Annotated in this window: 127 protein-coding genes, 6 pseudogenes and 2 other annotated features (1 of these 135 only partly in view); of the genes and pseudogenes, 85 read left to right on the top strand and 48 right to left on the bottom strand. The window is 35.3% G+C overall.

What is annotated here, in order from left to right; all coding sequences use genetic code 11:
• Both ABC382_RS05425 and ABC382_RS05420 read left to right on the top strand, forming a co-directional pair.
• Positions 1-36 carry the 3' end of a hypothetical protein gene (locus tag ABC382_RS05425; protein ID WP_274796874.1) on the top strand. The gene continues 273 nt to the left of window position 1, outside the view, so the window shows 36 of its 309 coding nt (coding positions 274-309); the start codon falls outside the window, past its left edge; it ends in the stop codon at positions 34-36.
• A 107-nt stretch (positions 37-143) separates the two neighbouring features.
• The gene (locus ABC382_RS05420; RefSeq protein ID WP_322611013.1) at positions 144-563 is read left to right on the top strand and encodes a hypothetical protein; all 420 of its coding nucleotides are present in this window, start codon (positions 144-146) and stop codon (positions 561-563) included.
• Positions 564-600: 37 nt separating this feature from the next.
• On the opposite strand, the gene ABC382_RS05415 is transcribed toward ABC382_RS05420, so the two are convergent.
• Positions 601-984, bottom strand: a complete 384-nt coding sequence (locus ABC382_RS05415) for a VOC family protein (protein WP_274796876.1) — start codon at positions 982-984, stop codon at positions 601-603.
• A gap of 172 nt (positions 985-1,156) precedes the next feature.
• On the opposite strand from ABC382_RS05415, the gene ABC382_RS05410 reads away from it, so the two are divergent.
• A complete protein-coding gene (locus ABC382_RS05410; protein WP_412926645.1) occupies positions 1,157-1,981 on the top strand; it encodes a DnaD domain protein in 825 nt (274 codons plus the stop codon).
• Here ABC382_RS05410 and ABC382_RS05405 read toward each other — a convergent pair.
• Positions 1,948-2,886, bottom strand: coding sequence for an aminoglycoside phosphotransferase family protein (locus tag ABC382_RS05405; RefSeq protein ID WP_322611011.1), 939 nt, complete (start codon positions 2,884-2,886; stop codon positions 1,948-1,950). The two genes, ABC382_RS05410 and ABC382_RS05405, sit on opposite strands and share 34 nt — an antisense overlap.
• A gap of 310 nt (positions 2,887-3,196) precedes the next feature.
• Between ABC382_RS05405 and ABC382_RS05400 the strand changes: the two genes are divergently transcribed.
• The gene (locus tag ABC382_RS05400; RefSeq protein ID WP_322611010.1) at positions 3,197-3,976 is read left to right on the top strand and encodes an N-acetylmuramoyl-L-alanine amidase; all 780 of its coding nucleotides are present in this window, start codon (positions 3,197-3,199) and stop codon (positions 3,974-3,976) included.
• A 115-nt stretch (positions 3,977-4,091) separates the two neighbouring features.
• Positions 4,092-4,376 (top strand): hypothetical protein, encoded by a 285-nt coding sequence (locus tag ABC382_RS05395; protein WP_274796881.1) that lies wholly within the window; start codon positions 4,092-4,094, stop codon positions 4,374-4,376.
• 43 nt (positions 4,377-4,419) lie between these two features.
• Here ABC382_RS05395 and ABC382_RS05390 read toward each other — a convergent pair whose 3' ends face one another.
• From ABC382_RS05390 to ABC382_RS05380, 3 genes are all read right to left on the bottom strand, one after another.
• A complete protein-coding gene (locus ABC382_RS05390; protein ID WP_274796882.1) occupies positions 4,420-5,028 on the bottom strand; it encodes a copper amine oxidase N-terminal domain-containing protein in 609 nt (202 codons plus the stop codon).
• Between the two features lie 216 nt (positions 5,029-5,244).
• Positions 5,245-5,952, bottom strand: coding sequence for a DNA alkylation repair protein (locus ABC382_RS05385; RefSeq protein WP_412926644.1), 708 nt, complete (start codon positions 5,950-5,952; stop codon positions 5,245-5,247).
• A 94-nt stretch (positions 5,953-6,046) separates the two neighbouring features.
• Positions 6,047-6,667 carry a hypothetical protein gene (locus ABC382_RS05380; RefSeq protein WP_274796884.1) on the bottom strand — a complete coding sequence of 207 codons (621 nt, stop codon included), beginning with the start codon at positions 6,665-6,667 and terminating at the stop codon, positions 6,047-6,049.
• Positions 6,668-6,879: 212 nt separating this feature from the next.
• Between ABC382_RS05380 and ABC382_RS05375 the strand changes: the two genes are divergently transcribed.
• The 3 genes from ABC382_RS05375 (at position 6,880) to ABC382_RS05365 (ending at position 8,262) form a co-directional block, all read left to right on the top strand.
• On the top strand, positions 6,880-7,263 hold the full coding sequence (locus tag ABC382_RS05375) for a KGG domain-containing protein (RefSeq protein ID WP_396631739.1): 384 nt from the start codon (positions 6,880-6,882) through the stop codon (positions 7,261-7,263).
• A 193-nt stretch (positions 7,264-7,456) separates the two neighbouring features.
• Complete coding sequence (locus ABC382_RS05370) at positions 7,457-8,014, top strand: integrase (RefSeq protein WP_412926643.1); 558 nt, start codon at positions 7,457-7,459, stop codon at positions 8,012-8,014.
• 80 nt (positions 8,015-8,094) lie between these two features.
• Positions 8,095-8,262, top strand: coding sequence for a hypothetical protein (locus ABC382_RS05365; protein WP_274797402.1), 168 nt, complete (start codon positions 8,095-8,097; stop codon positions 8,260-8,262).
• Positions 8,263-9,549: 1,287 nt separating this feature from the next.
• Here ABC382_RS05365 and ABC382_RS05360 read toward each other — a convergent pair.
• Complete coding sequence (locus ABC382_RS05360) at positions 9,550-10,620, bottom strand: hypothetical protein (protein ID WP_412926642.1); 1,071 nt, start codon at positions 10,618-10,620, stop codon at positions 9,550-9,552.
• 482 nt (positions 10,621-11,102) lie between these two features.
• A complete protein-coding gene (locus ABC382_RS05355) occupies positions 11,103-11,333 on the bottom strand; it encodes a hypothetical protein (RefSeq protein WP_322611006.1) in 231 nt (76 codons plus the stop codon).
• Between the two features lie 413 nt (positions 11,334-11,746).
• On the opposite strand from ABC382_RS05355, the pseudogene ABC382_RS05350 reads away from it, so the two are divergent.
• The 4 genes and pseudogenes from ABC382_RS05350 (at position 11,747) to ABC382_RS05335 (ending at position 14,148) form a co-directional block, all read left to right on the top strand.
• Positions 11,747-12,195: pseudogene (locus ABC382_RS05350) on the top strand (NUDIX hydrolase).
• Positions 12,196-12,230: 35 nt separating this feature from the next.
• Positions 12,231-13,268: a threonine aldolase family protein gene (locus ABC382_RS05345; protein ID WP_312506169.1), complete on the top strand. Its 1,038-nt coding sequence runs from the start codon at positions 12,231-12,233 to the stop codon at positions 13,266-13,268.
• Between the two features lie 90 nt (positions 13,269-13,358).
• On the top strand, positions 13,359-13,910 hold the full coding sequence (locus ABC382_RS05340; RefSeq protein ID WP_322611005.1) for a DUF1697 domain-containing protein: 552 nt from the start codon (positions 13,359-13,361) through the stop codon (positions 13,908-13,910).
• Positions 13,911-13,938: 28 nt separating this feature from the next.
• Complete coding sequence (locus tag ABC382_RS05335; protein ID WP_274796890.1) at positions 13,939-14,148, top strand: hypothetical protein; 210 nt, start codon at positions 13,939-13,941, stop codon at positions 14,146-14,148.
• Between the two features lie 189 nt (positions 14,149-14,337).
• On the opposite strand, the gene ABC382_RS05330 is transcribed toward ABC382_RS05335, so the two are convergent.
• The 4 genes from ABC382_RS05330 to ABC382_RS05315 form a co-directional block, all read right to left on the bottom strand.
• Positions 14,338-15,177, bottom strand: a complete 840-nt coding sequence (locus ABC382_RS05330) for a hypothetical protein (protein WP_322611004.1) — start codon at positions 15,175-15,177, stop codon at positions 14,338-14,340.
• A gap of 161 nt (positions 15,178-15,338) precedes the next feature.
• Positions 15,339-15,629 carry a hypothetical protein gene (locus tag ABC382_RS05325; RefSeq protein ID WP_274796892.1) on the bottom strand — a complete coding sequence of 97 codons (291 nt, stop codon included), beginning with the start codon at positions 15,627-15,629 and terminating at the stop codon, positions 15,339-15,341.
• 964 nt (positions 15,630-16,593) lie between these two features.
• The gene (locus tag ABC382_RS05320) at positions 16,594-16,947 is read right to left on the bottom strand and encodes a hypothetical protein (protein WP_274796893.1); all 354 of its coding nucleotides are present in this window, start codon (positions 16,945-16,947) and stop codon (positions 16,594-16,596) included.
• Between the two features lie 48 nt (positions 16,948-16,995).
• Positions 16,996-17,187 (bottom strand): hypothetical protein, encoded by a 192-nt coding sequence (locus tag ABC382_RS05315; protein ID WP_274796894.1) that lies wholly within the window; start codon positions 17,185-17,187, stop codon positions 16,996-16,998.
• Between the two features lie 137 nt (positions 17,188-17,324).
• Here ABC382_RS05315 and ABC382_RS05310 point away from each other — a divergent pair, with 137 nt between their 5' ends.
• Positions 17,325-18,125, top strand: coding sequence for an SDR family NAD(P)-dependent oxidoreductase (locus ABC382_RS05310; RefSeq protein WP_322604944.1), 801 nt, complete (start codon positions 17,325-17,327; stop codon positions 18,123-18,125).
• A gap of 45 nt (positions 18,126-18,170) precedes the next feature.
• On the opposite strand, the gene ABC382_RS05305 is transcribed toward ABC382_RS05310, so the two are convergent.
• The 6 genes from ABC382_RS05305 to ABC382_RS05280 all read right to left on the bottom strand — a co-directional run bounded on the left by ABC382_RS05305 (position 18,171) and on the right by ABC382_RS05280 (position 21,811).
• Positions 18,171-18,674, bottom strand: a complete 504-nt coding sequence (locus tag ABC382_RS05305) for a DinB family protein (protein WP_274796896.1) — start codon at positions 18,672-18,674, stop codon at positions 18,171-18,173.
• Positions 18,675-18,715: 41 nt separating this feature from the next.
• On the bottom strand, positions 18,716-18,913 hold the full coding sequence (locus ABC382_RS05300) for a hypothetical protein (RefSeq protein ID WP_322611003.1): 198 nt from the start codon (positions 18,911-18,913) through the stop codon (positions 18,716-18,718).
• Between the two features lie 121 nt (positions 18,914-19,034).
• The gene (locus tag ABC382_RS05295; protein ID WP_312506158.1) at positions 19,035-19,907 is read right to left on the bottom strand and encodes a DMT family transporter; all 873 of its coding nucleotides are present in this window, start codon (positions 19,905-19,907) and stop codon (positions 19,035-19,037) included.
• Positions 19,908-20,116: 209 nt separating this feature from the next.
• Positions 20,117-20,566 carry a DinB family protein gene (locus ABC382_RS05290; protein ID WP_322604946.1) on the bottom strand — a complete coding sequence of 150 codons (450 nt, stop codon included), beginning with the start codon at positions 20,564-20,566 and terminating at the stop codon, positions 20,117-20,119.
• Between the two features lie 68 nt (positions 20,567-20,634).
• Entirely contained in the window at positions 20,635-21,180 is a 546-nt protein-coding gene (locus tag ABC382_RS05285) for a DUF7010 family protein (RefSeq protein WP_322611002.1), read from the bottom strand.
• Between the two features lie 169 nt (positions 21,181-21,349).
• Positions 21,350-21,811, bottom strand: a complete 462-nt coding sequence (locus tag ABC382_RS05280; protein WP_312506145.1) for a DinB family protein — start codon at positions 21,809-21,811, stop codon at positions 21,350-21,352.
• A 157-nt stretch (positions 21,812-21,968) separates the two neighbouring features.
• Between ABC382_RS05280 and ABC382_RS05275 the strand changes: the two genes are divergently transcribed.
• From ABC382_RS05275 to ABC382_RS05245, 7 genes are all read left to right on the top strand, one after another.
• Complete coding sequence (locus tag ABC382_RS05275; protein ID WP_322611001.1) at positions 21,969-22,253, top strand: PhzF family phenazine biosynthesis protein; 285 nt, start codon at positions 21,969-21,971, stop codon at positions 22,251-22,253.
• A 1,636-nt stretch (positions 22,254-23,889) separates the two neighbouring features.
• Positions 23,890-24,399 (top strand): RNA polymerase sigma factor, encoded by a 510-nt coding sequence (locus ABC382_RS05270; RefSeq protein ID WP_322611000.1) that lies wholly within the window; start codon positions 23,890-23,892, stop codon positions 24,397-24,399.
• Entirely contained in the window at positions 24,389-25,000 is a 612-nt protein-coding gene (locus ABC382_RS05265; RefSeq protein ID WP_322610999.1) for a zf-HC2 domain-containing protein, read from the top strand. The genes ABC382_RS05270 and ABC382_RS05265 overlap by 11 nt, the downstream gene beginning before the upstream one ends.
• A gap of 834 nt (positions 25,001-25,834) precedes the next feature.
• Positions 25,835-26,020: a hypothetical protein gene (locus tag ABC382_RS05260; RefSeq protein ID WP_274796908.1), complete on the top strand. Its 186-nt coding sequence runs from the start codon at positions 25,835-25,837 to the stop codon at positions 26,018-26,020.
• 636 nt (positions 26,021-26,656) lie between these two features.
• Positions 26,657-30,781, top strand: a complete 4,125-nt coding sequence (locus ABC382_RS05255) for a chitobiase/beta-hexosaminidase C-terminal domain-containing protein (protein ID WP_412926641.1) — start codon at positions 26,657-26,659, stop codon at positions 30,779-30,781.
• A 290-nt stretch (positions 30,782-31,071) separates the two neighbouring features.
• Complete coding sequence (locus tag ABC382_RS05250; RefSeq protein ID WP_322610997.1) at positions 31,072-32,037, top strand: phosphotransferase enzyme family protein; 966 nt, start codon at positions 31,072-31,074, stop codon at positions 32,035-32,037.
• A gap of 342 nt (positions 32,038-32,379) precedes the next feature.
• Entirely contained in the window at positions 32,380-33,453 is a 1,074-nt protein-coding gene (locus tag ABC382_RS05245; RefSeq protein ID WP_322610996.1) for a phosphotransferase enzyme family protein, read from the top strand.
• A 379-nt stretch (positions 33,454-33,832) separates the two neighbouring features.
• Here ABC382_RS05245 and ABC382_RS05240 read toward each other — a convergent pair whose 3' ends face one another.
• The 4 genes from ABC382_RS05240 to ABC382_RS05225 all read right to left on the bottom strand — a co-directional run bounded on the left by ABC382_RS05240 (position 33,833) and on the right by ABC382_RS05225 (position 37,242).
• Positions 33,833-34,270: a general stress protein gene (locus ABC382_RS05240; RefSeq protein ID WP_322610995.1), complete on the bottom strand. Its 438-nt coding sequence runs from the start codon at positions 34,268-34,270 to the stop codon at positions 33,833-33,835.
• A gap of 263 nt (positions 34,271-34,533) precedes the next feature.
• The gene (locus ABC382_RS05235) at positions 34,534-35,766 is read right to left on the bottom strand and encodes an MFS transporter (RefSeq protein WP_322610994.1); all 1,233 of its coding nucleotides are present in this window, start codon (positions 35,764-35,766) and stop codon (positions 34,534-34,536) included.
• A 73-nt stretch (positions 35,767-35,839) separates the two neighbouring features.
• On the bottom strand, positions 35,840-36,469 hold the full coding sequence (locus tag ABC382_RS05230) for a LysE family translocator (protein WP_322610993.1): 630 nt from the start codon (positions 36,467-36,469) through the stop codon (positions 35,840-35,842).
• Between the two features lie 518 nt (positions 36,470-36,987).
• The gene (locus tag ABC382_RS05225) at positions 36,988-37,242 is read right to left on the bottom strand and encodes a GlsB/YeaQ/YmgE family stress response membrane protein (protein WP_322610992.1); all 255 of its coding nucleotides are present in this window, start codon (positions 37,240-37,242) and stop codon (positions 36,988-36,990) included.
• 388 nt (positions 37,243-37,630) lie between these two features.
• Here ABC382_RS05225 and ABC382_RS05220 point away from each other — a divergent pair, with 388 nt between their 5' ends.
• A complete protein-coding gene (locus ABC382_RS05220; RefSeq protein ID WP_322611033.1) occupies positions 37,631-38,089 on the top strand; it encodes a GNAT family N-acetyltransferase in 459 nt (152 codons plus the stop codon).
• Between the two features lie 244 nt (positions 38,090-38,333).
• Positions 38,334-38,876, top strand: a complete 543-nt coding sequence (locus ABC382_RS05215; protein ID WP_322610991.1) for a GNAT family N-acetyltransferase — start codon at positions 38,334-38,336, stop codon at positions 38,874-38,876.
• A gap of 346 nt (positions 38,877-39,222) precedes the next feature.
• Here ABC382_RS05215 and ABC382_RS05210 read toward each other — a convergent pair whose 3' ends face one another.
• Positions 39,223-40,434 carry an MFS transporter gene (locus tag ABC382_RS05210; RefSeq protein ID WP_412926640.1) on the bottom strand — a complete coding sequence of 404 codons (1,212 nt, stop codon included), beginning with the start codon at positions 40,432-40,434 and terminating at the stop codon, positions 39,223-39,225.
• Between the two features lie 224 nt (positions 40,435-40,658).
• On the opposite strand from ABC382_RS05210, the gene ABC382_RS05205 reads away from it, so the two are divergent.
• Positions 40,659-41,102, top strand: a complete 444-nt coding sequence (locus ABC382_RS05205) for an Lrp/AsnC family transcriptional regulator (RefSeq protein ID WP_322610990.1) — start codon at positions 40,659-40,661, stop codon at positions 41,100-41,102.
• 674 nt (positions 41,103-41,776) lie between these two features.
• Here ABC382_RS05205 and ABC382_RS05200 read toward each other — a convergent pair.
• Entirely contained in the window at positions 41,777-42,883 is a 1,107-nt protein-coding gene (locus ABC382_RS05200) for a class II histone deacetylase (protein ID WP_322610989.1), read from the bottom strand.
• A 128-nt stretch (positions 42,884-43,011) separates the two neighbouring features.
• On the opposite strand from ABC382_RS05200, the gene ABC382_RS05195 reads away from it, so the two are divergent.
• From ABC382_RS05195 to ABC382_RS05170, 6 genes and pseudogenes are all read left to right on the top strand, one after another.
• Entirely contained in the window at positions 43,012-43,722 is a 711-nt protein-coding gene (locus tag ABC382_RS05195) for a LuxR C-terminal-related transcriptional regulator (protein ID WP_322610988.1), read from the top strand.
• A 249-nt stretch (positions 43,723-43,971) separates the two neighbouring features.
• Positions 43,972-44,919 carry an oxygen-dependent tRNA uridine(34) hydroxylase TrhO gene (gene trhO / locus ABC382_RS05190; protein WP_322610987.1) on the top strand — a complete coding sequence of 316 codons (948 nt, stop codon included), beginning with the start codon at positions 43,972-43,974 and terminating at the stop codon, positions 44,917-44,919.
• A 337-nt stretch (positions 44,920-45,256) separates the two neighbouring features.
• A complete protein-coding gene (locus ABC382_RS05185; protein WP_407133813.1) occupies positions 45,257-46,150 on the top strand; it encodes an SDR family oxidoreductase in 894 nt (297 codons plus the stop codon).
• A gap of 235 nt (positions 46,151-46,385) precedes the next feature.
• On the top strand, positions 46,386-46,724 hold the full coding sequence (locus ABC382_RS05180; protein ID WP_322610985.1) for a cupin domain-containing protein: 339 nt from the start codon (positions 46,386-46,388) through the stop codon (positions 46,722-46,724).
• Between the two features lie 187 nt (positions 46,725-46,911).
• Positions 46,912-47,409, top strand: a complete 498-nt coding sequence (locus ABC382_RS05175; RefSeq protein ID WP_274796921.1) for a P-loop nucleotide/nucleoside kinase family protein — start codon at positions 46,912-46,914, stop codon at positions 47,407-47,409.
• Positions 47,410-47,414: 5 nt separating this feature from the next.
• Positions 47,415-47,519, top strand: a pseudogene (locus ABC382_RS05170) (GNAT family N-acetyltransferase); the annotation flags it as partial.
• Positions 47,520-47,605: 86 nt separating this feature from the next.
• Here the strand turns inward: ABC382_RS05170 and ABC382_RS05165 are convergent.
• On the bottom strand, positions 47,606-48,001 hold the full coding sequence (locus ABC382_RS05165) for a DUF3224 domain-containing protein (protein ID WP_322610984.1): 396 nt from the start codon (positions 47,999-48,001) through the stop codon (positions 47,606-47,608).
• A 371-nt stretch (positions 48,002-48,372) separates the two neighbouring features.
• On the opposite strand from ABC382_RS05165, the pseudogene ABC382_RS05160 reads away from it, so the two are divergent.
• A pseudogene (locus tag ABC382_RS05160) lies at positions 48,373-48,938 on the top strand (GNAT family N-acetyltransferase).
• Between the two features lie 155 nt (positions 48,939-49,093).
• On the opposite strand, the gene ABC382_RS05155 reads toward ABC382_RS05160, so the two are convergent.
• Complete coding sequence (locus ABC382_RS05155) at positions 49,094-49,564, bottom strand: DUF2975 domain-containing protein (protein WP_322610983.1); 471 nt, start codon at positions 49,562-49,564, stop codon at positions 49,094-49,096.
• 326 nt (positions 49,565-49,890) lie between these two features.
• Here ABC382_RS05155 and ABC382_RS05150 point away from each other — a divergent pair, with 326 nt between their 5' ends.
• From ABC382_RS05150 to ABC382_RS05055, 20 genes are all read left to right on the top strand, one after another.
• Complete coding sequence (locus tag ABC382_RS05150) at positions 49,891-50,193, top strand: ArsR/SmtB family transcription factor (protein WP_274796925.1); 303 nt, start codon at positions 49,891-49,893, stop codon at positions 50,191-50,193.
• 152 nt (positions 50,194-50,345) lie between these two features.
• Positions 50,346-51,521, top strand: a complete 1,176-nt coding sequence (locus tag ABC382_RS05145) for an MFS transporter (protein ID WP_412926639.1) — start codon at positions 50,346-50,348, stop codon at positions 51,519-51,521.
• Positions 51,522-51,774: 253 nt separating this feature from the next.
• On the top strand, positions 51,775-52,374 hold the full coding sequence (locus ABC382_RS05140; RefSeq protein ID WP_322610981.1) for a nitroreductase family protein: 600 nt from the start codon (positions 51,775-51,777) through the stop codon (positions 52,372-52,374).
• Positions 52,375-52,905: 531 nt separating this feature from the next.
• Positions 52,906-53,763, top strand: a complete 858-nt coding sequence (locus tag ABC382_RS05135) for a RhaT/GlcU family sugar-proton symporter (protein ID WP_322610980.1) — start codon at positions 52,906-52,908, stop codon at positions 53,761-53,763.
• A gap of 15 nt (positions 53,764-53,778) precedes the next feature.
• Positions 53,779-54,564 carry a glucose 1-dehydrogenase gene (gene gdh / locus ABC382_RS05130; protein WP_274796929.1) on the top strand — a complete coding sequence of 262 codons (786 nt, stop codon included), beginning with the start codon at positions 53,779-53,781 and terminating at the stop codon, positions 54,562-54,564.
• Between the two features lie 165 nt (positions 54,565-54,729).
• A complete protein-coding gene (locus ABC382_RS05125; protein WP_322610979.1) occupies positions 54,730-55,359 on the top strand; it encodes a serine hydrolase domain-containing protein in 630 nt (209 codons plus the stop codon).
• Positions 55,360-55,809: 450 nt separating this feature from the next.
• Positions 55,810-56,238, top strand: a complete 429-nt coding sequence (locus tag ABC382_RS05120; RefSeq protein ID WP_322610978.1) for a hypothetical protein — start codon at positions 55,810-55,812, stop codon at positions 56,236-56,238.
• Between the two features lie 192 nt (positions 56,239-56,430).
• Positions 56,431-56,886: a hypothetical protein gene (locus ABC382_RS05115; protein ID WP_322610977.1), complete on the top strand. Its 456-nt coding sequence runs from the start codon at positions 56,431-56,433 to the stop codon at positions 56,884-56,886.
• Between the two features lie 337 nt (positions 56,887-57,223).
• Positions 57,224-57,445 carry a phosphoglycerate mutase gene (locus ABC382_RS05110; RefSeq protein ID WP_322604968.1) on the top strand — a complete coding sequence of 74 codons (222 nt, stop codon included), beginning with the start codon at positions 57,224-57,226 and terminating at the stop codon, positions 57,443-57,445.
• A 153-nt stretch (positions 57,446-57,598) separates the two neighbouring features.
• Positions 57,599-57,829: a hypothetical protein gene (locus ABC382_RS05105; protein ID WP_322610976.1), complete on the top strand. Its 231-nt coding sequence runs from the start codon at positions 57,599-57,601 to the stop codon at positions 57,827-57,829.
• Positions 57,830-58,018: 189 nt separating this feature from the next.
• Positions 58,019-58,699 carry a TraR/DksA C4-type zinc finger protein gene (locus ABC382_RS05100; protein WP_274796935.1) on the top strand — a complete coding sequence of 227 codons (681 nt, stop codon included), beginning with the start codon at positions 58,019-58,021 and terminating at the stop codon, positions 58,697-58,699.
• Between the two features lie 281 nt (positions 58,700-58,980).
• Positions 58,981-59,886 (top strand): NAD(P)/FAD-dependent oxidoreductase, encoded by a 906-nt coding sequence (locus ABC382_RS05095; protein WP_412926638.1) that lies wholly within the window; start codon positions 58,981-58,983, stop codon positions 59,884-59,886.
• 361 nt (positions 59,887-60,247) lie between these two features.
• Positions 60,248-60,451 (top strand): helix-turn-helix transcriptional regulator, encoded by a 204-nt coding sequence (locus ABC382_RS05090; protein ID WP_312506099.1) that lies wholly within the window; start codon positions 60,248-60,250, stop codon positions 60,449-60,451.
• The gene (locus ABC382_RS05085; protein WP_412926637.1) at positions 60,451-60,945 is read left to right on the top strand and encodes a hypothetical protein; all 495 of its coding nucleotides are present in this window, start codon (positions 60,451-60,453) and stop codon (positions 60,943-60,945) included. The genes ABC382_RS05090 and ABC382_RS05085 overlap by 1 nt, the downstream gene beginning before the upstream one ends.
• A 410-nt stretch (positions 60,946-61,355) precedes the next feature.
• Positions 61,356-61,760: a GNAT family N-acetyltransferase gene (locus ABC382_RS05080; RefSeq protein WP_322611032.1), complete on the top strand. Its 405-nt coding sequence runs from the start codon at positions 61,356-61,358 to the stop codon at positions 61,758-61,760.
• 358 nt (positions 61,761-62,118) lie between these two features.
• The gene (locus ABC382_RS05075; RefSeq protein WP_322610973.1) at positions 62,119-63,240 is read left to right on the top strand and encodes an S-layer homology domain-containing protein; all 1,122 of its coding nucleotides are present in this window, start codon (positions 62,119-62,121) and stop codon (positions 63,238-63,240) included.
• A gap of 257 nt (positions 63,241-63,497) precedes the next feature.
• Positions 63,498-64,724: a TolB family protein gene (locus ABC382_RS05070; RefSeq protein ID WP_412926636.1), complete on the top strand. Its 1,227-nt coding sequence runs from the start codon at positions 63,498-63,500 to the stop codon at positions 64,722-64,724.
• Positions 64,725-64,881: 157 nt separating this feature from the next.
• Positions 64,882-65,295, top strand: a complete 414-nt coding sequence (locus tag ABC382_RS05065; RefSeq protein WP_312506094.1) for a hypothetical protein — start codon at positions 64,882-64,884, stop codon at positions 65,293-65,295.
• A gap of 318 nt (positions 65,296-65,613) precedes the next feature.
• Positions 65,614-65,859 carry a cold-shock protein gene (locus ABC382_RS05060; RefSeq protein WP_407133837.1) on the top strand — a complete coding sequence of 82 codons (246 nt, stop codon included), beginning with the start codon at positions 65,614-65,616 and terminating at the stop codon, positions 65,857-65,859.
• A 307-nt stretch (positions 65,860-66,166) separates the two neighbouring features.
• Positions 66,167-66,736 carry a GNAT family N-acetyltransferase gene (locus tag ABC382_RS05055; protein WP_407133869.1) on the top strand — a complete coding sequence of 190 codons (570 nt, stop codon included), beginning with the start codon at positions 66,167-66,169 and terminating at the stop codon, positions 66,734-66,736.
• A 72-nt stretch (positions 66,737-66,808) separates the two neighbouring features.
• Here the strand turns inward: ABC382_RS05055 and aspS are convergent.
• Positions 66,809-68,100: pseudogene (aspS, locus tag ABC382_RS05050) on the bottom strand (aspartate--tRNA(Asn) ligase).
• Between the two features lie 106 nt (positions 68,101-68,206).
• Positions 68,207-68,419, bottom strand: a binding site (T-box leader).
• A gap of 147 nt (positions 68,420-68,566) precedes the next feature.
• On the bottom strand, positions 68,567-69,580 hold the full coding sequence (locus ABC382_RS05045; RefSeq protein WP_412926635.1) for a DUF1835 domain-containing protein: 1,014 nt from the start codon (positions 69,578-69,580) through the stop codon (positions 68,567-68,569).
• Between the two features lie 880 nt (positions 69,581-70,460).
• Between ABC382_RS05045 and ABC382_RS05040 the strand changes: the two genes are divergently transcribed.
• The 3 genes from ABC382_RS05040 (at position 70,461) to ABC382_RS05030 (ending at position 72,704) form a co-directional block, all read left to right on the top strand.
• Positions 70,461-70,853 (top strand): topoisomerase, encoded by a 393-nt coding sequence (locus tag ABC382_RS05040; RefSeq protein WP_341386107.1) that lies wholly within the window; start codon positions 70,461-70,463, stop codon positions 70,851-70,853.
• 404 nt (positions 70,854-71,257) lie between these two features.
• Positions 71,258-72,130 (top strand): SDR family oxidoreductase, encoded by an 873-nt coding sequence (locus tag ABC382_RS05035; RefSeq protein WP_412926634.1) that lies wholly within the window; start codon positions 71,258-71,260, stop codon positions 72,128-72,130.
• Positions 72,131-72,254: 124 nt separating this feature from the next.
• The gene (locus tag ABC382_RS05030) at positions 72,255-72,704 is read left to right on the top strand and encodes a DUF1569 domain-containing protein (RefSeq protein ID WP_341386109.1); all 450 of its coding nucleotides are present in this window, start codon (positions 72,255-72,257) and stop codon (positions 72,702-72,704) included.
• 94 nt (positions 72,705-72,798) lie between these two features.
• Here ABC382_RS05030 and ABC382_RS05025 read toward each other — a convergent pair whose 3' ends face one another.
• The 5 genes from ABC382_RS05025 to ABC382_RS05005 all read right to left on the bottom strand — a co-directional run bounded on the left by ABC382_RS05025 (position 72,799) and on the right by ABC382_RS05005 (position 76,019).
• Complete coding sequence (locus tag ABC382_RS05025; RefSeq protein WP_322610967.1) at positions 72,799-73,290, bottom strand: DUF2798 domain-containing protein; 492 nt, start codon at positions 73,288-73,290, stop codon at positions 72,799-72,801.
• 144 nt (positions 73,291-73,434) lie between these two features.
• Complete coding sequence (locus tag ABC382_RS05020) at positions 73,435-74,082, bottom strand: pentapeptide repeat-containing protein (protein WP_407135946.1); 648 nt, start codon at positions 74,080-74,082, stop codon at positions 73,435-73,437.
• A gap of 96 nt (positions 74,083-74,178) precedes the next feature.
• On the bottom strand, positions 74,179-75,126 hold the full coding sequence (locus ABC382_RS05015) for a bile acid:sodium symporter family protein (RefSeq protein WP_412926633.1): 948 nt from the start codon (positions 75,124-75,126) through the stop codon (positions 74,179-74,181).
• A 127-nt stretch (positions 75,127-75,253) separates the two neighbouring features.
• Positions 75,254-75,445, bottom strand: coding sequence for a hypothetical protein (locus ABC382_RS05010; protein ID WP_274796950.1), 192 nt, complete (start codon positions 75,443-75,445; stop codon positions 75,254-75,256).
• Positions 75,446-75,485: 40 nt separating this feature from the next.
• Positions 75,486-76,019 (bottom strand): HXXEE domain-containing protein, encoded by a 534-nt coding sequence (locus tag ABC382_RS05005; protein ID WP_412926632.1) that lies wholly within the window; start codon positions 76,017-76,019, stop codon positions 75,486-75,488.
• Positions 76,020-76,679: 660 nt separating this feature from the next.
• On the opposite strand from ABC382_RS05005, the gene ABC382_RS05000 reads away from it, so the two are divergent.
• Complete coding sequence (locus ABC382_RS05000) at positions 76,680-78,452, top strand: oleate hydratase (protein ID WP_322610963.1); 1,773 nt, start codon at positions 76,680-76,682, stop codon at positions 78,450-78,452.
• Between the two features lie 200 nt (positions 78,453-78,652).
• On the opposite strand, the gene ABC382_RS04995 is transcribed toward ABC382_RS05000, so the two are convergent.
• Positions 78,653-79,114 carry a GNAT family N-acetyltransferase gene (locus tag ABC382_RS04995; protein ID WP_274796954.1) on the bottom strand — a complete coding sequence of 154 codons (462 nt, stop codon included), beginning with the start codon at positions 79,112-79,114 and terminating at the stop codon, positions 78,653-78,655.
• 79 nt (positions 79,115-79,193) lie between these two features.
• On the opposite strand from ABC382_RS04995, the gene ABC382_RS04990 reads away from it, so the two are divergent.
• Complete coding sequence (locus ABC382_RS04990) at positions 79,194-79,589, top strand: pyrimidine dimer DNA glycosylase/endonuclease V (RefSeq protein ID WP_412926631.1); 396 nt, start codon at positions 79,194-79,196, stop codon at positions 79,587-79,589.
• 15 nt (positions 79,590-79,604) lie between these two features.
• Positions 79,605-80,225: an HAD family hydrolase gene (locus tag ABC382_RS04985; protein WP_412926630.1), complete on the top strand. Its 621-nt coding sequence runs from the start codon at positions 79,605-79,607 to the stop codon at positions 80,223-80,225.
• A 603-nt stretch (positions 80,226-80,828) separates the two neighbouring features.
• On the opposite strand, the gene ABC382_RS04980 is transcribed toward ABC382_RS04985, so the two are convergent.
• Both ABC382_RS04980 and ABC382_RS04975 read right to left on the bottom strand, forming a co-directional pair.
• A complete protein-coding gene (locus ABC382_RS04980) occupies positions 80,829-81,272 on the bottom strand; it encodes an NlpC/P60 family protein (RefSeq protein WP_322610959.1) in 444 nt (147 codons plus the stop codon).
• Between the two features lie 565 nt (positions 81,273-81,837).
• The gene (locus ABC382_RS04975) at positions 81,838-81,987 is read right to left on the bottom strand and encodes a YjcZ family sporulation protein (RefSeq protein ID WP_274796962.1); all 150 of its coding nucleotides are present in this window, start codon (positions 81,985-81,987) and stop codon (positions 81,838-81,840) included.
• Positions 81,988-82,189: 202 nt separating this feature from the next.
• Between ABC382_RS04975 and ABC382_RS04970 the strand changes: the two genes are divergently transcribed.
• The 4 genes from ABC382_RS04970 (at position 82,190) to ABC382_RS04955 (ending at position 83,944) form a co-directional block, all read left to right on the top strand.
• The gene (locus tag ABC382_RS04970) at positions 82,190-82,525 is read left to right on the top strand and encodes a hypothetical protein (protein ID WP_322610957.1); all 336 of its coding nucleotides are present in this window, start codon (positions 82,190-82,192) and stop codon (positions 82,523-82,525) included.
• A gap of 16 nt (positions 82,526-82,541) precedes the next feature.
• A complete protein-coding gene (locus ABC382_RS04965; RefSeq protein WP_322610956.1) occupies positions 82,542-82,952 on the top strand; it encodes a hypothetical protein in 411 nt (136 codons plus the stop codon).
• 124 nt (positions 82,953-83,076) lie between these two features.
• Entirely contained in the window at positions 83,077-83,367 is a 291-nt protein-coding gene (locus ABC382_RS04960; RefSeq protein WP_322610955.1) for an RNA polymerase alpha subunit C-terminal domain-containing protein, read from the top strand.
• Positions 83,368-83,383: 16 nt separating this feature from the next.
• Entirely contained in the window at positions 83,384-83,944 is a 561-nt protein-coding gene (locus ABC382_RS04955) for a DUF4256 domain-containing protein (protein WP_312506067.1), read from the top strand.
• A 65-nt stretch (positions 83,945-84,009) separates the two neighbouring features.
• On the opposite strand, the gene ABC382_RS04950 is transcribed toward ABC382_RS04955, so the two are convergent.
• Positions 84,010-84,486, bottom strand: coding sequence for a hypothetical protein (locus ABC382_RS04950; protein WP_322610954.1), 477 nt, complete (start codon positions 84,484-84,486; stop codon positions 84,010-84,012).
• Between the two features lie 109 nt (positions 84,487-84,595).
• Positions 84,596-84,961 (bottom strand): hypothetical protein, encoded by a 366-nt coding sequence (locus ABC382_RS04945; protein WP_322610953.1) that lies wholly within the window; start codon positions 84,959-84,961, stop codon positions 84,596-84,598.
• A gap of 238 nt (positions 84,962-85,199) precedes the next feature.
• Here ABC382_RS04945 and ABC382_RS04940 point away from each other — a divergent pair, with 238 nt between their 5' ends.
• From ABC382_RS04940 to ABC382_RS04890, 11 genes are all read left to right on the top strand, one after another.
• Positions 85,200-85,433 (top strand): DUF3953 domain-containing protein, encoded by a 234-nt coding sequence (locus ABC382_RS04940; protein ID WP_322610952.1) that lies wholly within the window; start codon positions 85,200-85,202, stop codon positions 85,431-85,433.
• Between the two features lie 35 nt (positions 85,434-85,468).
• Positions 85,469-85,900 (top strand): hypothetical protein, encoded by a 432-nt coding sequence (locus ABC382_RS04935; protein ID WP_322610951.1) that lies wholly within the window; start codon positions 85,469-85,471, stop codon positions 85,898-85,900.
• 101 nt (positions 85,901-86,001) lie between these two features.
• Positions 86,002-86,433, top strand: a complete 432-nt coding sequence (locus tag ABC382_RS04930; protein WP_312506059.1) for a BrxA/BrxB family bacilliredoxin — start codon at positions 86,002-86,004, stop codon at positions 86,431-86,433.
• Complete coding sequence (locus tag ABC382_RS04925; protein ID WP_322610950.1) at positions 86,421-87,209, top strand: class I SAM-dependent methyltransferase; 789 nt, start codon at positions 86,421-86,423, stop codon at positions 87,207-87,209. Before ABC382_RS04930 ends, ABC382_RS04925 begins: the two co-directional genes overlap by 13 nt.
• 62 nt (positions 87,210-87,271) lie before the next feature.
• Positions 87,272-87,832 (top strand): hypothetical protein, encoded by a 561-nt coding sequence (locus tag ABC382_RS04920; protein WP_322610949.1) that lies wholly within the window; start codon positions 87,272-87,274, stop codon positions 87,830-87,832.
• A gap of 4 nt (positions 87,833-87,836) precedes the next feature.
• Positions 87,837-88,328: an immunity 22 family protein gene (locus ABC382_RS04915; RefSeq protein ID WP_322610948.1), complete on the top strand. Its 492-nt coding sequence runs from the start codon at positions 87,837-87,839 to the stop codon at positions 88,326-88,328.
• A gap of 531 nt (positions 88,329-88,859) precedes the next feature.
• Positions 88,860-89,660, top strand: a complete 801-nt coding sequence (locus ABC382_RS04910; protein ID WP_322610947.1) for a nucleotidyl transferase AbiEii/AbiGii toxin family protein — start codon at positions 88,860-88,862, stop codon at positions 89,658-89,660.
• Between the two features lie 134 nt (positions 89,661-89,794).
• Positions 89,795-90,274: an RNA polymerase sigma factor gene (locus ABC382_RS04905; RefSeq protein ID WP_274797313.1), complete on the top strand. Its 480-nt coding sequence runs from the start codon at positions 89,795-89,797 to the stop codon at positions 90,272-90,274.
• Positions 90,271-90,789, top strand: coding sequence for a hypothetical protein (locus tag ABC382_RS04900; protein ID WP_274796976.1), 519 nt, complete (start codon positions 90,271-90,273; stop codon positions 90,787-90,789). The genes ABC382_RS04905 and ABC382_RS04900 overlap by 4 nt, the downstream gene beginning before the upstream one ends.
• A 237-nt stretch (positions 90,790-91,026) precedes the next feature.
• Positions 91,027-91,803 (top strand): basic amino acid ABC transporter substrate-binding protein, encoded by a 777-nt coding sequence (locus ABC382_RS04895; RefSeq protein ID WP_313469593.1) that lies wholly within the window; start codon positions 91,027-91,029, stop codon positions 91,801-91,803.
• Positions 91,804-92,241: 438 nt separating this feature from the next.
• The gene (locus tag ABC382_RS04890; RefSeq protein ID WP_322610946.1) at positions 92,242-92,850 is read left to right on the top strand and encodes a YpjP family protein; all 609 of its coding nucleotides are present in this window, start codon (positions 92,242-92,244) and stop codon (positions 92,848-92,850) included.
• A gap of 592 nt (positions 92,851-93,442) precedes the next feature.
• On the opposite strand, the gene ABC382_RS04885 is transcribed toward ABC382_RS04890, so the two are convergent.
• Genes ABC382_RS04885 through ABC382_RS04875 form a run of 3 tightly spaced genes read right to left on the bottom strand, consistent with a single transcriptional unit; the run spans position 93,443 to position 94,717 of the window.
• A complete protein-coding gene (locus ABC382_RS04885; protein WP_322610945.1) occupies positions 93,443-94,027 on the bottom strand; it encodes a TetR/AcrR family transcriptional regulator in 585 nt (194 codons plus the stop codon).
• A gap of 30 nt (positions 94,028-94,057) precedes the next feature.
• Entirely contained in the window at positions 94,058-94,372 is a 315-nt protein-coding gene (locus tag ABC382_RS04880) for a DMT family transporter (protein WP_274796982.1), read from the bottom strand.
• A 3-nt stretch (positions 94,373-94,375) separates the two neighbouring features.
• On the bottom strand, positions 94,376-94,717 hold the full coding sequence (locus ABC382_RS04875; protein WP_322604989.1) for a DMT family transporter: 342 nt from the start codon (positions 94,715-94,717) through the stop codon (positions 94,376-94,378).
• Between the two features lie 565 nt (positions 94,718-95,282).
• Between ABC382_RS04875 and ABC382_RS04870 the strand changes: the two are divergent.
• Positions 95,283-95,684, top strand: a pseudogene (locus ABC382_RS04870) (PAS domain-containing protein); the annotation flags it as partial.
• Positions 95,685-95,723: 39 nt separating this feature from the next.
• Positions 95,724-96,101 (top strand): methyl-accepting chemotaxis protein, encoded by a 378-nt coding sequence (locus ABC382_RS04865; RefSeq protein ID WP_409264017.1) that lies wholly within the window; start codon positions 95,724-95,726, stop codon positions 96,099-96,101.
• A 121-nt stretch (positions 96,102-96,222) separates the two neighbouring features.
• Here the strand turns inward: ABC382_RS04865 and ABC382_RS04860 are convergent, their stop codons facing one another.
• On the bottom strand, positions 96,223-96,768 hold the full coding sequence (locus tag ABC382_RS04860) for a CBO0543 family protein (protein WP_322610944.1): 546 nt from the start codon (positions 96,766-96,768) through the stop codon (positions 96,223-96,225).
• A gap of 1,717 nt (positions 96,769-98,485) precedes the next feature.
• Between ABC382_RS04860 and ABC382_RS04855 the strand changes: the two genes are divergently transcribed.
• Both ABC382_RS04855 and ABC382_RS04850 read left to right on the top strand, forming a co-directional pair.
• The gene (locus tag ABC382_RS04855; RefSeq protein ID WP_322610943.1) at positions 98,486-98,725 is read left to right on the top strand and encodes a DUF3953 domain-containing protein; all 240 of its coding nucleotides are present in this window, start codon (positions 98,486-98,488) and stop codon (positions 98,723-98,725) included.
• Between the two features lie 63 nt (positions 98,726-98,788).
• Positions 98,789-99,193, top strand: a complete 405-nt coding sequence (locus tag ABC382_RS04850; RefSeq protein ID WP_322610942.1) for a DUF6713 family protein — start codon at positions 98,789-98,791, stop codon at positions 99,191-99,193.
• 6 nt (positions 99,194-99,199) lie between these two features.
• On the opposite strand, the pseudogene ABC382_RS04845 reads toward ABC382_RS04850, so the two are convergent.
• The 3 genes and pseudogenes from ABC382_RS04845 to ABC382_RS04835 all read right to left on the bottom strand — a co-directional run.
• Positions 99,200-99,431 (bottom strand): annotated as a pseudogene (locus tag ABC382_RS04845) (spore coat protein); the annotation flags it as partial.
• Between the two features lie 334 nt (positions 99,432-99,765).
• On the bottom strand, positions 99,766-100,275 hold the full coding sequence (locus ABC382_RS04840; RefSeq protein WP_322610941.1) for a DUF3231 family protein: 510 nt from the start codon (positions 100,273-100,275) through the stop codon (positions 99,766-99,768).
• Positions 100,276-100,571: 296 nt separating this feature from the next.
• Complete coding sequence (locus ABC382_RS04835; protein WP_322610940.1) at positions 100,572-101,171, bottom strand: TetR/AcrR family transcriptional regulator; 600 nt, start codon at positions 101,169-101,171, stop codon at positions 100,572-100,574.
• A 181-nt stretch (positions 101,172-101,352) separates the two neighbouring features.
• Between ABC382_RS04835 and ABC382_RS04830 the strand changes: the two genes are divergently transcribed.
• From ABC382_RS04830 to ABC382_RS04795, 8 genes are all read left to right on the top strand, one after another.
• Positions 101,353-102,141 (top strand): tyrosine-protein phosphatase, encoded by a 789-nt coding sequence (locus tag ABC382_RS04830; protein ID WP_412926629.1) that lies wholly within the window; start codon positions 101,353-101,355, stop codon positions 102,139-102,141.
• A gap of 170 nt (positions 102,142-102,311) precedes the next feature.
• Positions 102,312-102,632: a hypothetical protein gene (locus ABC382_RS04825; protein ID WP_322610938.1), complete on the top strand. Its 321-nt coding sequence runs from the start codon at positions 102,312-102,314 to the stop codon at positions 102,630-102,632.
• Between the two features lie 438 nt (positions 102,633-103,070).
• Positions 103,071-103,484 carry a YjdF family protein gene (locus ABC382_RS04820; RefSeq protein WP_322610937.1) on the top strand — a complete coding sequence of 138 codons (414 nt, stop codon included), beginning with the start codon at positions 103,071-103,073 and terminating at the stop codon, positions 103,482-103,484.
• A gap of 246 nt (positions 103,485-103,730) precedes the next feature.
• Positions 103,731-104,237, top strand: coding sequence for a hypothetical protein (locus ABC382_RS04815; RefSeq protein WP_322610936.1), 507 nt, complete (start codon positions 103,731-103,733; stop codon positions 104,235-104,237).
• Between the two features lie 183 nt (positions 104,238-104,420).
• Complete coding sequence (locus ABC382_RS04810; RefSeq protein ID WP_322610935.1) at positions 104,421-105,458, top strand: serine hydrolase domain-containing protein; 1,038 nt, start codon at positions 104,421-104,423, stop codon at positions 105,456-105,458.
• 172 nt (positions 105,459-105,630) lie between these two features.
• Complete coding sequence (locus tag ABC382_RS04805) at positions 105,631-105,948, top strand: hypothetical protein (protein WP_268637294.1); 318 nt, start codon at positions 105,631-105,633, stop codon at positions 105,946-105,948.
• Between the two features lie 322 nt (positions 105,949-106,270).
• Positions 106,271-106,522: a binding site (T-box leader), on the top strand.
• 78 nt (positions 106,523-106,600) lie between these two features.
• Positions 106,601-107,962, top strand: coding sequence for an amino acid permease (locus tag ABC382_RS04800; RefSeq protein ID WP_274796989.1), 1,362 nt, complete (start codon positions 106,601-106,603; stop codon positions 107,960-107,962).
• Between the two features lie 403 nt (positions 107,963-108,365).
• The gene (locus ABC382_RS04795; protein ID WP_322610934.1) at positions 108,366-108,764 is read left to right on the top strand and encodes a hypothetical protein; all 399 of its coding nucleotides are present in this window, start codon (positions 108,366-108,368) and stop codon (positions 108,762-108,764) included.
• Between the two features lie 403 nt (positions 108,765-109,167).
• Here ABC382_RS04795 and ABC382_RS04790 read toward each other — a convergent pair whose 3' ends face one another.
• The 3 genes from ABC382_RS04790 to ABC382_RS04780 all read right to left on the bottom strand — a co-directional run bounded on the left by ABC382_RS04790 (position 109,168) and on the right by ABC382_RS04780 (position 112,442).
• Entirely contained in the window at positions 109,168-110,091 is a 924-nt protein-coding gene (locus ABC382_RS04790) for a GNAT family N-acetyltransferase (protein WP_322610933.1), read from the bottom strand.
• A gap of 567 nt (positions 110,092-110,658) precedes the next feature.
• Positions 110,659-111,414: a glycosyltransferase gene (locus ABC382_RS04785; protein WP_322610932.1), complete on the bottom strand. Its 756-nt coding sequence runs from the start codon at positions 111,412-111,414 to the stop codon at positions 110,659-110,661.
• Between the two features lie 590 nt (positions 111,415-112,004).
• A complete protein-coding gene (locus tag ABC382_RS04780) occupies positions 112,005-112,442 on the bottom strand; it encodes a carboxymuconolactone decarboxylase family protein (protein ID WP_322610931.1) in 438 nt (145 codons plus the stop codon).
• 364 nt (positions 112,443-112,806) lie between these two features.
• Between ABC382_RS04780 and ABC382_RS04775 the strand changes: the two genes are divergently transcribed.
• Complete coding sequence (locus tag ABC382_RS04775) at positions 112,807-113,310, top strand: Rrf2 family transcriptional regulator (protein ID WP_322610930.1); 504 nt, start codon at positions 112,807-112,809, stop codon at positions 113,308-113,310.
• 545 nt (positions 113,311-113,855) lie between these two features.
• Complete coding sequence (locus tag ABC382_RS04770; RefSeq protein ID WP_322610929.1) at positions 113,856-114,527, top strand: serine/threonine protein kinase; 672 nt, start codon at positions 113,856-113,858, stop codon at positions 114,525-114,527.
• Positions 114,528-114,903: 376 nt separating this feature from the next.
• Here ABC382_RS04770 and ABC382_RS04765 read toward each other — a convergent pair whose 3' ends face one another.
• The gene (locus tag ABC382_RS04765) at positions 114,904-115,293 is read right to left on the bottom strand and encodes a spore coat protein (RefSeq protein WP_274796996.1); all 390 of its coding nucleotides are present in this window, start codon (positions 115,291-115,293) and stop codon (positions 114,904-114,906) included.
• Positions 115,294-115,343: the final 50 nt, after the last annotated feature.

Raw genomic sequence — 115,343 nt, 5'->3', positions numbered from 1 at the left:
GAATTTGTGCGAAAGTATCTGAAATACGTGAAGTAAACCTCATCTCAATAGATGGGGTTTTTTTACATAATTTCTAGAGAGAATTGTTTCTCAACCACCCACTGGATATAGTATGATGAACGTGGATAAAGGAGTGAGAGTAGTTGAGATTTATTAAATTTCTAGTGGTCATCGTAATTTTCCTTGGCTTGGTTGGATACGGTGTATTACATTTCGGTACAAAATTTGCCTCAGAAAAGATTGTTGATACATTATCAACAGAATTAGAAAACAGTGGGCAAATGGACGAAATTAAAAACACGATTGAAAATGATCCGCAATTAAAGGCCTATATGGAGGAAGCCCAAACGGTAGATAGAAGTACATTGCCATTTACGACAAAAGAAGAGGCGACTAAAGTGTTGATTCAAAAAGTGGGGATCACAGAGCTGAATGATATTCGAGTGAAATTACAAGATGGCTCGATGACACAAGAAGAAGCCCTACAAAAGGTTGAAGGGAAACTGTCAGATGATGAAATCGCCGCTTTAAAAGTCATCGTTTATGAAGAGCTATATCAATAAAATGAAGCAGAAGCAAACGTTTGCTTCTGCTTCCTCATTAACCATCACAAATCATTAAAATATTCCCATCTAAATCTTGAATGTTGAAGTAAGCAAAGTCATCAAAACGTTCTATTTCACGAACAATTGGAATGCCTTTGTCTTTGATATATTGATAGGCATCGTCAATATTATTGGTGTAGAAGTTAAATAACACATGTTTTGATGGCTGAAGCTTAAAGCCCGGATCAAATGTGTGATCATCTAGGGTAATACCTGTTTCTGAGGTAACGGGTAGATTGTAAACAGGAGATACTACCTTTTCTTGAGAATAGGGCAGACCGAGAAGCTGACTATACCACTCTGCTGATTGATGTAAATCTCGGACATGAATAAAAACATTATTTACTTTTTTAGTAAGAGGGGACGCTGCAATTTTCATTTATTTACCACCTTTCTATTGTTTTAGTATAATTTCGCTAAAAATTTGATTTCACCTGCTTGTAAAGGCGTGCTGTTATGGCATGTCTTTTTTTTTATGAATGTCCCTTTTTCTCGGAATTTCTTTATATAAGTATTGAAGATAGACACAACAGCACGAAAGAGGGATGGGAATGATTCATCGCGTAGCGAAAAAGGGGAATTTTGTTGTATTGGACAAAGAATTTTTAAATGATGACCAATTAAGCTGGAAAGCAAAGGGGTTACTTGCCTATATGATGTCTTTGCCAGATGATTGGTCTTTTAGCCTTTCAGATTTAGCGACACGAAGTAAATGTGGGCGAGAAGCGACAGCGAGTATTATGGATGAACTGATAGAGGCGGGCTATTTACAAAAAGCACAAAAAAGAACAAAGGATGGCAAGTTTGGCAAGGTGGAATTTTTCGTCTTTGAAGCGCCAACATGTGCTACCATGCCGTCAACGGGATATCCGTCAACGGTAACACCGCAAACGGAAAAGCCGACACTACTAAAGAATAAGTTACTAAATAACCAATTACTAAAAAATAAAGATCATGATGATAAGAAACCTATGTCCACTGCCTCTCACTTTTATGAGCAACAAGGCTTTGGCTCTCAATGCGCCTATATCACGAGTAAAATTCATTATTGGCTCACTATTTTTTCGGAGGAAATGGTTGTCCATGCGATGAAGCTAGCTGTGGAACACAATGTTTTACGCTGGAGTTATGTAGAAAAAATTCTGCAAAATTGGTTTAATAACAAAATAAAAAGTCTGGCAGATATCGCAATCGATCAACAGCATTTTCAAGCACGTAAGCAACAGGTGCAGCCGAAGAAAGCTAAAAGACGTCGAGAAATCATTCCAAAGTGGTTTCATCAGCGTCATGAAGAAGACCCTCCAAGTAATCAGCAGCCAGCTATTGATTTTGAAGCAGAACGTCAAAAAATATTAGCATTATTAGGGAGCGGATAATCATCCGTATACCATATTGGCTTCGTCCATGAAAAGTGATCATGATCCTGTAAAATTAGCTGAATTCTCTCTAAGGTGTCGTCAAAGGATGGTGGGTCATATTGACGTGTCCACACAATGGTTGAAAAAACAGTCATTGCAGCATATAAGGCATAGAGCTGCCAAAAAGTCTCGTCTGGAGCAGAGGGGAAATAGCCATTGATTTGCCCTATACAAAAGGGGATGCTATGTCGTCTACTAAATAAGGCGAGGTTATAAAAATCATGATAGGGATCGCCCACATCAAAGCCATTAAAATCGATAATCCCATTGAACGTCTGGTCTTTACAAATGATGTGACCAAGATGGAAATCATCATGAAGTAGAGTAATAGGACGGTGCTTTAAAAGTGGCAAATGGGCATCAATAAAGCTCACAAGTTTAGCTTCCTGTGGAAGATGATAGGAGTCCTGTTGGTATGCCTTAAAATAAGTAAAGAATTTCTTTCGCTGTGATGCCTCCCAATTTATGTTTTGAGGGGGATTCACTCGATGAATAGCGCTTAATTGTTTCCCAGCAGCTAGCCCAAGCTGATATTGCTCGGAGTCAGAGAGTTGATGGATAGCCTCATCTGCAGGGGAGCCTTCCAAAAAACTGACGACCATTGCGGATAAATTGGCCTCACGAAGCACCGTATAGTCAATCGCTTTATGCGTATGAACACCTTGTTTTGCTAGGTCTTGTAGCAATGCAAATTCCTTTTGGCGTTTTTCGTGATGCACAAGGTCTGATAATCGTACGAAATAACGCGTTTCCCCAACGGTAATGAGATATTTGTCATCAGGTGAATAGCCTTTGTTGACTTTTGTCATGTGCGTAAAACCGTGTAAGCTTGGTAATTGATTCATAATATCTACTAAACGCATATTTTCCTCCCTCTCTTTCAATATTTTAGAAGATACAAAATACTACAGGAGACATTGCTTTGTCAATATCTTGGAGAGAAGGAAGGGGTAAAAAATTCATATTGAAAACATAGTAAAAGAGCACAACTAACTAGAAATCACATAAGTGCGAGCATTTACTAACAATAAGGGAATGTCTTTGCTTTCAAGGGTCCTTCCCTCTCTAGCAGTAAGCCCCATGAGCACGATCCTCTTAGCAACAAACATTTCCCTAGAACTGTAAATAAAAAAGTATGATTTGTAAAAAATTGATAGGAAAGGACGGTGTACTATGAGTTATGTTATAGAAAAACAGCTCATGTCAGGGTTACCTAATCAGGCGCTTGTGGCAGTAAAATACGTTGTGGCGCATGAATCAGGGAATAGCAGTAATACTGGTCCATACGCATTGGAAAACGAGATTGCCTATATGAATAAAAATAAAGCCAATGCCTTCGTTTCCCACTGGGTAGGTGGTGGTGGACGAATCGTACAAGTAGCCCCAGTGAATCGGGTGCAATATGGCTGCGGTCCGAAAGGCAATCCGTATAGCTATGCCCAGGTAGAGCTGGCGCGGACGTCTGACAAGGAACAATTTAAAAAGGATTATGCGGCATATATATGGCTGTTACGTAAACTAGCCATCGAGGCAGGGATTCCTACTGTATTAGATGGAAGTGGTAATGGCATTAAGTCCCATCGTTGGATTGCCGACAATTTGGGTGGAACCACACATTCAGATCCTTTTGACTATTTAAAAAGCATGGGGATTACAGAAGCACAGTTCCAGCAAGACATTAAAAATGGACTTGAGGAGGGATTAACCGTGTCACAATATAATGAGCTGAAACAGGAAATCGAAGCGCTAAAAAGCTTGTTGGCTGAAAAAGCGAGTTTACAATCAAGCAGGGATGTAGGCGCAGCCCATAAAGAGGCGTGGGAATGGGCTGTTAATGAGGGCATCATCCGTGGGGATGGCAGTAAGAATATGAACCCAGCCGGCGTCCTCACGCGTGAGCAAATGGCGACCATGCTCAAGCGGTATTACGATAAATTTATAGCAACCAATTAACTTGGGGATACTGAAGGATAAAGCTCATTAGCAATCAAGAGCTTTATCCTTTTTCTTAGATATAGAGGTATTCTCAAACTTTTGTCGAATGTAGTAGAAGAGAGGAGGGGTTTGGATGATAACAAAAATAAGAAAAGTGAAATTTGAACAAGAAAGGAAAAATCCATTATATCAAGTAATTATGGAGTGTCCGGATGGAAAACAATTATATGTAAAGTTTGATTATACCTATAAAACGAAAAATTTTTGGCCACTAGAAGTAAATTATAATAAAAAGAACTACGGAGCGAAATTAGCATGGTATACCAATAAAGTCGAGAAAATGACAGTCGCTTTATTTTTAGAGACGATTGCTAAAAAAATCAACAAGAAATACGACTTTGACTTAAAGCAACAATAAAAAAGCAGCACCCTAACAAGAGTACTGCTGAAAAGCCTGTTCTTTATTTTGTCGAGATATAAACAATCAATGCTGCCTCATCAAATGTTACGTTTGCGCCAAGAGCCTGACTAACAAATCGTAAAGGCACCATTGTTGTTCCTTGATAAATTTCAGCAGGATGGCTAAGCGTGATTGTTGATGAAGTACCATTTGCATCAACATAAGCTTTTTTATTCCCCACACCAATCACAATTTTTTTACTGTCCTTTACTGCCGTCACTTTTTTTGTGGCACTATCATAGGAAACCGTTGCCCCAAGCGATTCAAAAATAGCCTTCATTGGCACGAGGGTTGTACCATTTTTCATATAAGCACCTGGCGTATAATTTTGTTTTTCATTATTCAAATAAACCGCCACTTTTGTCAATGCAGGAGCAACAGTTACTACAGGTGTCTGCGTATAGTTGCTTTGTCCGCCTGAAGACGATCCACCTTGATTGCTGCCATTGCCATTATGATAATGGTAGCCTGAACAAAGACCCTTTGCCTTTGATTTTTCTGAACAGTTGTGACCGCCATTACTATCTAGACGTCCAGGATGAGCGTCCGCAATAGAGGTTGTAGCGAAAAACAATGTCAGCATCGCTAAAAATAATACTAATTTTTTCATATAAATCCTCCTAAAATTGAAATACATGGTTATTATACTATTAAAAAGTAAATTTTGACATGTTTTTATAGGATTTTAGATTGAGAACAATGTTAAATGAATACAAAAGTGGCACTAACAGACAATGGAATGCGTGTCTTGTTAGTGCCTTTTTTATACCTAAGTTTATCCAAAAAAGAGCATCAACCCTTTTTTGGATCAATGCCCTGCAACGAATTAACATCTTACATATTTACGTTTAAATCCAACTCGTCCTCGTTCTACTTCCTTTTGGATATTTTCATATGCGTAGAGTGTCGTGCTTTTTTTGTTATCTCGCTTCATTTCTACTGGACCAATAGCCTGTGCCGTTTCAACAGCCAGGTCGTGAAGTGGCACATAGGAAATGGCCACAGTGTAGAGAAAATTATTCATCGCAGATTTAGTCCGTTCTGGCGCATTATGAATGGTCGTTTTCACCACTTCGAGCATGTTGGCCAACTTGCTCTCTGAAAATTCGTTATCCTTGCGATTTCCTAATAACCAGCAATAGCAGCTCCAACCTGCTGACATTTTCAGCTCCTCACCGCTCGCAATCCATGCATCCGCCACTTCTTGGGCAATCGGCGCTTCCGCTAAAGTGACCGCTACGACATAATCAGACAGCATATAAAAATAAGCGGAATCCATCCAGCGATCAAAATCTTCTGCAGTCATTGCCTTTGGATCGGCAATAACCCCAGCAAAATACATCGCATCATAATTGCCTGTAGCATAGAGCTCCTCCGCTAAAGACTGATCAATTTTTATTTTCTTCGCGATAGGCTTCATAGCACCTGTTGCTACGCCAAACAGTGGCTCTTGCGCACCATTCGACATATACATTTTTTTCGTACGTTCCTTGCCTAGAGCCTTTAGCTCCTGCATCACCATTTCTGCATCCATACTAGCACTTCCTTCTTCGCTTTTTTCTACGTCATTCTTATTATCCTATAGTGGATGTCCTTTTGTCATGGTCGATGCTGTTTCACGAAGCGTGTTAAAGTCTATTCCAAATAAACATAAATTGTGCGGCATCAGACTCGAGGGCAATTTGGTGATAGTCAGTAGAATCATCATCTATAATCAAGCGACCTTTTTGCACATTTAAAATGGCATGTTTCACTGATTCTGGATGTTCCGTTGAGTAGTGGGAATCCTTTAGGAGAGTCAGGGCAGATCGACATTTATGTTTATCAATTCGCTCATTTTTTCCTTTGAAATATAGCTTTATTAGATAGGGGGTATCATCGATAATTAAACCGAGTTCAGGATTTGATCTTACTGTTAATTCCTCACAATACCAATTAGCCTTACCAGGTTCAAACCACTTTACATCTTTATTTTTAAAGAATTTCACATAGGCTTTTACAGCTTCTTGATAATTTTTCTGTCGGGCGGGGAGGGCATTGTCCACAATGTCGAGTAAATAGGAGTCATTCAAGCGCTGTTCATGGTATTTTTTTAAACCGTCGCGTAAGGCCTTCCAATAATCTTTAATCGGATGATAATCTCCCTGATATTTTATATCTTTCACAAACTTTGTCTTAGCTGCACTTCCTTTCATCGTAAAGTCTGTAAATTGAGTTAAACCAATTGATGGCTTTGTTATAATCGTCACGCTCACATCACCCTTCTTTCATCTTCCATAGATTAGTATTATATTGGCAAGCGTAAAATTATATGATTTTATCGAGATTTTGAACGGGGTAGAAAGAGTTCTATTAAGATAGAAAAATAAGTTTTTTAAGAAAATATGTTTAGATGTGTTTGAGCTGGGAATATAAATAGCGAGCTAGTCAAAGCTCAAAAAAATATTTAGGAGGAATAGAAATGGCTAACAAGCAAAACAATCGCAACAGAAACAACAATGAAAACATGACTGTCGAAGAAGCGGGACGTAAAGGCGGAGAAGCTACCTCCAGAAATCATGATCGTGATTTTTATGAAGAGATTGGACGTAAAGGCGGAGAAGCTACGTCTAAAAATCACGGTCAAGAATTTTATCAGGAAATTGGACGCAAGGGTGGGGAAGCTACGGCTGAAAACCACGGCGAAGAATTTTATGAAGAAATTGGACGCAAAGGCGGAGAAGCTACCTCAAAAAATCACGACGACGATTTTTATGAGGAAATAGGCCGTAAAGGTGGAGAAGCTCGCAGTAAGCAGCGTAGTGATAACTCCAACGGTAACCGTCGTAATAACGATAACAACTAAATTATTCACGTATAATATAACCCTTCACACAAAAGGCGTTTGTAGTTGATTAACTACAAACGCTTTTTTATTGTGCATTTCCTCTAAAGCGTAGGATAAATTTGTTGAATTTCTCCTAATTGTAGTATATATTTAATCCGCTTCTATTATAGTATCAATAGCTTGTGTTTTAGAGGAAATGAGGATAGAGATCATGACAAAACAACATAAAGAAAAAGAACTATATGATGTAATCTACGCCGTCATACAGGCTGTAGGCATGACGGTGACGATAAAACAAGACCATTCGGGTATTAATATGAGTTACAATTTCATTGGGGATTATGTAGGATTCGATGCAAAACGATTAATAGAAGCGAGAAATGAGCTAAAGCTGCCAATTTCACTTGAGGTGTATGTAAAAACAATGACCTTACATGAACTAGGACATGCGATGGATCGTGATGCATTACAAGCATCACTACCACGCACAATTGAAATTTTTACAATGAAAAAACAGCATTCCTTAAAGGAAATTTATCATCAGGAGCATCTGTTAACGATGATGCTTGAAGAACACGAAATGAATATTCAATTTGAGCAAACAGCATGGGATAACGCAAGAGCTCTTAACCATATACACCAGTTCGTATCGGAAACAGAGTTTGACAATATAATGCAGTATAGCCTTGCAACATATAAGACATTATATGAGCAAGATGTGCAAGCCTATCACCATCTTTTGAACCAGCAGGTTGTTCAATTAGCATAGCTAGAAATCATTATTTCATACCTTGCTGGGAATAGATCATACCAAATAGGGCAATGTAATACTACTTGGAGGTGATTATTTTGACAAAAGGTAAGCAATATAAACGCCAGTCAGAATTGGCGGAATTAGCGACAGATTTAAGTCCAGATGATTTAGATGTGCGTGAAGATAATCCTTTAACACAGGAACAAAAGAAAAATTCGAACGAAAGTAATCGTTCAAACAAAGCACGCAAATCTCAATCATAACCTCTACACCACAATCACTTTGATTGTGGTGTTATTTTAATTTGGTAATTTTTGGACCAATGTCGAGGATACTTCGCTTTGAGGGGCGTATCCTGTAGCTTATTACAGTGTTCTATCCATCACTTAGCGCGTGCTATCCGCAACTTTCCTGATTTTATCCGTCACTTAACACGTGCTATCCACCACTTTCCTGATTTTATCCGTCAAATTGAGCGATCTATCCACCAGAATAAAACGTATCCTCCACTTTGATTGTTTTATCCTTTACATTGAGCGAGCTATCCGCTGCTTTTCTAATTTTATCCGTCAAATTGAGCAATCTATCCACCAACATAAAGCGCATCCTCCACTTTGATTGCTTTATCCGTTACAATGAGCGAGCTATCCACTACTTTCCTGATTTTATCCGTCAAATTGAGCAATCTATCCACCAGAATAAAACGTATCCTCCACTTTGATTGCTCTATCCGTTACTTAGCGTGTGCTATCCGCTACTTTTCTGAATTTATCCGTCAAATTGAGCGATCTATCCACCAGAATAAAACGTATCCTCCACTTTGATTGCTTTATCCGTTACAATGAGCGAGCTATCCGCTACTTTTCTGATTTTATCCGTTACATTGAGCAATCTATCCACCAAAATAAAACGTATCCTCCACTTTGATTGCTCAATCCGTTACAATGAGCGAGCTATCCGCAACTTTTCTAATTTTATCCGTCAAATTGAGCAATCTATCCACCACAATAAAACGTATCCTCCACTTTGATTGCTTTATCCGTTACATTGAGCGAGCTATCCGCAACTTTTCTAATTTTATCCGTCAAATTGAGCAATCTATCCACCAGAATAAAACGTATCCTCCACTTTGATTGCTCTATCCGTCACTTAGCGCGTCTATCCGCTACTTTTCTAATTTTATCCGTCAAATTGAGCAATCTATCCACCAACATAAAGCGTATCCTCTATTATTGGTCAACAGGTAGAGAGAGGCAACAGATATATTTACAAATATCGTCAATGCCTACTTTAAACAGAGGAATATATGTTAGAATTTATATAACTAATGAGAGGAGTTGGAAAAATTGTCTTTATTTATTGTATTTTTAGGGATCATTATTATTGTTGGTATCGTCAGTAACGTAAGTAAACAACACAATAAATCGAACGATGAATCACATCATATTCACTCAACAAACGATTTTCTAACCCATGATACACAGATTTCCTCACAAGACAGCCATCATTGTGCTGATTCAAGTTCACCGACCAGTGATTCGTCCTGTGGCTCATCCGCTGACTGAGTAGAAAATGGAAGATGATTCTTTAAAAGGGTTGGATACTAGCTCGAAATAGTGACTGGAGTGATCAAGTTGGAGTAGAATGCGCTCCAAAGTGAGGTCAAAGTGATCCAAAGTAGTTAGGACCCGCTCCAAAGTGAGGTCAAAGTGATCCAAGGTAGTTAGGACCCGCTCCAAAGGGAGGTCAAAGTGATCCAAAAGAGAGTGAACCCGCTCCAAAGTGAGTTCAAGGTGATCCAAAAGAGTTAGGACCCGCTCCAAAGCGAGGTCAAGGTGATCCAAGGTAGTTAGGACCCGCTCCAAAGGGAGGTCAAAGTGATCCAAAAGAGAGTGAACCCGCTCCAAAGTGAGGTCAAGGTGATCCAAAGTAGTTAGGACCCGCTCCAAAGCGAGGTCAAGGTGATCCAAAGTAGTTAGGACCCGCTCCAAAGTTAGTTCAAGGTGATCCAAAAAAGTGTGGACCCGCTCCAAAGCGAGGTCAAAGTGATCCAAAAGAGAGTGAACCCGCTCCAAAGTGAGTTCAAGGTGATCCAAAAGAGTTAGGACCCGCTCCAAAGCGAGGTCAAGGTGATCCAAAGTAGTTAGGACCCGCTCCAAAGCGAGGTCAAGGTGATCCAAAGTAGTTAGGACCCGCTCCAAAGCGAGGTCAAAGTGATCCAAAAGAGAGTGAACCCGCTCCAAAGTGAGAGCAAGGTGATCCAAAAAAGTGTGGACCCGCTCCATAGTTGGGTCAAAGTGATCCAAAAGAGAGTGAACCCGCTCCAAAGTTAGTTCAAGGTGATCCAAAGTAGTTAGGACCCGCTCCAAAGTGAGGTCAAAGTGATCCAAAAGAGAGTGAACCCGCTCCAAAGTGAGAGCAAGGTGATCCAAAAAAGTGTGGACCCGCTCCATAGTTGGGTCAAAGTGATCCAAAAGAGAGTGAACCCGCTCAAAAGAGTGACCAAAGTGATCCAAAAGAGTATGAACCCGCTCCAAAGTGAGGTCAAGGTGATCCAAAAGAATGGGAACCCGCTCAAAGGAGTGACCAAAGTGATCAAATAAAGTGTCAAACCGCTCCAAAGCGTCATCTAAAGTGATCCCAAAAAGTTACCCACCGCTCAAAAGCGAGTCAACTGTTAAGAGCATATATTTCAGAATGCTCAAGACCTCCGTAGAACCTCCATTATCAATAAAGCTGGAACCTAATATACAGGTCTCCAGCTTTGGTTATATGTACGACTTATTTTAATTGTCTTGTTTTTGCATCTAGCATGTACTTAGCCAGATTGACATTAGGGGGAATTATACATGCAGTCACTTGCCATTCAACGAGGGTTTTCTTAACTGTGTTAATCCTTTGTTTTCAGGAGCAGGTAATAAATATCTGGGACTGGTTTCTCTACAATTTCTATTTATTGCGCTGATTCATCGGTGATATGTTTGGCAATAAAGTAATGAATGGCTACGCATGGCTTGTAAAATGACAATTTACTTGGATGAAACAAAAGAAAACCGCTATGAGCAACATACTTCCTATGATATAGCGGCGCTTTTTCATAGAACTAAAAGAGTTGCAAGAGAACATAATTGATGATCCACCCTCCAATAAAACCAATTACCCCGGCGAACATTAACACACGTCCATGTGTTGTTGCTTCATAGTCTCTTTTCAGAACAACACCCATACAACATGCGACAATTCCTAAAAATAGGGGGAAAAAGCCAAGAGCTAGCACAGCCGATAGCCAGCCAATGGTTATTAGTATTTTTTTGCCGTTCTTGTCGTTATTCATATCGCACCTCCATTTCCTATCATATCCATTATATATAATTTGTGGTCTTCGTATGTCTGAAAAATATGTGTGCAGACATAGCGAAGTGGGTAATGGATTGTGCCAAAAATACCCCTGATAAAGATGGATAATTACAATCACCAATCATACGCGGGCATTCTATCTACCATTTGAAAAACGGCATCCCTTTTTCCTACAAATGGTTAACTAATTATTCTCCCTAATAGGACAATAACGTTCAAGTCCTACGATAATCGATGGAATCCGTTTGATGGAAAAATTTGTGGTTTGTGATACAAGACTCCATTATGTGGGGGCTATAAGTTGTTTTGAAGATAAACAAATAGCGCAAAGGGAACAAAATACCGTAATATAATAATAGGAACTGAAAAAAATAGATTTGGAGGGGAACTATGGGCTACATCATGGATTTACGTCGGGAGGTCGGCACGAAGCCATTGATCATGGTAGGCGCAAGTGTCCTCATTTTCAATGAAAACAACGAGCTACTTCTACAGCATCGTAAGGATAATGCGTGCTGGGGACTAATTGGTGGTTCGATGGAATTGGGAGAAACACTTGAAGAGGTGGCCATCCGGGAAATGTATGAAGAGAGTGACTCATTCCTACTGACTTAGAGCTCTTAAACGTATTTTCTGGTCAGGAATTTTATTATCAATATCCACATGGGGATGAAGTTTTTAATGTCATTGCGGCGTATGAATGTCGTAGCTTTTCAGGTGAATTAAAGTATGATGAGGAAGAAGCAATGGCGATAGCATTCTTTCCACTGGATCAGCTGCCTAAGAAGATGAGCCCGCCAGATCAACAAGTCATAAATGATTATCTTCATAAAAAATAAGCAATAGATAGAGAGAATTTGGAGGGACTAAAAATATGATACGATTTGAAAACGATTATGCGGAAGGCGCACATCCAAAAATTTTACAGCAATTAGTAGCAACGAATGAAGAGCAATCACCAGGCTATGGGATGGATGAGCATTCGGAAAAAGCACGTGCCTATATTAAAAAAGCCATTGCAGACGAGCAGGCAGACATCCACTTTTTAGTTGGAGGAACGCAAACGAATACCACTGTGATCGCCTCTATCCTGCGTCCACATCAAGGGGTAATTGCAGCAACAACGGGTCATATTGCGGTACATGAAACAGGGGCAATCGAAGCGACTGGTCATAAAGTTTTGACATTGCCAAGTGATGATGGCAAGTTAACGGCTACACAGGTGAAAGCATGCATCGAAGGACATTGGCAAGACAGCACACATGAGCATATGGTGCAGCCAGGCATCGTGTACATATCACATCCTACTGAAAATGGCACGACATATAGTAAAGCAGAATTAACGGCTTTAAGCGACGTTTGTCGAGAGTATGGTCTGCCGTTATTCTTAGATGGAGCCCGTTTAGGCTATGGACTTGTGGCGCAAGATAGCGATTTATCTTTAGCAGAGATCGCCAAGCTTTGTGATGTATTTTATATTGGTGGCACGAAAATGGGGGCATTGTTTGGCGAAGCCGTGGTGATTGTCAATCCCGCATACCAAAAGGATTTCCGCTACATGATCAAACAAAGGGGAGGGCTGCTTGCCAAAGGTCGCTTATTAGGCATTCAGTTTGAAACTTTATTTGAAGATCAACTTTATATGGATATTTCCCATCATGCTGTTGACATGGCGATGCTAATTCGCCAGGCGTTTATCGATAAAGGTTTTGACCTGCGCTATGATTCAAAAACTAATCAGCAATTTCCGATTTTACCGAACAGCTTGCTCGCAACACTAGGCGAAAAATACTCCTTCTCCATTTGGGAAGCATTCGATGATCAACACACCGTTGTTCGCTTTTGCACAAGCTGGGCTACTAAAAAGGAGAATGTGGATCGTTTGATCGAGGACATTCAACAATTAGCCTAATCATCCACTGCACCTATTTGTTGGGTGCAGTTTTTTCCTAATATTCCCTCATGATTGCTATAATAGTAATGAAAGGAAAGGTGGTCATCCATGACGCAGTATGTAGCACTTTTAAGAGGCATTAATGTAGGTGGGCACAATAAATTGAAAATGGCTGAATTAAGAGAAGCTCTTATACCATTAGGCCTGCAAAATATACGGACTTATATTCAAAGTGGCAATATATTATTTGAATCAAGTGAATCGGAGGTATGCTTACAGCAGCAAATTCAAGAAACCATCCAAACAGCTTTCAATATCTCAAGTATCGTGATGATTAGAACTGCCGAAGAACTGCTAGCCATCGTAAACAACTGTCCGTTTTCACCGCAAGACATAGCGGATGCAAGTGCTACAGCAACAGGGGAAAGTCTCCATGTCGCCTTACTGCCAATGGCACCTACGGAAGAGAATGGTGCTAAATTAGTAGCATATGAAAGTGAAAAAGAGCGTTGTATTATCAATGGCAGAGATGTCTATCTGTTATTTTACGATAGCATCCGTAATGCCAAGCTTAGTCAACAGCTACCTAAACTGGAAGTACCAGCAACTGTTCGCAATTGGAAAACGATGATGAAGCTCGCTGCTATGGTGGATGAGTAAGAATAATAAACAGTATTGGAGGGATAGAATGAGACGAGATCAATTAAGTTATTTCATTTATCCAATTATCTATTTCATTGTAAGAACGTTTAATCAATGGAGAAAAGATCAATCTATCACGTGGGCAGAAAATACGGTGACACTGATTGGAACAATGGTCATCATGTATGCTTTTATTTGGTTGTGGAATTGGTCAAAAAAGCCGTATCAATGGGGAAAGAACAAAAAGGAAACATAATACAGGAGAGCAAATTTCTACGCCCCTTGAAATGTTGCTCTTTGTAGCTGCTCAAAAAGTTACTTATCATTAATACATAAAAAAACTGCAGTGAAATGAATCACTGCAGCATAGAATTGGTTGATACCCTTTGAGGTTTTCATTAGTATTATAGCAAACTTCTTTTTTTCTGTATAGAAAACATTCCCTTTACATCATTTTTTGTAATGTTTGCATCATTATCTTATGGAAGTTTTCTTTATCCCACAATAGGAAGGTTCGCTGTTCACCCAATTCGTATACTAATTGTTTTACAAGACAATAACCTACATAATAGGCTAGCCGAGTTGCTTGAAAATGCTGACCGCCATTGATGGAGAACCACTCTTTCCACACATAGGCTGCGTCATGTGTAGTTAAATCTATGAAAAATTGTTGAGCAATGGTCGATTGGTTCGTTTCAGCAAACTCCAGCCATTTTGGATCTTCTTCAAATGCAAAGTATTCATCTAATCTTGCCTGTACAACTTTTGTCGATAGATAAGTAGCGACCCCCTCCTGTAAAAGCCACGTAATAGGATGTACCCAATCAATTTTATCCCATTCAATCCCGTGCTTGTCGCTATACAAACAGTGTGCTACATGACCAAATTCATGACCGATAATAATGTTTAGATGTCGCTCATGCTTAGGCATTTTCTCTAAGCAAAAAGCAACATCAGGGTTATATTGACGGTAAGTAAAAGCATTACTTCCATATAAGCCAACAAGTAAATGTACATCACTAGTAAAATGAATTGTATACATTTTTTCATATTGGGCTGCGATGGTCGGAATGAACTTGTAAAGCATATGTCTTAATCGCAATAAATCAGGCAAAATGACCGCATGTTTTTCTATTGCATCCTGCTTTTTTTCCTCAACATGATGACAATGATAGTAAAAATACTCCTCATATTGCTTTTTATTAGAAGCATAGTAATCCGTCAAATATTTCGCAGTAGGTTGATAGTGTTGCACAAACTCAGTTACCGTATCGAAAATAATCATCATATGCTCCTGACCTAATTAAATTTTTCTGGCTTGGTCACTTTGATGGATGCGACTTCTCCACATTTTTTACAAAACGTTAAAATGAGCTGAAAAAGATGCTCTATATGTTGTCGCTGCTTTGCTCAATTTGAAAATTTAAAACAGTCGTTAAGTGTACATTATGGTTTTTGACACGCGAAATTATATCCTCCAATTTTTCTAGCTTCTGTTGCATTAGTTTGTCCATTTAAACCTGCGTCATCTCTTGAATCAATTATTGGGTTTCCACCCTGATCAAAACATCGATTCATGTAGTTCATTTTTTCTTTATGTGTAAGATATCGATCCCAGAAAAAATATCCAATGAAAGAAACCAAACCAATTCCTGCAAGCCATGCTACAACGGCGTATGGTGTTATTTCTCCATCTTCATTTTCTTTATAGATGATGTCGCCATCGTAATTTTCCATGTCTATCCCTAATGTTAAAAGTGTATTATTAACCTCTTTAGAAGTTAGTGACTCTAGAGATTCATAATAATTTAATTCTTCATCTGTGAAATGATATTTTTCTTTAGCTGTCTCTTCATCAAACTCTAGTTTCTTTGTATTAAAATTATATAATACTGATTCGGCTAAAGCACTTTTTACTTGCTAGTTCATTGGCATGCGCAAAATTCGATAAAACCGTAGATAATTGTATAAACATTTAACTTTTCATTACAACGATTCTCTATGTATTTTGTTAAAATAATACATTTATGTGTTATAATATGTATTATTTGTATTATTATACATGATGATCGCGGAAATGTATAATATAATAAAGAATGTGAGGTGTGCCTAATTGTATTTCTCAAATATCCAATTTTTAATGTTGGTATTTGCTTTTATTATTGTAGTTTTCAGTGCTATTAAGGTTTATCAAATAAGAAAGGAATATTTGATTAAGCAGAGGGAACTAGAGGCTGAATTCGAGAGAATCGAATTGGAGAGACAAAAAATAAAGGCAAATATAAGCGAACCTGAGAAAGCCAATAAATAAAATAACTTGCTTGTTTATACGCTATTTTATACATGCTTAAGCTAGTAATTTAACTAAGTGCTGTTAAATCAACAATGTATAAAAATAACCTGTAATCTAACTGAAAAGGCAGTAACACGAAGGGTTGGCCCTTTGTCGTTACTCCTTTTTAAAATGTTATGTAAAGTTAAAATGTATGAACGTGAATAAAACTTTTTTTGCAATGTTCTTAAAAAGTCCGAATAAAAACCAGTTACAATACGTTTTAAACGATTGTGCGAAGCGTAAGGGTACTCACATTTTAACACCTACAGTCTTAGTGGAGTACGTAGGTGCGAGTGGTAACAATATTACTTACTCAACACAAACAAAATATTCGTACCATTCATTTTGAAAAACAAGCAAAAGGTATTAATCCTTTTGCTTGTTTTTTTTATTGTGTTTGATTGTTAAATGTAATGAGAAACTTATCCCAACGATCATCATTACAGAAAAAACAACCGTGAACGTTTCTTTATAATAGATGGATGTAACAGCCATGACAATCGAACTAATGATAAGGGCTACACGTAATAATAGATCTGTTTTTTTACTTGGATTAAAAAAATCTTGAAGAATTGCAAATAAATAAGCTAATCCGAAAAATATAATGTACTCATAAACCAACACAGGCTTCACAGAATCGGGAATTCCTAAATACAGTAATTGAAATACGACAAGAAGCAATGCTACATATTTTAAATATTTATAGGAGTTTTTTGACAAATTATCACCCTTTTTTATAATAGATTAACATTATGAAACAAGTGTTAGTTATTTGTATAGGAGTTGATTTTTTGGTTTAAAATCGTCTATTAAAATCTTTTTTAGAAGATGAAATGTAAGTAAGCCTGTAGCCATTATAGAGCCGATTGGGCGAACATTTCCTTCACTCGTTATACTGCCAACTTGTCCCGTTGCAAATATGTCATTGCCGTATACTTGGCAAATTTGTTTATTTTCCATCTTATCACCTCGTTATGTAAATTTTAACATAAAAGTCATCTGGTCTGCTTAAAACTTCAAGGATATTAGTTTAAAAATAAATAGTTTAATGTTAAACTATTTTACGTTACTAATGAGAGTAAATGGAGGAATGAAAGATGGATCGAGTAAAAAATAAAGTCGCCTTAGTGACAGGGGGTGCGTCTGGAATTGGTTTATCAGCAGCTACACTATTAGCTAAGGAGGGCGCAAAAGTGGTCATTGCTGATTTCAATCTAGAGGGTGCTAAAGAAGCAGCTGATGCTCTAGTAAAAGAAGGGTTTGAGGCGTCAGCCATTTTCCTTGATGCTGGGGATGCTTCATCGATAGAAGGAGCGGTGAATTTTACTGTTGAACAATATGGAACTTTAACAGTCCTATTTAACAATGTCGGTCTAACCAATTTAAAGAAAGATTTAGATGTGGTGAATATTGATTTAGATGAATGGGACCGCTTAGTCAATGTGAACTTAAAATCAATTTTACTTGGCAGTCGTTTTGCGATTCCGTATATGCAAAAAGCGGGAGGGGGCTCAATTATTAATACCGCTTCCATGGCAGCATTTGCAAGTGATCAAATACGTACAGCCTATGGCGCTACAAAAGCAGGTGTAGTGAATATGACGAAAAACATTGCCACACAATATGGCAAAGATCATATTCGTTGTAATGCGGTTGCACCAGGTCTTATTTTAACACCAGCTGCCAAAAATAATATGCCAGAAGAAATGCTAGCGATCTATTCCAAATTTAATGCGCTCCCATATCATGGGGAGGCCGATGATATCGGTCATGCAGTTGTATTTTTAGCTTCGGATGAATCAAAGTTCATGACGGGCCAAACATTACAAATCGAAGGTGGGCATTATCTCGCTAATCCAACAATAGCCGATACAAATAACTGGTTAGCCACGTTATAAGCTAGCTAAAAGAGGTTGTCTCCTAATGGACAACCTCTTTTTCAACTACATTTGCGGAGCTTCCAATCCATACTGTGCCCATTCCTCTTTTGCTGGACCGTAAATGCCTGGAACCGTTAAACCAGCCTGGCGCATTAAAACGGTCATTTGTCCACGGTGATGGCTTTGGTGCTGTAACAAAAATAACAGCAGGGAGCCGTTGGGCATTTGCTGGCCGATAAATTCAATCTTTTCCTTCATTGTCTCATCAGTCCATTGTGTTTGGATCGCGTCTACGAAGGCTTGACTGGCTTGAAGATAGCGATCTGCAATTAATTGTGCAGAAGTTGGAACAGGAAAATCTTGCGCAGGTGCTTCAAATGATAAATTCGTATTCGAAGTAATTATCCGAATAGCAGCGACGGTATGCCATGCTATACGTCCTAACGTCCAATTATCAGCAGTAATGACTTGATTAAGTGATTCATCCGTAAGTTGATTGAGTAGTTTGTGTGTAGCAGCCGCTTCAAAAGACCATGATTGTAAAAAATCCTCTACTGTTTGAAACATTAAAATACCTCCCAAAATATAGTAGTCTCATTTCTATTTTGCTATGTGCCCAAAAGAAAAACAAGATAATATATTGCATAAAAAGGTAGTGCAATCGAAAGCATGATATACATCGTCCATTCACCGACGGTTAGTTTTCTTTGCCATCTCGTTAATTTAAGCTGTCGACGATAGATCATACTAGCCAATAAAATTGTTATTAAAGAAAGATCCTTTACATTACCTAAAAAGGTTATCACAGTATCAGCTCCTTTAGGCTGTTGCAATATATGTGATGAGTTAAGTGAACATACCGATCTGTGACAGTTTTCATTGAACAAAAAAGTGCGTCTCTATCTAACATAGAAACGCACTAACCATTTATTCATCTCGAATAACAATAAATACTCCACTAAAAATAAAGAGGGAGCCTAACCAGAAGGACAGCCCAATAGTTTCTCCTAATAACAACCAGCCTAAAAAAGTGCCGACTATGGGTTGAAAGAAGAAAAATAAGCCGCCGCTAGAAGCATTCATTAACTGAAGCCCTTTATTCCACAATAAAAATCCACCAGCTGTTGACACAATGCCCAGATAAAGCAAGCCCCCTGTAATCGTTGGCTGCAATACAGTTGTTAAATCTAACTCTTGTAACCTAGGAAGGACAAAAGGTGTTAATAGAATAACAGCAATCATCGATGAATAGGTTGTCACAACCATTTGAGAATACTCGCTCGGTACTTTTTTCACTAACACAGACATCAATGCCCAGGTTAAGGCAGCAATTAGTAAGTAGAGTCCACCTAATTGCTGCGTGACGTCGATTTGCCCATTGCCCACGATAATCCCGACACCAATCGTTGCGAGGACAATAGATATACATTTTTTGAGCGTTATACGTTCCTTCAACATCAAACGTGCAAAGACAACCATAAAAGCAGGAGTTGTCGCTGTAATAATCGCGCCCATCTGAGCAGTAGATAGCAAGGTACCCATTTCTTGCGTAACAATTGAAATGGTATTGCCAATGAGGCCCACAAGAAAAATGACTAGCCAATCTTTTTTAGCAATTTTCCACGATTGCTTCATCATGATGCCAATAATGCCTAGTGCCACCACCGCAATTAAATAACGAATCCAAACAAGCTCCAATGGTGGCACAACATCCACCACTACTTTAACTACTACATACATGGCGCCCCATATACTCGCTGCTAGCGATAAAAAGCTAGCGCCGATCACTTTATTTCTCATGTTTTTTCCTCCGTTTTCATAGATCCCTATGCCCTTAACGGAGAAAAAGCTCTTCTACCGTTAAGGAAGAAGAAGTCCTGGTACGTCCTGTTCAAATAATGGAGCAAACATCATATCAATCACACCATCCTATTTTTCATTTTTTACTTAGTATAATGGAATACGTCTTGTTTTCATAGTGTTCGGGAAAATGCACCTTTGTATCTTTATTAAAATAATGGCTTTGGAAATCCATTCAGGTGAGCAATAATTGAGATTTGTCCAACATGGTATGCCTCATGTGTGTAAACATGATGAAACAACCACTTGAATGTTGGGACTGAAGGTGGCGTCCAGCCATCAGAAAACCTTGGTACTTCTACTAATGCATTAAGTTCTGATTGGTCCAATGTATGGAGAATGTCATCCGTATAATTTCTAATTTGAATATAGCTATCTAGTAGTTCTTTAGGCGAGCAATCCTCATGAAGATGTAATATACAACTCTTTCTAAGGCCAATTTCATTTACCCAATAGTCCTCGCTACTTGCTATATGAGAAATAATCCAAGCTAGATTATTGGGATAGCCATCTGATGTCTTAAACCAAAATGCCTCATCAAGTTTAGTTAGGTAAGGTATTAACGTTTTTCTAAGATCATTCCGATATGGAAACAGCAAAAAAATCAATCCTTTCATATATTGATAGTAGATAACGAAGAATAAAAAAATCACCTACTAACAGGTGATTAATTACGACTGCCTTTAAGTTCTCTTCCAATGAATAGAACACCCATTCCATACACAATAGAAATAGCTAAAGGTACAAGAGTGAAAGCATGTTCTACAAAGAACCCACCAAAGATGAGAGCAGAAAAACAAGCTCCTAACGTAATGAATAAATAAGCTTTACTTTTATAAATCCATAAGTAAGGAAGAAAATGAGAGCCTGCAAGTAAACCAATGGTGAAGGGAAGGTAGTCAGGTATTTTCATATACACAAGAATAAAGACAGGTAGATAAAATGCTTGAGGAGCGGCAACGATCCCTCCTAAAGTCCCTAAAGGGTTACCAGGAACGTTTAAATTAACACCAAGGATTTTACTAATGAAAAACCCAATAGGAAAAATCGCACCTAAGCCAAATATCCAAATTAAACGAACAACTTCTATTGGAAAAACAAAGGGCATGAGGGTAAAAAGTAAAAAGACAAAGGCGCCAGCAAGCAAAATCGGAAATCCTTTTTTCGCTTCAACAATCATTTCATGTTGTAAATGTCCAAGTGTTCTATTCATAAACGACCACCTTTCGTATCAATAAAATACCACTATAATATACCAGTATTACACTATTATTACCATAGATGATTTATGAATGGGAATTTTGTGATTACTTTATTTTTGAGCCTGGGCATTTTTCTGTCGTTTAATGAACTTAGTAGGCCATTGTGTCACAGTAAGATGGCTATTTTTTCATTTTACGTATATATACAAGTTGTCCGATATGGTATGCATTATGAGTCGCAGCATTCGAAATAATTGCCCACCATTCTGCCTTTACAGGATAGCCATTTACAATAGATAAAAGCTGCTCTTCCTCAATGAGCTCTTGCCATTGGAGTAGTATTTGTAACAGCTTTTCTTTTAATTCAGAGAAGGTCTTCTCATCTCTAATGGTAAAAGTGTCATCGTTATTCGTCTTTGCACTGGCATTAACTTGATTTTCTTTATACCGTAATTGCCATGTTTCATTCCAATAAATTAGATGTTGGACAATTTCTGCAATACTATGGCTGTACTCATCAGGTTTCCAAAATGCTTCTTGTTCAGTTAGTCCGTCAACAGCTTCATCGAATGAGATATACCAACTACGATCATTCGCATTAGCTAGTAGCTGATCTAACAATATCGTCTTCGCATTCATCATTCACTTTTCATCTCCTTTATTTTTTAATATATCATTCTTCTAAAGCAGGGGAAATAAGTACTAAATTAATAGGGCTCTTATTATTTGATTGTAAAGTAATCATTCCTTCTATAAAGTTAAGGAATAAGCAATAGTACTAGTAAAGGAGAAAATGGATTTGTTATATTATGTTATTGATGCTTTTACAGACATACAGTTTGGTGGGAATCCTGCAGGTGTAGTAATTTATGAAGATTTAAACGAAGTGTTTATGCAGAAATTTGCTGCAGAAGTTCGTTTTTCAGAAACAGCATTTATTAAGAAAATAGATAATAAAAATTTTGATATCAAATTTTTTACACCGACAGCACAGGTTGACCTTTGTGGACATGCTACGATTGCATCCTTCAAAGCCCTATTGGACAGCCAACACATACAACATTTTCATTTAATATCACAGTAACTATAAAAACAGGTGATATTGGATTAGGTGCGACGACTGCAGAAACTAAAATGACTTCTACCGCTATCAAGTTTAATTTCTAAAAAAAAATTACAGGTGTGATTAAATGATTGATTTTATTGTTGCTACATCGGTTTTGATGAATCCAATACTTACCCTAGTTTTATCTTTAAATGTATGTCTTTTTATAATCAAAATTTCCAAAAATGATTATCAAAGAATTAAAACAAACATAGTATGGATATGTATTTCTAGTACGTATATCATCTTTACTTTAACAATGTTGTTCGCTAACATAGGTAATATATCCTGAATATTTACCTATATTTTATAACAACTATATAAGAAGAAAATTTTACCATTATGAATAGGTCGGTCTATTTATAGTAAGTATTGGAATTTTAGGAGAGTTAATCAAGAATTGACGCTAAGTCATTTTACTCAAATAACAAGTGAAAGTATAACTTTAGAGAGCACCCCTAATATATGGATATATCCTTTATTAGGAGGTGATCTCTTTTAATGATGTAATTCCGAAAAAAGGAAGTGAATAACTATAACTGTTGTATAAACGCACTCTTAACTTTCTCAAATTCATGTTGAGAAGTCTTCTTTAACTTGGGGAATTCTGAGGCTGAAATACATTATAGCACCTTCTATTGCTTGAGGATTAATTTTAATTAACTTTATAAGTTATTTCATTAACATACCCCAAAGCCAAATTAGTACTAGTATCTTTTATTTTACAAAGATTTGTGAAATAGTCTTCAAGTACCTCATTACTACACCCTAATTTTTCATGAACTATTGTGTCAGCTCTTAGAGGTGAATAAATGGATAGCAATTTTGATACGCATTTTCTTTTCACTTATTTCATTGGGAGAATATAAAATAAATCCCATTAGTGCACTTAAAAATGAAAATGCAATAATGATATAAATTGACTTTAAATCAAAAGTTATATTGGGATAATATCTTTGTCTTAAAATAGCTATAATAAAGAGTATAGATGCAAAGATAATCAAAAAATTCCAAATGATGCTTTGTACAAATTCGGAAAATTTTATATATGTATACCCCTTTACAATCCAAGCATTTTTTAAGGACAGGGACATACTGCCCTGATGTAACTGCACGTTCCCCATTAATCTAACTCATAAAGCTTATGTTTTACCTAAAAAACGTAATCCTCTCAATAAAGAAAAACCTTTCCGTCAACTGTCTCAAAATAATAGACATCTTTAAGATTAATCCGTTGAACCCTTCTATTGAAATTTTCAAATTATCACCTTCGAAATTCAAACTATTTCAGGTTAGATGTCCGTGATTTTACTAGTACCATAATGATTTGGAAATAACAACCTTCAGACCATTAGAGCATAATCAACTTAAATTCTTATTTTTTAATAAAACTTTATGTGGATATGTTATGGTGAAGCGTATTAAAAATTTTATATGAGATTATAGAAAAACCCTTTTCTTCAACAATCAGGTGTATTTCTTTTATAAAAGGTTACTAAAGGGTGCTTCGGGTAGGATAAAGATATATTATAAACAATACAATTTCTTGTAACGAAAAGCATTTTAATTCTATTTATAAGTATCACAGTTAATAGTTAAGAAAAGGAGGGGGCAGGTGGAGGATTTAAGTGGAATCTATCAATCTTATGCAGATGAAGTAAAACGGTTTCTTATTTGTTTAACGTCGGATGTAGATTTAGCGGAAGAGTTAACACAAGAAACGTTTTATCAAGCGGTTAAGTCAATCCATCGTTATAACGGTGATTGCAAAATATCTGTCTGGCTATGCCAGATTGCTAAACACACTTATTATAACTACTTAAAAAAGGAGAAGAACCATCATAATGCCAGCGTAGAAAATATGATGCAATTGGGTTTAGAAATCCCTTCAAACAAGGATTTACCAGAGGTCGCGGTCATAAAGCGCAATACACTGATTTCTATACATAAAGAAATTCATCGTTTACAGGAGCCATATCGGGAAATCTTTTTACTCAGAACATCGATTCAACTTAGTTTTAAAGAAATTGGTGAGATATTTGATAAAAGTGAAAACTGGGCAAGAGTGACCTATTATCGTGCGAAATTAAAACTATCAGAAAGGATTGATCCGCATGAATTGTAATATTATTAAAGATTTAATGCCATCTTATATGGATGAAATTTGTAGTGAAGAGACTGCTAAAGCTGTCGAAGAACATATAGAACACTGTGAAAAGTGTCAGCGAAACTTACAGATGATGAAGCAACCAACCAATAACATTCAAGTGATGTCAAAAGAAGTAACCGTAGCAAAAGAGCCTTTTAAACGAATTAATAAAAAACGACGTATTCAAGTGCTTATAGCAGTTATGATTACCTTTATGATGACAATAATAGGAGCATGGATCGTACAAGATGTTGGGGTTGTCAATGACATCTTTTTCCCAGATGAGTGGGGAATTGCAACTGTACCGGATGATAAGGAAGAATGGGAGGGTGTAAAGTTTAATGATCAAAACTATATCATATTTGATAGTATTTTTTGGAGAAAAGCAATCGTGAATCATGCGAATAATGAAAAGAACGTGTTAGTAAGAGTAAAAGATGATAACGACAATATAGTCATTGATGCAGTGCAAGTGCCGGCAGGAACAAGTGTGAAATTAGAGGGCTTGAAAAGACATGAAAAATATTATATTGAAATCAAAGCGCCACAAGGTAGATTTACTATTAATGCGATATGAGAAAAAACGATACTAGTCATATATATTGAATTATTTCTCAAGAAAAGGGCAGTAAGTTTGTTTTGGCTTTTATTCTATTTCAGTATAAAAAACGCTAACCGAAAGATTAACGTTTTATACATGATTGAGGGAACACGCAAGTGTATTTGGTGTATACTATATTAGATTCAAAAAACGATTTCGAATAATGAAAGCCCTCAAGTTTCTAAAGTAAGAATGAACAATAGAATTATAAGGAGCCGTTTTCTAATATAGAGTTGGAGTCGGAGGAGAACAACGGAAGGAGTCGATGTCTCTTAAAGCAATTGAATATTGATTCCATCTTCCACCGAAAAACCTGTAGCCATAAGCTCTTTCGTGACCCACAGCAGTCAAGAAGAACCAGAAATTGTCACCGTTTCTAAGCCACATATACGTGAAACGAAATAAACAATTTTCAAGCCCCCTTGGATTCTGGCCATAGAAAGGCATTTCTTCCATATATCGCATATGTCAGATTCACTCCTTTTTAAAATTAGACTTATAACCAGTTTATGCCTAAGGTCAGAGCTTGGGTTGGATGTATGCCCTGCATAGTTTTTGTAGAAGGAAGCAGCCACTGCTAAATCGACAAGCTAAAATTCCTTGTTAAGTGTAACGGGCACATTTCTTTAGTATGGAAGGGTCTTTCTTCATGAAATGGGCTATATTGGAGAGGAATGGATTATTTTTAAATATACAAGTTTAAATTAATCACGGTGAACTGTATCATAAGTAAGAGAGATTGTCGTATATTCTATCATCAGATACCAGAGGATTTTGCATTTCCACAGATCAACAAAAAGGACGGATATAATGAAATATAATAAAACAACTATGCTAAAGCTTATCAATGAACATCGAACGTTGCATGATGAATTAAAAAAGCTAAAATCTGAAATGGGTTTAGAGAAAAATTTTGCAGTAAAGGCATTGTATCATTCCTATGTTGCAGAGGATGGTCCTTATATGAAAGAATACCAAGATTTAGAGCGATTATAATAAATAGTTGTTGCCACTAACAAATAGTTGGAAGCAACACGAACCATTTTGAGCTGATGAGTAGATGATACTCATCAGCTTTTTTACGTCTCGCATTGTGATAACAGTAAGGAGAAAATGTTATCGCTGTCTAGTCAAATGGGCCGCCACTTCGACCATGTCAGTCCCTGTGGAAAGTGCCTTCCTATGCTGCCGTTTTTCCTTCTGAGAAAATATAGTTACTAGAAATGAAATTCAACAGGATAAAAGGCCTGTTAATACGATTCTCATTAACTATGTAAAAGATTTATAATGTACTATTTTACATAAAATTTAGAATATTAATAGTAAATTACAATGTATTTATTATTTATCTGTTAAAATTAATATGTTAATCAAGATTTTGGTGACCAAAATTTTGTTAATTGAATTCTTATCAAATAGGAATGAGGGAGGTAGTACTCTAAGTATGGGAATTTGATGGAATTAAAAAATTGAGTTAACTATTTCACCGATAGTAGGAACTCTAATACCCAAATTACAATCGGTAACAGGTTTATCAGTTTCGTTAGGTTTACAGGTGAGGGGAAGACAGTAATTGAATAACTTCACAGAAACTCTTTGATCATTAATAAAAAAATATAAGGAGCTAAACGAATGAAGAGATATAAAATTAATTTCGTTTCCAAAATTGCATTATCATTTTTACTAGTCATTTCAATGATTTTGCCTTACTTTACAGTTGTAAAGGCTGATACGACAGAGGCTATTGGAGTGGGGGAAGCGGTCAATCAATTTGATCCAACCACAGTGAAGAGTAATGTTACTGTAGAAGGATATATCGTAGGGTTTGCCAAAAGTGAAACTTCATATTCAGTGATAGCGGATAGTGACACAAATATTGCGATTGCCGATACACCGGGTGAAACAGATGTCACGAAAATGCTGTATATTCAATTACCAAGCTCCTATAGAGCCAATTTCGGTTTATATACTAACCCAAGTAATCTTGGGAAAAAAGTTAAAATAACAGGTTCACTAGAAAAATATTTTGGCAACCATGCAGGGCTAAAATCACCAACTTCAATTGATTTTGTTGGGGACGATACAACTGAACCAAATCCTCCCGAGACAGCAACAATTGCCGAAGCTCGTGCAGCTGTTGGAACTGACCGCACAGTTCAAATTCAAGGGACGGTTACGACAACACCTGGTAGCTGGGGAGGCAAGGCCTTCTATGTACAGGATGAGACAGCAGGGGTATATGTCTTCTCTAGTTCTGCAGAAGCAGGGAGCTTAGCTGTCGGAGATATTGTCAAAATCACAGGGAAAACTAGTTTATATAGTGGAGAAGTTCAATTTAATTCACCGACAATTGAACGACTTTCTACAGGGAAAGCACCTGCACCACAAACAATGACTCTTCCGATTGATGACAGTTTACAAGGTGAATTAATTACAATTGAAAATGTGAAGATTAAAGATTTAGCGCCATCTGGTACGTATGGTACATTTGAATTTAAAGCGGTCGATGCAGCAAATAACGAGCTGTTAATTCGCCATGATAACCGTACAGGCTATCAGTTCTCTCAGTTTGAAGCAGATGGATTCAATAACAATGATGTCATCACCGTGACAGGGATTGCGTCAATTTTTAACGGGACATATCAATTAAAAACGTTAAGCGCGGAAAGCTTCCAATTAGTATCAAACTATGAGCCAACTCAAGTAGGGAGTGTTAAAGCTTTACCAGCAACAGGCGAAGTTTATGCAGGAACAAAAGTAACATTATCTACAGATACACCAAATGCAATAATCTATTACACGATAGATGGTACTGAACCAACAACAGCTAGTGAGATTTATGATGCAGCAGCGGGCATTGTTGTAAATAAAGCCATGACAATTAAAGCATTTGCTACTGCAACTGGTTTAGACGATAGTGAAGTTGCGTCCTTTAATTTTACAGTGAAAGAAGAGCCGACCGTTATTTCCATTACGGAAGCACGAAATAAAGAAATCGGACAAACTGTCATCGTATCAGGTATTGTAACAGCAAAATTAGAAACAGCTACAGCACATATTCAAGATGAAGATGGAGCGGCGATAGCCATTTATCCTGCTGATAGTCTTACTGCAAATGTCGGTGATCGGGTGACGGTGCAAGGTCAAGTAGCTGAATATAGCGGACTCAAGCAATTAGTGAATATTTCGCTTGTTGGCGTGCCTGTTCCTTCGACAATACCAGAGCCACACATTATCAAGAGTAATGAGGTTGCAGAAGACAATGAATCGAAATTAGTAACAATTAAAAATGTGGCCATTACTGGTTCGGGTCAAAACTTTACAGGAACTGACCAAGTAGGCACATTTGCTATTTACGATAAAACACGAGACTCTGGTTTAGTGAGTGGAAAAACGTATGGGGAAATTACAGGGATTGTTGGTCAATATACAAACCATCAACTGCTCCCGCTTCGCATTATTGAGGATGTAACAAAGGTTCAGGATATCAAAGCTTCTCACGTTGGAGGCGTAACAGCTGGCACGAAAGTCTCGCTTTCTACAATGACAGAAGGTGCAACGATTTATTACACAGTGGATGGCTCAACACCAACTAATGCAAGTACAAAGTATACAGAGGAAATCCTTGTTAATAAACCAATGACGATTAAAGCGATTGCGGTAAAAGAAGGTTTAACAAACAGTGCAATAGCTACATTTGTTTATGAAATTATTGATACTAAAAATGCCAAGATTAGTGATATTCAAGGGGCAAGTCATACATCACCATATGTTGATTTAACGGTAAATGATGTGGAGGGAATCGTAACATTCGTTATTAATTCATCGAGCTTCATTATGCAAGAAGTCGATTCGGCATTCGATGGCGTAAAATCAACTGCGATCAAGGTAAATAAGTCTGCACATAATGTAGCGGTAGGGGACATTATTAAAGTATCAGGAAAAGTAATGGAAGAGGGTGGCAACTCTCGATTGAAAGATACGCAAATTTCAGCAGCCAATATTACAAAAACAGGTACAGCAGTAATTCCAAAAGCGCTTGTGATAGGAGAGGACCTATTCCCACCAAATAAAATAATCGATAATGATGCCTTTAGCATTTTTGATCCACAAGAAGATGGTATTGATTTTTGGGAATCAATCGAGTATATGCGTGTATCATTTCCAGAAGCAAGAGTGATTGGACCAATATATAATAATGATTCTCCAATTGTTGTACCAAGCACAACTAATAATACATTTAATGTCAATGGCGGTTTAAATATTGCGGCCGATGATTATAACCCCGAAAAAATTATGCTTGAAGGGGTAGCCGGGAAAAACTATGATTCAGGTGATCGTTTTAATGAAGCCCTTATCGGATTTGTAGAGAATTTTACAGATGGCTATCGACTAAACACGAATAAAGTATTCCCGGAAGTGACAAAGGCGAATATTCAACAAGAAGTGACGCATCTCGAACCAGTAGCGGACAAGTTAAATGTCGCTTCTTATAATATCGAAAACTTCTCGAATAATCCTGCCAACACATCAAATGAAAAAGTAGCCAGAATTGCATCGACATTTGTGAAAAATATGAAGTCACCAGATATTATTACATTAGTCGAGGTACAAGATAATGATGGGCAAATTGATTCAGGAAATGCTGATGCATCAGAAAGCTACATGCGATTAATTAATGCGATTAAAGCTGCTGGTGGCCCTGCTTATGATTGGATTGACGTCATGCCAATTAACAATACAGTAGGTGGTGCACCTGGTGGTAATATTCGTGTAGGTTACTTATATAACCCGACGCGTGTTTCGTTAGTGACAGGTACAAAGGGATTGGGTGACCAAGCGAATACGTGGACAGCAGATGGAAGCCTTGCTTTAAATCCTGGCTTTGTAGATCCATCAAAATTTGTAGATACACGTAAACCAATTGCAGCAGAATTTGAATTCCAGGAAGAACGAGTAGTTATTATCGGAGCTCACTTAAATTCTAAAGGTGGGGATGGCTCACTGTGGGGACCAACGCAGCCGCCGGTGTTAGAATCCGTAACGAAACGTATTCAGCTTGCTCAAGCCATCAATGATTTTATCGATGAAGGACTTGCCATAAATCCGGAATTAAATATCATTGTAGCAGGGGACATGAATGACTTTGAATTCACACCAGCTCTTGAAACGTTAAAAGGTGATGTATTAACGAATATGGTAGATAAAGCGCCAGAGCAAGACCGATTTACGTACTTCTTCCAAGGGAACAATCAAGTGTTGGATTATATTTTAGTTTCGAATAATCTTGCTGATGATGCGAAAATTGACTTAATTCATATGAATGCGAACTTTACAGAAGCACAAGGGCGTGCATCGGATCATGACCCTGTCTTAGTTCAAATTGATTTGAAGGCAGGGAATGAGGAAGTGCCAACACCAATCATACCTGAAAATGTATACAACTTTGATAACTACAAAACAGGTAAGTTAATAATGAATCGCGAAAGTATTTCGCTAACGTTAGGGAAAAATACGAACATTAAAAATGGAATCGCGGTATTTAGTGAATATGCGGAATTCCACGGGGAAGGATTCGCAGACAAAACAGTAACAATTAGTCCGAAAAAAGGAAATGCGATTATTGATTTTAAAGGTACACAAATTGGAAAAATAATTATCGAAGGAAAAAATGTAAAAGAGATACGAAATTTACCTACTGAAGCGAACATCACCTATACGAAAGGGGCTTCAGAAGAGGAAATTGAGTTTAAGTAATAGCTCATTGCGGTAAGTTGGTTTATAAACATAGAGTTTAGTAGACAAAAAACCGAAAAATGTTGTTTAACGTCATTGGGGAAAAATTCCTTTATGACGTTTTTATGTATTTTTGAGCATCATGTATTTAAATGAATTACCTTGAAAGAAGGTTTCAACTTTTAATTGACTATTACTTTAAATCATAAATTGGATAATCTATGTTATTATTTAAATGTAAGTTTTGATAAATTTTGTTATTAATTAGTTGATTTAAACTCTTACTTATTTAGACAGGAGGTAGCGATGACATGGAACAAAAATTACTAGAATTACTCAACGAAATATATCCAGTGGATTTTATAATAGTTGAAGCAGTAACAAATGAAATGTTTCGCTGTACCGCAACACAAGGTGAATACTTTGCAAGAATAACAAACTACAAAGGTTATGATGAACAATTAGAAGAGGTTACATATACAAACTACCTACATAATGAAGGACTAGGTGTATCACCTGCAATTGTCTCAATAAAGGGTAGAGTGGTAGAAAAGATAACCTTAAATAACAAGGAATTATTAACTGTTCTTTATGAATCCGCAGCTGGTAACCATTTACCAAGGAATGAATGGAATGCAAATGTTTTAAAAGAGTTAGGTAGACAAATAGGTAAATTACATCGCCTCTCTAGAAAATTTGAGGAGATACATCCGACTAGATATATCAATGATTGGTATGAAAATGAGGAGTATGCATTCTTGAAATACATTCCTGAGGAAGAGACTACGATTAGAGATGTGGCACAAGAAATATTAAGTACAATAAAAAACATGCCACAAGACAGTTCGAATTATGGATTGTTACACGGTGACTTATGGTTAGAGAATATATTAGTAGATCAAGATTTAAAGCTGTCAATGGTTGATTTTCAAGATTGTGAGAAAAATTATTATATCTTTGATTTAGCTGTTCCCATATATAGTGCGATCGAGTATTCATTTGTCGGTGGTGGGAACATCATTGAATATGGAAGAGGTATTTCAAAAGCAATCATCGAAGGATACCAAGAGGAAAACAATCTCCCAAAGGAAATGTTAGATAAACTTCCTCTATTTATCAAACTAAAAGAAATCTTTGAGTATAGCTTGATGCATATGTATTGGAATAAAGAAAACTTAGCGGAAGAACAGATAAGAATAATGAACCATTTTAGAATGAGAATTGAAAAAGATCATTCTTTCCTTGACACAAACGGTTTGTTGAATCAAATCAAATAAGGGATTAACTGTAATTGTAATAGAAAGTGAAGAACTAGACCCTTTATCATGCATGCCTTTAAAAATAATCTATCAAAAATAAACGGACGCTTTTCTGTAATAAGGAAGGTGTCTTTATTCATAGAAAGGACTATTAATTATTAGAACGAAATGTTTTGTAAGTTATTAAGTAACTTCATTAAAAAAGGTATTTATAGGAATTTGTTGAATAATTTAATAAAACGATAAAAAAATGTAATTTGGAGTTCGTTTAATTGAACTTATGTGCGAAGGTTGCAGACCCTTCAAATTATTCCTAACAGGGTTTTTAACTACTTGACTTGCTAAGGGAGGAGAAGATTTATGACTTATAATGAGGTTGTTAAAATGGGTGATACATATTTACTTCCATTAATATCAGAGTTGTACCAGTTGGAAGGCTATGAAATCAAGCCAGTTCAAGCACATACTGGAGGGCGTAATGTTGTTTATACCTGTGAAAAAGAGGGCACCGACGTTAAAATACTTAGAATCGCTTTCTTAAATGACAGAAGCCGAGAAGATTATCTTGGCGAAGTTGAGTATATCAGGTATTTATTCGAGCATGGCGGAAGTGTCTCAGATGTCATCAACTCAAGAAATGGGAATCTCTTAGAAGAGATTACTCATCAAAATTATACCTTTTTTGTCTGCCTGTTTAAAAAGGCTAAGGGAAAAATGCTTGTGGAAAATAATTATCGGTACAGGGAAGGCGTTTCGATTACCGAATATTATTATAACTGCGGTAAGGTGCTGGGGAAACTGCATCAATTATCGAAAGAATATAGTCCCGTCCATCGTCGGTATAGCTTTTTTGATAAGTACAATGTCGAATATATTAATAAATTGATACCTAGCTCCTTAATTCTGCTTAAGGAGAAGCTAGTCGAGCTACTTAAAACCTTAGAAGGTTTGGACAGGAACAGTGAGTCTTTCGGTATGATCCATTTTGATTTTAACGATGGGAATTATAAGATAGATTTTGATACAGGACAAATAACCGTATATGATTTCGATAATTCATGTTTCGGTTGGTATATGTATGACTTAGCAGATCTTTGGACACAAGGAGTGGGCTGGAAACAGTTTGAACTGGATGCGGGAGAACGCAAAAAGTTTATGGATGATTATTTTAATTCTGTCCTTGAGGGATATAAATCTGAGACCAGTATCGATAATACGATGTTGGATCAATTGCCCGTATTTATCGAAGCGACCATTATGGAGAATATTTTAGATAGATTTGAAATGATGCAGAATAATGGCGAAGAGCTGGAGTGTGACAGGGAGCTGTCCTATCTCATAAAATGTCTGGAGGATGACATCCCGTATAAGGGTTTTTTCCATGAAATCTACTCTTGTGAAGAACCTTTTGAGTATGAGGAACGAAATATTTAGTCTTTTTGAAATACAGGGAAAGGTTTGATGACGAATTCCGGGTGCCAAAACAAGGAATTATAAATCATGCTTTAAACGAAGGATTATGGCAAGCAGGGGACTTCCTAAATGGAAGTCCTTTTAGGGGAACTTCTTATTTTGCTTGTTATCAACAATTGAAAAGCACTCAAACACAAAAGGGCCTATACAAAACTTTACAAGCTCACTAATTTTCTTACGCCATCGGAAGGAATCAAACCTATATTTTAAGAAACGCAATCTCATGTGCTTTCCATAATAGAGTTAATTCCCGAGGGAAGCTAATACATCTAGCGATTTACAATTATTAGCTAAAATCACTGCGTGTTATTTATGCGAACATTGAGCATTCATTTCGCCCTTACTCTTTAGGATGAAGAAATATCAGAATTTTACCATCCTCAACGTCGTTAGAATAACGTTCAGCTGCATCATCTGGGACTCCAATTTCCATAAGAGCATGTTTTAACCCGCCAGCACCAGAGTTAGCCCCTACGACTGCTCCCCCAATTGTTGTAATAATAGGACCTGCAGCCAACACAGCGCCAAATCCGGGAATCAAAACAGTGGATAATCCTGCTATCACGCCTGCTATGCCAATTGCAGCCCCAGTTGCAGCTCCAGCAAGGGCTCCATCTATAGTGGAGGGTTTTACTTCCAGTGTGTTTTCAGATAATTCTTTTCCTTTTTTAGTAATAACTGAAATTTCCTCAGTTGTATAGCCTTTCTCTTTTAAATCTTCAACAACTTCAGCCGCTCGATGTTCATTATCGTATACACCAATAACTTGATTCTTCATTAAAAATTACCTCCTGTTTGCTTCAACTGTGTTTTCTTTACCCGTTTTTTAGTATTTCTAGACACATTTCAACTTCAAGCAAATGTATACCAAAGATACTGTACAAATTTTCCATTGTTTGAACCAAGTTGTGGGCCTACTACAGCTCCTAAAGTAGTCGATTTTAATGGAAGATACCGAGCAACTAGATAATGATAATAATATTATGTCTTTGTGCTTTCAAAAAAGGACCTTCAGTCTCAATAGCTGAAGGTCCTTCTTTTTTATGCCATTTCATTTTTATTTTCAATATCTTCTACTTTGATAAATTTTAGGACAACGAACAGGAGAATGAATCCCAATACACCTGCCGTAATATAGCTGGCATTGAGATAGTTTTTCATTACAAGTGACATAATAGGAGGGCCGGCTGCAACGCCTATAAATCGCGCTGAGCTGTAAAAAGAGGATACGGTTCCTCTTAACTCTTTTCTAATATTGTCAGTAATAATTGTGTCAAGTGCAGGCAATAGTGCACCAATAGCAATCCCCACTATACTCGTTACGACTAATAAAAGTATCAGTTTTTTGCTTGTAAACCCAACGAAGACAATACTGACAGACATTGCTATTAAGGAGACAATGATTATTTTTTTAATCCTTCCCAGGTTTCCTTTAATTTTTCTACCGGATATATATGAAGCGATACAAAGTAATAAAAGGGGAATGGCGAGGACAAACCCTTTTTTAATCCCTTTTATATCATGAACTTTCTCGAGGTTTTCTGACAAAAAAAATAGCATACTAAATAATATGAGCATCACAAGGACTCCGTTAAGGAATACGGTATACAACCATTTTCCTTCCTCCTTGAAAACTTTTTTTGTATTACATAAAAACTCTTTGAACTTCAATGGTTCATCATCATCTTTAGGAGCTTTAACGAAGAAGAAAATAAGTATAATTGAAATCAGACTAAGCGCTGAAATGGAAAAGAAGGGCAGGAACCATAAAAAAGCGGCAAATATTGAACCTAAAATGGGACTTAACACTTTCCCAAATGTGTTAGACGTTTCAATTATCCCTAATGTAGAACTTATTTTTTCATCATCATCCTGATAAAGATCACCTACAAGAGGCAATACGATCGGCATGGCACCAGCTGCCCCTATTCCCTGAATAATTCTGCCAACAATAATTATTGCGTACGGGTCATCCATTTTCCATGAAGCAAATCCGGCAATCAGACCACCGATTAAAGCTAAAATTAAGCTCGGTAATATGACTATTTTTCTACCGAAGCGGTCCGATAAATAGCCAGCTACTGGGATAAGAAAAATAGCTGCGACTGAATAGCTAGTTATGATCATGCTCGATTGAAATGAAGTGATCCCGACCTTATCTTCCAGTATCGGGAGCACGGGAATAAGCATCGAATTTCCCAGTGTCATGATGAGCGGAATAGAAGTCAAACTTACAATACACCAGACACTTACATTAACCTTCTCTTGGTCCATTACCACACCTCGACTAATATTCTTTTAAAGGTATGGTTTCCTTTCGTGTTCATTTTATGCGCTGTTGGTGAGTTTATTGGAATAACACTTGGTAAGCCTGCTTACCAAAGTAGATTCCGAAACCAATCATTAATAACGCTGAGAAAAAAGAGACCGTTTTCAAAAGCTTTGTAGATAATAACTTCCGAGCGACACTGGATAAAAAGGCATAAATAAAATCCACAAAAATAATGCCAATCAAGATGGCTATGCTTACCAAAATGATTTCATACCCTGTAGAGATACCAGCGTTTTTTGCAAGTATGGAGCCGTATATTCCCAGCCAGAAAAGGATGGTTAGCGGATTCAAAAAAGACATGAAAAATCCGGTCATGATGGATTGTCTCAATCGTGTTCTTTTACCGGTTTTCGAATCCATCTCAATTTTATGTAGCGACAGTAAACTTTCGATACCGGTGTACAAAAGAACAAAACAGCCGAAAGACCATAGTATTGTTTTCAACCAAATGGAATTGACAAATTGGCCAATTCCAAAATATACGATAAACATATATATAATGTCCGTCGCTATGGCACCCAGACTAAAAAACCATGCATGAAAAAAGCCATTTTTTAAACCTGTATTTAATAAGACAGTCTTTACAGGTCCAATTGTTGCAGCCATTGATATGCCTAAAAAGATATAGGTAAACATAGAATCCATAAATTATCCTCCAATTATCAAATGTACTTGCATTTTATTCGAAGGCAATAACTTTTAGGACAATTTAAAAGGGCGATTCTAATAGGATTTTTGTAATTGTATTCGGTACTTTTTTTACAAAATTATTTCAGTGTCAGCTTTTTTTTATGTGATAAAATAGATATGTGAAAACGAATGTGCATTTCTTTGTAATTTTATGACAACGGAAATACCTCAATATAGTTAATTGAAACCAAAAGTAGCTTTTTGTACAAATTGCTGATAACTATAAAACTTGCTTAAAAGTAAGGTTAATACATTATGTAATAGGAGCTAACGTTATTCAGTAATTGGGCGCTGTTGTTGAATAAATCCAATTTACGGAGCCGAGGATTATTAAGTAAATAAGAACAAAATAAAAGCGGTCCTCCACAGATTAGATTGTGGAAGGCCGCCTTTTTTATAAACACTGTCTACATTATTGTTGTTACATTTGATTCACTTAACAGTATAGAAATAAACGAAAAGATCTATTTAGCTTACGAAGCTTTACGCAATGATTTCATAATTAAGCTCACAATGAAAACTAGAATAATTGCTCCTATGAGAGCAGGGAAGATATAGAAATCTGAAATTTTAGGACCCCAACTTCCAAGAAGCATACCACCAATCCATGCACCGATTATACCTGCGATAATATTACCAATAATTCCTCCTGGGATATCTTTTCCCAAAATCATACCTGCAAGCCAACCGATAATCCCGCCAATTATTAAAAACCAAATAAAACTCATACTGTCCAACTCCTATTTTTTATTTTAAATATTTCGCCATAGTGTTTTATAACCTTTATTCAACCCTTTCAAACATAAGGAGGAAAAAATTGTTTGAAGTTTCAAGGAAGATGGTGGACATTGTTATATCTAATATGTTTTGTCATCAATGAAGTGAAAAAATAGTGCGTCTGTTATTATCTCCTTTTCTAATCGGGCGTGTTAGCTGAAGATCTGATTGGTCTTTAAGTCGCTTTCTTAATGTAATTGAAGGAGCAGGTTAACTTAAGGAGGGATTTTTAAAAATTGAGAGAATAACTATTATAAGCCTAAATTCTGGAATATGAGAATATAGCTAGTTTCATAAAGGAAGATAGAAACTAAATAATAGTCGAGAGGAAAGATATTGATGGAGATAATTCAATTACTAAAGAAGGATGAATTATTTAATAAGGCTATAGATGTTTTTTGGAAAGAATGGGGTGTGGAAGGTGGTCGTGCTTTTTATGAAGATTGTATGATTAATGCCTTAACTAATCCAAATGACATACCGAGTTTTTACATTGCAAAAGTAGATGATAACATTATCGGAACTTATGCATTAATTCGTAATGATCTAAATAGCCGTCAGGATTTGAGCCCATGGCTAGCTTGTTTGTTTGTAGATGAAAAATTCAGAGGTAATTCTCTAGGAGCAAAATTGTTGAATCATGGACTGCTGGAAGCAGCAAAAAGAGGGTACGAATATCTCTATCTTACTTCAGATCTTAAAGACTATTATGAGAAATATGGTTGGGAAAAGATAGGAGTTGCATACGGGCCTAGTGGAGGGAGCATACCTTTGTTTAAAAAGAATACGGCTCTATAATTAATACAGCGATAGCTAATGGCAATAATTGTAAATAATTACTAAATCTCCTCTCTTTTAGGTGAAAACTTTAGCTAGTCTAATTAAATCAGCAGAAGGTATCTTGGCTATGGTTGAAAAACTAGGTCATATTGCAAAATCGGGGGGCTAATGGCGAAATAGCAAGGCTTATACAAAGAGGAGCTATTTTGCCGTTTCGTGTTTTTAAATATTTAGCATTCGAGCCTTAGGAGAGGAGAAAAAGATGATTGAATTACGAAAAATAAACGGGGATAACATAGATGAAGTAATAGCACTTGAAGTTGGTGAAAACCAGAAAGACTTTATAGAAACGACTAACCTCAGAAGCTTTGCAGACGCTCATATGATGAACGCAGACGGTATACCAGCGACTCCCTTTGCCATTTATGCCGATGAAATTGTGGTTGGATTCTTGATGTACATTTATGATACGTTAGATCATGAATCATTTGAAAATGAAGTTTTTTACGGGAAGAAGAGCTATTTTATTTGGCATATGATGATTGATAAGCATTACCAGGGGCAAGGATATGGCAAACTTGCTTTTGAAAAAATGCTGATGGATATTGAAACTTTGCCAAATGGAGAAGCAGAATATGTAACCCTCTTTTATCATACAAGTAATGTCAAAGCTAAAACATTATACGCTTCATTTGGTTTCGTTGAGACTGGAATCATTCAGGATAGTTCGATGTTAGCAATTAAAAAACTAGATGGGAACATAACAGAATCCTTGGTGAACCGGATCTCTCTGAAAGAAATGTAGGCTACAACGTCTTGACTATAATAAACGCAAATATCCAAAAGGAAAAACCGATTTTGTTAGCTCTGACTTAGTAAAAATATAATATTTTATACCGCGATCGGGCACTTTCAGTAAAAGAAAGTGTCTTTTTTTTGAAGCTCTCTAATAGTTCAGCAATATGTTATTTTCAAAGATGTTTTATCATCGGGAAGGTCTACTATACGGCAATAACAATTTTAAAATAAGACGATAAAGATCAACTTCTACCTAGAGAGACATGGTTTATGATTAAGCAAATAGAACCCCCCTTAGATAAACTCTTCTAAGGAGGATGACTACATTCTTTACAAGGAATATCATGATTTAATCATTGGTTTTTTTGAGGAAACCCATAAACATTTGCACGAAACGCTACTAGGAATCCAAGGAGAATGAGGATAAACATTACCCATGGAAAAGAACCCACATCAAATGATTCTATCAAGATTGCTCCAATTGCACTCCCTCCACCAATAGCGAGATTCCAAACAGTAACTAACATAGATTGGGCAATATCCGCACCCTTTTTAGCATTGTCTGCTATTGCTGTTTGCGTCAGTGTTGCTGCTCCTCCAAAGGTTAAACCCCATAAAGTTACAGCAATATAAATGATCATAGGATGATTAATTCCGATACCTAATGCTAATGAAGCTAATCCAAATCCGACCAGACTAATTAAAACTAAAGTACGTAGTCTACGCTCAATGAATATACCTATAATCCAGATTCCAACTAAAGATGCAGTACCGAAAACAAGTAAAACCAAATCAACTCGTTGGGCAAGACCTGCTTTGGAAAGGTAAGGTGCGATATAAGTATAAAGAATGTTATGAGAAAGTATCCAAGCTAATACAACAAACAAAATTGGGCGAACTCCAGGGGTAATGAAAACCTCGAGAAGGGTCACTCGCTTTTCAGATATTTGCCCAGGGAAGTCAGGTATTTTCCAGATAATCCATAAAATCAATAATACGGCTAAGAGTGACATTATTCCGAAGACAGATCTCCAGCCAACAAGGGAACCGAGAAATGTCCCAACAGGAACACCAAAAGCTAATGCAAGAGGAGTACCAATCATAGCTACTGCCATTGCTCTTCCCTTCAGTGACTCTGGTGCCATAAGTCGTGCATACCCCGCTGTCATTCCCCACAGGACTCCAGCGGTTACACCCGCAAAGAAGCGAGCTATTATAGTTAAGGTCAAACTAGTAGATAAGGCTGTAATAGTATTAAATACAAGGAATCCAATAATACATAAAAGTAGCAAGGGCTTCCTGTTCCACCCTTGTGTTGCAGTGGTTATTGGAATGGCTGCAATCAGTGAACCAAGAGCATAAGCTGTAACAAGTTGACCTGCAAGGGATTCGGACACACCGAGTCCTTTACTTATCTCTATTAGTAAACCAGCAGGTATAGTTTCGGTAAGGATGCATATAAATCCAGCCATAGCTAGTGCAATTAAACCTGCCCAAGGAAGACGATCTGAAGGTATTACATAAGATTTTTCATTTTGTTTCGTTAAATCAATATTATTTTCCATTTATAAAATGCCCCCTGATTAGTTGATAAGATTAATTATACTAATCGTATTTTGAATTTTACATTTGATAATAAAGGAATAATTACATGTCTAACTATAAAATCAATGTATTTTGGTGATATTGCATTTGAAGTATAATATAATGATGGAGGCATCATATTTATCTTACAATTTGATTAGCTAAAGCAAGCTATAAGGATCGTCTAATATAAAGGGGTGTTTAAATGGATAGTATTGATGGAGATATACTAATGTATTTACAATCAGATGCTCGGTTGTCAATGACTGCTCTTGGAAAGCTTATAGGATTATCTCAACCAGCAATAACAGAGAGGGTAAAAAGACTAGAAGAACAAGGAGTGATAAAAAGCTACAGAGCTAAAATATCGAATGAGAAAGTTGGAAAATCTATTGTTGCTTTTATCCTTTTCCGGACCACAAAGTGCAATAATTTCGTTGATTATTGTAAGCAGGCTTCACAAGTAGTTGAGTGTCACCGAATTAGCGGGGAATACAATTATTTAATTAAAGTTGTAGTTGAATCAACAAAGGAACTTGAATTATTTGAAAATGATAGTATGAAGTACGGCGATTCTACGACATTGATTTCCTTATCATCACCTATTGAAGACAAGGCATTGATACCAAATTTAAGTGTTGATTATTAAAAGTATAATTTTTTTCTTTGAATTAGTGAGAAAAATGGGAACTAAACGGGGAGAACGAGCTTTTGGAAGCTATGAAAAAGCCGAAGAAATTTTTCATTTAAAGGTATCATGCAGCTTCGAAACTCTATTGAGAGGAACAATTACCTCAATTTAATGCGGATGTAGTCATTAAAAATAATGATTTTAATTTTCCAGAATTTGTTTAGGATTAAATACTAGCTTCTTTCAACTATCTCGATTGCAAAAATTAAATTACTCCCATTGCCTTATCAATAAGTTGATAAGGCTATTATTTTATATGTTCATCCTTTTCCAAACCAAGTTGTTGTTGGAACATCTAAACGAACAGGGGAGAGGTTGTAACAATTAAAAAGCAGATTCGATTAACAGAATTGCGCCCGATTGAGAAAGTTCGTTATTCAACTAAAGCCTCCATCACGTTAAGTAATAAAAGACAGCCAAAGAGTGTATTTAACAAACTTAATGTCAGTAACATTCAATATTTATCCAGTAAGGAAATTATGAAAACACCTACGTTGAAGAGGAAAATAAAAAAGACCTAAGCCCAGTATAATACCAGACTCAGATCATGGAAGTTGCTTAAGCTATTTGTCTGATTTTTTAGCACAATTTATATGTTTAAAGCTGCAGTAATCTTATTTATGATTTTCAATTTAGTAATTTTCTTGTTTCATGTGTAATCTTTTTATTTCTTGAATTCGTTCTTTTTGATGATCAGTTAATTCAGAAGGAACGCCATTAACTGCATGGATAAAAGGATCTTCAACGTCTGTAGTGATACCACTCAGTTCCTCTACTATTGCATGAGAACAAAACGGTACATAAGCCGTGCTATAACCACCTTCATGCACAGCAACTAATTTTCCGTCACAATGTGATTCTGCTAGTTGTATCATAAATTTCGTCATTTCTCTATAACCTTCAGCCGTTACCATCATTCTACCTAATGGATCAAATATACTTGCATCTTGTCCTGCCGAGATAATGATTAGTTGAGGCTTAAAGTCATCAGCTATCGGCTTTACAATTTCTTCAAGAGCAAACATGTAACCAGCATTTCCTGTACCAGCGGGAAGGGGAATATTAACAGTAGTTCCTTTTGCAGTTTTTTCACCTATATGATGTATTTCACCTCGACCAGCTGGGAAAAGTCCTTCTTGATGAATTGATATAAAGAGTACATTGGAATCATCATAAAAGGCAGATTCTGTACCATTTCCATGATGAACATCCCAGTCAATAATCATTACTCTCTCAAGACCTAGTTCTTTACGTGCGTAATGTGTAGCAATTGCAACGTTATTAAATAGACAGAATCCCATTCCTAGATTTGCTTCTGCGTGATGCCCAGGAGGTCTTGTAAGAGCATAGGCATTATCACATTGACCATTTACAACTGCTTCTACTGCCGTAATAGCACCACCAGCAGATAATAGTGCTATCTCATAAGAACCATGCCCAACAAGTGCTAGTTCACCAGCGTCACCATGGCCAATACGACTTAATTCTTTTACTTTTTGAATATACTCGCTTGTATGGAAATATTGGAGTTGTTCCTCTGTAGCTGAATAAGGTTTTATTTTAAGAAGCTTTTCGTACAATCCACTTCGTTCCAGTAAATTCTTGAAGCGGCGCTTAGTTTCTGGGTTCTCTGCATGACCATCCGATTGGACATATCCCCCTGGTAATGCAAATAAAGCACCGTTCCCAGTATCATGCCAGAAGTAACTCTCATCACAAATAAATGCGGTTTTTTTCATATTAAAACTCCTCTCTAAATTTGATATGTTTATGATAAAGTAGAATTTAAGAGAAGAATATTACCCTAAAGTATAATTTTTTGTTGTTTTAAAATTTACGATAATATCTATATAAATGGGGGGATTTAATGTATAAAAAATTATCCGTTACTGACTACGAAAAAATAATTTATTTTGCTTCTCAAATAACTAAATCTATACCAAAGGTTAGAAGTACAGCGCTTCAGGAACTAGCTTCTATTTTTGGGTACAATCATACTTTATTTTGGCTTGCAGACAATCAAGGACAATTAAAAGATCCAATTTACTATAATATTTCTGATAGAACGTTAGCTGAATATTTGAAGGGGAATTATACGCTAGATTTTTTATATCCAGCTAATAATATGGAAATGTTTAAAGAAAAAAATATTTTGAGGCTATCCGATGTTATTGCACGTGACAAATACGAACAGTCGGATTACTATAAAGGCTTTATGAATAAATATGGGTTTTATGACGAAATGGTAGTTACTCTTTTGCATAATGAAGAAATTATTGGTGCAATAGGTATGATTACAGTAGAAAAACAAAATTATTTTACAAATCAGGATGTTCTTAGGTTTAAGTATTTATCTACCATTATATCATCAGCGTTATTGTACTGTAGTGAAGAAAAGAAAAGTTTACTTTCGAGGCGCGAAAAAGAAGTCGTGAATCTTGTAAAGAAAGGCTACACAAATGCCCAAATTAGTACAGAATTGTATATTTCAATTAATACAGTTAAAAAACATTTGCAAAATATATTTGATAAATATGGAGTTCTGAATAGAACAGAATTAATAATTAAATCCAAATAAAAAAGCTTAAAATTTTACAATGCATTTCTCTAATAAGAAATGTGTCTACAATCAAGGACCAGATTGTGAATAACCCCTTCTTTATAAAAAAGGTCTGCTGGCCATTCACGAATTTTTTAAAAACAATATTACCACCGATTTCAGTCTAATTACCGATAGCATATTAAATGATTATCCTGTATTGTTAATAGGTCGTTAAAGACACTATCAGGTATATCCTGCAAATATATGAAATGATAGGTGGAAACAATGAATTATCAAGTATTATTATATTACCATTACACGAAGATTGAAGATCCAGCAGTGTTTTCAGCAACACACTTAGCCATGTGTAAAGAAATCGGTTTAAAAGGTCGTATTTTAGTAGCCACTGAGGGCATTAATGGTACTGTTTCAGGTACGATTGAGCAAACAGAGCAATACATGGCAAACATGCAAGCTGACCCATTATTTGAAGGCATTGTCTTTAAAATTGATGCGGTAGATGGGCATGCATTCAAAAAAATGCACGTACGCCCACGTCCTGAGTTAGTAAACTTAGGCTTAGAAGAAGATGTAAACCCACATGAATTAACAGGTCGCTACCTGTCACCAGAACAATTCCTTGCCGAAATGCAAGATGAAAATACAGTAGTATTAGATGTGCGCAACACGTATGAATACGATGTCGGCCATTTTCGTGGCGCGATTCGACCAGATGTAAAAAACTTCCGTGATACACCGGAATGGGTCCGTGCAAACCGCGAGCTATTCGAAGGAAAAAATGTTTTAACTTATTGCACGGGTGGGATTCGTTGTGAGAAGTTTTCGGGCTGGATGAAACGGGAAGGCTTTGGTGATGTCGGTCAATTACATGGCGGTGTTGCCACATACGGAAAAGACCCTGTTACAAAAGGTCAATTATGGGACGGTCAAATGTACGTATTTGATGAACGTTTAACGGTGCCAATCAATCAAGTAGAGCACGTAATTATCGGTCGTGATCACTATGACGGTGAACCTTGTGAACGTTACATTAACTGTGCAAACCCTGAATGTAACAAACAAATCATCGCATCTGAAGAAAATGAAGCTAAACATTTAGGTGGCTGTACAATCGAATGTACAAAGCATGCACGCAACCGCTACATCGTGCGTCACAATTTAACAGAAGAGCAAGTAGCGCAAGCGATTGAGGCGTTACAAGCAAAAGCGTAAAAAGCCGTATATCAATCATAAAAAAACGGCATAAAATATCTATCATAACCTCAACCAACGATATTGAAGTACTGAAAACACTCTATGTAAGTGTTCAAACTATCCATTCCAATAATGGACTAGTCTGCTCGCTTACACAGGGTGTTTTTTCTTTTGTAAGGAAAAAGTAAATGACTAATTAATAGGTGATGATGCTAATAACTTAAAGCTGTTTAAAGTAAATCATCACAGGGTATTCAAAAAAATGTAACTGGATGTAGTTAGTGCAAGCTCGCAAAATGTTGAAGAAGCCTTGCGGAACTTTTTAATTATTAAACAAGATCGGAGATGATTGCTGATGGGAAACCCACATCTAACTGACCCACGTACGAAATTTTATACGGAGAAATTCCCGGATCAAGAACAGAATACGCCAGCGCTACAAAATGATATGAGCCCTAAACCTGATTGTGGAGAAGAATCATATAAAGGATACAATCGCCTAGAAGGGCGTAATGCCTTGATTACCGGAGGCGATTCTGGAATTGGCCGTGCCGCCGCCATTGCATATGCACGCGAGGGAGCAAATGTGGCCATTCAATTCTTCCCTGGCGAAGAGGAAGATGCCAATGAAGTCAAAGAATTAATTGAAAAAGCAGGCAGAAAAGCATTACTGCTACCGTATGACTTGCGAGAAGATGGCACAGCGACAGAAATTGTGACAAAAACAGTGGATGCTTTTGGCGGATTAGACATACTAGTATTGAATGCTGCGCAACAAATCGCACAGCCATCCCTAAGTGACTTAACAATCAAACAAGTGCATGACACGTTCAAAGTAAACATCATCAGCATGTTTGAGACTGTCAAAGCTGCCGAAAAACATCTGGAACCAGGAAGTGCGATTGTCATGACCACATCGGTTCAATCGTTCGATCCGTCCTCATCTTTAATGGATTATGCCGCGACAAAAGGTGCCATAAGCAACTTTATGGTATCCCTGTCCTCGTATTTTGCTTCTAAGGGTGTGCGTGTCAATGGTGTTGCACCAGGACCAATTTGGACGCCGTTACAGCTGGATAATGGAAAATTGGAAGGAGAAATTCCGAAGTTTGGCCAAAATACTCCTCTCGGCCGTGCGGGACAACCAGTAGAGCTTGCGCCGGTGTATGTTCTTTTGGCCTCCGATGAAGGAAGTTATATTACCGGTCAGATTTATGGAGTGACTGGTGGCAAGCCGATAGACTTGTAATCTTACGTAAATGTCAAATAGAAAAATCTGATGCTAAAATAACCACTTTCATCACATTTAAGACACTCATGTAGAAATGGGTGTCTTTTTGTATAGGGCCATTTTATTGATTAAAAATGGGTTGAGAGATTTTGAAGAAAAGTACAATAAAGTAACAGGGCACGCTCGTTAAATATAAAAAATTTGAAAGTTGGCTATATAATAGAAATTGATATTAAGATAAGGAGTGGTTGTAATGAAGATAAGTAAGCACAATGCTGATCATTATTTATGGGGTGATAACTGTGATGGGTGGCATCTAGTAAAAAATACAGAATTAAGCATCATCCACGAACGAATGCCAGCAAATACAAAGGAAGTTGTACATTATCATAATCAAGCACGTCAATTTTTCTTTATTTTGACAGGGATAGCAACTATTCAAATTCACGATGAAATTATTACATTAAATCCTCAAGAAGGGATAGCAATACCTCCTCTTATCAAACATCAAATGCGTAATGAATCTAATCAGGATGTTGAATTTTTAGTAATATCCCAACCAAATAGTAAAGGTGACAGAGTTAATTTGTAAAATGTTCATACATAATCTTGAATAAAGGTTTCAAATAATGTGTTTATATCCTACAACAATGAAAAGACCCCATTTAGATGGTGAATATGTAAAACTGAATATGCATACTAAAAAAAGACAGTTAGTATTACTAATAACCTATTAATTTGGCACAATACCAATAAAATAAGCTCGGAGGAATAAAAATATGAAACGATTGGGGACTCTCTACTTTTTCTGTGGAAAAATGGGAGCAGGAAAATCAACGAAATCAAAACAAATGGCTATAGAAAAACATGCGGTCCTGTTATCTGAGGATGAATGGCTAGCATCTCTTTATCCCGATCAGATTACATCATTTGAGGACTATCTTAAATTTTCAGCGCAGCTTAAGCCGATGATGAAAAAGCATGTCCAAAATATTTTAAGTGTTGGTACTGATGTAGTGATGGATTTTCCAGGTAACACTCAAAAACAGCGAAAGTGGTTTTTGGATATAGCGTCCGAGGTCAATGCAAACCATCAACTAATTTTCCTTAATTTAAATAACGAGCAATGCTTACATCAAATAGCACAAAGGCGTATCGAACAGCCCGAAAGAGCAGCTTTTGACACGGAAGCTACGTTTATTCACGTTACTAAATTTTTTGAAGCCCCTGAAGCCTCCGAGGGTTTAAATATTTTAGAGGTTAGTGGAAAAGAATAACAAAGGTTGGTTATCATCCAGAAAATCAGGAAGCACATCACTTATATGCCAGTTTAGGATTTATTGATAATGGTGATCGATTTGGAATGGAAATGGCTGTTATCAAATAAATAAACGAGATAAGGGAGAGCCTGTATTGTGTTCTCCCTTTTAAATTTATAAATACACTATTCAAGAAGCGGGAACTACTAATTTGTTAGAATGAAAAATCTAGAATCATTTTACTCGTATCACCTGTAAATTTATAATTATAAGATCCTTTCAGGCTCTCTAAGTCACCGGTAGCTTTGATGATTGTTGCTGGAGAATCTAGATTTCCTTTATCAAATATTCCTTGCTCTAGAGCAGTAAATGTGCCCTGTTTTCCTTTATAAGTTCCTTCAAAATGCAAAAATCCGGATATTTTAGAAGTGGCTAAATGTCCATCATCTATAGAAGAGTCTATATAAAATAATAAATATTCAACAAAAGCTTTTCCTGTTAATTCACCCTCAATATCATATTCGACATGGGCAATATTTATGGGGAATTCATTTCTAGTGTTGTCCACTGGCTTTTCATCCCATTTGCTTACAGTAAATGTTACCTCCATAGTAAATCTCCCTTCATTACTAAATGGTAATTCACTTCTAGTATAAATCCAAAAAGTACCATTATCAATAATAGAATAGGATTGCTTTTATTATTTTTTCATTACTAACTTTGGGTAATATTATACGGGCTAGATTGTCGAACAATAGTTGTTGACTAAACCAATTGATTTGAATACAATTCTTTAGAAATACAGCTGTGAAGAGTAGTTAAAGACTTGGAGCATCGATGGATCTAATGTTGTTATTCTTAGTGATGATGCAACGGGATTTCCCATTACAGAAATAGGATATTATCATTTTCATTACCATAATTAGAGAGAGTAATAAAATGACAGATTAATCTACAATAATTAGGAGAGGGGAAAATCGAATGAACCCTTTGTTATTAGATATTCCTTTACAATTAGAAACAGAAAGACTAATTCTTCGTGCACCACTTTTAACTGAGACGGAGAAATTGTGCACCAAGCAATTAGAGATTCCTTTTTTGAATTAAAAGAGTGGTTGTCACTTTTCCAACAAGTTCCGACCGTTGAAGAAACAGAAATCTTGTTAAAAAATGCTCATATTAATTTTTTAAAAAGAGATAGTTTTCGTTTCCTTATTTTTGATAAAGATGGAGGCAAGGACTTAATTGGAACTACGAGCCTTCATGCAATTGACTGGGACATTCCTAAAGGTGAGATTGGATACTGGATTAATACAAAATATAGTGGTAATGGATATATGACGGAAGCAGTAAAGGAGTTAGTAGACTTCGGATTAAATTATCTTAAATTTAAGAGAATTGGAATAAGATGTGAATCAACAAACGTTAAAAGTCGTTTTATACCGGAAAAACTTGGTTTTATATTAGAAGGTACTTTAAGGAATGAGGATCTAACCGCAGATGGCAGCAGGCTGACTGACATTTGTATTTATTCTAAAATAAATTAAAGGTAGCTAAAAAAAGAATTATCTAAATTGAAGTCTTAGAAAAAGGCGCTTTCCTGGAGCAAGGAAGTGCCTTTTTAAAATTAATTGAAAAGGGGCCCATTTTACATTTAAAGGTCATAATTCAGTAGTTAGTTATATACTTGCTAAATAAACCCCTACATTTTTTTTAGGCTATTTTTTATGGGCTTTTGAAGTACGTCTATAATGGCAGTGATGATAGCAGTTACTAACATCCCTATAAGACCAAGTGCTATCGGACCCGCTGCGTCATCACCCGTGAACATAGCCAAAACCCTTAGGTAAACTATTAAAAACAAAATGAATAAAATAGTAGTGAAAGCGCATTTTTTTATAACCTTCAAGCATTGAAGGGAAACCTCAGAAAAAGCATTGTTTATATTGATAAAACTCAATAGTTTATATGCTTGATACAACGCAACAGAGAACGTGATGCATACTCCATATGCACCTATTAATAATGGATATATCGAATAATCTCCTGGACGCTCATTTGCATCCCGTATAGCTGCTTGAGGTAACCAATATATACACACAGCAAGCACCGCAATTCCAATAAGAAAAGCAACGATCTTTAAGAAAAAAATTGAATTTAGTTTACCATTCATTTGAAGCACCTCATTGACTTAATGATAATATGATATAATACGATATTAGTCTATTTTTTATCGTTTATCAATATATTTATTTCGATTTATAATATATTATTGCTGTTTTTCAATTGGTTATTTAATAATCGTTTGGGAATCGTACTTCAGTTATTGTAAGTTTTTTCATGAAGTAACTGAACAAAAGAGCGCAATTCACACTTGACGTATCGATAATTCTCGATATAATGAAATGTGCAAGTTAGTTTTATTGAGGATGAATCCTATATGGCTTCGAAAAAGAGTGCGCACTTGACATTTCGATAATTCTCGATACAATGATTTGTATGAAACAAGTTGATATTTTTAAAGCATTATCCAATGAAGCAAGGTTGCAAATTTTAGAATGGCTCAAGGAACCGGATCTCCATTTTAAGCCCCATGAAGGGATTGATATGAACGAAACAGGGGTTTGCGTTAGTCAAATAACAGAAAAATTGAACATGACGCAATCGACAGCATCTCATTATCTTTCCATGCTCTTACAGGTTGGTCTTATAAAGGCTGACCGTATAGGAAAGTTTACTTATTATAAAAGAAATGAAGATGCCATCAATGGAATCGCTGAATTCTTGAAGCAAAAGAAATAACGAGTGAAACTGAATTCTTTGTGCGTTCTTTAAAGAGTTCAGTTTCATTTAGGCTAGCTAGAAAATTTTATATTTTTTTGAACTAACATATCGATAATTTGAGATATGTCTATATATCTATATATATAAATGATTTAAAGGAGTGACATCACTTGTCTAACACAATAAAGATCTATATTTTGGCTATCGTCAGTTTTTTAGTAGGAACTTCTGAATATATAATTTCAGGAATTTTAGATACGATAGCCGATTCACTTGGCATAACTTTAGCTGCTGCAGGTCAATTAATTACAATATTTTCGCTTGTATATGCAATATTTACACCTATTTCTATGGGAATAACGTCTAGTATGGATAGACGTAAGTTAATGATTTTTTCGCTAGGTTTGTTCGTAATAGGTAATATCTTAGCGTTCATCCTACCTGGTTACGGATTATTTGTGATGGCTCGTGTCATTATGGCACTTGGAGCAGGGATGGTCGTAGTTACTGCATTAACGATCGCTGCAAAAATTGCACCAGAAGGGAAGCAAGGCAGCTCAATTGCTACAGTAGTTATGGGCTTTACAGCTTCATTAATTATAGGGGTGCCCGTTGGCAGAATTATTTCTAGCGCATTTGGCTGGAAAGCGGTATTTGGCGGGATAGCACTACTAGGAATTATTGCAATCATTATAATAAGAGCGACGATTCCACTTATTGAGGGTGATAAATCTGTACCATTAGTTAAGCAGTTGGCACTTTTAAAGAAAAGAAAGGTGGCAATTGGATTAGCCATTACTTTTTTCTGGGTTGGTGGGTACTCAATTGCTTACACGTACCTTTCACCATACTTGTTACATGTATCAGGAATAGGGAAAAACTATCTAAGTGGCGTATTACTAATTTTCGGTATCGCAAGCTTGTTTGGTTCTAAATTTGGTGGATTTAGTACAGATCGTTGGGGAGTCCAAAAAACATTGATAGGTGGCATGCTGTTACATATTATCATGTTAGTATTATTATCTGTCGTAACAAACTCCTATATTAGTGTATTAATAGTATTAATACTATGGTCATTTGCAGCATGGACATCGGGACCAACACAACAATATAACTTGGCTACCATCGAGCCAGAATCATCTGGTATCTTATTAGGCTTAAATCAATCCGTAATGCAACTGGCAATGGCTGCTGGAGCAGGAATTGGAGGTGTTTTTGTGGAGAAAATATCACTATCTTCAGTTACTTGGATAGGTGCATTAGGAGTTACGATAGCTATTGGCACAACGATGGCGCTTTCTCGAGCCCAGTCAAGCAAGACCTCCGTAGAGTATAAAAAAGCCTAACAGTTTAGCAGAAAAATTGGTTTTTAAAATTTATCTGCTGAGTTAGGAATGCCCATTATAAAAATTAATAACATTTTTCGATGCCATGGAAAATCTAAATAAGCTATTTCCATGGTTTCTTCTTACATCCACTAGTTAAATACGCTAATTTTTGTTTGGGCAATATATTTTTATGAATATAAAACAAATTAGTTAGTCATAATATCTAGCGACAGATACCATGTTAAAAAATATTTTCTGGAGGAACAAAATTATGGCTAAAGATTTCTATACGACACTTAAAGAAAGACGATCTTACTACGGAATTGGTAAAGCGGTAAAAATATCGGATGAAAGAATTAAAGAAATTGTAGAATTTGCTGTGAAATATACGCCATCAGCATTCAATTCTCAATCTGCACGTTTGATTGTATTATCAGGTGAAGCACATAATAAATTATGGGACATCACAACTGAAACTTTAAGAAAAGTAGTTGGAGACCAAGACTTTTCAGCAACTCAACAAAAAATGGATTCCTTTAAGGCAGGGTATGGCACCGTATTATTCTTTGAAGATGAGGCTGTAATTAAATCGCTTCAAGAGCAATTTGCTCCCTATGCTGAGAACTTTCCAATTTGGTCAAATCAAGCATCAGGTATGCACCAATTAGTAGTGTGGGCAGGATTGGAAGCAGAAGGATTAGGAGCTTCTTTACAGCATTATAATCCACTAATTGATGATGAAGTAAAAAAAGAATGGTCTATACCTGAAAATTGGAAGCTTATTGCGCAAATGCCATTTGGTAATCCAACAGTCACACCTGGTGAAAAAGAATTCCGCCCACTTGAAGAACGAATTAAATTTTTTAAGTAATGAATATATATTTCTAACCAGTACCATTGCGGAACTGGTTTTTTTGTACGAAAGATACTTTAGTTTCTTAACATATAGTAGCATTCATTCAACGAACCAATAAATTTTTTATTGGTTTTCCAAATTTTGTTTTATTGACAAATCTGTGACGTGGGAATATGATTTTACTCGTAAATAATATCTCGAATTTGAGATATTGATTAATAACTATCTTGAATTCGAGATATGTTGAAAGGAGGTTTTTCTATATGAGTATCAATTGTTCAATATCAACAGGTTTGTAATGCAGATTGGTTGTTTTGGCAATGAACTCTTTGATTTGGTTCTCATTTAGTTTTAAGTCCGTTTTTATATCAATGGTATAAAAGTTTTTGTTACGTTTCATATTACTATTGTGCTTCTCTCCTTAAAATGAGAAGAACTACTAATCGTAATAAACATGCAAAGAGCTGTCATATTGCAAGCGAAACGTACAGTACTGGGCAAAATGGCCAATCAATAAAAAATATATTATAGATAGGGGAGCAAAAGATGGATATCTTCCTAGCGATTTTACCAGCTCTGTTTTGGGGAAGTATTGTGCTCTTTAATGTCAAGCTTGGTGGTGGTCCCTATAGTCAAGTACTTGGAACAACAATTGGTGCACTGCTTTTCTCCATAGGGGTTTATTTTGTAGTTAAACCAGAACTGACACCTGTAGTTTTGGGGGTCGGCATTGTTTCAGGTCTTTTTTGGGCATTAGGACAAGCAAATCAATTAAAAAGTATTGATTTAATGGGTGTATCTAAAACCATGCCGATTTCAACAGGTTTACAGTTAGTAGCCACAACTTTATTTGGCGTTATTGTGTTTCATGAATGGTCAACAACAATGTCGGTTATATTAGGTGTTCTGGCGCTTATTAGTATTATTGTTGGGATTGTTCTTACATCTCTTCCGAATCCAGAAGAGAAAAAAGAGGACAATGGTGGCAATTTGAAAAAAGGGATATTAATTCTCCTTATTTCAACATTCGGATATTTAGTCTATGTGGTTGTAGTTCGCTTGTTTGATGTCAATGGTTGGTCTGCTTTATTGCCACAAGCAATCGGGATGGTTATAGGTGGGATTTTATTAACCTTTAAGCATAAACCATTTAACAAATATGCAATCCGTAATATTATCCCCGGCTTAATTTGGGCTGCGGGGAATATGTTTTTATTTATTTCTCAGCCACGTGTCGGAGTAGCCACGAGCTTTTCACTTTCCCAAATGGGAATCGTGATTTCAACTTTAGGTGGAATATTTATCATTGGTGAGAAAAAAACAAAACGACAAATGATAGCTATAGTAATTGGGATTATTTTTATTGTCGCCGCTGGAATTATGTTAGGGATGGCGAAAGGATAAGAAGGAGGATTTTACATGTATTCAGATTTAGAAGGAAAAGTTATTGTTATTACAGGTGCTTCAACAGGATTAGGAAAAGCAATGGCATTACGCTTTGGCGAGGAGAAAGCAAAAGTTATCGTTAATTTCCGCTCAGATGAAAATGAGGCCAATGCTGTTGTTGAGGGAGTAAAAAAAGCAGGTGGGGATGCCATAGCTGTAAAAGGTGATGTGACAGTTGAAGAGGATGTCATCAACCTGGTACAGACTGCTGTGAATAAATTTGGAACCCTCGATGTGATGATTAATAATGCAGGTATTGAAAATCCAGTAGCTTCACATGAAATGCCGTTAAGTGACTGGAATAGAGTTATCAATACCAATTTAACGGGTGCGTTTTTAGGAAGTCGAGAAGCAATTAAATACTTCGTGGAGAACGATATTAAAGGGTCTGTTATCAATATGTCCAGTGTTCACGAAATGATCCCATGGCCTTTGTTTGTGCACTACGCAGCAAGTAAAGGTGGAATTAAGCTGATGACACAAACATTAGCCTTAGAATATGCTCCTAAAGGAATCCGTATCAACAACATCGGGCCTGGAGCGATTAATACACCTATAAATGCGGAAAAATTTGCAGACCCAGCAAAACGTGCAGATGTAGAAAGCATGGTACCGATGGGGTATATCGGAAAACCTGAAGAAATTGCAGCCGTAGCGGCATGGCTTGCTTCTTCCCAAGCTAGCTATGTAACAGGAATCACTTTATTTGCAGATGGTGGAATGACTTTATATCCTGATTTCCAAGCTGGTCGTGGGTAAGTAACAGCACCGACAATTAATCATGCATTTGTCTTTAGGCATTGGAGGCTGGCGTTTGCCACTTCCAATGCCTTTTAATTTAATTAATGTATTATTTGGAGGAAAATCCCAAGATAAATAGAATACATATGAGTAGGATGTTTGTGAAAGGGGTGGATTTGAAGTTTGAGTAAATTATCGTTAAATGAGTTAGAAAAGAAACTTAAAGGCATTAGAATTGAAGCTTTTGTCATTCATAAAGGGGATACTCGAATCTACGAGTACTTGAAGAATAAAAAGGTAGTCGAGAAGCCTTTAAAGGTAAATTCCATTACAAAGAGCATTGTTTCTATTTTAATTGGAATTATGGTAGATAAAGGGTTAATTAAAAATATTCTCGAATCCATTCAAAACTATTTTCCAGAGATATTAGAGTCTAATGATCCGCAAAAGAAAGAAATTACAATATTTCATTTGTTGACTATGACTTCGGGGTTACAAATAGGAAATTTCCAGGGGTCAAAAAACTGGGTTAAATACATACTAGAACAGCCAATTATACATAAACCAGGTTCAACCTTTCAGTATAATTCAGGAGACTCCCATTTACTAAGTGCAATCATACAAAAAATTTCTGGAATTTCCACTGCTTCATTTGCCGAAAAATATCTTTTTCATTCGCTGGGGATAAATAAATACACTTGGCTAAAGGATCCACAAGGAGTTAACGGGGGTGGTTTCAGTATTTCATTATATCTTGAGGATATGGTGAAGCTTGGAAGAGCTATTAAAAAGTTGGCAGGATGGGAGAGATAGTGGAGCAAGTCAAACTGCGATTCCTCCTTATGATGATTGAGTAAAAAACTAAGTGATATAGTGAGAAGCTTGAATAACCATAGTGGAGGTGAATGTTTTATAGATGATAGTATTTACGTTCATTAGTATTTATGTAATGCCAATTTTAGCTATTACATTTTGTCTAAACCTTGTTGCAATAATAAAGAAAATAAAAAAAGAACAACCAACTACTACTAACACAGTTTGGTTAACTATATCTTTTGTATTCATTGTCTGGAGCATTGCTGTTACAGCGGTAGGTGAATAATAGAGTTGCATTAACCAAAGCAATTAGCAGTTGAAAAGAAAATGCCGCAATCTTGATTGTTGACCAGTTAGTAGAAGATACATTGTAACTTTATTCCTCTAGTTTCGTTAAATTTGTTAAGAAGTGCATTCTAGTAAAATATCATAAGAGGAAGAATTAGAATGAAAACTATTTATCATTGTTTAATTATGTGGGTACCTTTTATCGTGCTGTTTGCCTTAGCTGGTGTGGGATTAGAAATTTTAGAAGGAAATAAAATCAGGACATCAGAATACATGACAGGACTTCGTGATTTTGGAATTGGTTATGTATTCCTAATGGGTTCCTATGCTTTCATTCTATATCCTCTTACATTTTGGCCATTAACATTTATTCTCAGTAAATTTATGAAAAATCAGATGTTTAAAATGGCTACCTTTACTTTATTTGGTGGGGGAATAGGGGCTTTTTCTTTAATAGTCATATATGGTTCTCGTTTTATTGTAGAATATCATTTAAATATTGTCAGCTCGATTATTTTATTTGGGATTGCAGGTTTATTCTATTCTATGGTAGAAATTTCTGTGAAGAAAAATATAAAATTTGTTTAACTAATGGGGACTTTTATTTTAATGATGATTTATCAGGCGCAGTTTCGAAGCAAAAATTGTGCCTTTTTTTATTTAGAGGAAGAGAAGAGATGTGTGAATGGATGTGATTACTTTCAATTAATAGGAAAGGAGATATGATATACTTAGGAATATATTTACATATAGTTTATTAAATAGCAAGGAGAAGTCGAGATGCTATCGGAAAAAGTAATCAACTATTGCAAAAGTAAAAACTGGTGGTTTGAAGACATTGAAGAGGAGTATAAAGAAGCTTTAGTAAAGTTAGACATCGATTTGGGTTCTGATTTTGCTACTTTTTATTTGCATGCTGAGGATGGGCCGACTTTCTTTAGTAGGCGACGTGAAATCTATCAGATTTGTTGGTTTATGATCAATACTTCTGATTATTTGTTAGGCATGAAGAGAACTCATGTCGTGTTAAACCTGCCTGAAGACTATATTCCATTGGATAATTTTGATGGGGAGTTTGGCTTTTTTTATAACAAGAATACTGACGAAGTGTTTGGCCTAGGTTTGGGCCAGCAGATGGAAGATTTTTTTGCGGGTAAATTGACTTCACAATGGAAAAGCTTTAACTCTTTCCTAGAGTGGTATTTTGAGCTGACAGATTTGTCTGTGACTCTATAGAAAAAGTCGTGAACATTTTTTTATCTATTGATTGATGCTGAGGAGAAGAATATAGTAAGAATGCCCTTTACTAATTGAGGGAATTTATAGGGCATCCCACCATATTAAGTCTTTTCAATCTTCAACAGCCGGGCGCTTTTCTAATAAGGAAAGCGTCTTTCTTCATGAAAAGGGCCATAGTATTCTTTAACGAATGGTCGAAACGACAGTTTGTGAAGCCTTTTTAATATCCTCTAAGGATTATTGTACTCTACCACTATTGCGTTTTTCACACACCCACTATTTGGTAGAAAAGTAAATACAACTGACATATAATTCATAGTAAGGAGTGGTGCAAATGTATGGATTAGACACAAGTAAAGAAGCAATAAATATTGATTTAGCATTGATTAAATCTTGTTTGAGGCTGATTAATCAAACTGTGATTTTAAACAAACAAAGAGGAGAAACCTTTTCCGCTTTAGAAAATGAAGAGTTACATAAGTTAATTTCCAAAATTGATAAAGAGTTGAACAAAATTAAGATGAATATACACTATGATATAAATATAGATTGCTGAACCAATATATTAAATTCAAATTCAAGAACACTTTAAATCAACATTTAGAAACAATTATTCCAAACTACGCTTTGGGAATTTTAAGTTTCAGCATTTAATGAAATAATTATTATTTTCACAGGGTACTTTATTTTGTATAAAGGGAGTGTAAAAGTGGACCTATTACTTTGGATAACAATTGGTTTCATTTTAATTGGATTTGTTGTTCTCATTTCTATGAAAAAAGGTATGGAAAATAAGGTTGCCTTGATAAAAGTAAATATGGAAGATGAGGAAAATCCATCAAAAGCTAAATCGGTAATTTGGTGGATATGGAGTACTACTGCTTGGGGAATAGTAAGTATTTTTCTTGTTGTTTGGTGTTTTCATAATTACTTTGGATAATTGTTGCTTTTCATAATTGGGTGTATTGCTCTAAGAAATATTTATTTCATATTAGAGATACAATGTGTAATTTGTAGTAGGTTTAGTACTATTTTTATTTTTTGTCTTTTCGTTTTTGTATTTAAACTTATTCTTTAGCAAATAATTAAAATCATATTCGTTCATAATAATGAAAAGGACGTGATGACGATGCTAAGTGAGAAAAAAATATCAAAGTTAAAAAATATGTTAATTGAACAAAAACACTCGCTCCAACGAAGAATGGATACAGATGATGAATATTTAGAACGAGGAAGTTTACGGGATTCTGTTGACGAATTGTCAACGATCGATAATCACCCAGCAGATCTAGGTACTGAATTATACGAACGTGAAAAAGATATGGCGTTAAAAGTTCATGACGATGATGAGTTAGCAAAAGTAAATGCCGCCTTACAAAAGATTGAGGACGGAACCTACGGCGTGTGTGAAGTTTGTCAACAAGATATCCCATATGATCGATTGGTAGCATTGCCTTATACCGCTTTTTGTATTGAACATACAGCAAAAGACGTTCCAACCGATCGACCGGTTGAAGAGCAAGTGATGCTTCCTCCAGTTGACAATTCTTTTTCTGGCCGAGATGACAAGGATGATATTCATGATTATGAAGATGTGTTTCAGGTTGTAGCAAAATACGGAACTTCCGAATCTCCGTCCGATTTTGAGGGGGACTTTGAAAATTATGATGAATTATATGAAGACCCTGAAGAAATTGCCGTTAATGATGAATGGGATTCCTACCATATCTCCGAAACAGATGAATTAACACGCCAAGTTTCCATTCAAGAAGTAGAACACGCTAGAAAATTTGATTATTTAGAGGATTAAATCAAAAAAAAGTCTAACAAAATGCGTTATTGAAGTAACAGTTACTTTAGCTTAATAAACGATATTCCACAATAGTGGCGCAATTCTAGAAGATGAATTGTGCCTTTTTCAATCATATTAGCGCATGATCTATGGATTATTTCAGTTGAGCTAAATACACCGTTTCTCATATTCAATAGTAGTGTGTGTAAAGAATGGAAATCCATGATGTATGAAATAATCTAGTCCTCTAATGCAAATAACACTTCTATAGAAAACCAAATCAATACGGAGGTAAAAAAATGAATGTCCTTGATTGTATCATTATAGGTGGAGGTGCTTCTGGGTTAAGTGCTAGCTTAACTTTAGGAAGGGCAAGGAGAAACATTGCATTATTGGACGATGGAACGAATAGGAATAGAGTGACACAAGCATCACATGGATTTATTACTCGTGATGGGATAGACCCACAAGCGTTTAAAGAAACAGCGTTGAAAGAGCTGGAGATTTACCCGTCCGTATCATATTTTACTGCAACTGTTACGGAAATCATTAAGGATACAGGTAATGAGCGATTTACTGTTAAAACAGCTACTAGTCAGGAATTTGTTTCAGAAAAAATAATACTCGCCACAGGTATTCAGGAAATATTTACTATACCCAGTATGAGAGAATTTTATGGCAAAAGCCTATTTAGTTGTCCGTATTGTGATGGCTGGGAGCAAAAAGATAAGCCATTAGTGGTTATTGCAGAAAAAGAAGAGCATGTACTGCATTTGACTAAGTTAATTTATAATTGGTCGCAGGATTTGGTTGTCTTAACGAACGGAGTTCAATTATCTGAAGAAGGCAAAACAGAGTTACAAAAACACCATATCAAAATTATATCGGAAAAGATAAAAGACTTATTAGGTAATGACGGTTATTTACAAAAAATAGAGTTTGAAACAGGAGCAACAATAAGTAGAACGGGTGGATTTGTTGCCCCATCTTATTATCGCCCAAATCAATTTGCTGAGAGGCTAGGCTGTGACATACAAGAAGATGGGAAAGTTATAACAGATGGTGTTGGTAGAACAACCCAAAAAAATGTATATATTGCAGGGGAGACCGAAAGATCAAAACCATCCTCTTTAATGATATCAGCTGCTAAAGGTAATAAAGCTGCGGTTTCAGTAAATACGGATTTAACGATGGAACGCTTTTAATTGTCAAAAACCTCACCTTCATTTATATAAAAGCTTAGCTAGTATAACCCATCAGCGCCAATGGGTTGCCACATCATTGCATTAGAATTCATAAGATCGAAAGAACGGATTTTGATTTTAGAATTCGTTTTTTTCATGTTGTTTAAAAAGGATTGAAGGGCATAGCATCGTATAATCCAGCGCATTTCTTTAGTAAGGAATGCGTTTTTTATTTCATTAATTCTTTACTCTACACGTTTTGCTTTTTGTTTTTTTAACTAAAAATTAAATTGTAAAGCTTGCTTGACATATATAAATATGTAAAGTAAACTTTACTTATCGATAAATGTACAGTTTGCTTTACATTTATAAAGGAGGCTATATGAAAAACAGAATTCGAGAATTACGAAAATTGAAGAAGATTACTCAGGAAGAATTGTCGAGACAAGTAGGCGTCTCTCGGCAATCAATCATTGCTATTGAATCAGGAAAATTCAATCCATCCTTAGAGCTTGCTTACAACATTTCTAAAGCTTTCAATAGCACAATTGAAGAAGTGTTTATATTTGAAGAGGGGAGAATGTAATGATGGAGCTTAATATCTGGGGTATGATTGGATTGTATGGGGGAGTGATAGGTGGACTCCTTGGATGGTGGTTCGGACGAAAGAAAGCTAGAAAAAATAGAGGTTTAGACGAGCTGTACTACCATATTTGGCAAAAGGCGAGATCCTATTCATGGTATGTGACGTTAGGAGCGCTGTATGTTTTCTTTACGTTAATCATTTTTGGAATTAAATTAAGCACTGCTATGGTTTTAGGTATCCTTTTATTAACACACATAGCGAGTTGGGGAATCATTGGAATTATTTTGACCATCAACATGTCCAGTACAGCCCCGTTGAAGCCCTCCCGCGTGAAAATTGGTATAATCGTCTTTGTTACATCAATTATCGTTTTTACAATAATTTCGATCCTGACGACAAACTGGCTGTTCTTAATATTTAGTATCCCACCTAATTTAATTGCACTTTTTATCGCATTTACACCAAAGCAAGAAGATTCCGAGGTAACCTACTAGATTTCCTTTAACGTTTTTCCCCTTTAGATTTTGTAATCTATAGGGGTGTTTTTTCTAAATGAAAAGAACATTATTATTTGGCAATATCGATAGAACTGTTTCCATTCGAGGGCAATTGATTGATTTAGGTCATAAGGAAAATTTATGAATTTTTATAATTAACCCCTATTATTATTTATAGACTGTATGTGATATGTTATAGAAAAAGGGGGATTGGTACTGCTATTTGATGATCAAGCTGTTGATAATATTTTCTACAAAAATGCACTTAAATAGTGTTTCAAGTAATTAATTGCACAATTTGAACTTTCACGAAAGTGGATAATTAAAGACTGATTATTTAAGGAGGGATTTAATTGGAAACAGAATATAGAATAGCTACAGAGCAAGATTTAGAAAGTATTGTTGCAATGCTTGCAGATGATGTTTTGGGACGTACCAGAGAGCGATATGAGCATCCACTTCCCAATAGTTATAAAAAAGCATTTGAGGCTATTACATCCGACCCTAATAACGAGTTAATAGTGGCATGTCACGGTAATGAAGTGATTGGCGTACAACAAATTACGTTTACTCCTTATCTAACACATACAGGTGGATGGCGAGCTACTATTGAGGGAGTTAGAATTTCTTCTACTGTAAGAGGAATGGGTGTAGGTACTGGACTTATAAAATGGGCAATTCAGCGTGCGAAAGAACGTGGATGTCATATTGTTCAACTTACGACTGATAAACAAAGGCCAGATGCGTTAAAGTTTTATGAGCGAATAGGTTTTAAAGCAACGCACGAAGGTTTAAAACTAAAGCTTGAATAATTTTTTTATTACTAGCGGATGTTTTAATTGAATAACAGACTTTCACCAGGGCGCTTTTCAGAATAAGAATAGCGTCTTTCTAGAATTCAGCAATTCTTGCTTTTCTTCCTAATCAAACTCCTTTGCCCCCTGGAAAATCCCTTTCCCTGAAATACTTTCTTTTCGGTAGTAATGATCCTTTTAAAGGTAACCAAAAACAATAGCTAAAAACCTCTACCAGATTACGGTAATTGTATATGAATCGTCTTACTCGAAAACATATTATATTTCCATATTTTACAGTCTATTAAAATTTGTAGCAGTCATGTAAACTACGACTATTGGAAAAAATTTAATAGAAGAAAGTAGAGGCAAACCAATGAAAGCACTATATGTTTTATTATCTTCCCTTGTACTATTTGGGTTTATTACCGTTTCTCCAGCAGAAGCAGCAGAAAAATCCATTGATTTGTATTATATGGATGATGTCGATTATGATCATTGGGCATACAATGAATTGGAGCGTTTCTTATATGCGGATATTATTGACGGATATGTGGAAACAGAATCGTTTGAGGAAGATGGAGAGAAATATGAATATACATACGTCTCAGTAAAACCAAAAAATTCGATTACTCGTGCTGAATTTACGAAAATTTTAGTGAATTCGATGAATCTACGTGCAGGTGAAACAGTAAAAACGTTCCCTGATGTAAAACCGGCAAATTGGTATTACGAGTATGTTAAGGTTGCCAGTAGCCAAGGCATTATCAATGGTAAACCAGACGGTGCTTTCCGACCGAATGATAAGATTACACGTAATGAAATGGCAGTCATGATTTACCGTGCATTCAAGACAAAGCTTGATTTTACAGCAACAGGAAAAGCATTCCCTGATGTACCACAGGGGAATTTTGCCTATGAAGCGGTTATGAAAACGGCAGCTTTAGGAATTATCAAAGGGTACGGAGATATCTTCAAACCTTACAATGACGCAACTCGTGCTGAAGCGATCGTGATGATTGACCGTGCCTTGCATCTAGTGCCAGGAACAGATGAAGATCAACTTGCAATCATTCAAACAGTGGATCGTAACATTAAAGATGAGATGAAATTCACTAAACAACAAGATGTAGAAGCATTAAAAGCCCTTTATCGTGATACGACAATTGGTTACCAACTGGCTTATTCACTGGATAGTTTGGATATGACAGGTATGATTGAAGAATCAGATATTAAACTCACAATGGAACAGATTGGTGAAAATGAGATCAATGCTGTTTCTGTAAGTAATCATTTTGCTCAAGTCCGCATTGATAACTTAGTATATAAAGTATCTTTGACAGCTCCAGATATGTCTTTTAACACGACAATTGACTTATCAGGAACTGCTTATCTTAAGAAAAATGATGATGGTAAATGGAAAATTTATAATGTTGTTCTTGATGAAGATGACGATGACCAAGATTGGAAAGACACATTAGAAACTGAGATCAACTAAGTACAAAAAAAGCGGATTCATCTCAAATCCGCTTTTTTTTCTTATTGTCTAACATTTCAACATCGTTTGCCTCTTGTTAAGAAAGGGTAAAGTCATCAATTTGATATTCCAATCATTTATGATATTCAATGAAAGGGCACGATTCTATAGATAGAATCGTGCTTTTTCTTTAGTATAAGTGCAGATTATGGGAATTGGATAATTGTTAGCTATTTGGGCAAAGTAATTGTTAAATCATTATTGTAGGAGAGATGGATGTGGGAATTCGAATTTTAATACTACTCACTCTACTCTGTTTTCATGTTTCATCGATAGCAAATGCTGAAACCCCACTAACAGCTGTATTTATCCGTGATCATCAGCTATGGCTCAAAGAGGGGAGTCAAGAAATACAACTTACGAAGGACCGCTATATATATTCGCCGAAATGGTCATATGACGGTCGTTTCATTGGATATATTGATGGTGATGAAAAGGGAGAAAAATCGGATTTATTCATTTATGATAGGAAGGAAAATGACAGCTACCAACCTTACGTAAGGGTCGTAACCTCTGACTTTAAATGGTCACCAAACAAAAATCAGCTGGCCTACACCGAGCAAGGTATATTAAATGTGACAAATATACAGAATGGCCGCCCACAAGGATTTGAAAATGTCTCTTTAGGTGTTAGTGCTTTTGAATGGTTTCCAAACGGCAAAGAATTTATTGTTTCATCACAATCCAACCTACTTCCTACAGGATGGAGCCCAATCCCACTGTATAGAATTCCGGTAGATGCAAATCTTGCGAAGGATAAGATAAAGCCTTTTTTTACAATTCAAACGAAAGTACCTGACTTATTTGGGATTGATGCCGATTATTTTAAGTGGAGTTCTGACGGCAAGTGGGTTAGCTTTTTAGTTGTACCTACAGCTTCTTGGTCAATGGACAGTAATACATTAAGTGTTTTATCATCACAAGGAAAATATTTCCAATCTGTGGGGAAAATGTTAGGGTTTAAAGATTGGTTTAAGTGGGCTCCATTCGCCAATGAATTAGCTTATATATCAGGAGAAGGAAGATTTTTCGTTGAAAACAAGCACATGACGATTGCCGAAATACCTACAATTAAACAACAAAAAGAATATACACCTGAAGGCTTTGTAGACCTTGATCTGGAATGGTACTCTAAAGATTTAGTCATTGTGGCTCGTGCGAAAGAAAACAAGGAGTGGAAAGTCGGTCCTGTACCAACTATGTTCACAGCTCTTTACGCTATCAACATAAGAACGGGAGAGCAAAAACAAATTACATCTCCAGGGGAGAATGAACTTGACGAAGATCCTCAAGTTGTTGGACCCTATCTTACTTGGTTTCGAAAGAAGGCAGAGCAAATGAAAGGTGATGTATGGGTAAAAAATACTTTAACAGGTCAAGAGTATATTTGGCTCAAAAATGTAGATTATGCCCCAACATTTTTCACACCAAAGCAAAGCCCTTAAAAAATCTAACAACAAGCTGGCGCGATTCTTGAAAAAGAATGGTGCCTATTTCTATAGAGAGTGGTTATGTCCAATGCAATAGCCACCATCAATCTATTCAAAACGTATGAATAGCAATCCAACGGGAACAATAGTTGTAAAATGGAGGGTTCGAAAGATGAGAAGACTTTTTGTATTAGTATTTATAGCTTTTATTACCTTGAATCTAACAGGTAATGTTGAAGGAGTTTTTGCAAATAGAGACAACGAAGAATTTAAAGATATTTATGAGAGAAAAGTTCCCCAAACATTTCATTTTACGTACGACTATGAGAATCTATACAAGTTCCTTGATATGAGTGAAAAAGAATACAGGTCTGAATGGGATAGCGGAAAAACGATAGCTGAAATGGCAGAAAAACATGAGATCTATCCTCAACAATTGATATCATACCTAGCAGAAAAACAATTTGAAGCATTAGATAAAGCACTAAAGAATGGAGAGATTGACCGTTACTTTTATTATGATTATGCGATATCTTATATGAGAAGCGATATTATTGAATTTATCAATCGAAATCCAAAAAAATAATATATTGATCCAAATGTTGATGGAGAAAAAGCTTCCCAAAGCAAGGTTTAGGGTGTTGTTACCTAACTTTGATTTGGGAATGCTTTTGCTGCATAAAGCACCTGCTAAAAAAGAGCTGCCAAAGCAACTCCATAACTTAAATTAAATGCCCTTCGCAAGATCAGGTACTATGCCAAAGCTCAATTTCTTATTTATTATCGTTACTCAGGCGCATTTCTACAATTCGATTGTACCAATTATTATATAAAAAGAGTTGTAAATGTTTATGTTAAAATCTAGGTGATTTAAGTAGTTGTATGAACAGGAGGACAAAAAGATATGAAAAGAGAGGGAATAGTTAAATGGTTTAAAGAAGAAAAGGGGTATGGTCGTATTATGCTTGACGGAGAGAATAAAAATGATGTTTTCGTTCATTTCTGTTCAATCTTACCTGATAACGAAAGGTTTTCAGATGGATTCAGGTTTCTTAAAGAAGGACAAAAAGTATCATTCGATTTAATAGAAAAGGCTAATTTTACTGAACAGAAACAAGTTGCGGAGAATGTAATAATTAATTCTGATTAAAGTATGATTAATCATCAAGGGCATTTCTTTAATAATATGAAATGTAGTTTCTATTTGCTAAAATCCATATTATGTATATTTAAATATCTGGATATTTATGTTAGAGTTTAAGCGAGAGAAGCAATGGGGTTAAATTTATCGGGGCAGGTAATAGGATAACTTAGAAGGTTTGAATAATCTTTATTTTGATCAGTTAATTATTATTGTTTATTCCTATTTTAATAAAGTGTTTCTTAAATTTGAATATGCTTTTTCACTTTACTTACAGTTAGTTATAAAAGATAAAAAATTACGTTGGGGTGTTCTTTTGATAAAATTCAATTACTACATAGAAACAGATCGATTAGTTATTAGACCGCTTGAAAGAGAAGATTACACTCCTTGGATAACAGAGTTTGAAAATAGATTTCCTTCACAACACAAATATGATGAAGGTAAGATTGATATGAGTGTTTGTACGAAAGATTGGTTTGGGGATTTAGTGGATAATCATCAAAGAATGGCTTTAGATGATAAAGTGTATGTATTTGGGATATTCCGAAAAGAGGATAATACACATATTGGTTCAATCGATTTTTCGACAATAATGAGGGAGGATTTTCAATGGGCAAGATTTGGTTACAGCATTCATAATCAATTTTGGAGACAAGGATATGCAAAGGAAGCAGTAAAAGCAGCTATTATTCTTGCATTTGAAAAGCTAAATTTTCATCGTATAGAAGCACACATCAATCTGGATAATACCCCTTCTGTAAGATTGGCGGAAAGTGTTGGAATGCAATTTGAATGTATAAGAAAAGGGTTTATTTATGAATTTGACGAATGGACTGACCATCTAATTTACTATATTAATTCAAACAGTTCTTTTGGAATTTAGGAAGTCGTGTAAATCCAAAAACAAGAAAACCCACTTATTTGAAGTGGGCTTAATAATTACCGAAATGATCATTCAAGGAGTTAATCTATTGATGTCTCGCGGGAAAGCACTTGCCTCCCGAACGTTCGTTAAGCCAAGGAGTTTTGCTGTTAAACGTTCCAGACCAATAGCAAAACCTCCATGCGGTGGCACACCATATTTGAATGTGTTTAAATAATTTTGGAAGTTTTCCTCGTTAAGTCCTTGTTCTCTGAATGATGCTACAAGCATTTCATATTCGTGAATTCGTTCGCCACCAGATGTGATTTCAAGACCTTTAAATAAGAGGTCAAAAGATTTAGTTAATCCATTTTCTGCAGGCATTGTATACATTGGTCTATTTTCTTTCGGGTACTCTGTAATAAAGACAAATTCACTCCCCGTCGTTTCTTTTATATAGTTTGCAATCAGTTTTTCTCCTTCAGTATTGAGGTCACCTTCTGGCATTTCTTTTTTATAACACTTCTTTAAAAGTTCTCTAGCTTCATATAATGTTAGTTTTGGAATATCAGTTATAGTGGGGACCTCAATTTTCAAAAGCTTTAACTCGTTTTCATTTTTTTCTTTTACTTTTTCAAACATAAATTTTATAACTTCAGTTTCTAGCACCATTAATTCTTCATAATCTTCTATAAAAGCCATTTCAAATCCAGAGAAATATATTCATTTAAATGTCTTGAAGAGTTGTGCTCTTCCGCACGGAAAACAGGACCAATTTCAAATACACGCTCAAGACCTGAAGCCACCATCATTTGTTTATAAAATTGAGGGGATTGTGCAAGGAATGCTTCTTTCCCAAAATAATTTAATTTAAAAACATTGGCGCCACCCTCCGCACCTTGAGAAACAATTTTTGGTGTAAAAATTCTGATAAAACCCATATTTGTTAAATATTCACGAAATGCCTCTTCAAGAGTTGATTTTATTTTAAAAATTGAAGCTATTTTTTCATGACGGAGTGATAATACCCGATGATTTAAAAGGTTCTCAAGTCCTGTGTTTACTTCTTTTTTATTTACTTCAAAAGGAAGTAAACTATTTTTGTTAATCACTTTTACTGACTTTAGAAGCAGTTCAATGCCAAGTCCTGTTTTATTTGTTGAAACGACTTCTCCGATAGCTTCGATAACACTTTCTGTTTCGATAATGACGCCAGCAAGTTCTCCTTCTAAAACACATTGCAGTTCACCAGTTCGCTCTCTTATCACTAAAAAACTGATATTTCCAAGGTGCCTTACTTTTTTTACCCAGCCTTGGACTTTTACCGTTTCTCCCACTTTTTTTATACACTCGTTGGCAAGTGTACGTTTTAGATTTGTATGCATGATGGTTACCTCCCAAATTTTTAATCCTTTTATTTTTTTATCATCATCGTCATCATCCACGGACACTCACCTCCTTAAAATAAAAAAGCTCCCGCCCCTGACATTTGTCAGGGACGAGAGCCTATCTCGCGGTACCACCCTAATTGCTGCATATGTAGCCAACTCATTGCTTTTAACGGTTGCAAACCGTCTATCCTTACTTATTTCAGGATAACACTCACAGATGTCTTTCAATCATTGTTTAACACAATCTTTTCAGCTACCGATTGCTCTCTTTCGTTAAAGGGAATGACATACTTATTCTGTTCTTCGTTTTTTAAATATTTGAAATTTATTATAGTCATACTTTTTTGTATTTTCAATAAAATTATTGGATTTTGCTAATAAATTTTTTAATGTGACCCCCAAATAGGGACCTTATTGTAGAAAAGTCCCTATAGTTCAAGTGGATTTTTTCACAAACTAGTCACCTTAGTTTCACACTATAATACCTCATTGCTTTAGGAATTCCCTTAATTTCAAAAACTCCTTTATAGATTAGGCTTCTCACTCTATATTCTATAAAAACATCGCCTAATTGATTGTGCTGTCCATAAACTTCCCCGATTAACCTTGCAGATTTCATAAAGTCTTTTTCACTTTGCTTAGCATGCAAATGTTGGGCCGTATTGACAATAAAATCATCCAAGTAATCTTCATTCACCGTGTTAATTTTGTTATTTTCCCAAACCCTCACCAAACCTTTTGATTCGGCTAATGCAATCCATTCATTTTCCAATTGTTTTCTAGCCTCATCACTTAAAGGGACAGATAATTTTTCTTGATAGATTTTGTTTAATTGTTCACCGGTTACTTCGCCCGTATGGATATCCAAACACCCATATTCAGGTGTGTTAAATAGTTCCTGAAAAGCAAAAGTAGTGTTAATCACGTAAACCTTATTCTTTTTTTCTTTGAGCAAGTATAAAAGATAGCGTAAGCCAGTTTGCTCATTTGCATTTTCAGCAGTCCATATAACAATAGGGATCTCATTGTTTAAACCATCTATTTCTGCAAGCGTTTTTGAAAATCTATTTTCGTACTCTTCCTCAAGATAGTCATCGGAATAATTAAGATGGTCCTTCAACCACCCATGTCGGTACTTACGACCAACCTCTTGGTGAAGTGCCCAAATTGGACCAACAGCAAAGAAATCAGGAAATCCGATTATTTTATTCTCACGCCCTAATCCTACACGTAAAGAACCAGCAGGAGATTCGCCAAACACTATATGAACTGTTGAATAATCTCCTTCAACATGATTTCTATTTTGTACAACTTCGAAAAATAAATTGGATAAAGAGTTTAATTGTTCTAAAATCTCTTCTGGTGAATTTTTTGCTTCTTGCATCATTTTTATTCGCAACATCATGCTTAATAAAAGGTTCTTTGCTTCGCTACCGCTTAAATCTTTTATTGATTTATGTATCTCTTCTAACACTAAAATTCACCTCGTTATTTATTGTTTCTTTGCGACCTACAAGATGCTCAACAGGCTGAGCAATAGGCACCGCTTCAACTAAAATATTAGCAATATTTTTAGCACCAGCTTTTGAAATAGTAAAGCATAGTTCATCTTCTTCTATCCACTGGTTTAAGGGCTATCCTTCACTTTCAGGGTTCTATCCCTCGCTTTGAGCATTTTATCCACCACTTTTTGATGGTTATCCCTCAATTCAGGGTTTCTATCCACTGGTTTAAGGACTATCCTTCACTTTCAGGGTTCTATCCCTCGCTTTGAGCATTTTATCCACCACTTTTTGATGGTTATCCTTCAATTCAGGGTTTCTATCCACTGGTTTAAGGGCTATCCCTCGCTTTGAGCATTTTATCCACCACTTTTTGATGGTTATCCTTCAATTCAGGGTTTCTATCCACTGGTTTAAGGGCTATCCTTCACTTTGAGCATTTTATCCACCACTTTTTGATGGTTATCCTTCAATTCCAAGGTTCTATCCGCCAATAATAAGGTAGGGTACAATTGAACCCATTTCGCAACAGAGTGAGAACATAACTTTTTAAATGCACTTTTATATTTTACATGATTCTGGAATAAAAAAACAATTTTCCTAAACATGAGGCAGAGTTTCTCACCTTGAAAGCCTACGTTTAAGTCAAAAGTACATTAATTATAATTTATCTTAATTAAACGCCGCATTTTTTAGAAAGGATTTGTCCTTTTTTATTTTGATTCAAATTTATGGAGTAACATCTATTAAGGCTTCTAAAGAGTACGAATAGTTTTATAATTTTTGGAACCTTTGTTATTTTTTGCGTCAAACTTGCGAGATATATCATTGATTTTGAAAGGGGAAATAGGAGTGTTAAAAAAGGCAATCATTTCAGGGGTTTTATTTAGTTCAATTATGTTGGTTGGCTGTAATGGAGAATCAGAAGTCGAAGTGATAGATATTTCTGAAAATAATGAAAATGATGCAAATTTATCACCAGAATCAAGTTTTTTTTCAGAAGTACATAATGAAATAATGGGATCTATTCCAGAACAAACAAATCTTAATAGCGAGTCAATAGGTGCAATAATGGTCGATGGTAATTTTAAAGATTTGACTGTATCCGTAAGTTTTCCGAAGGATGTAAAAGTTGCTGATACGTTAATTCAACAAATTGTGGAGGATTCTATAAAGAAAGTTTCTGAAAAAGAAAAGGTCACAATAAGCAAAGAACATATAACAATAAAAATTGAGAAATACTAACGGAAAATTTCTTAAATTAATCAAAATACTATTTTACATATCATGGTAAAGTGATATACTTGAATTAACTTTTATGAATGGAGGCTTCCGAATGATTGATATCCTATCTTTGAATCGTTAATTTTATACGTTCAAAGGCTCTGCTTATGCTCAGAGATAATAGGATAGATCTGTCTTTTTACGGAAACCCTTCGTGATACGGTTTTATACCAGGGGACATTGTCTCTGCTTTTTCTATTTGTTTTTTAGAAAAAGTGTCATAAAGATGGATCCAATTGAATCATTCTATATGTTTGGAGCATGGGCAGATTGCCTATGCTTTTTATTTTTTCGATTTTGTTTTCTTATAATAATTGGAATTAATTGCTGCCTAACAAAATAGGATGAAGCGGAGGAGATTCTTAATGACAGGAAATCATATTAAAACGGCACGAGTTTGGTTTATTACCGGTGCTAGTAGTGGATTGGGATATGAATTTACGAAAAGAGCTTTGGAGTTAGGGGATAAGGTAGTTGGAGTTGCTCGAAATATTGAAAAACTGAAGGAGTTACAAAGCCAATTTGAAGGAAGGTTGTTGCCCTTAAGACTTGATGTTACGAATAGAAGCGATGTTTTTGCTACAGTAAAAGAAGCTATTAAACATTTTGGACAAATTGATATTGTCATAAACAATGCAGGTAATATGACTTTAGGAATGATTGAAGAATTTAAGGAAGAAGAAGTAAGAAGTCAAATGGAAACGAACTTTTTTGGAGCAGTTTGGGTTTGCCAAGCAGTCATGCCTTACTTAAGGGGGCAAGGTTCAGGTCATATTATTCAAATATCTAGTATCGGTGGACTCATTACGGGCCCTATGTCGGGAGTTTACAGTGCTAGTAAATTTGCTTTAGAGGGATTGAGCGAGGCTTTAGCACAGGAAGCTGCTCATTTTGGAATAAAAGTAACGATAGTAGAACCTGGGGGATACTGGACGAATCTTTATTTAAAAATGGGCTTCACTACACAGAAACTAGAATATGATTCATTACGTGAGAAATTGGCTAAACAAAATGCAACAGAATCCGTTGATAGTGCTCCTAAGTTGGCGGCCGAAGCTATTGTGAAACTAGTTAATTGTGAAAATCCGCCTCTTCGATTAATTCTAGGAAGCGTTGTCTACGATTTAGCTATTGAAAATGCGGAAAAACGGATTGCCATATGGCAGGGTTGGGAATCAGTCAGTCGATCTGCGGAACATGCTATACCTGCACCAGATGGCTATGGAATGATCGAATAGAAAATAACGATGGATGGGCGTAATTCTACAATAAGAATTACGTCTATTTTATATAAAAAGTGACAATAAATTGGATTGTTATATAAAATAGATAGTGATTATTGGTTAAAGGGGATACGCACTCATGAAAAATATTTTTAATTCTATACATTCAGTAGAAGTATTAAAGCGTATTGATCAATTAACTCCAAATGCGCAACCACAATGGGGAAAAATGAATGTTGCACAAATGCTAGCGCATTGTTCGGCTTTTCAAGATATTGCCATGGGAAATTCCTTTCCACCAAGGGGGTGGCTAGGAATAATAGTAGGAAGGTTTGCGAAGCCAATTATGTACAATGACAAGACACTACCTCGTAATATGTCTACTATTCCAACGATTTTGATTGCAGATGTTAGAGATTTTGAACGAGAAAAAGAACAGCTTAAACAAAAAATAATCCTATTCCAAAATAACGGACCAGAGAAATGCACCACGCATCCTCATCCTTTTTTCGGTAAACTCACTTCTGAGCAATGGGGCATAGGAGTGTACAAGCACCTTGACCATCACCTTACACAGTTTGGGGTTTAAATAGGGGACAAATGGGCGAATATAGGTCAATTCAAAAGTAGCCAAAAGAATAAATTCTAAATAGCTACTTCGAATGTCGTATTATGGATCCTTTTTAATTTTTTAATACTAAGTTATTCGGAGTCTTTTTAATAAACTTCGTGAATATAAAACGTACAAGTGGGCCCATAACGATAAGTTGCAATGGGTATGCTACAATGAAATTTTTACCAAACACTGAGAGGTAATCCTTGATTATCGATTTGGAGGAAAAACCATTGTGAACATAACTTATGACTAAGCCGTATATGGACATGAAAAAGGCCATTCCAATAACCATACATGTGGAGATGGTTAAAACCTTAAAAGGCATATTATTCGTATTAGCTGTGAATCGAAAAGCTATTTTTTGTGCTACAGGTCCAACAAGGTACAAGTCAAGAATGATGGCAACCATAAACCCTAAAATAAAGTCAGTAATTCCTCCAAAGAAAGAAATTTGTCCAAATGTATCATTAAGGTAAAAATTATAAAGTGTCATAACAAGTACCATTCCAAAACACATTATTAAACCAAAATAGAGACTTTCTTTTCTAGTAGTGGGCATCTATTAACACTCCTTTCTGTTACTTTAGTTAGTATATAGATTTGAAAAATGCCTCGTAAGTGACAAAATTGTGACAGTTGAAAGGATGAATTAATTTTCTGCACCACTATACCTGCAATAATCTAGCACTGTAAAAAGGTTAAACTAGTATTTAACCTTCAATCCTAGTAATGAAGCAAAGCCTATCGCTTGTTCGGAAGAGACTTCACACCCGTTCAAACTTTCGGGCGTTACTTGCAGTCTTTTAAATGTACATGTACTTATGTCGATCCCTTTTAATGAAGTTTGAGAGAAATCGGCATCATTTAAATCACTTTCATGAAAGGCCACTTTATTGAGTAAACAATCATAAAAATTGGCACCTTGTAGCTTGGTGATATCGAATAGTACTTGTTTGAAACGTACTTCAGGGAAATTGCATAAGTTGGCAATACAATGTTCAAAAGATACATTGCCGAGGTTAGCTTCAGTAAAATTCAACCCCAATAGTTTACAGTTTTTAAAAACCACTCGATGGATGATACCTTCACTTAAGTTTGAGTTCGATAAATCACAGTTCTCAAAAATGACATCCGTTAAATCAATTTTTTTAAAGGTACAATTAATAAATGTGACATTTTTAAAGATAACTTTAGAGACGATTAATCGTTCAACATCTTCATGCTCAATGACAGTATCAGCGATCATGCAATTTGTTAAATAAGGTTCTTCCTCATAAAAAATATCCTGAAAATTTGCCTTTTCAAGATTTGTCGGTATTGTAGGTGATGTAATTTTGAAATTGTATGCCATATCAGCCCATCCTTTACATGTAATCTTAAACATTAGTATAAGGGCAAAGCGACAATAAAGACACCGTCTATATAACGGTGTCCTTATCGTAGATTATTAAACTAGTTCATTAGAAACTCTGTTTTTCATTACAATCTTACTAAAAACAGAAGCTAGTACTTGTTGGAATAGCATGCCAAAAACGACAGGCATGGCTACTTTACCTGGAAAATATGTTGTGGCAACAATAACGCCAACAGCAATATTTCTCATCCCTCCCGTATAGACAAAGGTAGCCATTTGTGAATAGTCTTTTAACATATAGCGACCAATGAGAAAGGCGAAGACATAGCCTGATACAGCAAGCATCAACACTAAAAGTATAACGAAAAATAGATGCACATTTATATCCTTTAGGTAGGGAGAAATGGCACTACTATTTATTAAAATAACTGCGAATAAACATAGCTTTGAAAAAGGAGCAAGCTTCTTGCCATATTTTTTAGGAATGTCTCCTTTTGAAAGTTCATTCACCACGATTCCTAAAATGGTAGGTAATACAATCATCCATAGTAAATTGAAGATCAGCGAGACTACATCCAATTCAATTTTTTCACCTGAAACGATATAGAGAATGAATGGCAGGATGAAAGGTGAAAGCAGCGTATCAATTAAAATAATAGACAAGCCTAATGGCATATTACCTTTGCAAATTGTAATCCAAATAACACTTGTGACGCCAGTAGGAAGGGCGACCGCTAAAACAAAGCCAACAGTCAGTAAATGGTCATCGAATAGAGTGGTGGATAAGAAATAAGCCAATAATGGCATGATTAGGTGAAGAAAAAGAATTGAAAGTAAAATGAGTACGGGATGCTTCATGAAAATTTTGACATCTTTGAATTTCATATTTAAGCTGCCAGAGAATGTCATGAACGCAAATAGCCAGGATACGAGGAATAATAATTGATGTCCAATGCTTTCTAGGAATACACCTAAAACTAAACTTAACGGTGTCAGGATTGCAATGTATTTTTGGAGAAATACATTTAGTTTTTCTAACATACAAAGACCTTCTTTTTTTATCTGATTTTATCACATTATTATAATATGAATCAGGACATAGTAGGAGTATTTACCGCAAAAAAGCAGAAGGTTTACTCCTACTTGTTGAAGGTCTAGATAAGACTCGCTAAGTATTTACATGTTTTTTATCCATTTCTTTAGTAAATGGAATCCATACAATGCCTACGATAAATAAAATATTACCTGTCCACCTAATCCATAAATAATAAGGATGGTCTTTTAACAAGTACAACGAGGTTAGGATAATAACCAACCCAATACCAATTAGCAATTTTAAAAAAATCGGAATTTTTGTCATTCTACTTCCTCCTTCCTTACTTTAAACGATAAAAATGTGTTTAGATAACTCTTTTTCCTAACCAATGAGCAGTAAAGACAATGGGGAAAAATAATAGGCAAAAAGGAAGGCTTATTAAAATTATATGCCACGTAATGATTCCGCTATTAAACAAAGATTTAAATAAAATAATACTATAGGGAATAATAATGATGGCTGATGTTATAGCTCCTGGGGTGATAGAGCGAAAGAATATCGATTGTCCGATATGGGTAAAAGCATGGATAAAGAAAACAAGTGTGACGGATGTGAAAAAATAGAAAGTAAGAGCTACCCCGTTTATGAAATATTGGTTAGCTAGAATGGTAGAGAGACTCACAAATAAAAAGATAAATAATACAGCAACAGCAAATTGAGCAGTGGTCATTGAAAATTGTTTTACCATTTTATCTGCTATTTTAGGGGGTAATCTTTCATACAGCTTATGACGATTATGATGTAACCATTTTTCTATCATAATAATTTCTTCAAAGTCATGGATAATAAATAAAATAGGAAACAACCAAATAAGTGTTTGGACATTCAACCAATCCATATGAATACTCTCTCCTTATCTCTATGCTGGAAGTGGCACTGAAAATACCATTTATATGTAATATGGGTTAATAATAACATACTGAAAACAGGAAAGTATAAAATATAAAATAGAGAGGTTGTTTGAATCTCAGAAATAAGGAATCGCAGGATGAAAATATGAGTGAAACAAACAAATAAACTAAACGAGGAACCCTTTACTTAGCAACTAGCAAAGAAGGGACGGTCGTTAATGATGTTCAAAGTACGCATGTTAAAATCGTGAAGAAGAAAGAGATAAAACGTCTAGTCACCAGGTGGAGGGGCAGATAGTCTTTGATAGCTAAGTTTACGGGTAAATTAGGTAATAAGAAATGGGGTAAACAGACAAACAAGGATGAAGGTAAAATGATTTTTCGGTATAATAATTATACATATCGAGTAGAAATAGGTTGGGCTCGTTTTTCCTTTTTAAGGTAGAGGCTATGGGAATTATTTCGGAAATTTATTGAATTGTTTGCTTTAATAAAAATACAAACACTTGCTATGTCCAATAAGAAGAGTAAGTAAATTAACGAACAACTTTCAAATTTGAATTTTTTGTTAATGATTAGCTCATTTTACCATTTTCCCGTTCATTCGTGATATCCTATATTAGAATAATAAATCAGGAGGCGGTAATATGTATTATAGCAATGGTAACTATGAAGCTTTCGCACGTCCTAAAAAACCTGAAGGGGTAGATGAAAAATCTGCGTATCTTATTGGTTCAGGACTAGCCTCGCTTTCAGCGGCATGCTTTTTAATTCGTGATGGCCAAATGAAAGGGGAAAATATTCATATTCTCGAGGAACTGGATATTTCAGGAGGTAGTCTTGATGGTATTCTTAATCCGACAAGAGGATTTATTATTCGTGGTGGTCGAGAAATGGAGGATCATTTTGAATGCTTGTGGGATTTATTCCGTTCCATTCCTTCCTTAGAAGTAGAAAATGCTTCGGTTTTAGATGAATTTTATTGGTTAAATAAAGAAGATCCTAACTATTCGAAATGTCGATTAATGAAAGATCGTGGACAAAGACTGCAGGATGATGGCAAGTTCACCTTATCGGATCAATCATCTGAAGAAATGATTAAATTATTCTTCACCCCTGAGGAAAAATTAGAGGACAAAAAAATTACAGACGTTTTTTCAGAGGATTTTTTTGAATCGAATTTTTGGCTTTATTGGTCCACGATGTTTGCGTTTGAAAAATGGCATTCTGCTATGGAAATGCGTCGTTATATTATGCGTTTCATCCATCATATTGGGGGATTACCAGATTTATCAGCATTGAAATTTACAAAGTTTAATCAGTATGAATCTTTAGTACTGCCAATGATTAAATACTTAGAAAGTCATGATGTTGATTTCCAATATAATACGGTTGTCGAAAATGTCTTGGTTGATAAAGTGGGAGACAAAAAAGTAGCTCATACGCTCGTTTTAAGAAAAGATGGCGTGAAAAAGAATATTGAGCTGACAGAAAATGAATTAGTGTTTGTGACAAATGGTAGTATTACAGAGAGTACAACTTACGGTGACAATAATACACCAGCACCTAAAAGCACTAATTTAGGTGGCAGCTGGTCACTTTGGAAAAACATCGCTGCACAAGATAGTGAGTTTGGTCGACCAGAAAAATTCTGCGACAATCTTCCAGAAGAAAGTTGGTTTGTGTCAGCAACCCTGACTACATTGGATGATCGCGTAGCTCCATATATTGAAAAAATTAGTAAAAGAGATCCCTATGCTGGTAAGGTCGTAACAGGGGGGATTGTCACAGCGACAGATTCTAATTGGATGCTAAGCTATACATTGAACCGACAACCTCATTTTAAAAATCAACCAAAAGACCAATTAGTTGTTTGGATCTATGGTTTACTATCAAATAAGCCAGGTAATTTTATTAAAAAAAGCATTACGGAATGTACGGGAATAGAAATCGCACAAGAATGGCTTTACCATATGGGCGTACCGGTTGATGAAATTCCAGACCTCGCACAAAATTCTTGTAATACTATCCCATGTTATATGCCTTATATCACCTCTTACTTTATGCCAAGAGCAATGGGAGATCGTCCATTAGTTGTGCCGAAGGGATCTGCTAACTTAGCCTTCATTGGAAACTTTAGTGAAACAGCAAGAGACACTGTCTTTACTACGGAATATTCAGTAAGAACGGCGATGGAAGCGGTCTATCAATTATTAAATATTGACCGAGGCGTGCCAGAGGTATTTGCATCTGCTTTTGATATTCGTACCTTATTAGCTTCTACAGCTCGTTTGCTGGATGGTAAAAAATTAACGGATATTGATGCCCCATTCATTTTAAAACAAATTGGTAAATTGGGTATTCATAAAACAAAAGATACGATTATTTATGATCTACTGAAAGAAAGTAAATTAATCTAGTGATTTTGCAGAAAAATAGACAAAGCAGTTAAAAAGGCTTTGTCTATTTTTTAATTTGCTTATAGCCAATCTTTGACATAGGCGAGCAATCCGATAAAGGCTCCTAATCCCATGCCAATAAAGACAGGGACTATGAGGTTTGCTTTCTTTTGTACTTTTTTCGTTTCTACCATGGATATCCCTTCTTTCTCATCGTATAACTAACATTCTAAGCGCATCGTATGGTTCATATCCTTGAACCCATGTTTTTCATATAAGGCTTTAGCACCTTTATTTTCAGTCAATACATTTAACTCCAAATAATCCAAGTGACGATAGGCTGCCCATTTTTTCGCTTCTTCTAATAAAGCAGATCCAATTCCTTGATTTTTGTATGACTTGCCAACTATCACATCAACAATAAAGGCATATTTATGTTCAACCAAACAAGAGTAGGGCGGGGTCGTTGTTTCTTTAATAAGCAAGAAGCCTACTACCTCCTTCTCTACTGTTGCGATTAAAATATCGGAATCATCTTCAATGATCGTATATCTGATAAAGTTGGCATCTTGTTTGGCAGGTCTGATATATTTAGGTTGAAGAATGGACATTTCTAAAAAAAGCTCTTGGTATAAACGTTCAATTTGTGGAATTTCATCGAGAGTTGCCGTTTTTATTTCCATACTATCCCTCCGTCATGTTTTACTATTATAGTCAGTAATATTTTACATTAATGGTTGATTAATAGGAAGGGGAAGGCATATGAGATTATGGCATGTAGATTTACTAGCGTATTTACCAAAAGGTCAACTACTTTCGCAGTGGAGAGAGCTTAATAGTATCTTTGCTAAGGAGGATCGGCATATTCTCATTAATTATATTTATGACTATCCAAAAGATGACTTGTATTTGTATACAACAAAAGTCTTGGTGGAAATGAAAAACCGTGGTTATCAAATTAGAACATATGAAAAAATGAATAACTACTTTGATGGATTAGGACCAGTAAACGACGGGAAGCCTTTTTTGCATCATCATAATCAGGAATATCTAGAAATTTGTTTCTATAATTTAAAGGAGAAATTTATTCGAGGGCAAAAGGATTATGAAGAGGCATTGTATGAGCAATTATGTACGTATATTAATGACGTGCTATAAATAGGAGGGGTATAGATGGTAAAAGCGATTATTTTTGATGTAGACGGGACGATTTTAGATACTGAGCAGGCGATTTTACAATCATTGCAAAGAACCTTACTGGAGGAGACAGATCAACAGTATTCGTTGGAGGATTTACGCTTTGCATTGGGGATACCTGGGAAAGATACCCTACAAAGGCTTAATATCGACGACATTGATGAAGTTCATCGGAAGTGGTCTGCAGCTGTTCTTGATTTTTCACATGAGGTGACTGTTTTTGAAAAGTTAGAGGAAGTCATTCAACAATTAGCAGCAAAACCGCTTCTATTGGGCATTGTGACCTCTAAAACAGCTCAGGAGGTAACCGATGAATTTGATTCGTTTTGCTTAAGTCATTATTTCAAACATATTGTCAGTGCCAGTGATACGGAGAAGCATAAACCTCACCCAGAACCTCTTTTAAAATGCTTGGACGAATTACAGGTAGCACCAGAAGATGCCATCTATATTGGCGACTCTATCTATGATTTCCAATGCGCAAAGCAGGCAGGTGCTAAATTTGCCCTCGCCCTCTGGGGTGCCAAATCGGCAAATGGATTTGAAGAGGCTGATTACGTATTATATGAACCTAAGGATATTTTGACAATTATTTAAAAAGTAATTTTAGCGCAACACCTTAGAACGTTTTTTATCCAAATGCTTATTTAAAAAAAGGATAAACCTTTCTTGAGCCTGCTTTTTCTTCAGCATTCTATTCACACGAACATTGCTTTGAAGGTAGTTTCTCACATGATAATTCGAAAAAATAAGCTGCGATACTGATCTTGATGGTATATATTGTGAAACCATTCATACTGTTGCAGCCTTTCTACTTTTCGATCGATTTTTCTTGTATGTAAAGCGGACTGACCACTATAGCACCTGATAAAAAATCAAATAAATTTTCTAGCATAGATTTACTCCTGTAATTTCGAATACAACCTATAGTAATAGCTAGGGATGACATATTCAATAGGGGCACTCGCAAAAGTGCCCCTTAGTAACAAATCGGGAGGTATCATGTTAAACGTATTTCGCTTAACACTACTATTTATATGATAAGATTACTCGGTTTTGTAGACCATCGTCTTTAAAAAGCTAAAATTCCTCCTTGTTTCGAAAAATTTCTAGAAATGAAAAGGACATGTTTTGTTGAAGAATCATCAAAACATGCCCTTACATGTGAAATGGTAAGGCTGTATAATATTAATTTACTTTTTAATAAACTTTGCTTTGGAACCCTTCCATAATGCGTTCCATTGGTACCCACCCAATGAACTTTGGTTTATTCCAACCTGGTGCGGTCGATAACTTTTCTACTTCAAGGAAATGATCAATCCTTACCTTATCCCAAGCATGAATGATCTCGTCATTGCCAACAGATAATCCTACATGACCCCAATTTTTTCGCTCATCTTTAATGACACCAAAGCAATCGTAAAAAACAAAGGCTCCTTTCGGAGGTATTCCTGTTTGCATACTTGCTTCATATAAAACTGCAGATTCTTTTGCCGTATCGCCACCAAAAATTTCAATGTTATTACTTCTTTCTAAAGCATCCTCTACAAAAGCTAAACAAATGAAACAATATTCTTCAGAGTTTAAATGACTTTTAGCCCAATCAATTGCATTATTAATATACTCTTCATAATTTTTCTTCATTTAATTACTCCTTTAACATGTCGTTAAGGTACTGTATTCAACAAAAATGGCTTTATAACCTTCCAAATATTACAAAACATTTTGCGGTGTAACTAGTAAGGGGAATGACGAATGAATAAATTAATGGAATATTCCTGAAAATGTTAGAGGAAGTTTACGGAAAGAATAGTAGTGAGTTAGAAAAGGACTGGTTAGCATTTATTCAAAATCAACAAGGATTCACTTATGAGGAAAAATTAAAGTGGGGATTTTATGATATGAATACAATTCTTCTTCAAATAATCCAACATATTTTGCGAAGGACTAATATTTTTCTATAGCATTCAAGTAAACCCAAGTGCTCTTTATTTTGAGGACCTGGGTTTACTCTTGTATGAATTCGGATGAAATTGTTATGTACGAAATGAACGCCAAATACGGCTAATCCTCCATTCAATTATCGCATGCATGTTTGAATAGGAAAAGGGTCACTAGGCTGGTAAAGTGACCCTTATGAATTGGCTAGCATAACCTAACACGACTATTGATCGTGTAAAAGGGGATTTTAGGTGCTATTAGGGATGAATTAATACATGAAAGAAGCGCCGACAATAATTAAAAGAATGAATAATACTACGATTAAAACGAATGTTGAGCCGTAATATCCGCCGCCAGAGTCGCCGCCATAATAGCAGCTGTTGTTATTGTAGTTACCTACATTTCCACCGTATCCCATTGAAAATCCCTCCTTTCTACAACCTATCATATGTAAGGTTGCTGAAAGGAGAAATGTTATTAGACCCGATGCTTATTAAAAAAATTTTAGTGATGAAGCAATTTTAGAAATAAATTGACGTGATTTATTTTACTTAATTTTTTATTTTTTACATAATTAGAGTGGTGTGTCGTTAAAGAATGAAAAAGAAAGCGGGAGGAAAATGCTGCGTGACAAGCTAAAACAAAGAATAAGTAATGAACCAACAGAATGTATTTCTTATTTAAAAGAATTGGTGAAGTCAAACCGAGTTTATGATGGGGAAGCATTGGAAATCTTCATATACGTTATTAAAAATGGGCCAGAACAATTAACAAACATCCAATGGGATATTCTTTTAGATAAGGGCTTACTACCTGATTTTTATGTAGAATGCGATCGCTGTGAAGACGCGATCCAGTGGTCAGATATGTATCAGGCGATTTTTATTAAGAAAGATCACTGTTGTCCTTTTTGCAGTTATTTAGTTCATAAAAAGAATGTGAGGTTATTAGACTAAGAGGGGAGATCCACTAATGAAAGGATTATTGGCAATAGGTGAAGGAATATTCTTTTTTTATGTGCTGATTTGTCTATTAGTGTTAAACATGATCCATTTTGGCAATATTTTATTTGTCGATATGCCATACGAAGAACCAATGACTGTAACTTCATCTTCACCTACAGCTTTCTTGTTCTTGTTTGGACTAGGTGGTGTTTGTTTCTTGTACATAAGGTATTTCATGGGACGAAGCGGATATAGACGATTGAAGATTGTCTTGTGGGGGTCACTATTCGCTTTCAATACTTTTGGAAGTGGCTTTAGCCTCTTAATGAGCTACGGATTAATGCTCAATCACCGTGAAGCAATCTACCTCATATTGGCAACAATAATGAGTTTGGTGCTCACTATACAGGCTATTATGAAATATTATGAATGGAAGTAAAAGAACGATTATAGGTTTAGGGAGCCTTACGAAGCAAAAAGCAATTTTTATTTAATATGCCTAAGTCCTTCTACAATCCAATAGGAGAAATATGTTAAAATAAACAAAACACAAGTTTGGAGGGATGAGGTTGGTAGAAAAAAAGCGAAGGGTTTGTGAAAAGGGACATACGTTTTTCAAAAGCACGGATTGTCCAAGCTGCCCTACCTGTGATAAAGAAAATAAACCAAGTAGCGGCTTCCTTTCAAAACTTAGTTCACCTGCAAGAAATGCTTTAGTTCACAAAGGCATTGACACGTTACAAAAACTATCGCTCTATACAGAAAAAGAAATACTAAACATCCATGGTATTGGACCAGCCTCATTACCGATATTAAGATCTTCATTAGAGGAAGAAGGACTATCATTTAAATAAGTTAGGGGAGACAACGATGACCAATAAGGAATTGACACATGAACAACAAGAGGAACTCATCAAAACATTAAAAGCTCGTTTTGAGAAAAATAATGAACGCCATGAAGGCATTGATTGGGCAAGTGTACAAGCTAAACTTGACGCAAATCCAGAAAAATTGTGGTCACTTCATGAAATGGAAGCAACTGGTGGTGAACCAGATGTTGTTGGCTATGATGCAAAGACAGACGAATATATTTTCTATGATTGTTCAGCAGAAAGTCCTAAAGGTCGAAGAAGTGTATGCTACGACAGAGAAGCATGGGAAGCAAGAAAAAATCACAAACCAGAAAATACTGCAATGGACATGGCGAAGGACATGGGCATTGAACTGTTAACGGAAGAGCAATATCGCGAGTTACAACAGCTTGGGAAATTCGATTTGAAAACATCAAGCTGGGTACAAACACCAGAAAACATCAGAAAACTCGGTGGTGCCATTTTCTGTGACCGCCGCTATGACACGATTTTCATGTATCATAATGGAGCAGAATCCTACTATGCCGCAAGAGGTTTCCGTGGCTCCTTAAGAGTTTGACGTTCATAGTAAGGTAGGGAAACCTAATTTGTGAGGGTTTCCCTTTTGTTATTAAGTAACAAATTCTATAATTGAACCCTATTATTTTTAGATTGGATGATATAGTTGTTATTTGATTCACACTTGTAGTGTCCTATATAAAATTCGTTCAAGTTTAGTAAATCCTCGAAGTCTTTTGGAATAAGACAGTTCCAGTTTATATTGGCTATTTTCAGTGGAAAATTATCCTCATTAGGATTAGGCGTATGAATATAAATTGAATCCAAGCCAGCATCTTCATCAACTAACTCAATCCATGATTGATATGGTTTCTCAAGTGTTCCGTGCTTATCTAACAAACTTTGATATAAGGCAATTTGTGCTTTAATATGTTCTCTTCGAACCTTCACACTTTGATTCCCAAGCCCAAATAAATCAAGATGGATGTGCCACATATCAAACCATCCTTCTTTGCCAAAGTCTATATCATATTGCTCTGCTGATGTTTCTCGCCATAAGTGACGGAAATAACGCTTTTTGCCTCGAAACTTTTTCAATATCATTTGCCTCCATCTTTAAAAGTTCTTTACGAATGCCCTGTGCTTACTTTTTAAAAAAGCCGATCTCCAAATTGAAAATCGGCATTTGCTAACAGTTCACCACTTCCTAATATCAACTATTCGGAATTTTCTCTTTATACTTTAAAGACAGAAGGTGTAGAGAATAGTTTGCGATTACTTCGGTATTAATTAACTCATTCAAGATGGTTTCAATTGCATGAATATGTTCATTAATAAGATTGATTTCTTTTATATACATTGAATCAATCGCTACTTCTTTTAACGTCTTGAACACCACTTTTTGCTCATCAAATACATAAACCAATTCGAATTTGGAGTTGAGTATTAAGGTGGTTATTTCAGGGAAAATGACTCGATCTTTTAAAATAGTAATAATACACTCTACTGATTTAACTCCTTCAATTAGTTGTAATGCTGAAAAAATCTCACATAATTGCTCTTCAAAATCGATGTTCATCAAAATCCCCCATTAATCAAAAATCCTTTTGATAATATCATTTTTTCAGAAAAATTTTAATCGTTAATATTTTCCTTTAACTATTATGGGAGTACGAGTAGAATAACGTTTTGAGAATCGTTCTTAATTATTTAAATAAAATAAAACCTGTCAGAAAATGTAGTAACAAATAAAGGTAATTTAAATCATTTCCGTTCATGTTTGGTGTATGATTAAGAAAAGAGGAGGGTGGAAAGTTATGCTAAAAATATTACAAATTGTTTTTTCCATCATCGGTATTTCTCTCGCAGCTTACGGACTCATCATACGGGATTACCAGCTGAATTTTTTAATGTTCTTTTTCCTTGGCTTATCCATGTTAACTTCAGGCATTCAAGAATTCCAAAGAGGGAAAAAGGTTTATGGATGCTTCCTCAGCGGGGTGTTTTTATTTTCAATGTATGCGTCTATTCAAAGCTTTTTATGGATGTAGTTACTATTTGAGTCCGATGGAAAGGGGCAGGTTGAATGATTGAAATAATTTATGATTTAAATGTACTTGAAGGTTCGTGTTATTTAGAGATTTTACCTGATACATACAAAGGTAAATGCTGGAATACTTCTTCCATTTTCTTTGCCGAAGACAACTTTGGCTACATATTGCCTGCTATTGAGAAGTGCTACAAGAAGTTTGATTACTTTGCTTTCAATGAAATAGAGATTGAGATTTGGGGCCAGATTAATAAGGAACTAGAAAAAATGAAACAGGTCCTACAAAGTAATCCCAACCCTCAATCATTAAAAGATACAATCGGCTTTCTATATGACTATTCTGAGAAAGAGTTTAGAGAAAACTATGATATCAACATCAAACAACTTATCTCGATGATGACAGAATTTAAAACGTGGATCGAGGAAAAAAGTTCAACAACGAAGTTCATTTCTGTATTAGGGATATGATAGATTTCAAGTGCTTTTTAGCCAAAAAGCATGTTTTTGTACATTCACACAAAACCTTGCTATAATAAGCTTTGCGAATACATAGGAAAGAGGGTAAAAGCATGAATGCTTATGATGAATATATGAAGCAGGTAGTAAAGCCGATGCGTGAGGAGCTTGTGGAGGCTGGATTTACGGAGCTAACGACTGCTGATGCGGTGAATGAATTTATGGCAGAAACGAAGGGGACTTCGTTAGTGGTGATTAACTCAGTATGCGGTTGTGCAGCAGGACTTGCTCGTCCGGCAGCGCGTGAGGCGATTGCAGCGGTGAAGCCAGACAATTTAGTGACGGTATTTGCAGGGCAAGACCCAGAAGCAACTGCGGCAATGCGTGCTTATTTTGAAGATGTGCCACCTAGCTCACCTTCTATGGCGATTTTAAAGGATGGGCAATTGGCTTACTTTATTCCACGTGAACAAATTGAAGGCTTCCCTGTGGAGCAAATTGTTTCTCATTTAACTGGCGTGTTAGAGCAAACATGCGAGAACTAAAAACGATAGTGACGACAGCGGGCAGACCAGACGAGGTATCGATGGCGCTCGCTGCTTTTGCATGTCAAGAATTAGGCGCTACATTTGAGCCAAGAAAGAAGCGATCTATTCACAAGATGTCACAGGCATTGCAGGCCCATTTGATGGTGGCGGGGAAAAATCGTTATGACTATTATGCCTATGGGGCACAGGAGCCATTTTTCTTTCATCCCAATTCTGCGGCGTTTCGTTTAAAGCGCGTTGCACGTGGTGAGACAGAGCCTTTTTTGGAAGCGGCACAGCTTCAACAGGGTGATTCGGTGTTGGATTGTACGCTAGGGCTAGCGGCGGATGCCATGCTAGCAGCTTATACAGTGGGGGAAGCAGGTCGTGTAGTGGGACTAGAGGCGAATCCAAATGTAGCGTTTATTGTTAGACAAGGGATGCAAGCCTATGATACGGCTGAGTTACCATTAACTGCCTGCATGCGACAAATTGAGGTCATTCAGTCAGAGGCTATTCATTATTTAAAAACCTTACCAGACAATGCGTTTGACGTAGTCTATATGGACCCGATGTTTGAAGAGATTATTGAAGAGGCTAATAATTTCCAAGCACTACGGCAAGCAGGAGAACATGTCACATTAACAGATGAATGGGTCCATGAAGCCAAGCGTGTGGCGAAAAAGCGTGTCGTGTTAAAGGCGCATTTTCGTTCGGAATGGTTTGCGATCTATGGTTTTCAGCAATATGAACGGATCACCGCTAAATTTCATTATGGTGTTTTAAACGTATAGAGACTTGTTCTTGAGACAGGTCTCTATTTATTATATCGTTAGAGAAAAGAGGCTGGAATAATATGGTGAACAATGAAATAAGAACCCCATTTGAATTAGATTTGCTGGCAAAAGCACAGGCTTTGAAAGGCACGAAACCTCCAAGTCCCTGGATACATGAAACCATCGTCCCAGCGAATGGTGTCCTGGCTTGTGGGTGGGATCCTGATGAAAACATCGTACTCATTAGTGGATCAGGCTATAGTGTCACAGAGCCTATAACAGGTCGTCGCCTTACTAGAGAACGAGATGCAGATTGTACAGACGACAGCATAAGTGATGACCGTTTAACGTTTCAGCTGCCAATATCTAAGCAACCGATACCTATTTTTGGCTTTGAAGCAGGAGATGGGATCCATATGACAACAGATGGCTGGCATGTGGAGGTCATTTATCCTTGGTGGCCCCGTGCTACGGTAGTGCTTGATCATCTTTATACGACACATTATGAATATTTAAAAAATGCAACGGCTATTGATGTACAGCGATTAGATGGTGTAATTAAATGTGGCTTCTCTCCATCCGGCAAACATTTACTAATCATGGGCTCAGGCGGTGCCTTGATTTATTCAAGAAAGGAATGAGACCATGAATTATGAAAACGAAGGCTATGTATCCATTTGGGCAGGTAATTTTACTAATGAAGAACAGCTAACTACCTATCTTAATACAGTTTATCAAGGTGAAGAGGAAACGGACGAAGCATTTTCACAAAAGCTAAAGCAGCTTTTTTTAGCAAAAAATGAGCACCGTCCCTGTGAAGAGGCTTTTAAGGCGCTATATGATGAGTTCTATAATCAATTTGAATATGATTTTGGTTTAACATTCGATGAGGATTTCTGTGAGGCATTATTTGATGAGGTTTCTTCTAATCAACTAGGGCAACTTATACGTGATGAATTCTCCTATGCTCAGCAGTTTAAACATCAATTAATAGAAAAAATAGGGAAGGAGTTACCCAAAGCCTATAATACAGTGGTTTTATTATATGATGTGAAGTATGAAGGACAGATTCAACATATGCATCATGAAGCATTTCACTTGGATTTTATTGGTTCTATCAAAATGCGGGAAATTTAATATTACCATTAAAAGTTTTTCGTCAATTACGTATTTACTTTTATGAAATTAGATGTTATAATAATACACGTGCTATTTTAGGTGGCATATTTCCGTAATCTGGCATTCTGCTTTTTGTTTTTGTAGATACTTATTCACACTGGCGCATGCTTTGGGGCTGCAAGGACGCAAAAGATGGTAGGGTTTGCGTTGCTTAAGTTAGAAAGCTCACAGTGGAATTTTACCGCGGTAATGAAACGAATACTGTTTCAAGATAATATTCCCCAGATGATTGGGTTGAGACTTTTACAATTTACGAAAATGTTACCTATAAATACTAAAGGGGTGGTTTCGCACAAGCGAGGCTGCCCCTTGTCTAATTGTATAGCCTGTCGTGCTTTTTAACGACAGGCTATTTTTTTATACATACTATATTGGTATACATTACCGTTTACTCCATTCAGAAAATAAGTAATAATAAAAGTATGAATTTTAGTAAAAATCTAAATTCCGAATAAGAAATCTGAAAAATCAAAAAGGTGAGGGATGTCTATGGAAAATATCAATACTCTTTCAACAAATGTAGTAGCTCAATTAATAAATTTAGCTGAATCACGACAAGAAAATTTGGAGAAGCTCGTTTCACTTTATTGTCAAGAACGGCTACTATATCGCCTAGCTGGATCATCCTATGACGATCAATTTTATCTAGATGGAGATACATTATTATTTGCATTAACAGATGGGCTGGTAAAGCATTCAAACGTACTTACACTAACAGCTAGAAAAAGCATCCATCAGTATGACATTGTCAATCAGGCATTGAAGGAAATTTGTTTGATGACAGTTGAGGATGGGATTGAATGGTTTGCAGAAAAGATAGAGTCTATATTAACGGATAATAGTATTCACATAACAATACCAGTAGCATTGGCTCAGATGACCACATACATAGAAGTAAAAATTACCTTTAATGAAAGCGCGCGAGTGATGCCGAAAACAATTATTTTCCCAAGCTTGCTAGATTGTAAGGCTGCGGTACTTTATACATATCCAACGGAGTTTGTGCTTGCACAAAAATTTATAGAAATATATCAATATCCAGCGTTAGAGAAGACTGCAAAGGCCATAGAAGATGTACTTTCACTGATCCAAACGCAAAACATTGAAGGGCGTGCTTTACAGGAATATATTGAGGAATTATTTGATCGACATCACTTTACCATCGAATTAAATCCTACGCTTGAAATATCAGGCGTACTGAAACACTTTTTTAATCCTGTTTATGAAGTCATTTTAGATGAGAATGAATTTTTTAAAGAGTGGCAGTTTGACAATCAGGCTTGGCAATAACGATAGACAACCCCGTGAACCTCATATTGTTCACGGGGTTTTACATATTTTTGTCTCTTTTTTTATTTAACTGATCCGTTGCACGAATAAATGAAGTTGAATCGTATTATGACATGAAGGAGGTTAAGTGAAATATGATAACGTTTGCTGGCTTGTGTGTTCAAGAAATTGTTCAAACCTATAGTGACATGCTTATACGAATTGCTGTGCAACAGACAAAAAGTATGTCTGAGGCGGAGGATATTGTACAAGAGGTTTATATGACACTGATGAAACAGAAAAAGCCTTTCGCTAATGAATCGCATTTAAAGGCTTGGCTAATAAAAGTGACATTCAATAAATGTAAGGATTATTTTAAATCTTCTCGTGTGAAGAAAACGGTTCCAATTACAGAAGACATGTCCTTTATCGCAAAAGAGGAGCAAATCGTTCTTGCTGAAATTTTTGAGCTTCACCCTAAAGAGAGAGCCATTGTTTATTTACATTATTATGAAGGCTACACAACTGCAGAAATTGCCAATTTATTAGAGATAAATGTCAACACAGTAGGCTCCAAGCTACGAAGGGCACGAATGAAGCTGAAAACGATATTAGAAGAGGGGAGTAAAGTATGATGAATGCTTATAAGAATGTGATGAAGCAGATTCATGCTTCGGAGGAATTTAAGGATAAGATGCAGAAAGAGATGTTGGCATATGAAAAGAAAGAAAAGAGGGCCTTTATGAAAAAAGTAAGAATAAGTGTGGCAAGTTTAGTTGCCTGTGCAGTGATTGCAGTAGTTGCTATGGTTCATACAAACAATGATACAACAATTGATTTAACGGAAAGAATTGTAGCGGATCATTCTGCACCTGCAGCAAAAGCATTAGTAAATATCGAAGGAATCATTACAGCAGTTGGAGAGGATGGGCTGAGCTTTACACTAGATAATGGAATGGAAGTCGTCGTGACAGATGAAACTAGAATTGGAATCGATGGTCCAACAGCACCACCTAAGGAAGAACAATTATTTGAGCCTACCTTTAGAGTAGGTAATTTAATAAGTGGCTTTACAGAAAATACTTCCTCACAACCAGTTCAGGCAGCTGTTATTTATACAAATTGGAATTTTGAACAACCGATACGATGAAGAATCCCTTTAGAGGGATTCTTTTTATTATGTATAGGGATAGACTATACTATGTGTGCCTTGCCGATAAATCCTTTATATACTAAAAATATGAATTAATATAAAGAAAATATTATGTTTATACAAAAAAGTATTGTCTAATGAGAATGATGTCTTTATAATTTACCTAATAGTCTTATATTTCTGAATTGCGAAAAATAATACGCATTATGGAAAAATAGAATAGGGGGATGGGCTATGAAAAGAAAGTTAATGGTGGTACTCACAATTGTGGCAGCCTTCACACTCGTTTTAGCGGGCTGTGGTGCAAAAGAAAATTCATCGTCAGGAGATGGAGAAGGTAAAAAAGTGTATAAGGTAGGAACAGAAGCTACATTTGCTCCTATTGTCTCACTCGACGATAAAGGAAATATTGTAGGAATTGATGTGGATGTTCTACAAGCTATCGCGGATGAAATGGATTTTGACGTGAAGTGGGAAAGTATTGGTTGGGAGCCAGTATTCCAAACAATTAAAAATGGTGAGACGGATATCGGTGGTGCAGGAATTACCATTACGGACGAGCGTAAAGAAACATTTGATTTTACAGAGCCGTATTATGAATCTCAATTATTAATCGTCGTGAAAGAAGATTCAAAAATTAAATCGTTGGATGAATTAAAAGATAAAAAGATTTCCGTCCAAATTAATGCTACTGGTCATATGGCTGCTAAAAAATTACAGGGTGAATCAAGTCCAAATATTTTTGCATTTGAAAATCAACCAATCGCTATTCAGGAGATGCTGAATGGCAACGTAGATGCAGCAATTGGTGATAATTCAGTCGTTTACGAATATATCAAAGCACATCCAAATGACAAGCTAAAAGTAATTAAAGATGATTCCTTTGAAAAAGAATATTATGGCTTTATGGTTCAAAAGGGGAATAAAGAGCTTTTAGATAAATTAAACGAAGGCCTTAAAAAGATTAAAGAAAACGGGAAGCTGAAGGAAATTACGGGTTCAGATTTTTAATAGTAAAGGCTAGCATAAACAAACCGTAGAAGCTCACAATAGGTGAATTTCTACGGTTTATTTTGATATAGAACCGAAAAAAGATTGGAGCCACTGTATTAGCTCCAATCATTCTTACTCAAACATTCCTGTACACATGCCGCTTTTCACCATAGTATGAACTTAAAAATAATAGCAAAGCCTTGAACGCGTCATGTTACATTTGAATGATGCAAATTGACTAAATTAGTCCGTAAAGCATAAAGATGATAAATAACCTAACATTAATAAAAGACCAATACCCATTACGATGTCCATGCTTTGTACCTCCTTTAAAAAAACGACACATTATTCATAAATATTGTACAATGAATTATAGAAATATGAAACCTTTTAATGGCCAGAACGTATATAATAATAGGAGAATTACCAATTTGTACATAAAGCGTAGGTGATAAAATGAAAACGTGGGTTAAAAAAAGTATAGTCATCATGGTTGCGTTTTTAACATTTGGTTTAATCACGCCTACCCATGAGATTTGGGATGCACTCGATCAAAATCCTTCGAACCGTGCATCCATTGGCCCTGCTGCTGGGACAAGCACAGCCCTAGCTGCTGAACGTGAGGATAGCAGTGACGAGCAGCTACAGATACAAGAGGAAGAGATTGACTATAATGCCGTACTCATGGATGCAGCTAGAGAGCAATCGTACATAAAGTTTGGCACAAAAATTGGTCCAAAAATTAGTCATGAATTCGACAACATCATCTTCCCAAAAATGGAGGAAGCCATTGCGATGACAGTTGCTACTTTGGACGAGCAATCCCTAGCTTCATTAACTATCTCTGAAAAGCCAAGTGGTCATTATGGTGAGAAAATTTTCAATGTTATCAACAATGAAACTGGAACAGATCTAATTCGCTTCCATGTGCGTACAGAAAAAAGACCACAGGAAGGGTACTATTACAACTTCCATTACCACAGTGCAGAGGACAACTTCATGGCACACTACAACCTGGGCGATATCTATTGGGAAAAAAACACACCACCTAAGTGGTTGTCATAAAAGACTTGAAACACTCGTTTACATGGCGAGTGTTTTTTTGTGCGAAAACGCTTATAGCAGATTTTATTCGAAGCACCGAGGGCAGAGGTGACGATTAAATAGTAAGGAAAGTAGAGAGTAGATTCATATTATTCATTGGGGAGGTTCATGAAATCGTTAAATTTGATATTACACAACACCAAAAGAAACGTTTATTACACTTTGGAATCAAGGTTTAATACAAGTAAGGTAAGCTGGCTTTGATTGTGCTGGATCTTGAATGGCTGAACAAATAAAGCCAAGAGCTGGAGGAGTATTAGGTAGAGGAAAAGTGGTTAGTTGAAAAGATATTTTTCAGAAAGGATAAATGAAATGGACTGGACTGTGAACAAAGGAAATTGTATTAGCCAATGCTATTGGAAAGAAATTAGATACAGGTGGTTATGCAGTAGACTTTCTCGTTAGTTGAACTTTAAGTAAAGATAGGGGAAGGTAAATCCTTCTCCCTAATCTAAGAAACATCTTCTCTGGACGGATATCATAGTTTATACAATAAATAAGAATTGTATGTAGCGAATCTTATTATACTCTGTCACCCAGAAGGAGTGGACATCTATTTCAATATTCCTTTCCAGAATACTTTCCAAGTAGATGTTAGTCTTCTTTCATATTCTTCAAATGAATAATTCATGAGATAGAACAACATTCCATCTAGGAGACAAATAAAAGATGTTGCAATGTTTTCTTTTTCGATAAACTGATGATCGTCTGATTTAACATCTAAAATCATATAAAGTAATTTTCTAATTTTATTTTCAACCATACTGTTTTTTTGAGTGATAATTTCTTTAAATCTTTCTGGTGGGAAAACCCCATACCGTTTAAGAAAAACCCCTCTGTCATTCATATAGTAGTATTCATTTAATTCTCCTAACAACTTATATAACTGATCTTTAATGGAAAGTGAACCTATAGTAGATGCTTGATAATCAATAAATTTTACATAGTCATCAATCACAAATTCTACTATTTTTTCAAAGAGTTCATCTTTACTTGAAAAATAAGCATAAATGGAAGGTGTCTTAATGTTGACTTTAGTTGCGATATCTTTAAGAGAAGTTTCCTCATAACCTTTTGAGGAAAATAATCTTAATCCATGTTCTAGAATGTTTTGTTTCGTTTCTTCTCCTTTTTTCATTTCCTCACCTCATTTAGAAGTATATACAAATTAGGACACAAGCTTAAGGCCTACGATACTAATTATAATACCACCAACCAACATTAATTTTTTTATACTTTTCGGCTCATTAAAGATTAACATACCAAGTAACACACTACCGGCTGCCCCAATACCTGTCCACAACCCATAGCCAATACTAATAGGAATTTCTTTTAATGATAGTGAAAGAAAGAAAAAGCTCAATCCCATGCACATGATCAACAATATTGTCGGTTTAAGTTTTGTAAATCCTTCAGTTAATTTAAGGCTAATAATGCCTCCAACTTCAAATATGCCTGCCATTACTATAAAAAGCCATCCCATATTTTAATCACCACTTTCTGTTGCTGTTTCATTGGATACTATTTTCAAACCGATAATGCAGCTGATTAATATTAATACTAAAACAACTTTTGTAAAGCTCACTGGATCACCTAACAAAGTCATACCTACTATAGCTGTTCCAAAGGCCCCTAGTCCTGTAAAGACCGCATAGGCAGTTGATACAGGAAGAACCACTAATGTTTTCGAAAAACACCAAAAACTTAACACCAGTAACAACAATGTAGGAATTAGAACACTTATATTCGTAAAGCCATCAGAGTACTTTAATCCAAGTGCCCAGCCGACTTCAAAGATACCTCCAAGAATCAGATAAAACCAAGCCATTAAAATCTCTCCTTCTTCAAAACTAATTTAGTTACATTAAATTAACTAATATTCGTTAGATTTTTTGTGGAAAAAATATGACTTTAACACCTTCATTAAAGTCTTTCCTTCAAATAGCAAAATTATTACCTAACGTTAGTTAGATTTTATAATAAGAAACTTAAAGATACAACCCCTATATCTTAGGATCTGGCCGGTATGCTGAAATCATACCTTCATATCTTCATTAAGAGGAAAAGATAACTTTTCGTAAATCACTAACAAATAGTAACTATATAGAAAGAGACATATGTGGTTAAAACCTAGAATGTGCTACAAAGTTCATTTACTTAGAAAAAACTGCATCAGGTACTTTAAGAATTTGTATCATATATAGGTACCGATTTTGATAAGGTTTCAGAAGTAAGTGAGTACCTGGACTTTTTTATGTCATTCAAATGCACATGTTAACAAACACATTAAAATATTAGTATTGTGCTCAAATTGAAGGAAATAAAGAAATTTATAGAAAAAAAGAATTAAAAAAGGTATAATCAATTCAATTTAGAAAATTGGTTCATAAGTAATGGAGGTTAAATGTTTGAGCACTACTTTTATAGCAACTACACAAGTTTTGAATGAAAAAGCAGTTATATCTGCACTTGAATTAAATTTAGCAATGATAGAGTTTAATTTACAAGGCGAAATAATTTGGGTTAATAAAAACTTTTCTAGCACTTTAGGATATGAAGTGAATGAAATGAAAGATATGGAACATAAACAATTATGTACGCAAGAATTTAGAAACAGTAAAGAATACGTTTTATTATGGGATAACCTTCGCAGAGGAATCAAGTTCCAGCAAAAAATGCAGAGAGTCGGTAAAAGGGGGAATTTATTATGGCTTGAAGCTACCTATATACCAATTCTAAATGACAAGGGAAATGTAGGTCATGTTTTGAAGATTGCCACAGATATTACAGAACGTGAAAATAAAACAAGGGATGTTATAGCTCAATTAAATGATATGTCTACAGAATTAGGAAATTTGGTTGTTTCTAAATCTAATGAAAACATTCAAGCACTTAATTCTCTAAAAGAAGAAACTAAATTAATAAGTGAAGTATCTAAAAAGATAAGGTATATCGCTTCTCAAACAAATTTATTAGCGTTAAATGCAGCCATTGAAGCAGCACGTGCTGGGGAGCATGGGAAAGGATTTGCAGTGGTTGCCGATGAGGTCCGTAAATTAGCCAATAATTCAGATGAGGCTATAAAAGATGTCAGTTCTTATGTAGGGCATATTACTGATGAAGTAACAAAGGTTAGTGATATCACGGATAACTTACAAAAGTTAGTTGAAAGCACTCAACTAAGGATTAATAAAATTATGAATGAATTTTAAAAAGTCTAGAAGTAGTAAACAAATACCAAGGCAAAATACTTGGTATTTGTTATTTTCTTAATTTTTATATTTTCTAAAATCAAGCGAAAGATGTTTTTTTGTGTAAATTAATATACAATAACTACTGATAATTTTGGTCCATATGCTTAAATTTATTGATTAACCATTTCATTACAATAGCTATGACAAAATAGGCTATAAATGAATAGGTGTATTTCCAATGATAGGGTTCATATATTTGTAACCACACCAATAATGGTTCCAATAAAAAAGAGAATACAAAGGCATTTACCATCGCTGCAATTGTAAAAGCTTTCCACGTTTTAAAATACTGGTAAAACAACATATAAATTATAGGCATTTGTAGTCTGTGGATTTCGATAGGTAAATGTAAAGGTGTTATTGTAATTGGATATTGCCATAATCCTAACCAAAAACCTGCTATGTCTGCCAATATTGCTATAGTTCCTACAAAAAATCCATATGTGATAATCTCCATTATTCTTTTTTTATCTAAAATAATGATCCATACGATTAATAAACATAAAGATGTAACTGAAAGAATCCACCAACTCAAGGTAAAAACGTTTTCACTTAACCAATACTCTGTTTTTATATTTCTAAATTGTTGTGTCAATTCTTGAACCTCTTGCCAAGTGGGGTGCATCACGATCCTCCTGATTCGGAATTAATCTCTCTTTACTGTTAAATAATTTGATGCCCATTTATGATGGATGTAGAACATAATAAATAAAATACAATCAGTGACATATGAGAATCCTAAGTTCCACCATAAGTCATATTCAATAAAGCCTGTAGTCAAATAAAGCAGTTCAATTAAAATGACAAATATAGACCAATAAAATATATGTCGTGTAATAGTTAGAAAATTTTCCTTTTTAGGTAATGACTGTAGAAAAAATAGATAACCACAAAGTATATCCCAAAACCATTTAGAAGATTAATAAAAAATTGTTCGAGCTTTGTTCCTGGATATTCCCATAAAGGGTAAACAAACATCATCAAATTCGCAATTAATGATAAAATAATACCAACGTAGCATGTGAACACATATAGTGGGAACTTCTTTTTATTAGAAAAAAATAAAAATGCAAGCCAACATATAAAAAAAGAGACTGTTCCAATCAGCACCGAATAAACACCTTCTATCACAATCTGTCTTGTGCTACTTCATAATAATATCTTTTGACAATATCTCAAATATATACTTATAGTGTTGAACTATGCCATAACATTTAGTCTTTAAACTGAAGTATGATTAATTCATTTGGCAACCTGCTAAAATATTCAGTACCCCAGAAGTAACCCAAAACAGTACTACAAAAAATCTACAATATTATTAAAAACAAAAAAGCGTGATATACGATGAATGCTTGTTAATAAGGTAATCTTTTAATTAAAAAACAATTAATATAATCCCACTTGAACTCTGGGAAAAAAACACACCACCTAAGTGGTTGTCATAAAAGAATTGAAACACTCGTTTACATGGCGAGTGTTTTTTTTGTGCGAAAACGCTTATAGGAGGTTTTATTCGGAGCAGCCGAGGGCAGAGGTGACGATTAAAAGGGAAGTAGAGAGTCGATACATATTATTCATTGTTGTTAATTGGGTATCCTTCATTCCAAAGCGTAATAAACGTTTCTTTTGGTGTTGTGTAATATCAAATTTAACGATTTTACGAACCTCCCAATATTTCATTTATTTGAGGAGATGGTTGTATTGCAAAATATTACTGGACAATATGAGAATCGTGTAATACTAATAATCTTCAGAAAGGGCATCTTTGAAAAATTCTAATATTTCTTCGCCGCAAAACGCAATAGACAATAGTATTAGTACAATTAAAATGGTTAAAATACCAAATATTAACGAGAAAATTATCCCAAATTTTTTATTATTCAATAAAATCCCTCCGATAAATCTTTTATTACAAACCAGCATTGTTAGTTTATGTAGTTTTCTTTATAATGTTTAATTTTACCATAAAAATCGAAAATCTTTCCAAGATAAACTAACGAGGTTAATAGAAAATGATCAGTCATTTTTATAAAACAGCAACCTTTTTTACAAAGGTATAATTGAACAATATGAGTATATTCTTCAGTAATAAATGAATCATTACAGGACATTCGAATGGAATTGGTTTATGCCCTTTGACGGTCCTAACAACATCATTTTATCGCACCAAAAGAGGGCAAACCTATGAAACAAGGGCAAATCAATGTTACGAAAGAGAAATTGTTACAGTGTCGCGAACGACCAATCAGACAATTACTAGATATAGGGAAGGGTATTAAAATGGGATTTATATCCATATTATCCGTTGTATTGTATAATCAAAATACAATATTTAAAAGGTGATGGTAAATTTGCTAACAATATTACAAATTCTTTTTTCAATCATAGTAATATCACTATCAACTTACTCAATTATCACAAGTGATTATCAGTTGAGTTTCCTAGTGTTATTCTTCTTAGGATTATTGATCTTAGTTCTTGGAATAAAAGAATTTCAAAGAGAGAGAAAAGTTTCTGGTTGGTTCCATATTGCGGTATTTTTATTTTCAGTATTTGTTTCAATTCAAATCTTCTTTAATTAAAGGAGTGGTTATCATGTGAATTTCGTCCACTTTCTTTGAGACTATATATCGACATATTTTGGCATGTTTACTTGGTATTTCGAAAGTAGTTTTATTGTAACATTCGGTATATATAGATTTAGGAGGTTTTATATGCCTGATTTATTGCTCGTACTTTTTTTATTTAACCTTTCTTTATTTCTTTTGCACGAAATGGACGCAATAAGACGCTCTGAGTGGCGATTGTTTATCGTGCTTAAAGATATGGAAGATTCAAAGGCTTATAAAGTATTCACATTTATTCACTTGTTTCTTTACGTTATAATACTTTCCTTACTTTTCAGCCAATATCAAACAATAACTTTTTGGGTCCAATTATTTATCCAATGGGGATTCTTGATGCTATACATTTTTTTTTTAATAATATTTCAATTTGTCACATCTATTATGATGTGGCTTTTTTATTGGTATTTGAAAAGAGTGGTTTAATTAATTTCGTTCTAATTCAAATCTAGGTGGTACAGGAGGAAGATAAATGTGGTACAACTACAGGTGTATCTCCTTCATCTCTAATAAAATTGAAAGTTTGTTCGTTAATTTCATAGATATTAACTGGAACAATCTCCACACCTTTTTCTGGAATTGTAATTTTATCTTAAACTAATAGGAAAAAGTGTTCGTTTCGTATATTGAAAATTCCTCTCGCTCCAATTTCAAATGTTGCCATTTTATATTCACCTCCTATTCTATAAATATTTTATTCATATCAAATCCAGTTGTTTGGACATTAAGGAGGGGAGAATGAAAAATAGTTTCTGGTCTAAAGACATTAGAGGTTAATAATAGAGTTAGATTGGATATGCATGGAGATTTACTGAACAATTTGAAGAAAGAAACTAAAAAAGTGTCACAGAGCTGGTAGTGACCCTAAGTAATTCGGAGGCCGTGACAGTCAACCAGCACCACAGCTAGTGCGTAATAATGTGTATAGATTGAAATTTCCTATACAACATAAAATCCCCAGTTTAATACTGGGGAGACGGTTTGTCAGAAAATAAAAATTATTTTTCAGGATAATCTACATGTAATGGTGGAGGAACTAACCAACCTTTATTTTTATTAAGACGAAGTAGTTTGGCACCGATTTGGGCTTTTGCTGTATGGAATTGACCATACATTAGTGCAATATCTTCTCGAGTAGAAGTTCCCATCCCTTGGCTGCATGCAACTAATCCTGCAGCAAGGTCGGCTGTAAGTGCAGCACTTATTTCAGGATCATTAAATTTTGCTCCAGGAGGAATATCTTCCATCCTTGCAACAGGTCGTTCGGGTGGAGCAGGAGGTAGAGCAATACCATTAGTTTTTAGAATTTTTTCTAATTGTCTTACTTCATCTCTACAAAGTTCAATAATATCTTCAATAATTTTTTTTAGATCTTCATCTCCAGCATGATTATAAAATGTTTGATAGCCAGAAATAATACCATAGTTTACAACTAAACCCGACCAAACACTAAATACTTCACCATAATGCAATGGTTCGTCTTTTGGATTTCCACCCATAATACCCATACTTACACATCCTTTTCTTAGTTTAACTAAAGCAAAGGTAGTATGGTTAAAATTAAAAAAATTATTCATTACCCTCAACATGAGAAAAGAAACTATTAAGGGTCACACTGTTGAAGTAGAAAAGGCTTTGTGATTTGCAAACAGTAATCAACATTCGTGTCCGTAACGATATTGAAGTTTATATCATAGTTTGGGCAGTTTTTGATACTAGATTTAATGGAAATCCACCCCCAAAAAAGAATTCATTTCTGATATTGTGATGATGGTCGTTAGGAAAATTCAGAGTTCAGAGAGAACTAATTCTTTTCTTTTAATAAACCTTCTATAACAAATTCAATTATCTTATCCTTCACAATTGGGAATATATCATCCCCAATATCTTTTTTGTGTAGGCGTAAACTCATCACCGCCTGCATGATACCAACTATTACTCTTGGGTCCTCTTTTGGTAACATCCCTTGATTAATTAGTGCATTTACAGCATGAATACCTCTCTTAGCATTGTTTTGATTAAATTCTGACATCTGAGCAGGTAACTTACGAGTAAGTTTTTCATGTTCATCATTTTGAAAAGCACTTTGGAGAAATGGATTTTTATCAACTGAATCAAAGGAAAAATGAAAAAATGAATTTAATAGTTCTCTCGATGAAAGATTTTCCCGAAACAGTTCATTAAGGACTGTTTCTCGAACTTCTACTTCATTTATTAATATTTCGAAATAAAGTTCTTCTTTGGAACTGAAAAATTTATAAAAAGTCCCTTTAGCTATTCCACATTCACGTATTATCTCATCTATGCTAGTTTTAGCAAGACCATACTTAATAAAAATTTCACGTCCTTTTACAAAAAGATCTTGTCTAATTTGCTCTTTTTCATTCTCAGTGAATTTCGGCATTTTAGGGCTCCTTTAAAAATTATTATGACTTTTTATGGATTTATAGTCACATATCATATAGACTATACCATATATAGTCTAACTAAAATGTAAACATCCAGCCATGTTAACATTTTTTCTTTTTATTTTTTATATGACTATATAAACATTAAAAGTCATATGTTTAAAGGAGAAAACTATAATGAGAACTAAAGGAGAAAATTCAGTTCAGTTTGATGGACTTTATAATTTTAGAGACATTGGGGGATTTAAAACTAATGAAGGAAGAAGAATGAAAAAAGGTATCCTTTTTCGGTCAGATGAATTATCAAGGCTTACTCAAAATGATATTGAGGTATTTGATCAATTAAAAATAAAATTAATATGTGATTTAAGAACAGAACAAGAACAAAAATCAAAACCTAGCAAATTAAATTCAGAGAATGGTGTACAGGTTATAAATATATCGATTCAAGATAAAAGTCAGGAATTCACACATTTTGAATTTTTTAAATTTCTAGTGTGTAAATCAAACTCAATTAAATTTGAACAACTTATGAAAGATATGTACCATAGCATGGCTTTTATTAATAATTCTAAAATTAATGAGATTATAACATTACTTTCTCAACAAAATAATATACCAGCTTTAATACATTGCACAGGGGGAAAGGATTGTACAGGATTCATTTCTGCAATTATTCAATTGCTCGTTGGAGTACCATATAAAATAGTAATGGAAGAATATTTGTTCTCTAATGATTTAATAGCACCTAAAATGAAAAAAATTGAGAAAATGATTAAATGGATGAGTCTTTTTCAATTATCTACAGAGAGGGTAAAGCCAATTTTAGAAGTTCGGCAAGAATATTTAGAGGATGTATATAATGAAATTATTATTCAATATGGAGATATAGAAACTTATTTATGCAAGGCATGTAAGATACAAAAAAGGAGCTTATCAGATTTAAAGAATTTGTTACTTGAATAAATAAATGTTTATGTATGAATTATTAGTTATAGGTAAGCAACTATATTCGCTAAATTATTGAATTAGGGAATATGAACAAAAGGATGAAGAGGTGGAAAAACGTATTTCGTTATTACATGGCGATAGAGAAATTGAAGTACTTTCATACGATTAAGAGAGGGGGGATTGTAATGGATATATTGAGATTTAATTATTCAACTCTACTTAAAAGAAGTAAATCAAGAAGTTATCAACTACAGGTAATGGAACTAACAAAAGTCCTTATGACATTTTTAAAAGATAATAGTTTAATAAATTTGGAACCTTTTAATGAGAATGGGTCTTTAAAAGAGGATTTAATAATTCGTAAATCAAATTTATCTGACATTGGTAATCAGTTATTTAATATTTATTATCCGAAGTGGTCAAATTACATAGATTGTGGGGGTAATATAGAAAATATCAAGATATTAGAGAATGGTTTAAGGGCTCTACTAAAGACTAAAATATAAAAAGTAATATCAAAGCATCCGAAATCGGGTGTTTTTTTGTTCTGAAAAATGAGTATCGAGCAGTTACCTCTTTTTGAGGGATGAGTAGTAGATAGATTTAGAGGTAATATAAAAAACGTTAAAATATTAGTGAATGATTTACGGGCCAAAGACCAAATTTTAACTATACTAAGTACTCTCGAAGCATCCGTAGTAGAATGATTTGATCAACATTAGATATTTACATTATGTCAATTACCTTTTTTTGTCTACTTTAAGTCAAGTTATAATCGAATTTTTTATTTTCCATTACAAAAAATACTAAATCATTTATAATACATAATTGAATGAAAAAACACGATTCGGTTGGTAGTCCGGATGCATCAATTTCGATGTCAGTAGCCTTCCCCTCCTCGGGATGTCCATCATTCAAGTTTATTTAATGAGGGGGGACCTACTATGAAACTAACCATTTATTATGATGGCCAATTTTATATAGGACTAATAGAAAACATTTCTGAAAACAAATATAAAGCATATAGGTATGTTTTCGGCAATGAACCTAAAGACCACGAAGTCTTAGATTTTGTAAATAAAAACTTGTTTGATTTTATTAAAAATGATAAACATGGTGGAATACCGATCAAACAAGATAAAGTAAAAAAAATCAATCCGAAAAGACTTCAAAGAAAAGTAGCTAAAGAACTTAAAAAACCTAGTATTTCAACTAAGGCTGAAGAAGCTCTTAAAGCAGAATTTGAAATCAGAAAAAAAGAAAAATCTGTTACCAGCAAACGACTGAAAGAAGAACGTAAAGAGTATATTAGGAATATCAAGGTTCAAAAGTCTAAAAATAAACATAAAGGTAGGTAACATCTTTTCTTTTTACTGGCAACATTGGTTGTCAGTTTTTTTTAGATTATTAATCTTTCTCTTTCAAATTTTTCCTTATGGTAATTTGATTTTTGGATATTTATGTTAAAATTAATTTTAAAAGATTAACTCTTTATAAACTAAATATCGTAAAGACATGAGGTAACAGTAACACAGTAACTATTAAGCTTAGACTTTTTGAAAAACAAGAGGTAGCCTTTTAGCTTAGGAATGGATGTGAGATATATGGATGAAAAAAATACAACAATGGAAACATACTTTCATACAAAGGATATTGCCAAACGTAACGCATTATTAAAGCAATTAGTTATTGACTTGCCTGAGAACGGAAAGGACTTTTTTCTAAAAGTATATAAAAAAGAGCGATATTTGGATATGCGGCTTACGGCCATTAGAGGATATGCGGCCTTTGCAAGCGAAGAAGAAGTTGCCATTTTAATGAATAAGATGTTGGAAATCTTAAAAAAGCGTGCTGAAAGTACTCCATATAATTATCAGGAATATGAAATCTTACGATCATCTTTTCTGATACCTTACTTGCTAGAAAACTATCCATATGACTCTTTCAAAAAATTTAATGAACAATTAAAAAAACAGTACGATGCCATGCCCGAAGTTTTCAAAGGCATTTTTACATGTGACGATAAAGGTGACCATATTCAACTAATTCCTCCAGCAATAGTACGGAAAAAGATTAATGATTTCCTTCGTGGAGAACAACAACGGTACTAATGGGTGTCGTGCTGAAATGATTAAGCCATTTATTTTGAATGGCTTTTTATTTTTACTTAATTCTCGCAGACGCAACAATGAACAACTATACTTTCTATCAGTTTAGGGATTATTATGGATAACTATATTGAGCAAGACAACGGGAAATACGTTCTATTCAATTTTATGCAAGGGGGGATAATTATGAGAATAAAGAACATAAACATCGAAGAAAGAATGAAGCATTATAATATCCAAGGTTTAAGTATCACATTGCTTGAGGGCGGTAAATTAAGTGGAGTAGAAAATTACGGTTTATTAGAAGTGGGAAGCAACAGAAAGGTAAAAGAAGATTCTATTTTTAATGCGTGTTCAGTTAGCAAGTTCTTTACAGGGATGCTTGCTATGAAGCTAGTAGGGGATGAACTTCTTAGTTTAGATGAGGATGTGAATATAAGTCTGGTATCGTGGAAAGTGCCGGAAAATAATTTGACTAAAAATAAAAAAGTGACATTGAGAAACTTACTTAGTCATCAATCTGGAATTAAAGACCCTGAAGGTAGTTTTCCTGAACTAAATTCAAAAATCAGCTTTCCTTCGATTGTTGAATTGTTAGAGGGGAAAACGACGTATTGTAAGTCTCCTATTCGTGTAAAGTGTGAACCAGGAAGCGAATTTCATTATTCGGACGCTGGTTTTTGTATTATTCAGCAACTAATAGAAGATGTTACTGAGAAACCATTTCATCAAGTAATGAAGGAGCAAATATTTGAACCATTAAGGCTGGAAAATAGCCACTACATTACAACAATGTTGGAAGGGGATACACAGAAATTTTCTTGTGGTCACAACAAAAACGGGGAATTAGTAGATGGAAAATATTCTACATATCCTTACCCAGCGGCTTCTGGCTTATGGACAACTTCTTCGAATATAGCTGAATTAGTTCTTGAGTTAATGAATGCTGTAAAAGGAGAAAGCAAAATTGGCATTACGGAAAGTTTAGCAAAAGAAGTGATAACCCCACAAGAAGGTAAAAGTTGGACTGGTTTAGGAGTGTTTCTTGAAGGCTCAGAAAAAGAACTAGAAATTACTTCACTCGGTTGGGGAGTGGGTTTTCAATGTATGATGGTGGCATTTCCTTATTTAGAGAAAGGTGCGGTCATAATGACGAATGCAGATTTGGGTGTTCATCAAATGGAAGGTATGATAGGAGAGATATATAAATCTCTTTTGTCTTAATAATCGTTAAGGGGGAGAATTATACAGATGGGCATAGCAAGTCCAACACAATTCTTAAATTGAAACAGTAAAAGGTCCATTTTATGGCATAACACTTAAAAAAGAAGTATTTAGATATCTAGGTTAAAGTTTAGATAAGATAGTGGAAAAATGTTCTATTGGGAGGATTCTTTTGAATGAATTAAAAAAAGTTGTATTTAGAACAATTGAAATTATTTCCCTATTGGCAATCGGTTTGCTTTTCACAGTTTATGTTTTAAAACCTATTTACGAGGGCTTTGGAATTAACTTTATGGGCAATGTATGGGTGAACTGGTTCGGGGTATCCTATATTCTATTTGTCTTGTACACGTTGATTGTCGCTTTATTTCTATTTAAGAATAGTATCCTTTTTAAACAACGACTTACATCTGTCTTTTTTTGGCTGATTTTTATCGGGGCCAATTATGTAGTTTTTATCCCTTTCGTAAAAGGTGAGAACCCGTTTTAGCCATAAGCAGAAAATTAGAGAAAGTAGTAGTTTCTTGTTTATTTAACTTAATAGAAGCAAATTAGTACTCAATTTACAGGCGCATCTTTAGTCAATAAGGAAAGCATCATTCTTCATGAAAAGGGTCAGAATTGTTGTTAACATTCTTAAAAGAATTTTACAAACATTTGTTGAGATAGTTCCTTTATTTTTAAGTGGTAAGTTGTACTATAGTAAAATGTTATAGGTAATTTAAGCAGGTTATGAAGAAATTTTAAAAATTATATTGACAATATAATTTTTTGCTGTAAAATGAAAAACAATTCAAAAATATTTGTATAGAACAAAGGCAATGAAAAGAAATAGTATCAATTATTTTTACGAACAGAAAGTTACCGGTTGATGAGAGGTGCATGTAAAACGATTGAGAATTCATCTTGGAGCTGTGTACCGAAAAGATTATTCTTAGTAGGCTACGCCGGTGAGCACCCGTAATCATGTGCGAGAGTATCGTCAATTGACCGTACTTCTTAAGGTAAGTAATGTGAATTGCTTATAAATTAAAGGTGGTAACACGAGTTGAATCGTCCTTTTGGTTAATCCAAAAGGGCGTTTTTTTATTCCTTTTTTGAGCAAGTATTTGAAAATCTAAACGTAATAGGAGTTAGTCATTATGAAAGACAATCATCAAGATTCACAGCTAAAGCGCGGATTAAGTACTCGGCACATACAATTAATTGCACTTGGCGGATCCATTGGGGTCGGTTTATTTTATGGCTCTAGTTCAACCATTCAAATGGCTGGGCCATCTATTTTACTAGCTTATCTAATTGGCGGATTAGTTATTTTCACAATTATGAGAGCATTGGGCGAAATGGCAGTAGAGGAACCTGTGTCAGGCTCATTCAGTACGTACGCGAATAAATATTTAGGACGCTTTGCAGGGTTCTTATCTGGTTGGACGTATTGGTTCATGTGGATAGTCGTTGGTATGGCAGAATTAACAGTAGTCGGTGTATATATTAACTACTGGTTCCCTGATATCCCACAATGGGTAACTGCCCTTGTAGTACTTGTTATTATGACGCTTGTAAACTTAGCAAATGTAAAAGCTTACGGAGAATTCGAATTCTGGTTTGCGATGATTAAAGTTGTGGCGATTATCGGTATGATCGTTCTAGGATTAGCTATTATTTTCTTTGGTGTTGGTAACCACGGTGAAGCAATTGGCTTCGACAATTTATGGGCACACGGTGGCTTCATGCCAAATGGTTTCCATGGTATTTTAATGTCACTAGTATTAGTTATGTTCTCATTCGGTGGGGTTGAGTTAGTTGGTATTTCCGCAGGAGAAGCCAAAAATCCTAGGAAGTCAATTCCTTCAGCTATTAATAATATCGTTTGGCGTATTTTAATTTTCTATATTGGTGCATTAGGCGTTATGATGGTTATTTATCCTTGGAACGAAGTTGGTTCAGAAGGTAGCCCATTCGTTCAAATTTTCGATTACGTTGGTATCCCTGCTGCGGCTCACATTATTAACTTTGTTGTCATTACAGCAGCAATGTCTGCATTTAATAGTGGTTTATATGGTTCAGGACGTATGCTACACAACTTATCAGTACAAAAAAATGGTCCAAAATATTTTAAAACAGTAAGTAAAAACGGTAGTCCGCGAAGAGGGATTTTATTTTCTTCTGCGATGTTATTAATTGCGGTTGTCTTAAACTATGTAGTACCCGAAAAAGTGTTCATCTATATTTCTGCTGTTGCGACTGTTGCAGTCATAACGAGCTGGATGATTATTTTATTAGCCCAATTGAAATTTAGAAAGTCAAAAACGAAAGAGGAAGTAGCGGAACTGAAATTTAAAATTCCGCTCTATCCACTTTCTACGTATCTTGCCATTGCATTCTTATTAATGGTCATTGTGTTAATGGCATTTATTCCGGATATGCGTGTTGCCCTATATGTCGCACCAGTTTGGTTTATCATCTTATTTGTTGGATACAAAGTAGTAAATGTTAAAAGGTAGTTATATTTCATTTAACTGATATTTCTTTAACAAAGATGATGTAAAAAAGTCATATTGGTTAACTCGTTTAGTTACACCTAAATAAAGATTAATAATTTTTATACACTAGGAACTACCGTTAATAATGTTCCCAAATGTGTTGACACCAGATTCCATATTCAATGGAATCTGGTTTTTTGTATTTTATTAGATATTTGTAATGCAATTATATATCTTGAAGCTGTATTGAAAACCATTTACATAGTCTGAAAGTTTTCTAAGGACGTTTAACTTATCTATTGATATTAATTTGTATGTATATTCAAATAATAATTTATTGAAAAAATGCGTAACAAACACTTGCCCTTACTATAGTTGTTCTTAAACATAATATAGAAGGAACACATTGAGAGGAGGTGATTTTATGGGGAATTGTAAATGCAAAGGGTATAAATGTATGTGCCATTACAAGGAGAAAAGGTATGATGATTATGAAGGACATGGTCATTATACAGAGAATACTTTATTAGATATTCTTGTACAACTCCAAAAAATCGATCAACAGCAAGAACAGCTACAAGCACAAGTGCAAGCTCAGGCCCAAATTCAAGCGCAACTGCAAGCTCAAATTCAGGCACAAGCTCAAGTTCAGGCTCAGCTTCAAGCACAAATTCAAGCTCAAGCACAAATTCAAGCACAGCTACAAGCTCAAATTTCAGCGCAGCTACAAGCTCAAGTACAAGGGCAGGCTCAAACTGATACCGATACAATATCTAATGTTGGAAATCCAAAAGTATTCGTGATAAACGTCCCAGCTGCATAAATTTGATTTGACAAGTAAAAAATGGCCATCTATCGAAATTAATTAGATAGATGGCTTTTTGTTATATATCGTTATACATAATCACAAAACTGATTGTGTCGCTTGTAACTTTTCTTGTTAACATGTCCTAAATTAGAATTGAATAATTGGTTTAGAATTTATTGTTTAACAAAAGATTTGTTCTTAAAAAGTTACTTAAATGATTTTGTGAGGAACCAGAACAATGATAAAAGATCATGTGACTATGAAATGGATAGCGAAGATCTAACTTACGAATCCTTGCCAGATGCAATTTATACCACGTATGTGGAGTACTATTCACTGTTTTTCAGAAGGACAATTAAATCTGGATTGTATTAGCGGAAATAAAAAAGAGGGGCGGATTACCCCTCTTTTTTTTAATCTAATTCAATGTTGTAAAGTACCTTATCTCTTCATTAGCCGTATAAAATCCAACAGATTCGTATAAAGATAAAGCGGACTTATTTGTAGTTAATACCATCAGGGTAGCGGAATGTATCTGATGAGATTTTAGATAACTCAAAGCTTGTGTAAGCAAAAACTTAGCGATGCCGCGCTTCCTCCATGGTTCACGGACAAAAACATCCTCTATTACACCATAGTCATTCTCTCGCCATACCATTAGTCCGCCCACAAGGGTATCTTCTTGACGTATGATCATCGATGTCCATAGTTTGTTTTTCTTGTATTCAGTTAATCTATTAAGTCCTAGTGGAGTGTCAGGCCAAATTTCAGCTTCTACATCTAGGTAATCTCTTTCCTCGCGAGATGTCTCCATCTTCCAATTCGAAAATTGAAAGCCTTCTTGGAGAAATAATTCAGGAATAGGTTTATTCAAGTCACGATTCATGCGAAACAAACTGTTCAGATGACGGAATCCTTTTTGGATAAAAAATTGATTGTTTGCTGTTTCTGTTGAATCGTTACCAACACAAAGTATTGTTCCATATTCTTTAGGTAAGTTATCCTTTAATTGATTGGCTCTAAAGAAAAGATACTGATAGACTTTATCGAGTAAATCAAAGTCACTTTCTCTTTCGGGAATAGTTTTAATATTAATGTATAGAGAGTGATTGTTTTCTTTTGAACGACCAGGGGGGACAACGTTAATTATGCTTACTTGCCCCTTAGCGACCATTTTTCCATTTTCAAATGCACAATAAACGTTACGCCAATTATCTTCATCACCGACCCACCAAAACGTTGCATTTTCTTTTGCAGTTACTAATTGATATAACTCGCCAAGTAAAGGCATATCTTCATGTTTGAAATGACGAATGGAAATCTCTGTTGATGATTCGCTCAAAATAATACCCCTTTCAATAGTAGGGGGTTTCGCAGTTTAGAGGGCTAGCTATGCGTTTTCCCCTTTAAAAGTTTGCCCTTTACTAACAATTCCTTAATCACATAAAACGCCTCCTTTAACTATTATTACCATTTAAAGTAACACACTTTAATACGTGTATCAACATCATTTCATCTCTATGTATATTTATTCCACTTGCATATAGTCGCAGTTCAAATCATTTACATCCACAAATATTTTTTGTGCAAAAAAAATGCTTAGAGAGGTACTAAGACTAGAGGTAGTAGCAGTAAGCTGTCATCACTTATATTATTTTATTCATCAATAGTGTCAGAAAGATATTGAGCCTTAATAAAGGATTGTTCAACAATCGGGTGTGTTTCTTTGGTAACGGCGATTAAAGGGTTTCATTTTGGTAAATTTCTAGAAGCAATAAACTAAAAACCAGGCACTCGAATGAGTGCCTGGTTACTATTAGGTTTAATAGCTTAATTCAAATGAAACAATTTTATTATGCATAATATATGCTGTTACCGTTTTAAAAGGTAACATTATTGAGTTTAATCATCATCTTGCTTGATCATCATAATAGGCTTCATTTGCTGCCTTATGATTATTGCCTTTTAAGTAAGCTAAAATCAGACTAGGTCGTTTAAGTAAAATCCAGTCCCCATAATGGTCGAAACGCCTGCAAGAAGTGATCATACCATTCTTTATTGTTCCGTATTTTTTTCCATTTGTTTTTCCAAATTGTTTTAATCGTTTTGCAAAATCAGCATCTTCAGCCATCAGCATATTCTCATTAAAACCTTTAATTGCTTGGAAATCCTTTCTATAGCACCAAAAAATCCCTACAGAAATAAATCCATATTTAAACAATAAGGGAACTATCAATAGCATGGTAGATACAATGATTCCGAGCGACACTCTCTCGAAATTTCCGTTTACTCCTCCTCCAATATATTGATTAGAAGCTAGATGCTTTTCAACTTCGGATAAAAAATGTTCAGTCATTCGAGTATCTGCATCAATTGTAATTAGGATTTCACCATTTGCTAAAGCAGCTCCCGCATTTCTAATTTTGGATAAATTTTTATCTTCATTTACCAATGTTACACAATTGTATGACTTTGCAATTTCCTCTGTTCTATCAGTACAACGGTTAAGCACCACAATCACTTCAACTTGATTTTTATAAAGTTGTGCAGCTTTTGCAATTGAATCTAGGCATCCACCTATATACTTTTCTTCATTATGAGCGGGTATTATAACGGAAAATTTCACATCATTTTCATTAACAATAAAATGCTTGTTTTCGGACATAGCAAAATCCCTCTCCCTAGTTAAAATTGGTCCTTACAAATTTAGTATAACATTTACATAAATATCTTTTTGTGTAAATTTTATAACATTTTATTCAATTACTTCATCACAGCAAAGATTGTATTTGAATAAAGGTTTCGATCTTGAAAAAGTTCCGGATTCAATAACTAAAAGCCAGACTATCGAATAGGGTCTGAATTTAATCATTTTATTCTTCACTTCATACTATTAAAATCAAAATATGATAAGAAAATTTGAAAATAAAGCAACGATAAGATACTATCCAATTTGAACTCTGGGAAACCTAAGTGGTTGATAAAACACCGAAAATTCTCGTAGACATTTTTTATGCGAAATCGTTGTTATATCAGCGTTTAGGTCTTTTAATGAAAACGATAATTTCCCATACGAAGCCTTCTAAAGAAGAAATAATGATTGAACCAGAGCGAAGGATAATGAAGAAATCAGTCGCTTGTTGGTGGAATGTGGTACTGAACTTGTCATTTCTTGCGCTTACCCGGGAAATTTTTTTATTTCCTAACTGGAGCAACTAATAAAGAAAAATAGCTACCTGTTAAGGCAGCCATTCCTTATTCTGCTACATTGCCCATCGCTATAGAAATTCGATTCCAGCTATTAATTTGATTAATCAAGATAACTAGATCGACATACGCTTTTTCATCAAAATGCTTACGTACACGTTCATATAAAACATCAGGAACTCGTTTTTCTGGAATAAGTGTAATATGTTCCGTTAATTCTAATGCTACTTTTTCATCCTCTGAATAAAATGTACATTCTCTCCAAGCGCTTATACAGTATAAACGTTGTTCCGTTTCTCCCATCTTTTTAGCATCAGCAGTGTGCATGTTGATGCAATAGGCACAACCATTAATTTGAGAGGCTCTAATTTTAATGAGTTCACGAAGTTTTCTTTCGATAGCACTTTTCTTCGTGTATTTTTCCATTTCCATCATGATCTTCATAGCATCCGGTGCAATTTCATAGTAATTTATACGTTGTGTCATTGTGAATCCCTCCATTATTTATTAGCTAATTCAATTGACTTTGTTAACTACCTATCTAAAACAACCTCTCTATATAGATTAATTTGATTAACTACTTCATGATCCTATTTATTTTTTTATCAGTTTGTAGAAATTGTCTCATAGAAGTCTTTGAATCCACTTTGGGGTGTGCTTGAGCAAAGTAGTTACTACACAAAAATCCTCCCATATAATAAAGATTGAATTAATCGTAGATTAAATTAATCGTTGATTAATATTGTCTACAATATACGCTTTTAACTATCTTTTGTCAAACTGATTCATTTATGTATTTCTAAAATGTGTTACTATCATGGTAAGGATAATGTTTTAAGTAGGTGAAGTAATGAAATATAGTGTTATGGTTGAATATGCGCTACACAGTCTTGTTTATTTAATTGATGTACCACCAAATGAAAGTATTGGCATAAAAGATTTATCTGAATTTCAAGGATTATCAGAGACCTATCTTTCAAAAGTTTTAGGGAAGTTGTCCAAGGAAGGAATTGTAAGTTCCGTATCTGGAGTAAAAGGAGGGTATCGACTCAATAAAAAACCACAAGATATTTCATTTTGGGATGTTGTGCGTGCCGTAGAAGGTGAAGATCCGATATTTCAGTGTAAGAATATTAAAGCGAATTTTGCTTATCAAAAAACAAACGAACAGTGTGAATCCTGTACAGGTCAATCGAATTGCACGATTAATAGTGTAATGCTTGAAGCTGAAGAACAAATGCGTAATTATTTAAGAAGTAAAACAATAGCTTGGTTAGAAGAGGAACTACAACGGACATTACCGGGAAAGCAACTAGAAGAAGCAAAAAACTTCTTTAAAAAAGGGAATAAATAACTTCAGAAGGAAAAAAACAAACCAGCTAAGTGGTAGTCAAGAAGGATGCGAAACACTCGTTTACATAGCGAGTGTTTTTTTGTTTAAGTTATTTTTTAAAGAAAATAGTGAGATCTTTTGCATACAGAAATTTTCATTAAGCAAGCGACGATTTGACCGTTAAAAAGGGTCACTAGGTTTGAAGTGACATTAAACAGAAATACTAGATGAATTTTTTAGAGTTATCTACTTTGATTAAAGCAACCCCTCCACAGTTCTCGATAAATTGAGGGCAATCTAGAGCAACAATAGAAGTAAATCAAATACTTTGAAAGTTTTTAATGAAGATGGTTAAGGGTAATTGTTACTGATAAAGAGGAAGAGGGGCATTGGTTCTTCTCTAGCCATTGAAGCAGTATACTTCCATAAGAAGAATGTATTTTGGAAGAATTTATCGTTTTCCTAATGTTTTGAAGTGGACGTGTAGGGAAACTAAGGATATAGTGCGACATTTAGGAGATAGTATTCTATAATCCTTCTTCAATCCAAATGATGGGAGAGATAATATGGAAAACGACTGGAACAAAGCTATAGGTTCTCTTTCTCAAATAAACGTTTTTTCAAATCCAAATAACGAGCCAGTAACTATAAGTGGTGAAGCGGATGATTTGAGGTGTATCGGTGTAGGGACAGATGCGGCTGTTTTTCAATATCTTTCCGCTCCAGCTTATGCATTTAAATTATATGCCAAGGACAAAGTACACAAGGTAAAAGTTGAAGCAAATGTTTACCGAATATTAGGAGATTCACCTTTCTTTTCAACATGTTTTGCATCATCCGACGAATACCTTGTTTTAAGTTATGAAAAAGGAAAAACGCTCTTTGACTGTATTCTACAAGGTATTCATATTCCAGAACAGGTTGTATATGAAGTGGAGGCTGCAAGAGATTATGTCCGGATGAAGGGCCTTAACCCTCGTGATATTCATTTAAAAAATATTTTATTACAAAATGGCAGAATTAAAATAATTGATGTCTCTGAATACACCCAACCAGGCAATGATTGTCGATGGGAGCATTTAAAAAAAGGATATGAGCAATACTATCATCTAATAGACGGAAATTCTGTGCCGTTCTGGTTAGTAGAAACGATTCGAAAGTGGTATAACCTGCGGGGAAAAAATACTTCATATGAAGAGTTTACAAAAAATATTTTAAAACTATTGTATAAAAAATAATTGACTACTAGATGGTTTCATATTTTGAAGCGCTACTCACACCGGGTAGCGTATTTCTATTAGGAAAAGAAGCGCAAACGACAATGCATCATATTCTAAATACATCATTTACATGCCTTGTAAGATATTTCTGGAGAATATAACATAAAAAAAGGCCGTAGCGTTTGTAGACGCTACAGCTCTCGAAATTTCAAGCTTCTTGGTGGCAAGTTTGTATATAGAAACTGTAAAGCAAGGATGATGGACCCTTGCTTTACATCATTTTCACTATGATGAATAATAATAATTTTACTTAGGCAAGCAGCGAAGATTATAAGATAATTATTATTTAAAGTCTTCCCACACAAAATGGTGTCCACTACATCGGGTGGAAATATTAATTAATGAAATTTTGAGGAATACATTCATGAACACCAGAATTTCTCAATGAGTTAAATAAAGCTGCACCGATTCTTAACATAACAAAGTTATCAGTGCCATTTTCTAATTCATATATCACAAAGTAAGAATTATCGACTGTAAAAATACATTTTCGTTCTAATTCAAATCCAGGTGGTACAGGAGGAAGATTAAAACGTGGTACAACTACAGGTGTATCTCCTTCATCTCTAATAAAATTGAAAGTTTGTTCGTCAATTTCATAGATATTAACTGGATCAATCTCCACACCTTTTTCTGGAATTGTGATTTCATCTTCAACTAATAGGAAAAAGCGTTCGTTTCGAAAATTGAAAATGCCTCTCGCTCCAATTTCAAATGTTGCCATTTTATATTCACCTCCTCTCTTATAAATAAATTATTCATATCGAATACAGT

It is taken from the genome of Lysinibacillus phoenicis, from assembly GCF_047238325.1.
In the GTDB taxonomy this organism is placed as follows: Bacteria; Bacillota; Bacilli; order Bacillales_A; family Planococcaceae; genus Lysinibacillus; species Lysinibacillus irui.
The sequence above is the reverse complement of the archived record's forward strand: the minus strand, read 5'-3'. Positions and strand labels throughout refer to the sequence as shown.

Bases quoted from the DNA above. Each gene is read 5' to 3' on its own strand.
- ABC382_RS04985 (WP_412926630.1), top strand. From the start codon at position 79,605: ATGGTAAAAGCGATTATTTTTGATGTAGACGGGACGATTTTAGATACT.
- ABC382_RS05100 (WP_274796935.1), top strand. From the start codon at position 58,019: ATGCTAAGTGAGAAAAAAATATCAAAGTTAAAAAATATGTTAATTGAA.
- ABC382_RS04995 (WP_274796954.1), bottom strand. From the start codon at position 79,114: ATGGAAATAAAAACGGCAACTCTCGATGAAATTCCACAAATTGAACGT.
- ABC382_RS05355 (WP_322611006.1), bottom strand. From the start codon at position 11,333: ATGAATAACGACAAGAACGGCAAAAAAATACTAATAACCATTGGCTGG.
- ABC382_RS05410 (WP_412926645.1), top strand. From the start codon at position 1,157: ATGATTCATCGCGTAGCGAAAAAGGGGAATTTTGTTGTATTGGACAAA.
- ABC382_RS05395 (WP_274796881.1), top strand. From the start codon at position 4,092: ATGATAACAAAAATAAGAAAAGTGAAATTTGAACAAGAAAGGAAAAAT.
- ABC382_RS05060 (WP_407133837.1), top strand. From the start codon at position 65,614: ATGAAAAGAGAGGGAATAGTTAAATGGTTTAAAGAAGAAAAGGGGTAT.
- ABC382_RS05015 (WP_412926633.1), bottom strand. From the start codon at position 75,126: ATGTTAGAAAAACTAAATGTATTTCTCCAAAAATACATTGCAATCCTG.
- ABC382_RS05195 (WP_322610988.1), top strand. From the start codon at position 43,012: ATGTATAAAAAATTATCCGTTACTGACTACGAAAAAATAATTTATTTT.
- ABC382_RS05230 (WP_322610993.1), bottom strand. From the start codon at position 36,469: ATGGATTCTATGTTTACCTATATCTTTTTAGGCATATCAATGGCTGCA.
- ABC382_RS05215 (WP_322610991.1), top strand. From the start codon at position 38,334: ATGATTGAATTACGAAAAATAAACGGGGATAACATAGATGAAGTAATA.
- ABC382_RS04775 (WP_322610930.1), top strand. From the start codon at position 112,807: ATGAAATATAGTGTTATGGTTGAATATGCGCTACACAGTCTTGTTTAT.
- ABC382_RS04815 (WP_322610936.1), top strand. From the start codon at position 103,731: ATGGATGAAAAAAATACAACAATGGAAACATACTTTCATACAAAGGAT.
- ABC382_RS05255 (WP_412926641.1), top strand. From the start codon at position 26,657: ATGAAGAGATATAAAATTAATTTCGTTTCCAAAATTGCATTATCATTT.
- ABC382_RS05400 (WP_322611010.1), top strand. From the start codon at position 3,197: ATGAGTTATGTTATAGAAAAACAGCTCATGTCAGGGTTACCTAATCAG.
- ABC382_RS05235 (WP_322610994.1), bottom strand. From the start codon at position 35,766: ATGGACCAAGAGAAGGTTAATGTAAGTGTCTGGTGTATTGTAAGTTTG.
- ABC382_RS04770 (WP_322610929.1), top strand. From the start codon at position 113,856: ATGGAAAACGACTGGAACAAAGCTATAGGTTCTCTTTCTCAAATAAAC.
- ABC382_RS04825 (WP_322610938.1), top strand. From the start codon at position 102,312: ATGGATATATTGAGATTTAATTATTCAACTCTACTTAAAAGAAGTAAA.
- ABC382_RS04785 (WP_322610932.1), bottom strand. From the start codon at position 111,414: ATGTCCGAAAACAAGCATTTTATTGTTAATGAAAATGATGTGAAATTT.
- ABC382_RS05180 (WP_322610985.1), top strand. From the start codon at position 46,386: ATGAAGATAAGTAAGCACAATGCTGATCATTATTTATGGGGTGATAAC.
- ABC382_RS05010 (WP_274796950.1), bottom strand. From the start codon at position 75,445: ATGACAAAAATTCCGATTTTTTTAAAATTGCTAATTGGTATTGGGTTG.
- ABC382_RS05305 (WP_274796896.1), bottom strand. From the start codon at position 18,674: ATGTTTCAAACAGTAGAGGATTTTTTACAATCATGGTCTTTTGAAGCG.
- ABC382_RS05080 (WP_322611032.1), top strand. From the start codon at position 61,356: ATGCTTGCAGATGATGTTTTGGGACGTACCAGAGAGCGATATGAGCAT.
- ABC382_RS04875 (WP_322604989.1), bottom strand. From the start codon at position 94,717: ATGGCTTGGTTTTATCTGATTCTTGGAGGTATCTTTGAAGTCGGCTGG.
- ABC382_RS05405 (WP_322611011.1), bottom strand. From the start codon at position 2,886: ATGCGTTTAGTAGATATTATGAATCAATTACCAAGCTTACACGGTTTT.
- ABC382_RS05245 (WP_322610996.1), top strand. From the start codon at position 32,380: ATGACTTATAATGAGGTTGTTAAAATGGGTGATACATATTTACTTCCA.
- ABC382_RS04880 (WP_274796982.1), bottom strand. From the start codon at position 94,372: ATGGGATGGCTTTTTATAGTAATGGCAGGCATATTTGAAGTTGGAGGC.
- ABC382_RS05135 (WP_322610980.1), top strand. From the start codon at position 52,906: ATGGATATCTTCCTAGCGATTTTACCAGCTCTGTTTTGGGGAAGTATT.
- ABC382_RS05155 (WP_322610983.1), bottom strand. From the start codon at position 49,564: ATGAATGGTAAACTAAATTCAATTTTTTTCTTAAAGATCGTTGCTTTT.
- ABC382_RS05005 (WP_412926632.1), bottom strand. From the start codon at position 76,019: ATGGATTGGTTGAATGTCCAAACACTTATTTGGTTGTTTCCTATTTTA.
- ABC382_RS05285 (WP_322611002.1), bottom strand. From the start codon at position 21,180: ATGAATAGAACACTTGGACATTTACAACATGAAATGATTGTTGAAGCG.
- ABC382_RS04940 (WP_322610952.1), top strand. From the start codon at position 85,200: ATGCTAAAAATATTACAAATTGTTTTTTCCATCATCGGTATTTCTCTC.
- ABC382_RS04970 (WP_322610957.1), top strand. From the start codon at position 82,190: ATGCTGCGTGACAAGCTAAAACAAAGAATAAGTAATGAACCAACAGAA.
- ABC382_RS04965 (WP_322610956.1), top strand. From the start codon at position 82,542: ATGAAAGGATTATTGGCAATAGGTGAAGGAATATTCTTTTTTTATGTG.
- ABC382_RS05035 (WP_412926634.1), top strand. From the start codon at position 71,258: ATGACAGGAAATCATATTAAAACGGCACGAGTTTGGTTTATTACCGGT.
- ABC382_RS05000 (WP_322610963.1), top strand. From the start codon at position 76,680: ATGTATTATAGCAATGGTAACTATGAAGCTTTCGCACGTCCTAAAAAA.
- ABC382_RS04820 (WP_322610937.1), top strand. From the start codon at position 103,071: ATGAAACTAACCATTTATTATGATGGCCAATTTTATATAGGACTAATA.
- ABC382_RS04795 (WP_322610934.1), top strand. From the start codon at position 108,366: ATGGGGAATTGTAAATGCAAAGGGTATAAATGTATGTGCCATTACAAG.
- ABC382_RS04925 (WP_322610950.1), top strand. From the start codon at position 86,421: ATGCGAGAACTAAAAACGATAGTGACGACAGCGGGCAGACCAGACGAG.
- ABC382_RS04855 (WP_322610943.1), top strand. From the start codon at position 98,486: ATGGTAAATTTGCTAACAATATTACAAATTCTTTTTTCAATCATAGTA.
- ABC382_RS05140 (WP_322610981.1), top strand. From the start codon at position 51,775: ATGGCTAAAGATTTCTATACGACACTTAAAGAAAGACGATCTTACTAC.
- ABC382_RS04990 (WP_412926631.1), top strand. From the start codon at position 79,194: ATGAGATTATGGCATGTAGATTTACTAGCGTATTTACCAAAAGGTCAA.
- ABC382_RS04935 (WP_322610951.1), top strand. From the start codon at position 85,469: ATGATTGAAATAATTTATGATTTAAATGTACTTGAAGGTTCGTGTTAT.
- ABC382_RS04830 (WP_412926629.1), top strand. From the start codon at position 101,353: ATGAGAACTAAAGGAGAAAATTCAGTTCAGTTTGATGGACTTTATAAT.
- ABC382_RS05390 (WP_274796882.1), bottom strand. From the start codon at position 5,028: ATGAAAAAATTAGTATTATTTTTAGCGATGCTGACATTGTTTTTCGCT.
- ABC382_RS04780 (WP_322610931.1), bottom strand. From the start codon at position 112,442: ATGACACAACGTATAAATTACTATGAAATTGCACCGGATGCTATGAAG.
- ABC382_RS04915 (WP_322610948.1), top strand. From the start codon at position 87,837: ATGAATTATGAAAACGAAGGCTATGTATCCATTTGGGCAGGTAATTTT.
- ABC382_RS05315 (WP_274796894.1), bottom strand. From the start codon at position 17,187: ATGGAAAATAAACAAATTTGCCAAGTATACGGCAATGACATATTTGCA.
- ABC382_RS04930 (WP_312506059.1), top strand. From the start codon at position 86,002: ATGAATGCTTATGATGAATATATGAAGCAGGTAGTAAAGCCGATGCGT.
- ABC382_RS05225 (WP_322610992.1), bottom strand. From the start codon at position 37,242: ATGAGTTTTATTTGGTTTTTAATAATTGGCGGGATTATCGGTTGGCTT.
- ABC382_RS05250 (WP_322610997.1), top strand. From the start codon at position 31,072: ATGGAACAAAAATTACTAGAATTACTCAACGAAATATATCCAGTGGAT.
- ABC382_RS05185 (WP_407133813.1), top strand. From the start codon at position 45,257: ATGGGAAACCCACATCTAACTGACCCACGTACGAAATTTTATACGGAG.
- ABC382_RS05065 (WP_312506094.1), top strand. From the start codon at position 64,882: ATGAGAAGACTTTTTGTATTAGTATTTATAGCTTTTATTACCTTGAAT.
- ABC382_RS05325 (WP_274796892.1), bottom strand. From the start codon at position 15,629: ATGGAAAATTACGATGGCGACATCATCTATAAAGAAAATGAAGATGGA.
- ABC382_RS04860 (WP_322610944.1), bottom strand. From the start codon at position 96,768: ATGCACCCCACTTGGCAAGAGGTTCAAGAATTGACACAACAATTTAGA.
- ABC382_RS05090 (WP_312506099.1), top strand. From the start codon at position 60,248: ATGAAAAACAGAATTCGAGAATTACGAAAATTGAAGAAGATTACTCAG.
- ABC382_RS05370 (WP_412926643.1), top strand. From the start codon at position 7,457: ATGACAAAACAACATAAAGAAAAAGAACTATATGATGTAATCTACGCC.
- ABC382_RS05120 (WP_322610978.1), top strand. From the start codon at position 55,810: ATGAAAACTATTTATCATTGTTTAATTATGTGGGTACCTTTTATCGTG.
- ABC382_RS04945 (WP_322610953.1), bottom strand. From the start codon at position 84,961: ATGAACATCGATTTTGAAGAGCAATTATGTGAGATTTTTTCAGCATTA.
- ABC382_RS05210 (WP_412926640.1), bottom strand. From the start codon at position 40,434: ATGGAAAATAATATTGATTTAACGAAACAAAATGAAAAATCTTATGTA.
- ABC382_RS05030 (WP_341386109.1), top strand. From the start codon at position 72,255: ATGAAAAATATTTTTAATTCTATACATTCAGTAGAAGTATTAAAGCGT.
- ABC382_RS05165 (WP_322610984.1), bottom strand. From the start codon at position 48,001: ATGGAGGTAACATTTACTGTAAGCAAATGGGATGAAAAGCCAGTGGAC.
- ABC382_RS05310 (WP_322604944.1), top strand. From the start codon at position 17,325: ATGGATCGAGTAAAAAATAAAGTCGCCTTAGTGACAGGGGGTGCGTCT.
- ABC382_RS05345 (WP_312506169.1), top strand. From the start codon at position 12,231: ATGATACGATTTGAAAACGATTATGCGGAAGGCGCACATCCAAAAATT.
- ABC382_RS04950 (WP_322610954.1), bottom strand. From the start codon at position 84,486: ATGATATTGAAAAAGTTTCGAGGCAAAAAGCGTTATTTCCGTCACTTA.
- ABC382_RS04960 (WP_322610955.1), top strand. From the start codon at position 83,077: ATGAGGTTGGTAGAAAAAAAGCGAAGGGTTTGTGAAAAGGGACATACG.
- ABC382_RS05025 (WP_322610967.1), bottom strand. From the start codon at position 73,290: ATGCCCACTACTAGAAAAGAAAGTCTCTATTTTGGTTTAATAATGTGT.
- ABC382_RS05150 (WP_274796925.1), top strand. From the start codon at position 49,891: ATGAAACAAGTTGATATTTTTAAAGCATTATCCAATGAAGCAAGGTTG.
- ABC382_RS05075 (WP_322610973.1), top strand. From the start codon at position 62,119: ATGAAAGCACTATATGTTTTATTATCTTCCCTTGTACTATTTGGGTTT.
- ABC382_RS05340 (WP_322611005.1), top strand. From the start codon at position 13,359: ATGACGCAGTATGTAGCACTTTTAAGAGGCATTAATGTAGGTGGGCAC.
- ABC382_RS05330 (WP_322611004.1), bottom strand. From the start codon at position 15,177: ATGATTATTTTCGATACGGTAACTGAGTTTGTGCAACACTATCAACCT.
- ABC382_RS04835 (WP_322610940.1), bottom strand. From the start codon at position 101,171: ATGCCGAAATTCACTGAGAATGAAAAAGAGCAAATTAGACAAGATCTT.
- gdh (WP_274796929.1), top strand. From the start codon at position 53,779: ATGTATTCAGATTTAGAAGGAAAAGTTATTGTTATTACAGGTGCTTCA.
- ABC382_RS04975 (WP_274796962.1), bottom strand. From the start codon at position 81,987: ATGGGATACGGTGGAAATGTAGGTAACTACAATAACAACAGCTGCTAT.
- ABC382_RS05115 (WP_322610977.1), top strand. From the start codon at position 56,431: ATGCTATCGGAAAAAGTAATCAACTATTGCAAAAGTAAAAACTGGTGG.
- ABC382_RS04895 (WP_313469593.1), top strand. From the start codon at position 91,027: ATGAAAAGAAAGTTAATGGTGGTACTCACAATTGTGGCAGCCTTCACA.
- ABC382_RS05295 (WP_312506158.1), bottom strand. From the start codon at position 19,907: ATGAGAAATAAAGTGATCGGCGCTAGCTTTTTATCGCTAGCAGCGAGT.
- ABC382_RS04900 (WP_274796976.1), top strand. From the start codon at position 90,271: ATGATGAATGCTTATAAGAATGTGATGAAGCAGATTCATGCTTCGGAG.
- ABC382_RS04810 (WP_322610935.1), top strand. From the start codon at position 104,421: ATGAGAATAAAGAACATAAACATCGAAGAAAGAATGAAGCATTATAAT.
- ABC382_RS05220 (WP_322611033.1), top strand. From the start codon at position 37,631: ATGGAGATAATTCAATTACTAAAGAAGGATGAATTATTTAATAAGGCT.
- ABC382_RS04890 (WP_322610946.1), top strand. From the start codon at position 92,242: ATGAAAACGTGGGTTAAAAAAAGTATAGTCATCATGGTTGCGTTTTTA.
- ABC382_RS05265 (WP_322610999.1), top strand. From the start codon at position 24,389: ATGAATTGTAATATTATTAAAGATTTAATGCCATCTTATATGGATGAA.
- ABC382_RS05385 (WP_412926644.1), bottom strand. From the start codon at position 5,952: ATGGATGCAGAAATGGTGATGCAGGAGCTAAAGGCTCTAGGCAAGGAA.
- ABC382_RS04910 (WP_322610947.1), top strand. From the start codon at position 88,860: ATGGAAAATATCAATACTCTTTCAACAAATGTAGTAGCTCAATTAATA.
- ABC382_RS05205 (WP_322610990.1), top strand. From the start codon at position 40,659: ATGGATAGTATTGATGGAGATATACTAATGTATTTACAATCAGATGCT.
- ABC382_RS05260 (WP_274796908.1), top strand. From the start codon at position 25,835: ATGAAATATAATAAAACAACTATGCTAAAGCTTATCAATGAACATCGA.
- ABC382_RS04920 (WP_322610949.1), top strand. From the start codon at position 87,272: ATGGTGAACAATGAAATAAGAACCCCATTTGAATTAGATTTGCTGGCA.
- ABC382_RS05200 (WP_322610989.1), bottom strand. From the start codon at position 42,883: ATGAAAAAAACCGCATTTATTTGTGATGAGAGTTACTTCTGGCATGAT.
- ABC382_RS04765 (WP_274796996.1), bottom strand. From the start codon at position 115,293: ATGGCAACATTTGAAATTGGAGCGAGAGGCATTTTCAATTTTCGAAAC.
- ABC382_RS04955 (WP_312506067.1), top strand. From the start codon at position 83,384: ATGACCAATAAGGAATTGACACATGAACAACAAGAGGAACTCATCAAA.
- ABC382_RS05020 (WP_407135946.1), bottom strand. From the start codon at position 74,082: ATGGCATACAATTTCAAAATTACATCACCTACAATACCGACAAATCTT.
- ABC382_RS04850 (WP_322610942.1), top strand. From the start codon at position 98,789: ATGTTTACTTGGTATTTCGAAAGTAGTTTTATTGTAACATTCGGTATA.
- ABC382_RS04840 (WP_322610941.1), bottom strand. From the start codon at position 100,275: ATGGGTATTATGGGTGGAAATCCAAAAGACGAACCATTGCATTATGGT.
- ABC382_RS05085 (WP_412926637.1), top strand. From the start codon at position 60,451: ATGATGGAGCTTAATATCTGGGGTATGATTGGATTGTATGGGGGAGTG.
- ABC382_RS04905 (WP_274797313.1), top strand. From the start codon at position 89,795: ATGATAACGTTTGCTGGCTTGTGTGTTCAAGAAATTGTTCAAACCTAT.
- ABC382_RS04980 (WP_322610959.1), bottom strand. From the start codon at position 81,272: ATGAAGAAAAATTATGAAGAGTATATTAATAATGCAATTGATTGGGCT.
- ABC382_RS05375 (WP_396631739.1), top strand. From the start codon at position 6,880: ATGGCTAACAAGCAAAACAATCGCAACAGAAACAACAATGAAAACATG.
- ABC382_RS05415 (WP_274796876.1), bottom strand. From the start codon at position 984: ATGAAAATTGCAGCGTCCCCTCTTACTAAAAAAGTAAATAATGTTTTT.
- ABC382_RS05335 (WP_274796890.1), top strand. From the start codon at position 13,939: ATGAGACGAGATCAATTAAGTTATTTCATTTATCCAATTATCTATTTC.
- ABC382_RS05280 (WP_312506145.1), bottom strand. From the start codon at position 21,811: ATGATGAATGCGAAGACGATATTGTTAGATCAGCTACTAGCTAATGCG.
- ABC382_RS04800 (WP_274796989.1), top strand. From the start codon at position 106,601: ATGAAAGACAATCATCAAGATTCACAGCTAAAGCGCGGATTAAGTACT.
- ABC382_RS05110 (WP_322604968.1), top strand. From the start codon at position 57,224: ATGTATGGATTAGACACAAGTAAAGAAGCAATAAATATTGATTTAGCA.
- ABC382_RS05095 (WP_412926638.1), top strand. From the start codon at position 58,981: ATGAATGTCCTTGATTGTATCATTATAGGTGGAGGTGCTTCTGGGTTA.
- ABC382_RS04885 (WP_322610945.1), bottom strand. From the start codon at position 94,027: ATGAAAAAAGGAGAAGAAACGAAACAAAACATTCTAGAACATGGATTA.
- ABC382_RS05175 (WP_274796921.1), top strand. From the start codon at position 46,912: ATGAAACGATTGGGGACTCTCTACTTTTTCTGTGGAAAAATGGGAGCA.
- ABC382_RS04865 (WP_409264017.1), top strand. From the start codon at position 95,724: ATGTCTACAGAATTAGGAAATTTGGTTGTTTCTAAATCTAATGAAAAC.
- trhO (WP_322610987.1), top strand. From the start codon at position 43,972: ATGAATTATCAAGTATTATTATATTACCATTACACGAAGATTGAAGAT.
- ABC382_RS05240 (WP_322610995.1), bottom strand. From the start codon at position 34,270: ATGAAGAATCAAGTTATTGGTGTATACGATAATGAACATCGAGCGGCT.